The organism is Gymnodinialimonas sp. JB5-7, from assembly GCF_055693405.1.
In genome coordinates, this window is record NZ_JBVFUX010000012.1 from 2,241,219 (window position 1) to 2,353,950 (window position 112,732).

Below are 112,732 nucleotides of genomic sequence, written 5' to 3' on the forward strand. Positions count from 1 at the left end.
CGGCAAGGTTCAACGAGGACCAGAAGGACGGGGTGCAGGGGCGTGGGTCGATCCGTGGATCGCCCTGCAATCGGGGCAGGGCCGGGTCGTCGGGATCATCGAGGTACAGGATGACCCGGTCTGCGCCCTGATCCAGATGCCAGGTCAAGAACCGCTCAAGAATGGGCCAGGGTTCCTTGGCGATCGTGGCGACGGTAAACCCCATCAGATCAAAGCAGCCCGTGGAACCGCTCAGGGATTTGAACGGGCAGGCCTTGCTCCCGATTGCGCGGGTCGCGGGATGGGCGCGGGCGAGGGGCCGGTTCACCTGTTTCAGGCTCAACAGGAAACTCGGCCAAGCCGATTTTGCGGGCCTCTGCCCAATCGAGCGTGTCTGCCAGATCATCATTGCCTATGGCATTCAGGCGATCCGTCTGGTGGCCTACGAAACTGCGATGCTGGGTGGTGCCACCACGGGCCTCCATGCGCTCCTGGGCCAGGGTCTCATCGGCCAGGGCAAGGTGGAACAGCACGAAATGCTCGGACAGCTTCACATTGCGGTTCAAAAGGCGATGCGCGCCACCGGCCCAGTTGGACCAGCGGCTGATCACGAAAGGCTTTGAATAGCGGTCTGCGATGAATCCTGCCTGACGTTGCCCAAGGATGGGCTTTGTCCGATCAACCGGCGCAGTTTCAGACGGCGCCTGCACGACATCGCAGCCAAGGGCAAAAACGTAACCGTCTTCGCCGAGCTCAAACATCGCATCTGGCCAGTCCAGGCCGCTTTCGGGGTCGATGGCGACATATTCATCCACATCGCCACGGATCACATGGTCATAGCGTTTGCGCAGACGATTGGCGCGACCGGACATGGCTTTGGCCATGAACTGGTCATTCTTGATGCGCCGGCGCGGCGCGTCGAGGATGACCTCGGTCGTGATCCCGGTCAGGTCGACTTGCGGCTCCCAATCATCACCATCGATGACGACATACAAATGCTCCCGCCCGCCAACGATGGGGCTGTAATAGTCGATCCATTTCTCAAGAAAGTAGTGCTCATGCCGCACATGGGTCAGCGCGCAGGCGAAATGCTTCGACATGTGCTACCCCTTTCCCGCCACGAACCTGAGGGGCGTTTCCATCCGGTCGGACATATCCGCGACGGCCTTTTCAAGCTGCGCCTTTGTGGGCGGCTTCCAAGTGGTGCCCTTTGGCAAAAACCCATCAGCGACGAGCGTCTTTGCCACAGCTGGTAAGTCGAGCGTGGCGTGGGTTTCGCGTTTCTTCATGCGACGGCCTTCGGGGAACCAAACCCCTTCAACCGCCTCAATGCGCGTTGGCGCATGCCCCTGCCAGCGTGTGAATTGCGCGATGTAGTCGTCAATATTGTTGGTTGGGCCCCGGTTCAGGATCGCGACCTTTGCGTCGGCGCGAACGAGCATTGCCGCCATGTGAAGGGCGGAGGCATCAAGTGACACAATCCGCTTTGCAGCCTTGTAGATGGCGATTTGCGTCGCAAGATCGTGGTTCTGCGGATGGAAAACCGAATACCCTGCGGCCTCCATGCGCGCCTCAATCAGGGTCTCCAACAGGACTGAGCCCCGTTTTGAAGGCAGTTGCGAGCGCGAGATGTAGATGTCTTCCGGCCCGTCCGGATCAATGTCACGCCCCAGTTTCGATTGCATGAAGGCGCGGTATTCCGGGCGGCCTTCGATCATACCCTCGATCCCGAAACCGGGCTCCGCTAGGGCAAGATTTTCGACCGTGACAGGGTGTTGCGGCACGCGGATACGGATTTTGTCTTCGGTCAGCCCCATTGCTGCGAAGAAGGGCAGTTGGTGGCGGTAATGGCGACGTTCATGGGTCATCTGGTTCTTCGGGTAGAAGATGATCCCGTCGACATCTTCGAGCCTGCTCCAACGCCCAGAGGCGAGAGGTCGTCTCACACAGGAAATGGCCGAAATGGCCGTAGAACAAACCGCCGAACAGCCAGCGACCCTCCAATTGCTCAGGGGGCTCTTCCAACTTCGGGAAATCTGGCTCGATCGTGATCGGCCCGGCGGCGTAGCGCCAGCAATGCCCTTCCGGCATGAATGCGCCCTTTGCATCGAACAGCCCCGCCGCCCGGCGCGCACCCCGATCGCCTTCCGCGGCCCACGGGATCAGCGTGACATTCCTGTGCCATACAGGCGCCTCGCCGATGGGTCTGTCCGGATCGAAGTCGAGGGCCGGGTCAATTGGCGCAGCGGCGTTCATTATTCCAACGCGTCCTCGGGCGTGATGCCGACCTCCTGGCACATGCGCCAGGCGTAGGAGTTCTCAAGCGGCGCGTTCTTGCGCCACCAGGGCTTGGTACCGTTGGTGTAGAGGTGGACGGAGACCGTCTTGTCCGTGAACCAGCCCTCAACCCGCCCGTGGGGGTCGTAGAAGATGTCGTTGAGCTGGAACGGCACGGGATAGAGCACTTCGGACCCCATCGCTTTTTCGATATCGCCCGTCTGCCGCGCGAAGTGCGTGAAGGCTTGCGGACCGAAGGCGGTGCGTTCGGTTTTGTAGATGCGGACGGGGTGGGGGAGTTTGTCGTCCTGCCGATCCATCCGCTTCTTCTGGCGCGGGTTCCACCAGGGCGGATAGTCGGGCAGGTTCTCGTAATAGTCGAGGAGTTGATCCATCAGTTCGCCTTCTTGCGGGATGCCGACGACCCCGCAATTCAGAGCGCCCGCGCATGCCGTGGCCGGCGTAGATATGCTCCCACTCATCGGGGAAGGGGGCGTGGCAGAAGGCGTCGCAGTCGATCCAGATGGCGCCGGTCTTCTGGATCATCTTGTAGCGGAAGACGTTCGACAGGAAGCTGGCGGAGGTCTGTTCGACGATATCCATGGGGATATCCATGATCTCGGTCGCTTTGCGGACCTCGACGCCTTCCGGCGCATTCGTGACCTCATCGGTGCAGTAGAGCGTCACCGGATGGCCGTGGCGCAGGTGTGATTTCAGGCAAAGCTGGTTGAGGTATTGCAAGCGTTCGCCGATCCAGAGGGAGGCGACGGGGCGACGGGTGAGGTCCATTTGGCTGGCCTTTGATTGCTGCTCGTTGTAGGGCGGGGTTCGTGCCCCGCATTGCTTGGGACCTGTTTTCGCCGATTGGGGGCGGCAAGGCAAAGGGTTTTGGGAAGGAGGGTTGATTGGGCGAGGCTGCTCACGCGTGAGCAAGGGGGTTAAGGTGTTGGTTTTGTTGGGAAAGGGGTGTGGGCGTTAAGGGTTTGTTAACCGGGGAATGTAAAGAAACCTGACTGCTCTTGGGCATATTGGCCGCATTTTTTTCCTTCAGGCTCCGGCCTAACTCATCGGAACGCAATTGTAGGGACAGTTCGGCATGAAGGACTTGGTAATCATAATGCTGCTAGGCTTGGTTGCGGCACAATTTTTTGTTTCGAGCCATTGCAGCGAACAGTGAATGAGACGCTCTACGCCGGTTCATTAAGAGGTGCGGAAAACTGCATGAACTATTCCAGCAGTGAGCTTCTTTCTGAAGACGCTGTACGAACCATTTGCACCGACACGTTTCAGAGACGACTTTTCAACGGCGAATATGCGACTGGACGTGCCGGTCCGTCATTCGATCAAGGACGTTTCGGTTGGAGCGGAACCCTTCGAAACAATACTCTTGGCCACGTAACAACTTGGATACGCGTTGCCGTTTGGGTCTATGACGAGGAGGGAAATGAAAGCGAATGGACCGCCGAAACACCAATATGGATCGATCCATCCGGCTATGCCGACTTCTCAGTAGATTTGAGAGATGTTGATCCAAGCACGTTCGAGGACCTCGATTTTTGCGAACTGGAGGCATTTTCGCCAACAGACCTGCATGGCTTGGGCAGTGATAGAAGTGAAAGGACTAGCGATAGACGCGAAACTTCGATTTGAGGTTCTTGTTTAATGGCAGCGCTTGGAGATCGTGCGCCACTCAAGTGGTGCATTCGGACAAAGCGATGCTACTCGGCGGCGGGACAAGTCCCGCCCTACGGTTCGAGCAACGCACCCAGCGGGTTAACAGCGGCGGAGCCGCCCCGCTATCGTCGGGCGTCCCAATGGCTTACTTACGGCAAGTTTTGATCGCAAGACCGCCTGCCCGCAGCCCTTAAAACTCCAACCCGAAGAACATAACCGCCAGAGGCACAGGCGACACGGCGATGATGACCGTCAGGAGGGTTGGGATTGGGGCGAAAATGCCGCTGAGGCCGGCCATCATCATGATGCCACCGCCGCCGCCGATGACGGAGTTGCCGGGTAGGTTCACGGCGAGCGCCAAGGCGATGAAGCGGTGGCGGACGGCGAGGCGGGTGACGCGCGCGGATTGGCCGTGGAGGAGCATTTCAAGACGCTCTTCCTTGGAGAGCGGGGCCGCGCGCGCGACGAGGTCGGCGGCGCGGCGCATGCGCAGGGTGCGCAGGACCCGTTCGAGCATCGTGATCGGCAGGAAACGACCGATGGTGTAGGCCAACATCATCGCGGCGATGGTGCAGACGTAGATCAGGGGCGCGATCTGCGCACCGAAGCCTGCCAGAAGGCTTACCCCGATCTCGGCGCCCGGCACGAAGGGGATGGCGAGCAGGACGATATAAGCGACGGCCCCGGCCATGATCGCGCGGTGCACCTGTTGTTCATTGTCAGGCCGGATCTGCATATCGAGCGCGTCGCGGATCATGTGCGCGCCCCATGTGGCCAGCGCGATGAAGCCAATGAGCAGCGCGAGCTTCAGGAGCAGGCCGGGCACGCTCTGGGTGTCGGATCGCACGGTCGGGCGGCTCAGCCGGAGGCCAGCTCGGGCGGGACGGCGGTGCCGATGACCTCAATTTCGATTTGGTTGGTCCAGTACCAGCGCCGGGTGGTCCAGGTGACGTCGATCGTGATCTCATCGCCGTCGACGGTGCCGTACCACACCACGGTATGCGGGGCATCCGGGCACAGCATGGTGGTCGTCCAGTGGATTACACCGTCGATGGTCTGGGTCTCATATTCCGTCCAGCCGAAATCGCAATAATTCTGGCAATCCACGGATTGAAATGCGCCGTCGCGAAAGACGATGTCGTCGGTGAGGTCGGCCCCGCTTTCTGGGTCCGCGCCGGCGATCGTGAAGGTCCTGCCGTCCAGCGCCCCATCTGCGGCCCAATCGCCGTCCGGCACGGCGAGGTCAGGGATGTCTTCGTTCATCACCGTGAGCGTTGCGGCCCCGGTTCCGAGCGTGGCGACGGCGATGGCTGCAATCTGCATGAGCTGGGGCATGGGGGCTCCGGGCCGGGAAAAGGGATTTTGCGGTAGTGGGTGGAGTATGGGGGAATTGGCGGTTCGAGCAAGGGCAAAGGCGGTTTGGCCTAGCCGAGTTGTTCGGTGATGTCGGTGCCCTCAGGCACGCCAGTGATTTCGACAATGGAGAGGCCGCAGCGGAGGCGGATGGTGTTTCCGGTTTGGGTTACGGTCGGTGCGGCTGGGCCAGGCGCTGAGGTCGTAGGTCTGATCTGCTTGCCAGCCGTTAATCACCGTCACGCCGCCGTACGCGGGCTTGAAGACCTTGGCGCCGGGCTCTGGGGTGATCACCGACACCCCTGAGCCAGTGGAGACCACATGGTCGCCTTCGCCGAGCGTCAGGACATTGCGACCGGGGCCTGCATCGATGGTGGAGGCGCCCTCGCCATCGTGGATGACGTCGTTGCCGTGGCCGCCGTAGATGTGGTTGCGGCCCTTGTTGCCGTAGATCACGTCGTCGCCGGTGCCGCCGTCCAAAGTGTCTCGGCCCGGGCCGCCGCGCAGAGTGTCGTTGCCAGCCTCGCCGTAGAAGGCGTGGCGGCGGTTGCCCTGTTTGGCCTTGGCGATCATCGTGTCGTTGCCCGCGCCGCCGTAGAAGGTGGCGGAGCCGTGCTTGGGGCCGATCATGATGTCGTCGCCGTCGGATCCGGTGACGTCGACCTCGACGCGCTCAGACGTTTCGAACTCGATGGGGCTGTCGGGGTGAGCGACGATGCGGATGCGTTTGCCTTCGGGCTGGGGGCCTTGGCCTGCGCCTTCTTCCTTGCGGGAGACGACGGTGGCGATGCGGATTTTTTCAATGTTGGCGGGAACATGGAGGACGTAGTCGTCGGGGCCGGCCATGTACCAGAGGGTGTCGGTGCCGCCGTCTTTCTCCTCCACGATCTTTTCGGCGTCCGCGCCGTAAGCCCAGTAGTCGTTGTCGGCGCGGCCACCGGCGAGGACGACGGAGCCGTCGACGGCCATCATGGCGTTCACACCGTCGGCAGGGTTTTCAAAGCCGCGCAGGTCGAGGCCGAGGTCGAGTGCGCCTTTTGTAAGCTCGTCGCGGAGGGTTTGAAGGGGGCGGTGGCGGCGATGTTCTCGGTCTCGCCGGGGTCGTTGACGAGGTCGTAGACGTGTTCTTCGCCGTTGGGGTAGCGGAAGTAGCGGTATTGCTCGAGCCCTTCCACGGAGGGGCGGACGGAGAGGGTTCCGAAGACGCAGGTGATGGGCGATTTGGAGCGGTCGTAGGTGTCTTCGTTTGCGATGAGCGGGAGGAGCGATTGGCCGGAGGTCCAGTCGGGGCGCGGGGGCAGGCCTGCGAGGTCCATGATCGTTTTGGGGACGTTGTGGAGGGAGACGGGGAGGTCGATTTCCTGAGGCGCGAGGCCGGCGTGCCAGATGCCGAGGGGGACGTGGGCGGCGCTATCCCATTGAGACATCTTGTGAAAAGAGTCGTGGTTGCCGAGGTTGAAGCCGTTGTCGGAGAGGAAAATGACGGTGGTGTTGTCCGCGAGCGGCGAGGCGCGGAGAGCGTCCATGAAGCGGCCGATTTCGTGATCGACATGGGAGATGCAGGCGAAATAGGCGCGCACGACCTGCCGCCAGGCATTGTCGCCGGCCTTTTCCGGGGTCCATTGGCCGTTGGCGATATAGGCGGCCTCGTAGACGGCGAAGCCGGGTTGCGGGCCGAAGTAATCCTCGGGCGACGCGATGGAGGGCCAGACGATGTCGGCGGGGTCGTATTGGGCGTAGAAGCGGTCGGGGGCCACGAGGTTGTAGTGGGGGTGCTTGAAACCGAGCTGGATCAGGTGGCGTTTAGACGGGTCGGCGCGCGAGAGGTGGTCGATGGCGTTTTGCGCGACCTGATGGTCGAAGAAGGTGTGGTCGTATTCGCCCTGATCGTTGGGGTGGTTCACGCCTTTGATGCCGGGTCCGCGATCAAGGTAGGCGTGGACGTTGCGGCGGCGGCCTTCGTCCTTTGCCTCGGGCTCCTCATGGAAGAGGATGCGGCGGTAGTCTTCGGGCATGGGCTTGTAATTGCTGTCCACCTTGCCGGTGGTGAAATTGTAGAAGCCCGCGCGGCGAAGGTCGTATTGCCACGCCTTTTCAGGGGATAAACGTCGCGCCAGAAACGGTTGAGGTCGACGAGGCCGGTGCGGAAGGGGGAAAGGCCGGTGGCGAGTTCTGCGCGGCACGGCGCGCAGAGCGGGACGGTGGCGTAGGCGTTGGTGAAGCGCACGCCTTCGGCCATCAGGCGATCAAGATGTGGGGTCTGGATGCGCAGGCCGAAGGTGTCGCGCCATGTGAAGACGTCGATCATGTCATCAACCCAGATGACGCAGATGTTTCCGCCCTCAGGGATCATGCGGCGGCCCAGAGGTGGTGGCGTTTGAGGACTTTAGTTCGGGCGCGTTTTCGTGGAGCAGCGCGCGGTTCGGGAAGAACAGAACATCGAGGATGAGCGCGGAGCCGAGCGTCTTCAAAAGGCGAGGGTCGCTGGTTGCGGCAGCCGATGAAGAGATTGGCCGCGCCTTTCAGGATGCCTGTGCCGCCCTTGCCATCGGTGCGGTTTGCGCCAAGGGTAAGGGCGAGTTGGTCGCCGAAAATCGACACGATGGCCAGGCGCGGGACGTCTTGGGATGGGCAGGGCAGGTCGATGGAGATGAGGTCCTGATCATCCTTGGCGGTGAGCGTTCCGGCCGTCTCGGACAGGAAAACATAGTTATCGCCGGTATTCAGCGTCAGAAGCGTGCGCGCGTCTTCGCCGGGGGGCGTGTAGAAGCGCACGGCGATGGTGGCGGTGGTTGCATCTTGCGTGACGGCCTCTGCCACCATGCCGCAATGGGTCTGCGCCTTGCATTGCAGGCCGATCAGATCATCGACCTCGCCGATCTGGCCATGGCCTGTATTGGGTTCGGTCGGCTCTGCCGGAGGGCCTGAGCCTTGGCTGCGCCAGAGGGTGGCGGCATTGGTTTTGGGATCGACCTCTATCGCTTGCGTGCTGCCGTGCCACCAGAAAGCGCCTCGCAGGGATTTGCCGATTGCCGCGGGCGTGGCTGCGCAGAGCGCGCCGGGCGGAAGTGCGTCGGGAAGCTCAAGCATTGCGGCCACCCGTGACCGGGAGATGCGCGGGCAAAGCGTATCGATGGAGCGTCGCGCCCGTCGCGCTCTGTTCCGCCCATTCATCGCGGAGATGGCCGCGGGGTTGACCGGCACAGGCATAGGCTAGGCGAAGATCCGGGCCTGTCGGGACCTTGTCGAGCGTGAGAAGAACTGCCTGGGGGTCATCGTCTGCGATGGCGACGGATTTGATCTTGGCACCGTTTTCGCAGCCAGTCAGCGCGAACCCGTCGGTGCTGTCGAGCACAAGGGGGCCGTTTGCGCGCACTGTGAGGCGCAGGGTTTCCCCCTCCAACTCGGCCAGATGCAAAGTTGGGCACTTCCACGTATCGGCCTCGGCAACGGCGTGCGCCGTCATCTCAGCCTGTTGGATGCGGGCCGCCTCTGTGGGGCGGTCGTAGGCGTCGAGGTCGAACATATAGGCCGGGGCAGAGGTGATCAGTCGGTGCTCGCCATGGTTCCAAGACAGCTCCCACTGGCCGTCGAGCGCGGGTTGTGGGGCGACGTCTGGCAATCCGGATTCAAGGCGAGAGACAAAGAGGGGGCGGTCGAACCCAAGGGCCCATAGGCCGGAGGACACGGCCTCCATCACCGCGAGCATTCCGTCGCGATATTCGGTGGAGGTCGTGGAATGATCCTCCAACGCAAAATCAAGAGAAACGAACAGAACTTTCGACTTTTTACCCATCAAAGCGGCTGAAGCTTTCAAGTTCGCGGCATTGATCAACAGGTTTTCAACAGCCTTGCCTGTGGCCAGTTCTGCGGCATTTGCAGCACCATCGCTTTCAACCCGTGCCACGAAAAGGGGCAGTGGGCCGTAATCGTCCAACCGCCAGGAAAGGAATGTTTGGGCGACAAGCGCCTCGTGCGTCATCTCGCGGATATGTTCCAGCCGGTCGGTTTTGGCCGCGGTCTCAACGCCCGCATGACCCACAGCGCCGATATCATCAGCAGGGGCCACGATATGGTGCGGAAAATCCGCGCCGCCCGGATTGGCCAGCGCCGCACGTGCACCGCCAAGACCCAAAAGGCCGAGGACGGGACCGTTCGTGTCGGCGATGATGTCGCCGCCTTCGATGTGCTGGCGGAAGTCGCGGATGCCTTGCGCGCCCTTGAGCCGACCCGTGAAGCGGATCCAGTCGCCATCGCGGCGGGCATTCCATCCGTCGACGCCTTCAGGGGGGTCGGTGGCCTCAATCGACGCGGATGCGGTCTGCGCCGGTGCCACGCTGCGATCTGGCAGGCGCAGGGCGAGGTCTTCGACCACGCGGTCACTGAGGCGCATGACCAGGCCGGACGGATCATAGCGGATCACGTCGCCGTTCTTGGCACGCAACACAACGCCATGCGACGCGGTCAGGTCTTCATCTTCGGGAGTGTCTGCCACTGCCTGTCTCGCCCCTTATCACCCACGCCACGTTAGGCTGCGGGAGGCTCCTTCGCCAAGCCCCGTTTCGCGGGTTCGCCGCTCATCCAGCCGTGCGGCCGTCTTCGCGCTGGTCATATTGCAAAGAGCCGGATGTGACGCGATCTGCGTCCTCCTTGAACCCCTTGGCCTCCAGCACCGGGCCGTAGTCGGCGCGGTATTGATTGGCCTGATCGTCAGATATGATCGGGATCAACACGCGGCGCACATTCGGTATATCGATCTGAGCAAGTGTTTCTGCGGGCACATCCGCGGCGCGCGACAGACGAAGTGCGGTTGGATTGAAGTCGGTGATATAGGCCTGAAGCCCCGTGGGCGCGCCGTCGATCATCAAGGGGCCATCGGTGAATTTCAGGCGGCTGGTGTCGTCCAACCCCGCGCGTTTTGCGAGGTAACGCCCATAGTCGATCAAGGCGCTGCGGCTGTCCTGCACCATATAGGTCAGGCCTTCGCTGATCTTGATCGTGCGCATGCCGATGAACCCGATGCCGGCCCCGATATCCAGCACGCGGGGGCAATCGGAGAGATAGCCTGCAATGTTGCGCGCATGGCGGCGCTCAAACCGGCCCAGGATGATGACATCGAGGCTTTCGGGCGAGAAGATGCGGGGGTCTGCGGGAAGCTCAATCTCATGATTTGGCACCCATTCAAGGCCGATTTCGCCTGAGATATCAGGATTTTCGACATAAGGATCGCCATCGGTCGCTGCCCATCCGGCCACGGTTTCGTTCCGACGTTCCTCGATCGGTTTGGCGGCGGCGTCTTTTTCCACCCGGCTCATGAGGGCTGCGATTTTGGCGGGGTCGCGGGCCTGGGGAGGCTTGGCCTCCACTTGCGTGATGGGGACCTTGCCGGCCTCGATCAGGCTGTCACGGAGTTGGGTGTAGGCCTCCGTCTCGCGGTACTCATCCAGACGAGCCTCGACCCGCTCAAGGGCGGCGAAGTGGAGGTCGTGCAGGACGGGGTCCTTGAGGAGTTCGGCCATGATCTCGGCCCGCTTTTCTGCGTGTATGAGGGCGGTGCGATCCTCAACCTCGTTGCGGTCCTGAAGCGACCAATAGTCGGCGTTGTACTTGTCTTTCTTGTTGTTCACGTTGCCGCGGAATTTTCGGACGGCATAACTGTCGACGGATTTCACCGCATAGTGGTTCATCTGGCACCAGTCATAGCCAAGCGTGCGGCGGATCGAGCGCCAGCCGCGGAACTTGAAGTAATCCTCCATCGGGCGGCCGGAGCCATTGAGCCATTTGATGCTGTCGGGGAAGTCGGTCTCGAGCCATTTGTTCTTGATGGACGGTCGGTGGATGCCGAGTTTCCAGTGCTGGTGGTCGAATTTGAACAGCGTCTTGACGCCCCAGCCCTTGTTCCAGAGCGGCGGCGCGGCGCGGGTATATTGCACGGTCACCGGATCGCGGGACCAGTCGATCACCCCGCCTGAACCGTAGATGCGCCAAGTGATGACGATGCCGTTGGCGTTTTGGGCGGTCGCGTCGTCAATCATCCCCTCGACAGTGCCAGAGGGGTGGCGGATGCAGAGGAATTCGTCGGCGTCAAAGACCAGCACCCAATCGGCATGGCGCACGATGGGCTCGGCCTGGGCGTGTTTCAGGGCGGAGGGCTGCGGTTTGATGCCTTCGGCGATGTCGTTGACACGGTGATGGCCGAGGCCAAGCTCCTCAAGCCGCATCAGCATGGTGTCGGTGCCGTCGGAACAATCATTGGTGTAGACGAGGATATCGGTGAAGCCCACGGCGAGGTGGTGGGCGAACCATTCCAAGAGGAACGGGGCTTCGTCCTTCATCATCGACACGGCGAGAATTTCACCATGTTTGGAGTGGTTTTTCAGGTGCTGCACGTCTGCCCTTTGCGTCCCCGGTTTGGCCGGTGTTTCCGAAGGGATAGCATGGCGCGCAGGCGTTTTGAACAGGGTGTGCCGAAGCTGGCTAATGGGCGGGCGCGTTAACCCTAATGCCGGGTTATAGGAGGCTGTCGGGCATCTTTTGCTCTGCGGCGGTGTTGGCGCGGCGGAAGAACAACGTCACGGCCGTTGAGACCAGCACGATGAACAGCGAGTAGAGCGCGGGCACGGCCATGATGGCCTGCTGCTGCTCGGGCGGGAAGGTGAAGACCACGATCGCAATGGCCAGCGGGCCGTTCTGGATGCCCGTTTCCAGCGCCACGGTGCGCGCGTTGCGGGGATGCAGGCGTAGCGCTTTGGCGAAGAGATAGCCGAGCGTGATCCCCACAACCCCGAGCCCGATTGCGGCGACATAAGTCGCGCCGGATGTGCCAAGCAGGAACTGCCAGTTCTGCGGGATCCAGGTCGCTGCGATGAAGATGATGAAGAAAGCTCCCAGCATCGAGCCGCAGAATTCCAGCACCGCCCCGACATTGGCGTTCACCTTGCGCAACGTCATACCAAGCACCACCGGCACAAGAAGGACCGCCAGAACCTTGATGATTTCCTCTCGCGGTATTTCGATGTCGAGCGCGGTCGCATAGATCACCAGGATGATTGGGATCAGGAGGATCCCTGTCGCTGTCGAGGTCACCGTCATCAGGAGCGACAAGGCAAGGTTGCCCTTGGAAAAGTAGGTAAAGACGTTCGAGGTCGTTCCGCCCGGCATGCAGGCCATGAGCAGGATGCCGAGTGCGATCTCCTCGGGTACCACGAGGAGGGTTACAAACAGAAAGCCCAGAAACGGCATGATGCCGTATTGTGCGGCCACGCCGATCAGCAGGCCCTGCGGGCGCTTGAGGGCCAGGAGGAAATCGCGCGGGGTCAGCGAGGCGCCAAGCCCCAGCATGATGACGGCGACCATGATGCCGAGGAGCGTCTGGGTAAATTCATCAACCATTGTCTCAGGCCCCTTCAGTTCTTCGGCGCGCAGGTCCTTGCGGAGGATCTTGCCGACATTCGACTTTGGCAGATCGTCACGGATTTCGACGCGTTTGGGTACTTTGTAGGCCGTGAGATGCTCTTTGCAGTAGGCGCGGATCGCGTCCGTCGTGACGCTTGTGTCCTGGAGCACGACAAAGGCTTTCACCGCCTCGCCACTGGCGTCGTCCGGCACGCCAATCACGGCGGCTTCGGTCACGGCCGGGTGGGCGGCGAGCACATCCTCCACCTCGTTGGGATAGACGTTGAAGCCCGACACGACGACCATGTCCTTCTTGCGGTCGACGATGCGGATATAGCCGTCAGGGTCCATAATGCCGATATCGCCGGTCAGGAAGTAATCTCCAGACATGACCTTCGCCGTCTCATCCGGCTTGTCGAGATAGCCCTTCATGATCTGCGGGCCTTTGGCGGCGATCTCGCCGGTCTCGCCAATGGCAAGACGATTGCCGTCTTCATCAAGGATCGCGATGTCGGTGGAGGGGACGGGGATGCCGATGGTGCCGGGGCGCGACTTGCCCAGAGGGCTCGAACGTCAGCACCGGCGAGGTTTCGGTCAGGCCGTAGCCCTGGAGGACCGGTTTGCCGGTGATCTTTTCCCACTTCTCGGCGACAGAGGCCTGTAGGGCCATGCCGCCGGCGCCCGCAAATTTTAGGTGTTTGGGCGGACTGTCAGTAAACCAGATCTCGTTCGTTAGAGCGTTAAAGAGCGTGTTTACGCCAGTCATGAAGGTGATCTTGTAGTTCTCGAATGCGCGTTTGAGATTGCCGAGCGGTCTTGGGTTCGGGATCAGGATGTTGCGCGATCCCATCCAGTAAAAGGCCAGCATATTCACGGTGAACGCGAAGATGTGGTAGAGCGGCAGCGCCGTCAGGATCACCTCTTTGCCGCGATCGAGCCCGCTCAGCAGGTCCATCGACTGCTCCATATTATAGAGCAGGTTGGCGTGGGTCAGCATCGCACCTTTCGACACGCCCGTGGTGCCGCCGGTATATTGCAAGACGGCGACATCATCGGCTGCAACGCCCTGGTGGTAGGCCTCAACCTCAATCCGTTCGCTGTCTCGGTGGACACGGCCTGCGGCCAGCGCGGCGGGTAGGCGGATATGGGCGGTCTCGACCGGCTTAACCGAGCGGTCCCAGTATTTCTGAACGAGACCGACGATGCCGCGCGGCAGGACGGGGAGGAATTCTGCGACGCGCGTGACGATAATGTTGGGGATCGGGTGGCCCTTGGTGGCCGCCGGGATCTTGTCGGCGAACATATCGACGATCACCAGCGCGTGCGGCTGGGCATCTTCGAACTGTTTGGCCATTTCTTCGGCCGTGTAGAGCGGGTTGACGTTGACCAGCACGCAGCCCGCCTTGAGGACGCCGAAGGCCGCGACCGGGAAGCTGAGGGAATTCGGCATCTGCACCGCGACGCGGTCGCCTGCGTTCAGGCCCGCGACCTCGCGCAAGTAGACGGCGAAGGCGTCCGACATCTCATCCACCTGCGCGAAGCTGAGCGTGCCGTTCATCCCGTTGGGCAGACAGCACGTGAAGGCGGGGGCTTTGCCATAGGTCTCGGCCACCGAGCCGATCAGATCGCCCAGGTTGCGGTAAGCCGGTGCCGTCGATCTCGGTCCGGGCTCCGGGTTGGTAAAACGCGGTCCAGGGGCGGTCAGTCATGGTCAGAATCCTCCCAAATTCTCCCAAATGAAACGATACCGGGTTTCGGGGCGGGGAAAGCGGGAAGCTACGTAAACCAGTGGGCAGCAACCTGAGCGTGTGTTCTTCAGGCCGCACAGTTTGAATTTCCCGTTCAAGGCGAGTGCTGCGGTCTGTTTGTTCTGCTTGACCCGGCCAACCCATCGTTTCACCGCGAATGGCAAGTTTTGAAAATATTTTTCAAAAGTGCTAGACGCACAGGCATCGATTAAAGAAAAAGACCCGTTCTTTTTTCGCAATGTAAAAGGTGCTTTCAAAAATGTGGTACAGCCGATGACCGATGGCGACCCATCCCCATCCCGCCGTGCCCGGGGTCGTCCTCGTGGCTGGGATGACAAGACGGAACAAAACACCATCAAGTCGCTCGACCGGGCGATGGAGGTTTTTGAGCATCTCTCGACACTTCCCGGCGCAACCTTGTCGGCTTTGGCGGAGGATCTGCGCCAATCGCCCGCAACAGTCTACCGCATCATGGTGACGCTTGAGCGGCGCGGGCTGGTGGAGTTCGATCAGCCCACGCAGATGTGGCACGTCGGTGCGCGGGCCTTTGTAATCGGCGCGCGATACCTGCGACGCACATCGCTTGTGGAACGCGCCCGCCCCGTCTTGCGACAGTTGATGGAAGACACCGGAGAGACCGCGAACCTTGGCGTCGCACGTGAAACCAATGTGCTGTTTGTGGGGCAGGTCGAAACCCACGCCACGATCCGGGCTTTCTTTCCGCCAGGTACATTGTCGCCCATGCATGCGTCCGGGATCGGCAAGGCGCTGCTGGCGCAGATGAGCGACGATCGCCTGTCGCGGCTGTTCGCGACCGCTCCGCTGGATCAGTTCACCGAGAAGACGCTGATTGAACCCGCCACCCTGCGCGCTGATCTGGAGGCCACGCGGGAACGCGGATATGCGATTGATGATGAAGAAAAGAATGAGGGGATGCGGTGCATCGCAGCCCCGATCTTTGATTTCAGCGGTGGGGCCATTGCCGGTCTATCCGTCTCGGGCCCCGTCAGCCGCGTGAGTTTGGCCAAAACCGAGGACTTGGCTGCATCGGTCGTGCGCGCGGCGCTGGAGCTGTCGCAAGCCATGGGTGCGGAGGGTTAGAGCGTGTTGCGCAGTAGGTGGGCAAATCGGTTACACTCGTAACTGAGCAAATGCTCCCCGCGGGCCGGGATCTTGTTTGTCGCGTGAAGGGCACGTCACACGCGGCTAAAAAACAGGAGGTGGGCCATGGGACCTTTCCCGCATGATGCCCCGAAAGCCGTTGTCGACGCGATCAATGTGGCCGGAACCGATGGGTTTGAATTCGTGGAATTCGCGCACCCTGATCCCGCTGTATTGGAACAGCTCTTCACCGCGATGGGCTATGCTGAGGTTGCCCGTCACAAGGTGCGCGACATCTCGCTCTATCGGCAAGGGGACATCAATTACGTCCTTAATCGCGAACGGGATGGCCATGCGGCTCAATTTGTGGAAGCCCACGGCCCGTGCGCGCCCGCGATGGCATGGCGTGTCGTTGATGCGCAGCACGCATTGAAATGTGCACTCGACTACGGTGCCGAGGAATATACCGGTCCGGGCAAATCGCTGGATGTTCCCGCGGTCATTGGGATCGGCGGATCGCTTCTGTATTTCGTGGAGACCTATGGCGATGCAGGCTCGCCCTATGCGGCAGAGTTTGATTGGCTGGGAGAAGTTGACCCAAAGCCTGAGGGCGCAGGGTTCTACTATCTTGATCACCTGACCCACAATGTGGCGCGCGGCAATATGAGCACCTGGTACGATTTCTATGCCAAGGCGTTCAATTTTCGTGAGATCAAGTTCTTCGACATAGAAGGCAAACAGACGGGCCTGTTCAGCCGCGCGCTGACCAGCCCCTGTGGCAAGATCCGTATCCCGATCAACGAGTCGAAGGACGAGACGAGCCAGATCGAGGAATACCTGAACGAATATAAAGGTGAAGGCATCCAGCATATCGCAGTGGCGACTGAAGATATTTACGGAGCGGTGGATCGGATTGCTGCGGCAGGGATCGAATTCATGCCCGCCCCGCCGGAGACCTATTACGACATGAGCCATGCACGAGTCCGGGGCCATGAAGAGCCGATCGAACAGGATGAAAGCCCATGGTATCTTGATCGATGGTGAAGGCGTTGTGGATGGCGGTGTGACGCGGATCCTGCTTCAGATTTTCTCAAAAACCGTGATCGGACCGATCTTTTTCGAGTTTATCCAACGCAAAGGCGATGACGGGTTCGGGGAAGGCAACTTCAAGGCCCTGTTCGAGTCGATTGAGGCCGATCAGATCGAACGGGGCGTTTTGTAGGGCCTGAGGGAGTTTTTCGAAGAAAGGGGGGCGCTGCCCCCGCCCGCGGTCCTGAAGGACCGCAAGCTCCCCCGAGGTATTTTTGACCAATGGAAGACAGGGGCGCGCGGCGGGAGATTTGACCTTTCGCGCGGCCTATCGCATTGCAGCGTTGACCGATTTCAGCGCCGGATAAAGTGCACGATAGCCTGCCAGGCGGGGGGCCAGAGCCTCGGCCCGGCCTGCGGCGGGCGTGAACCAGCGCGAGACCTCGGGCTTGGTGGCGACCTCCTCCACCGTTCGGCCCCGGTGGCGATCCGCGCAAGCCGCGCGGCGCCGAGCGCCGGGCCGACATCAGACGCATCAGATCGGCCAAGCTCCACACCCATGACATCAGCGATCATCTGCAACAGAAAGTCGCTGCGTGTTCCGCCGCCGATGACCAATAGCTGGTCGGGTTGCGTGCCGGCTGCGGCCATCGCGGCCTGGGCGTCGGCGAAGGAAAAGGCGATGGCCTCCACCACTGCGCGCATCATGGAGCCGTGGGTGGTGCTTTCGCTGAGACCCCAGAACCCGGCACGGATATCGGCGTCGCCATGGGGCGTGCGCTCCCCGTGAGGTAAGGCAGGAAGATCGGCCCAGGGGCTGCCGCCTCTGCCTCGGCCAGAACGTCCGGGATCGGTCGACCAAGCAGATTGGCGAGCCAGGCCATGGGGCGTGCGCCGTTGAGCATGGCCGCCATCTGGAACCACAAAGCGGGCAGGGTGTGGGCATAGGCGTGTATCCGGCTGGCCGGGTTGGGGCGGTAGCTGTCCGTGGTGACGAAAAGCTGCCCCGATGTTCCCAGAGAGATGAAGCCATCGCCGGCCGCAACCGCCCCGATGCCCACGGCACCTGCGGCCGCATCACCGGCCCCCGTGGCGATCGGAATGCCAGCGGGCAGTCCAAGCCTTTGCGCCGCATCTGAGCGGAGCGTTCCGGCAATCTCGGTGCCATGCAGAACCGGTGGAAGCCATGCTGCGTCGGTGGCGGAGGCCGCGCACGCCTTGGCCGACCATGTGCGCGCCTGTTGGTCGAACCAGCAGGTCCCGGCGGCATCCGACGGGTCGCTGGCCAGATTGCCATGCAAGACCAGGCCAACATAATCCTTGGGCAGTAGGATATGGGAAATCCGGGCGTAGTCATCGGGTGCGTGCTTGGCCAGCCACATCACTTTAGGCGCAGTAAATCCGGGCATTGGCGGGACGCCGGAGATCTGGGAAATCTCTGGCAGTGCCGCTTCCAGGGCGTGGCATTCCGGCGCGGCGCGGCTGTCATTCCACAAGATCGCAGGACGGATCGGGCTGTGCGCGGCATCCAGCAGGACGGCACCGTGCATTTGCCCAGACAGGCCGATGGCGGCAACTTGCGCGCGCAACGTTGTCATCAAGCGTGCGCGCCGCGCTTTCAATGGCGGCGACCCATGCGGCCGGGTCTTGCTCGCTTGCCCCGGGAAACGGGGTCTGGAGCTCAAGCGGCGCATCCAGCGGAGGCCACAACATCACCTTCCGCACGCGAGAGGCACAATTTCACGGCAGACGTGCCGATATCGATCCCGAGGAAAAGTGTCACTGCGAAGTCCTATCCAGGCGTGGGGCTGTCGGTGAAGACCTGATACGTTGAACGGCCGTATCAGACAATCTGAGGAGAGCCCCACGAACCAATTCCGTGCGAGCCCTTGACCTTCCAGTTAGTGGAAGGTCCATGTATGATGCGAACGGTTCAACATACGGACGATTGATATCGATATGGCATATGCGCTTCAGATCTCCGGGATGAATTGCGCGTCCTGCGTTGGGCGGGTCGAACGCGCCTTGGCAGAGCTTGCCCCATGTCCGGGACGTGCAGGTCAATCTGGCCACTGAACGTGCGCAATTTGAGGCGGACGATCCAGCCGCTTTGCAAGCAGCGGCCAAGACATTGGACGAGATGGGATACCCTGCGAAAACAGCCGATGTCCTATTGAAGGTGCAGAACTTGTCTTGTGCAAGCTGTGTCGGACGGGCCGAACGCGCGCTGAGCAGCGTGCCCGGCGTGGTTACGGCTGCCGTCAACCTAGCCACGGAAACCGCAAGTGTCACGGTGTTGGGTGGCGTCGCGACCCCACAAGCTTTGGCCGAGGCAGTCACGCAGGCCGGCTATCCCGGTGAGGTCAGCGGAACGCAGGGCACAGACACCCGTGCGGACGAAAAAGCCGCAGAGGCGGAAGAGGCAAAGCGGCGCATGGTCTTGGCCGCCGCGCTGACGCTGCCTGTGTTCGTGATGGAAATGGGCGGCCATATGATCCCGGCGCTGCACTATTTCATTGGTTCGACCATTGGGCATCAGGCCAGCTGGATCATACAATGGGCCCTGACCACATTGGTGCTGGTCGGGCCGGGCCGTGTTTTCTACGCCAAGGGTCTGCCCGCGCTGGTGCGCGGCGCGCCGGACATGAATAGCCTTGTCGCGGTCGGCACGTTGGCCGCCTATGGCTTTTCGGTCGTGGCGACATTTACGCCCACTCTTTTGCCCGATGTCGCGCGGGCGGTCTATTTCGAAGCGGCAGCGGTGATCGTGACGCTGATCCTTGTGGGCCGCTTTCTGGAGGCGCGCGCCAAGGGGCGCACGGGGGCGGCCATTTCTCGGCTGGTTGGGATGCAGGCGCAGACGGCCCGTGTGATGCGGGGCGGCCAGGCGATCGATCTGGCGATTGACGAAATCCGGGTCGGCGATATCCTGATCGTCCGTCCAGGTGAGCGCATCGCCGTTGACGGCGAGGTTGTGGACGGCGCGTCCCATGTCGACGAAAGCATGATCACCGGTGAGCCGATCCCGGTGGACAAGGCGGTTGGCGATGGCGTGAGCGGCGGGACCGTAAATGGTTCGGGCGGGTTCACTTACCGTGCCACGCATGTCGGGCGCCGACACGGCCCTGTCGCAGATCATCCGCATGGTTCAGGAGGCACAGGGCGCAAAGCTGCCGATCCAGACATTGGTGGACCGGGTGACGTATTGGTTTGTGCCCGCCGTCATGGTGTTGGCTGCGCTGACGGTGCTGGCGTGGCTGGTGTTCGGGCCGGATCCGGCCCTGACATTTGCCTTGGTTGCAGGTGTCTCAGTCCTTATCATCGCGTGCCCTTGCGCGATGGGTCTGGCCACTCCGACATCGATCATGGTTGGCACTGGGCGGGCTGCCGAAATGGGCGTTTTGTTCCGCAAGGGGGAGGCGCTGCAACGCTTGGCAGACGTTGATGTGGTCGCCTTCGATAAGACCGGCACGTTGACCCAGGGCCGCCCGGAATTGACCGATCTGATCCTTGCAGAGGGGTTTGAACGGTCGCAGGTGCTGGCACTGGCTGCATCGGTGGAGATGCGTGCGGAGCATCCGGTAGCCGATGCCATCGTCCGAGCCGCAGAGTCAGAAGGGCTGCCCACGAACCAGCCGCTTGATGATTTTGAGGCCATCGCGGGCTTTGGTGTGCGCGCAAAAATGGGCGGGCGCAGCGTGGCTCAATCGGTGCGGCGCGTTTGATGCAGTCTGAGGGTGCCGACATCGAGGCGTTTGCAGCGCAGGGAAATACGCTTGCCGCGCAGGGCAAAACGATCTTCTACGTGGCCTTGGATGGGAAGGCTGTGGCGCTGTTGGCGGTTGCTGACATGATCAAACCCTCTGCCCTGACCGCTGTTCGTGCGCTTCAGGCGCGTGGGCTCAAAGTTGCAATGATCACGGGGGATCGCCACGCCACAGCGCGCACAATTGGCGACACGCTCGGCATCGACGAAGTGGTCGCGGATGTTCCGCCCGATGGGAAGGTCGCAGCCCTCGACCGTCTGTCAGAAGGTGGGTCCAAACTGGCCTTTGTGGGCGATGGCATTAGTGACGCGCCGGCGCTGGCGCGGGCCGATATCGGCATCGCGATCGGAACCGGCACGGATGTGGCGGTGGAGGCCGCCGATGTTGTGCTGATGTCTGGTGAGCTGACCGCTGTGCTCAACGCCGTCGAGATCTCGCAAAAGACGATGCGCAATATTCGCCAGAACCTCGGCTGGGCGTTTGCGTATAACGCCGCGTTGATCCCGGTTGCGGCAGGCGTGCTGTATCCGGCGTCAGGATTGCTGCTATCGCCGGTTTTCGCGGCCGGCGCGATGGCGCTTTCGTCGGTGTCGGTCTTGAGCAATGCGCTGAGGCTTCGCCGGGTGAAACCGGCCATCGCTGCGCCCGTGCGGCCCCTTGCCGATAAGGTGCAGCAGGCGCATCCGATGGCAGCGGAATGAGCGCATGAAAGGATATGGCGCATGAATATCGGTGACGTTGCATAGGCGTCGGGCGTTCCGGCGAAAACCATCCGGTATTACGAGGATATCGGCCTGATCCGCCCCCAGCGCGGCGAAAACGGATATCGTGCGTTCCGGCAATCTGATCTGCACAAGCTGGCCTTTCTCGGCCGATCCAGAGCGCTGGTTTTTCAATCGCGGATTGTCGGATGCTACTGGAGCTTTATGAGGACGACGGGCGCAGCAGCTCCGAGGTCAAACACATCGCGCAACAGCATCTGGAAGAGATCGACAGAAAGATCGCCGACCTATCCGAGATGCGCGCGACACTGGGCGAGTTGGTAAAAAGCTGCGCAGGAGACAACCGGCCAGACTGCCCAATCCTATCATCGCTGGCGCAGGAAACGCGTTAGTCAGGATTGTATTATGGTGGAGGCGAGTACCGGAATCGAACCGGTGTACACGGATTTGCAATCCAGTGTATTTCGCCACGAAAACAATTACTTAGGGTCTAAAGAGTATCAGGACATTTGCCGAACAAGTTGCGAACCTGATACCCTTTTTTTGTAGGCACAAATCCATGAGCGGCATGGCGTTGATCTGGGCCGCGAACGTCAAAGGCCTGAAACCCGCCGCCAAGATTGTGTTGATCCAACTGGCGGACTTCCACAACAAGGAAACCGGCCAATGCAACCCAAGCGCACAGCGGTTGGCGGACGAATGCGAGATGGGGCGCGCTACACTCTTTCGACACATGACGACCTTAGAGGAATGCGGCCTTATCACCCGCCATGCCAGAGGGGATGGCGATGGTGGACGCGGATCCAATCAGTATGAGTTGCACCTCGATATTACACTTGGGCCGAGCGCACGTCCAAAAGACGGGGGCAGTGGTCAAAACGGGGTTGAGTCTCAAAATGAGACGGGGGGAAACGTCTCAAAAAAGTGGGGAAAAGTCCTCAAGGGTGAGACGGGGGTAGTCTCAAATCGGGACAGGAACCTTACCATTGAACCTAAGAAAGAACCGCCTTCGCGCGGGCGCGAGGCGGGGGAGGCTGAGCAGATTTTGGCTGCTTATCCGCCCGACCGGTTGCGGGGCAGAGCGGCCTGCCTTGAACAGATCGAAGAGGCCGTGAAGGAAGGGATCGCACCGGAAGACTTGTTGCAGGCCGTCCAAGCCTACGCGACCGACAGCGCAGGTTTCACCCGCTCCAAAGTTTGCTTTTCCGACAACTGGTTTCAGTCGCGGCGCTGGCAGGGATATCTCGAGGACATCCGCGCCAAGCGGGAGGAAACTCAGATTGCGAGGGCAGATCACCAAGCGCGGTTGGCCTGCTGGATCAGTGAGCGCAGTCCGATGTGCAAACACATCACGGCCAAGCAGATCGGCGGATTGCTTGCCTCAAAGCTGGTGACACAGGCGCAAATCCAGGCGGCAGGCCTCAGATCATGACAGCAACCGATCCCACTGAAGTGCAAACAGCAAGGCGACCCATGTCATACGCTGGCGCTGCTGACACGGGACCTTGCGAGGGGCGGCAAGCCTCCCCTTCGAACCCCACCGGCGCGGGAAAAGCCCACACCAAAGAGCCGCTGACCGAGACCTTCGTCTTCCGGTGCTCAGCGGCAGAGAAGGCCCAGTTGCGCGCCAAGGCCGAGGCGGCTGGACTGCCCGCTGCGACCCTGCTGCGCGAGGCGCTTGGCCTGACGGAAGCCCGCCGTCGCAAGCCGGTTCCCCGCGTCGATCCGGCGTTGGTGCTGGCCGTTGGGCGCATCGGTGGCAACCTCAACCAGATCGCCCGCTGGCTCAACCGCGCGATGCTGGCGGGCCGCGTTGATCTGGACGCGCTGACCGTTGCTCGCCGCCTTCTCACCATCGAACGCCAGCTTGCCCAGATCGTCGAGGCCGAGCGCCGATGCTGATCAAGTTCTTTCGCAACGGCAAAGGCGCGGGCGCGGGTCCGGTCGGCTACCTCGTTGCGGACAAGGTACTGGCCTATGACGACAACCGCGACCTGATCCGCGATGCAGACGGCCAACCCGTGAGCGTCACGCGGGAACCCTTGCCCGAGGTTCTGCGCGGCAATCCCGACCGCACCGAAGCCCTGATTGACGCCAGCCGCCACCAGTGGACCTATCGCGCAGGCGTCATCAGCTTTGCTGCCACCGACGCCCCGACCGAGGACCAGCAGGCCGAGGTCATGGACGGCTTCGAGCGTTTGGCCTTCGCGGGGCTGGACCCTGAGCAATATGAGGTGCTCTGGGTCCGACATACCCACGAAGACCGCGTCGAGCTTCATTTCTGCACGCCGCGCTTGGAACTGACCTCGGGCCGGAGCCTGAACATCGCGCCACCCGGATATCAAAACGCCTTCGACGGCCTGCGCGATGTGATGAACCAGCGCCACGGCTGGGCTGATCCGATGGAGCCTGGAGCGCACTCAAGAGGTCCGCGACACCATCGAGACCCCAACCCGCGCCCAAGGCCGTGATGAGCCTGCATACATGGATTCTGGATCAAGTCAGCGTCGGTCTGATCACCGACCGCGCCAGCATGCTCGATGCGCTCACCGATGCAGGCTTCGACATCCCGCGCGCAGGCAAAGCCTACCTGTCCGCCCAAGACCCCGACACCGGCGAGCGCTGGCGTTTGAAAGGAGAGATTTTCCATGAAGGCTGGCAAGCCGACCCGGCTGAGCGAGAAGCTGAACGCGGAGCCTCGACACGATCCGGCAGGACTACGCCGACTCGATGGCATCCCGGTCCTGGAGAGCTTCAGGACCGATTTGAACAGCATTGCGACCAACGCGCATCGTACAATCGAGAGCGATACCCGCACCTTTCTGCGGCAGAACAAGAGCCTGGCTGACGATCTCACCCTGGCTGATCACGGGGACGTTCTTGGTGGGGATCGTCTCGATGATGGCCGCGAGCTTGCTTTGGACGTTGATGCTGGCCAGCCTCGGAACTGACGGACTTGGGTCTGACACGGATCGACAGGGAGAACGCGACATGGCTGGTGCTGGACCCGACCAAGACGCGGCTGAGGACCTGCACGCTGGGCGGCAGATCAGTGACCTGCATCAAGATCGAGGAGGATTAGATGACGACACCCCTGACAGCCTTGGAGCGCGACTTGCTCGCCTGCGTCGAGCGGTTGGTAACGGCCTGCGAAGTCTCAGCAAAGGAATTGAGCGGGTTAGAGGAACGCTCGACGACCAAGATGCAGAGCCAGATGGATGGATTGGCCGCCTGCGTGTCGGTGCTCATTCAATCGCAAACAGCGTCCGTGGCTGCGTTGCACGGCTTGTTGAGCGAGGGCTCGAACTACGGGAGGCTGCGCACGCAACTCGAGACCAGCTTGAAATTAGTGAAAGCCGCCGAAGAGAGGCTGAGACAGAGCTAGAGGAGCGGGAAGCCGAGATGGATCGGGGGCTGACGCATTGAATGTGAAGCGCGTTCGATCAAATGGCTATTCGTTTCCGAACAGCCCCGTCGAGCAATCAAGTGATACGGGAGCCTTCACATTCGCGTCAGCAGATGAAAGGTTGAAGGGCACACAACTTTTAGGACTGATCCACCCATGCCAGGAACCATTACGATCTCGAAATTTAAAGGGTATTTCGAACTTCAACTATGAAATTCCGGGGCCAGGACTTCATCTTCTTTCAGGGGAAAACGGTTCTGGAAAAACAACTCTTTTGGCCTGTTTGAGACGGATTGGGTACAAGAACGCTTTTCCTGTCCATTTTGCTACGTCTGCACAGTCAGAGCAGTTAGATAGCTACAGCAACGCAACAATTGAGTATTCAATTAATGGCAGATCGGTTGTGTATGGCTATCGTAGCGAGCGTTGGACGCCACGTCCCCGAAGTGGAGCTCTGCATTGATCCAAGATTTTGGATTTCCAAATGTGATTTATGCTGGTGCCGTAGCCGACAGAATTACACCTAACGCTCAAGATTTTGTCCCGGCACGCGTTCGACCCGCCGGGGCAGCGTTGATAGCATCGCTTAATCAGGTGTTTGAGACGAGTAAGTTCGATCAGCCTGAAGGTGATTAACCTTACAAGAGGAGCAGGTAATCAAGCGTTCTTGCTTCGTGTAGGAAGAGGTAATCCAGCGAAATATCACACGGAAAAAAACTTTGGGTTAGGAGAGCTTTGCGTTCTGAAGTTGATGCTATCTTTGCAGGATTGCCCAAACAATTCACTAGTCTTGATCGATGAGCTTGAAATGGCGTTGCATCCAATGGCGCAGATCAAGTTTGTCGAATACCTTAAAGAAATCTCGGCACAGAAGAACCTTACGACGATTGTCTCAACTCACTCGGCCTCTCTAATCAAATATTTTGGCAGAAATTATTTGAGTTTTTTGGTCAAGGAGGGTGATGAGACCAAGGTCTTGAAAAACTGTTTTCCAACATATGCTTTGGGGCAACTTGGATCTCGGTGAAGAAAGGGCACCAGACTATCTGATCTACGTTGAAGACCGAGCCTGCGCGCAGGATTTCTGAGATTCTGTGGCAGAGTATGGTGGCAGACCGGTTGGGAGCTCGGGCAGCCTATGCGCCTACGGTGCACTTCGTTGAGATTGGGGGAATCAACAACGTGTTGAACATGCTGAAAAATGGAGGCGGCCTCGTCCCCGAGCAAACTTCTATTCTGGCCTTGCTCGATCTAGACGCAAAGACTGAAACTCTGCAAAGTGCGATCGATACTGGAAACCTAGAGGCACAGCGGCTCTTTGCGAGATGTGGTGCTCGGAATCAGGTACCTACCTTGGACGCCAGAAGTTGGGATCATACAATATCTTTCCGGTCATCATGCAGCAGCTCAAGATTCCCTACGACAGCTTACAAACACGGCCTATCTCAGGCTTCCGCAAGTGGCCCAAGATGAGCTAGTCGCAGACGCCGGCGGACCGCAACGGAGAGCAGCGAAGAATGGGTTGAATCGAATCTGTCAGGAGACGGCAGATGCTTTGCCAAACCTTGATGCAGCAGAGATCAAAGACCTGATCTACAAGATTTTTTGCGATCGGAGCTTCGTCGAAGATAGGGCAAGAATTCAAGCTTTGTTCGGACCATTTTTTTAGCGATTTGTCTCATCTTGGAATTGCTTTTTGATAATTCCCGCGCAACTTCGTTCAGCGGTTTTGGTATTTAGTACAACGTTGACATTTGGTAACGTATATGTCACCATAGAGGCCAAATGAACAAGCTTGTTGTCTATGTCACCAAAGCGGGGAAAACACCGTTCGACGATTGGTACAATGGCCTGGATACGGCGGCGGCATTGAAGGTGCGGACGGCGCTTGCACGGATCGAGACCGGAAACCTTGGTGACGTGAAGCCAGTGGGCCAAGGCGTGTCAGAGCGGCGCATCACCTTCGGCCCCGGCTACCGCGTCTACTTTGGCAAGGACGGCGATACGCTTGTGATCTTGCTCTGTGGCGGCACGAAAAAACGCCAGTCGAAAGACATTGAGCAGGCCAAAGCATATTGGGACGACTACAAGGCCCGCAAAGAGAAAGGCGACTGACATGCCACTGACGAAAGACTTCAAAGATACGATCAAAGCGCGCGCTGAGCGCGATCCCGAGTTTCGTGCGGGCCTGTTCCGCGAAGCCATCGAAGCGATGCTCAGCGACGATCTGGAGACCGGCAAGGTGCTTTTGCGCGACTACGTCAACGCCACGGTGGGGTTCGAGGCCTTGGCGCAGGATATGGATAAGGACCCCAAGAGCCTGATGCGCATGCTTAGCGCTAAGGGAAACCCGCGTGCGGACAATTTGTTGGCGATGGTGTCACGGCTTAAGAAGCGCGAGGGCATTTCTTTTTCAATCACCCCGAAGGATAGGCAGCACGCGTAGCGTTTCTGTCCCGACGCATGGCGGGTCTACATGCTCAAATGCGAGCGAATAGCTCGCGCCTAGCGTGTTTTCCAAGTGCAACGCCAATAACCGCCTGTTACTATTTCTAAAAACAATTCGACGACCGAGGGGAAGCAGGCATGAATGCTGTTGAGATCGAAGAAGCCATATCAGCATTAGCAGAGCAGCCTTTTGACGCCGAAGAATTCCCATTCGCTTTTCTACTCGCTTTTGGAAACAAAGCGACGACCATCAAGCGCTTACAAAGCGGATCGTCCAACAAATCCGACCTGGGCGGCGTTCTTCAGACCAACAACATTCATCTGAAAGTCTGCGGGGCAGGGGAGGTCACAACGACCCTTGCGCAGCTCAAGGCCAGTCCTGCGACCACCAAGGCCAAGGCGAAATTCGTGCTGGCCACTGATGGCACCGATCTTGAGGCCGAAGACCTGACCACCGGCGAGACAATCGCCTGCGTCTACACCGACTTTCCTGATCACTTTGGCTTCTTCCTGCCCCTAGCAGGGATCAGCACCGTCAAGCAAATCCGCGAGAGCGCTTTTGACATCAAGGCGACCGGCCGTCTCAATCGGCTCTATGTCGAGCTTGTTGAAGGACAACCCCGAATGGGGAACGGCCGCGCGCCGCCACGACATGAACCACTTCATGGCGCGGCTGATTTTCTGCTTCTTTGCCGAAGACACCGACATCTTCACCGAACCCGATCAGTTCACCGGCACGATCGAGCGCATGAGCGAGAAGGACAGGCTCAAACACCCATGAGGTGATCAGCGAGCTTTTCCGTGCCATGAACACCAAGGCCGAAGAACGCACGGCGGCAGGCATTGCCCGTTGGGCGAATGTCTTTCCATACGTCAATGGCGGGCTGTTTTCGGGCGGAACGGACGTGCCGCGCTTTTCCAAGATCGCGCGCTCATACCTGATCCATATCGGCAACCTCGACTGGACAAAGATCAACCCTGACATCTTTGGCTCGATGATCCAGGCCGTGGCCGATGACGAGGAACGCGGCGCGCTTGGCATGCACTACACATCCGTGCCGAACATCCTGAAGGTGCTCAATCCGCTTTTCCTCGATGATCTGCGCGAGAAGCTTGAAGAGGCAGGGGACAATCCCCGCAAGCTTTTGAATCTGCGCAATCGCATCGCCAAGATCAGGGTTTTCGATCCGGCTTGCGGATCGGGCAACTTCCTTGTCATCGCTTACAAGGAAATGCGTAGCATAGAGGCCGAGATCAACGAACGGCGAGATGAGGCCGAACGGCGAACGGAAATCCCGATCACCAATTTTCGCGGAATCGAGTCTGCGGGACTTTCCCGCCGAGATTGCACGACTGGCGCTGATCATCGCCGAGTATCAGTGCGACGTGACCTATCGCGGCCAGAAGGAGGCGCTTGCCGAGTTTCTGCCGCTCGATGCCATGAACTGGATCACCTGTGGCAACGCCCTGCGGCTCGACTGGTTGAGCATCTGCCCCCCACGGGAATGGGTGTGAAACACCATGCTGAAGACCTGTTTCACTCACCGCTCGACCAGGCGCAGATCGACTTTGAGAACGAAGGCGGTGAAACCTTTATTTGTGGGAACCCGCCCTACAAAGGGACGAAAAACCAAACAGATGAACAAAAAGATGACGTTGATTTTGTTTTCTCTGCTCAAACGCGAACATTCAAATCACTCGACTACGTAGCATGCTGGTTTCTGAAGGCTGCTTTGTATGCGCAGCATACAGATGCACGGACAGCATTTGTCTCAACAAATTCAATTTGCCAAGGAGGCCAAGTTCCTTTGCTTTGGCCTATAATCTTTGAAATGGGTTTTGAAATTATTTTTGCGCATACTTCCTTTTTGTGGAAGAATCTTGCTGCACACAATGCAGGTGTTACAGTAGCCATAGTTGGCTTTGGGAAGGCCAATGGCAGGGATAAGATAATCTACTCACTCGGTCTGGATGGACAATCTGTTGCCAAGGTAGTGGATAACATTAATCCGTACTTGGTCCCCGGAAAAAGCGTCATTGTACAAAAACGGCAAGCCCCGAGTAAAGGTTTGCCCAAAATGAACCTTGGAAACCAGCCTTATGAAGGAAATAATCTGATCCTCGATGTTGAGCAGTATAATGCGCTTGAAATCGATGCCGTAGAGAAAAAACAGTTCACACGGGAATTTTTTGGCTCTTCTGAGTTTATCCGTGGAGGGCGGCGCTTTTGCCTTTGGCTCACAGACAGTGATCTGGAACAGGCACTTACGTTAGAACCGATCCGTGAGCGTGTGAACCGGGTAAGGGAATGGCGGCAAGCATCTACGCGACCTGGGACTCGAGCAATGGCCTCTAGACCACATCAATTTTGTGAGATGAATTTCGGTAAGAACCAAACACTTATTATTCCCATACGAAGCTCTGAGAATAGGGAGTATCTGCCTGTTGGTTTGCTGAGCAGCCAGGCCGTTGTCAGCAATTTGGCATACGCACTTTATGATGCTCCACTCTGGTGCATGGCGCTGATAGCGTCGAAGCTACATCTGGTGTGGATAGCGACTGTTTGTGGCCGAATGAAAACGGACTACAGTTACTCCAATAAGATGGGCTGGAACACTTTCCCTCTTTCCGATTTGACCGAGAAAAACAAGGCTGATCTCACCCGCTGCGCTGAAGATATCCTTCTTGCGCGCGAGGCGCATTTCCCCGCAACGATCGCCGACCTCTACGACCCCGAGAAGATGCCCGCCGACCTGCGCGCCGCCCACGATCGGAACGACGAAACCCTCGAACGCATCTACATCGGTCGCCGCTTTCGCAACGACACGGAGCGGCTGGAAAAGCTGTTCGAGCTCTACACCAAGATGACCACCAAGGATTTGACCAAGACCCATTCGAGAATGAAAGCATAACCCGATGACCAGTATCAAAAGCGTTCCCTCTGTTTCCGTGACCTACGCCCAGAATGGCGGTTCGACCAAATCCAATGAGCTTGGCATGCGGGCGATGCAGGAACGTGCCTATGAGAAGCGGGGCGAGCAGTATCTTCTGATCAAATCGCCGCCTGCGTCGGGCAAGAGCCGCGCTTTGATGTTTATCGCGCTCGACAAGCTGGCCAACCAGGGGATCAGCCAAGCGATCGTCGTGGTGCCGGAAAAGTCGATCGGCGCGAGCTTCAATGATGAGCCGCTGAGCAAGTTCGGCTTTTGGGCAGATTGGACGGTCGCACCGAAATGGAACCTGTGCAATTCGCCAGGGACGGACGGCGGCAAGGTCAAATCGGTCGCGGCCTTCCTGGAGAGCGGCGATCAGATTCTTGTCTGCACCCATGCCACCTTCCGCTTTGCCGTCGAAAAGCTTGGGGTGGAGGCATTCGATAACCGGTTGATTGCCGTGGACGAATTCCACCATGTTTCAGCAAGCGAAGACAGCATTCTTGGCAAGCAGGCTCAACGACTTCATCGCGCGTGACCGCGTGCATGTCGTGGCCATGACCGGCAGCTATTTTCGCGGCGATGCCGTGCCGATCTTGTTGCCAGAGAACGAGGCCAAGTTCGACACCATCACCTACACCTACTACGAGCAGTTGAACGGCTACAAATACCTGAAAACGCTTGATATCGGCTATTTTTTCTACTCAGGCTCTTACGCGGATGACATCCTGAAGGTGCTCGATCCGGCAGAGAAGACGATCGTGCACATCCCGAGCGTGAATTCACGCGAGAGCACGAAGGACAAGCATCGCGAGGTCGAGCATATCATCGACGCCCTGGGCGATTGGCAGGGCACCGATCCGACCACCGGTTTTCAGCTTGTGAAAACGCCTGAAGGGCGGGTGCTGAAGATTGCTGATCTGGTGGATGATGAGGCGGTGAAGCGCGACAAGGTATCGAGCGCGCTGAAAGACCCCGCCCAGAAGAACAACCGCGATCATGTGGACATCATCATCGCCCTGGGTATGGCCAAGGAGGGCTTTGATTGGATTTGGTGCGAGCATGCACTGACAGTTGGCTATCGCGCCAGCCTGACCGAGATCGTGCAGATCATCGGCCGCGCGACCCGTGACGCCGAAGGTAAATCCCGCGCCCGTTTCACCAACCTGATCGCCGAGCCCGATGCAGCCGAAGCGGCCGTCACGGAGGCGGTGAACGATACGCTGAAGGCGATCGCCGCCAGCTTGCTCATGGAGCAGGTGCTTGCACCGCGTTTCAACTTCACACCGAAGAGCCCCAAGAGCGGGCCGGTCGAAGGCTTCGACTATGGCGAGGGCGGCTACGACCCCGCGAAAGAGAACGTCGGTTTCAACGAGGCAAGCGGGCAGTTTCAGATCGAGATCAAGGGACTGGCCGAGCCAAAGAGCAAAGAGGCCGAGCGCATTTGCCAAGAGGACTTGAACGAGGTGATCACCGCTTTTGTTCAGGACAAGACGACGATCGAACGCGGGCTGTTTGACGAAGAGCTTGTGCCCGAAGAGGCGACGCAGGTGCGCATGGGCAAGATCGTCGGGGCGAAGTTTCCCGAGGCTCGATGCAGAGGATCAGGAGGCCGTGCGCCAGCACGCGGTCGCCGCCTTGAACCTGACCCAGAAGGCCAAGGAGGTCGCGCTTTCCGCGCCCGATGATGCGCAGGTGAGCGGCAACACGGCGTTGATCGACGGCGTGCGGAAGTTTGCGATGGACGTGCGCGAGGCTCGATATCGACCTGATCGACCGGATCAATCCGTTCGGCGAAGCCTATGCGATCCTCGCCAAGACCATGAGCGAGGAAAGTCTGAAGCAGGTGCAGGCGGTGATCTCAGCGAAGAAGGTGCAGCTCTCTCCTGAAGAGGCGCGTGATCTGGCGCGCCGTGCTGCAAAGTTCAAGCAAGAGCGAGGGCGCTTGCCAGACATCACTTCCCCGGACGCCTGGGAAAAGAAGATGGCCGAAGGCGTGGCTTACCTTGTGCGCATGAAGCAGGAGGCCGCCAATGGCTAAAGAATTCACTCAAGAAGACGATGCACTTCTGGCTGAGCTTGGCGTCGAGGTCGAAACCAAGAAAGCCGTCACGCGCACACCCCGCGAAGAGCGCATCATTGCAGGTTTTGAAGAGATTCAGCGCTTCGCCGAGGAACATGGTTCCGCGCCACATCACGGCGAAGAGCGTGATATCTTCGAACGCCTTTACGCCGTTCGACTAGATCGCATTCGTGAGCTTCAGGAATGCCGCGAGCCTGGTCGAACCTTTGGACGAGACAGGTCTCTTGACGGGTGCGGCCAAAGCGCCATTGGCTGACGCGGAAGAGGCTCGACGATGATGCTCTTTTGGCCGAGTTGGGGATCGAGGTTGAAGCCCCCGATCACGGAGGCTGAAGCACGTTCGATCGACCGCGGAGAAGAAGGCCGCTGAAGAAGTTGCGAGCCGTGACAAATGCGAGGACTTCGAGACCTTCAGGCCGCTCTTTGAGCAGGTACAGAAGGAGCCCGGATAGCGGCCTACGTGACACGCGACCTTTCGAGATGAAGGCTGAGATCGAGAAGGGGCGCTTTTTTATCGTCGGAGGACAGAAAGCCTACGTTGCGGATAAGGGTGAGACGACAATCACCGACCAGGGGCGCACAGATGCTCGCCTGCGGGTGATCTTTGATAACGGCACCGAGAGCAACATGCTCATGCGATCGCTTCAGCGTGCCTTGAACAAGGACGAGGCAGGGAGACGGATCACCGAGCCGACCGCCGGTCCTTTGTTTTCTGATCAGACGATCGACGGAGACGAAGCAAGCGGCACGATCTATGTGCTGCGAAGCAAGGCTGATCATCCGCTTGTCGCGGAAAACCGTGAGTCTGGTGCATAAGATCGGCGTGACCAACATGAGCGTGGAAAAGCGCATCGCGGGGGCACATCTTCAGCCAACGTTCTTGATGGCAAACGTCGAGATCGTGGCGACCTACGAGCTCTACAACATCAACCGAACGAAGCTAGAAAACCTGATCCACCGCATCTTCGAGCCTGCACGGCTTGAGATCGAGATCATGGATCGCTTCGGCCGACCGGTCGTCCCGCGCGAGTGGTTTCTCGTGCCCCTATTTTCGATCAAGGAGGCCGTCGAGCGGATCAAGGACGGGACGATTTCCAGTTATGTTTATGACCCGAAAAAAGCAGAGCTTTCAAAGCGAGGGTCATAATGAGCATCAAAAATCCGACCAAGACAACTAATCCCATTCACTTCGAAGACCTTGATCCAAAGCGCTTCGAGGACTTGGTGCGCGAGTTGATCTACGATTTCCGCGACTGGCAAACGATAGAAGCCACTGGGAAGGGCGGTGATGACGATGGCTTTGACATCAGGGCTTACGAACGGGCCACAGCCACTGCCGTTGATGACGATGGTAATGAGGTTATCCACCCAATGGATGGCAACCTTTGGATGATCCAATGCAAGCGTGAGAAGACCGTTCCGCCCAGTAAAATAAAGAAAATAATGGAGGACATTGATCCTGATAACCCGCCGTATGGATATATTCTTGCGGCAGCGACCAACTTCTCCAAGAAGTCCTACGACACCTTTCGTGATGAGCTTACAAGCCTGGGTGTAATGGAGTTCTATCTTTGGGGTAATGCCACGCTCGAAACCGAGTTGCATCAACCAAAGAATGACAGAATCCTGTTTACCTTCTTTGGGATATCGAACGTTCGTCGCCGCCGTTCGCGAGCCACGGAGATTAGATCGGAGGTGACAAACAAAAATCGTGTGATGCGAGTCCTTGGAGACAACGCATCGCATTCATGGATTTTGGCTAGGGACTCGAAAGATAGGCACTATCCGTATGAGTCGAAATATGCGGATTTCAAGGAAAGGCCAAGGTGGAAGGATTACGAGGTTGTCGAGCTTCATCCTCGGGGTGTGATTGTCTCGATAAAGCAGTGCTACGCATGGTTCGACGAGGAAAAGAAAGCCTTTGATATTGCTGAGCCGCCGATCGTCTTTAGCAACCCGTATGACCGCACCCACGACACTCAACATGATCGTGAAAAGAGGGAAGCGGTTGATCTCGTCAGAGATTATTGGGAACGACTACCAAAGAAAAACCAAGCCATGTTCCACCTCAACGGGATCATCCGCTTCGAGGATATGTTGGTTATCGACGACAAGGGTGATAGCTGGAGTGAGGTTCCTCATATTTTCGTTGATTTTGTAGACGGATCACCCGCTTCTGGAACCCTTGGATATCTAATGAAGGGAGAGCGACAAGTATTGCTCGACGAATTTTCGCGGCAAGATTTCTTCCCAAACTCGTTTCCCGAACCGCAGTTTGGAAAAATCCATGATGAAGAAGGATTGGCTCTTCCCGATACCATCAGCGAGCAGTTCGTCAACTTCCGGGGTAATCTTGATGTCCTATATGAAATTGACGGTAGGTTCGCCCACCTAAGCCCAGGTGATGTTGCCGTGATCAGGTTCGGCAACAAAGACAGCCGATTCATTCAGATTACTCATCGGTGTAAGCTGTTAGGAAGTGACATGCATCGTGATCAGCCGCATCTAGTATGGCAGGTCAAACAGCAGATTGAACGAGAGCCAACTGCGGACGATTTGATCAACGTACTAGAGTTCCGCAATTGCTATGAGCATCAGTGGAAAGGCCATTGAAAAAGCTATTTGCTCTGAAACCAGTGTCACCATTTTTATGCACAAGTCCGACGTGGCTCGATTCTCGCCAACTGTCCGTGCATAAATCAAAACTTGTGCACGCTCTTATCTACCCAAGGATATCAATTGCTTGGCGCGTGCAAAATTTGCGTGCAGATAGGCTGAATTCGATCTTCTCTGCAGGTGTTTCTAAAGGACTGCAGCTTGCTAGTTGTCGAAGATGTTTAGCTCTCTGTGCCGATGCTTCATCAAAATCCGCAGGAATTTCTGTGCGATTAGGATGGCCATCGGGCCGAGTACGACCAGCGCGAGGTAAAGGGACCGCGCGATGTCCCAGTCCGGCTGGCCTGATGTCGCAATCATTCCAGTGCCGCCGACCAACAACGAAATCGCGCCTGCTACGCCGATCTGGCGGGCGAAGGTGAAGACCTCCTGGTCGCAAGGGTCCAAGTCGGACTTGGTGGATTTCAGCGACTGATATGTGTCGGTCATAGCGGTTCTCCCGGTTAAAGCGTGTCAAAGTAGTGGCTGGCCACCTGTGCGGGTGTTTCGCCGGTCTGCGCAGATTGCGCAGCGACAAAGCCGATTATCTTTCCAATCTTGGCGATGGGTAGGTTCGTTCCTCGCCCGTCAGCCTCGGACAAAACAGCTATCGCGCAAGCCTCAGCCAGTTCTGGATCGTCGCTTTTGTGGACCTTTCCGCGCCCGGTCAGCAGCCATTCAAGGGTTACGCCGAACCCCTCGCTTATCTTGACGGCCGCTAGGGCCGGAAGTTCGCGCTTTTCTTGCTCGTAATACTTGTAAGTCCGATCTGACACATCGATGGCCGCAGCCATGACCGGCTGGGTCAGATCGTTTTTCTTGCGAATTTCTCTTAGGCGAAGGCCTATTCCAGACAAGTTTGTTGACAAGGTGCACCTTGGGTAACTAAAAGTGCATAAATCTGCACTTGCAGTGAGTTGTGAGCATTTTTGTTCACTCTTGCAGTGTTTTCAACCGAAATCCAACGGAAAGGTGAGCCGTGACCAAACCTCTCGAAACACCAAAGGAGGCTGGCCGAGCGAGTAGGTCTGCCCGTGACCAACATCCGATATCTGATCCGCGAGGATATGCTGGACCATATCTTTACCGCGCCTGGGCAGCGTAACCCCAAGATTCCGAGCGGCGCTTGGGAAAAATATGTCTCTCAATTCACGGTCAAAGCGCAAAAGCCTGCGCCACGCAGAGCTGGCCAAGAAATGGGGTCTGACAAATGAGTCGACATACACCCATCATGGCCAGCGAGACGACCGCAGCCCGCTTGCTCGATCTGCGCACAAACGAGTTCAAGGCTTTGGTCGATGAGGGTCACCTCCCGCCCGGGCATGAAATTGCGCCGGGCGTTGTTCGTTGGGATACTGAAACGCTCAAGCGAATTTCAGGTGGGGATGTGACAGGATTATGGGGTCAAATTCAGTGGTAGGCCGACGCAAGAAGTACCTTTGGCAGCATCCGTCTGGCCGTTGGTATGTGCGCAAGAGCGTCAACGGCAAGATGTTCTATCTGGGGCGGATCACGGCGGAGGAAGGCACGGCAGAGTTCGACCAGCAGTACTGGGAGATCGTCAGCGGGAAGAAAGCGGTCTCCAAGACATCATGGGGCGCTTTGATTGACGCGCTGCGTGAGACCGACAAATGGAAAGATTTTTCGCCTCGCTATCGGCGCGACCTTGAGCAAGTTTTTGAGTATTTGACCGAAAAGATTGGGCGCGCTGACGTGGCACGCCTGACCCAAGCCGACATTTATGACGCCATGGAAAAGAACCGGCATCGGGTCAGGTTCGCCAATTACATCCCGACTGCGATCAGCATGTTATCCAAAATGGCGATGCGCAAGCGCTGGCGCAAAGACAATCCCGCGATTGATATCGAGCCGTTGAGGGTTCCGAAGGACCGCAAGAAACCGCATTTGCCGTGGACGGATTGGGCGGTCGAAAAGATGCGGGAAGAGGGTGAGCCATTGCCCCGCCTGATATTTGAGATTGGTGTGGGGAGTGTACAGCGCCCCGGAGACTGGGTGGACTTCCAGTGGGGCGACTATGACGGCGACACCCTCAAGCTGCGCCAGAACAAGACAGAAACCGTCCTTTCACTGCCCTGTACGATTACACTCAAGACGGCACTGGACGTTGCGAAGGCCGATCTGGGATTCGCGCCCCACCCATCGCGCCACATCCTGACGCGGGCTGATGGCTCAAAAATGGATTATCACGCGATGGCACGTGTGATGGTTCGAGAGCGTAAACGGTTGGGGCTGATGGCCTTTGACCAACACGCCTTGCGGTATCGCGGCGTCATGGAATTGGCGTGGGCGGGTTGCACTGACGATGAAATCGCCAGCTACAGCGGCCACACATCCAAAGAGATGATCATCAAATATGCAGGGGAGGCCCGTCAGATCATGCGCGCGCGACAGGCGGCAGCAAAGCGCAAATGACTACGAACAGAACAAGCACAGAACGAGAAACTGATACCCGAGGTGATACCCAATGAGCAGAGAAATCCATAACCCATTGATTTTATTGGAGGCGAGTACCGGAATCGAACCGGTGTACACGGATTTGCAATCCGCTGCGTCACCACTCCGCCAACTCGCCATCCGTGGTGTAGCGCCTCTAGTAGGAGAACGCAGAAATCGCGGCAAGCCCTAATCGGTGGGCGTAGCCGCTGGAAACCCGCCTTTGATCTCGACCACACGCTGCGGGTAGGGAATTTCAATGCCGTTGTCTTTCAGGGCGTTCCAGATCAGGAACAGCACGTCTGAAGTGTATTTATTCGCCCCGTCATCGATGCCGTTGACCCAGAATTCCACTGCGAAGTCGATGCCGCTGTCGCCAAAACCCCGCAACTCGCAATCTGGCGGGAACGGATCATCCAGCACCTCGGCATGGGTGGCAACGGCTGCCTCAACAATGGCGGGGATCTTGTTGATGTCGGTGTCATAACTGACCGAGAAGGGTGCTTCGTATCTGTTGGCCGAGCCGCTGTCGGAATAGTTCACGACGCGGGTGATGATGAAATCTTCGTTGGGCACGACGATCCAGCGCCCGTCATACGTCTCCAGGATCACGGCGCGGGCGGTCATGCGGATGATCGTGCCCTCTTCACCACCATCCAGGGCCACAAAGTCACCAACGGTGGCCTGACCCTCCAGCAGAAGGATAACGCCCGAAATGAAGTTCGATGCGATCTTCTGCAGGCCGAAACCCAGACCCACACCAATCGCACCGGTCAGCACGGCAAGGGAGGTCAGGGGAATGCCCATGATGTTCATGAAGACAAGGAAGGCCGCGCCAAAGATCGCGATTTCAGCCGCCTTCACGGCGAGTTGGCGCGTGGCTGGCCGCATTTCGGCCTGCTTTTCGATCAGACTGGCGGACTGATCATTCGACCAACGCCCGAGCCAGAAGATGATCCCGCCCACGACCACGAACCGCAGTAGGTCAAGCAGGTTGAACGACAGATTTCCAAGCGGGATGACCACCGCCTCTAACTGCGCCATCACCGGATCAAGCAACCCAACAGCGTAAAGCGCGGCCATTGGCAGCAGAATGAATTTGCCCAGAAGTTTGAGGAACCCGTCCGTCAGGATGTCACGAACCAGCGCGCGGACAGCAAGGAACAGGAATATGCCTTTGCCAAGGGCGATGACACTTCCTGCGGCGAAAATGGAACGGGTGGCCTGTTCACCCAGCGCAGTCAAGGCAAACGCCAAAAGGGGCATGGTCAGAGGCAAGAACTGACGCAAGAACAGGCGCGCTTTGTCGAAGAGTCGCTCCGAGCCGTCCTCAGGCGAGAGCCATTGCGTTAACTTCGGCCGCAACCGCTTGGTCAAATAGCGGGCTAGAAGGAAAGCCACGAGCAGCAGCGCAAATTGTGACCATGCAGCAGGGCTCAGCAGCCACGCCTTCGCAATCGTCAGGCCTTGTTGCCCGAATTCGACCGCTTGCTGCACAAAAGGGGGCATGCTTTCTGCCCATTCGGGCAGAGGCGGCGGTGGCGGAACCTCAACGGCTTCCATCGCAGGTTCCACGGCGTCTTGGGCGCCTTCTGTTTCGGTCTCGTTTTCCATCGTGCGCCCCGTAGTGCTGTGCCAGCGTGAAGCCAGACTTTCTTAATCGGATGCTCTGCCGGAAAGGGCAAGTCGTGCATGGCCCAGATCGGTGCCATTCGTCGCATCTTGAGGGGCTTGTGGACTGGGCTGTTGCCAGCCCCAAGCGCTTGTGCCACAAGAAATCTGAAAACTAGACGGAGTGGTTCAGTTTTATGGCGGACTTCACGCAGCGCAGGGTTACAATGGTCGACACACAGGTGCGGCCCTCGGACGTGACCAAGTTTCCAATTCTCGAAGCGATGCTCAGCATTCCGCGTGAAGTGTACGTGCCGGATGGCAAGCGCGACCTGGCCTATGTGGACACGCCCATTGACCTGGGCGAGGGGCGGCAGCTTCTGGATGCACGGGCAATCGCAAAGCTGCTTGAGGCGCTGACACCGGAGCCTGCCGACCTGGTGCTCGAGATTGGGGCCTCCACCGGTTACACAACCGCGCTTCTTGCGCGGATGGCCGAAGCTGTTGTTGCGGTTGAGCAGGATGAAGATCTTGCCCGCGATGCAGAGGTTAATCTGTCCGAACAAGGCGTCGACAATGCTGCCTTGGTGACGGGGTCGCTGGCGGAGGGCAGCGCAAAGCACGGGCCATTTGACATGGTGATGATCTTTGGCGGTGTGCAGAGTGTGCCTACCGCGATCATTGACCAGCTGAAAGAGGGTGGCCACATCGCGGCAATCTTTATGAACGGTCAGGTGGGCGAGGCCCGTGTTGGGGTAAAGTCCGGCGGACGGATGAGCTGGCGCATGGCGTTCAACGCAACCGCGCCGCTCTTGCCGGGCTTCGCAAAAGAACCAGATTTCGCATTCTAACGGGCTCTGGCGTCTGTGAAAGGACGCTCCACGGCCCTCAAGACAAAGACGACGACAAAACAGGCAAGGCAACAGGCAGCAGCAGATCGAGCGGGGGATCAGATGGCAGTTCAATGGATCGTGCGGAGCAAAGCCGCAATATGGGCGTTGGGCCTGTCATTTGCGGTTGCGATGCCAGTTCAGGCCGATGGCCTCCGTCAGGTCATGGCAGACGCCTATCGCCACTCTAACCTGCTGGAGCAAAACCGGTATCTTTTGCGGGTTCAGGACGAAGGCGTCGCCCAGGCCGTCGCGCAATTGCGCCCAGTTTTGACGTTCGTCGCAACGATGAACCGCGACATTATCAACAACACGTCCAATGCGTCGGCCTCGCTGGTGCTGGAGTACCTGCTTTATGATGGCGGCGCGCGTCGCTTCGCGATTGAGGCGGCTGAGGAGACTGTTCTGGCCACACGCGAGCAGTTGGTCTCCCTCGAACAGCAGGTGCTACTGGATGCGGTAACGGCCTATATGAACGTTTGGCGCGATATGCAGATCGTCGGCGTGCGCGAGCGCAATGTGCGCGTGATCACGCAGCAGCTTCGCGCAGCACAGGATCGGTTCGAGGTGGGTGAAGATACGCGCACCGATGTGGCGCAAGCCGAAGCGCAGGCTGGCCACGGCCCGTTCGCAACTGGCCGCCGCGCAAGGGGCGCTCGATATCAGCCGTGAATTGTTCAACCTCGCCGTGGGTCGCTACCCGAACGGGCTCTCCGGCCCGGGAAGCCTGCCCAACGTGCCGCGCACCGAGGCTGCGGCACAGGCTTTGGCCCGGCAGGAGCATCCTTCCGTCCGTGCGCTTCAGCATGAGGTGACGGCGGCAGAGCTGGGCATCGAACAGGCCCGGGCCGGTGTGCGCCCGCAGATCAGCCTTGAGGGGCGGTTGAGCGAAAGCTTCACGGATCCCGTTCAAATCCCAGGCGCGGACAACTGGAACTCGTCGGGCACGATTGGCCTGACCCTGACGCAGCCGATCTATCGGGGCGGGCAGCTTTTGTCGCTGGAACGGCAGTCGCGCGCACAAGCGGCTGCGGTTCGGTCCAGTTTGAATCAGCAGGTGCGCTTGAACTTGCAGGCCGTGGGCAATGCCTGGGCCGGCATGGAAATCGCCAATGCCCAGATCCAGGCGGCAGATCAACGGATTGAAGCGGCTGAACTTGCCTTCCGCGGTGTTCAGGAAGAAGCCTCACTCGGCGCGCGCACGACCTTGGACGTGCTGGATGCTGAACAGGATGTTCTGGACGCCCGGATCAGCCGCATTCAGGCGCAAACGGACCTTTACCTATCCTGCTACCAGCTGCTTGCCGCGGCCGGTTTGATGACGGTTGAGAATTTGCAACTGAACGTCCCCGAATACGATCCGGCGGCCTATGCCGATCTGTTTTCGAACGCGCCGTCGCGGGTCAACAGCCCCCAGGGGGAGCAATTGGACTCGATGCTGGAGCGGATCGGCCGCGATTGACCGCAGCATTGGCCGCCTTCCTTCGGGCGAGGCACAACATCTGCATTTTAGGTAATTCCTGTGCAGCCAATGCGCAGGAATTGTTGTGTGAAAAGCCCATTCTGGGTATCTTGCGCCCAAGTTGAGGTTCAGAACGGCCCGCAAAAGGGCTGCTAGTGGCGTGATGTTTGGTGACCAAACCAGCCCGCGTCGAAGGAGAGCAGAGATGTCCGATCCCGCGAAAACGCCGGAAGAAATTGAAGATGTATTGGCATCCATTCGCAGGCTTGTCTCCGACCATACACCGGGGCCAGACGGGTCCATGCAGCGCGCCGAGACTGATGAAATCGCGGTCCCGGATGAACCTGCGCCCGTCCCTGCGTCCGACGACCGGCTTGTCCTGACCCCATCGTTCCGGGTCACGGAACCGGACGATCCTTGGCTGACGGTGGCTGAATCCGACACGGACGCCGATGACGATGATGTAACCGAAAGTCTGATCCTTGATGTCCTGGCACAAGACGATACGGCTGGTGACGGTTCAGAATCGCAGGCGGCAGATGGCGATTGGCAGCCCGATGACCGTCTCGCGCAATACGATACCGTTGGTGCCGATGATGCAGCGGATTTATCCCAGGAGGGGACGCCCCAACTGATGTGGATCGCGCAGAACCGGACATGTCCAGCGACGTAGATGAAGGCGTGATGGACGAAGAAGGTGAGACCAATGTGGAAGACATCGCGGATCTGATCAGACTGGACGGATCGACGCCGGAGCTTGCTGATTTCGAATCCGAGACAGGTGATGAAAACTGGCCGAACGAAGGGGCAGAAGCCGCTTTGCTGACCCTTGTGGCTCGGCGGGATCATGGCACCCCAGACAGCGAGGCCGATGAGGCGCAAGCTGACGATCCCGACCTTGATGGCGGCACTGGTGCTGATGATGCCGAGATCTCCGCCATGGTGCCTGATGACGCCCCCGAGCCTGAACCTCAGGACGAAGAGACGCCTGAACCGGAGGTCGAGGCTTTGGAAGCCGAGATTGTCGAACCCGACGAGGCGGATGAGGGCGAACTTCTGGATACAAGCGACGAGATCGAAGACAGCTCACACGAGCCCGCCAGCGCACCGATCTTCGCCCGCCAGACCCCGCAGGTTGATGAAGCAGAGCCCGCGGCAACGGAGGCCATCGAGGCCGAAGATCTTGGCGAAGAGCCATCGCCCTTCACATTCCCCGACGCGGATGAAGGTGTCCTCGACGAGGAAACGCTTCGCGAAATCATCGTCGAAGTGGTGCGCGAGGAATTGCAGGGCGTTTTGGGCCAACGCATCACGCGCAATGTGCGCAAAATGGTGCGGCGCGAAATCCGACTTGCGCTCGCCGCTGAAGATCTGGACTGAACCCCACTTCCAAGATCACAGCATAGGCATGTTATCGCAAACGTGCGTGCAGGGCGCGGTTGCGTGTGCGCCCGCACGCGCGCTACACCGGGGTAACGGCGCGAGAACCGTGGCCGAGGTGCGGGACAGATGACGAAAACACCCGAGACAGAAAGCCGAAAGCTGCTTTCGCGTCTGCAGGCTGTCATGGCCGAAGCTGATGCGGGACAAGAGCGTCTGGACCGGATCACGCATCTGATTGCAGACTCGATGGGAACCGAAGTCTGCTCGATCTACCTTCTGCGCGATGCCGAAACGCTTGAGTTGTGCGCCACAGAGGGTCTGGCCGCAGAGGCCGTTCACGTGACGCGCATGCGTCTGGGCGAGGGTCTTGTGGGCCGCGTTGCGCGCAAGGCGCGCCCAATCAATACACCGAATGCCCCCGTCGAACGCGGTTTCCGCTATATGCCCGAGACCGGGGAGGAGCGGTTTTCCTCGTTCCTCGGCGTACCCATCCAACGCTTAGGTGAACGCCTAGGGGTGCTTGTCGTGCAATCCCGGGATGCGCGCGTCTTTTCGGAAGACGAAGTCTACGCATTGGAAGTCGTGGCCATGGTTTTGGCCGAGATGACCGAACTAGGTGCGTTTGTCGGGGAAGGGGCTGCGCTATCTGCCCGCCACACCAGTCAGGTCATGTTCAAAGGCTCCTGCGCGCAAGAGGGCGCGGCCATGGGTCATGTCTGGCTGCACGAACCTCGCGTTGTCGTCTCCAAGCCCGTGGCCGATGACCCCGATGCAGAACGGACGCGGCTGGTTGAGGCTGTGGATCAGTTGCGTACGGACATCGACCAGATGCTGACCCGCGCGCCGACCGGGGATGCCGAGCAGCGCGAGGTGATGGAATCCTACCGCATGTTCGCTCGATCCCGCGGTTGGTTGCGGCGGATGGAAGAAGACATCGCCCTTGGCCTGAGCGCGGAAGCGGCCGTCGAGAAAGAGCAATCGAGTGCCCGCGCGCGAATGGAAACCGTGCCAGATGCCTACCTGCGGGATCGTCTGCACGACCTTGATGATCTGTCGAACCGCCTTCTGCGGCTGCTGACCGGTCAGGGCAAGGACACCGGAGCCGAACTCCCTGCGGACCCGGTGCTTGTCGCCCGAAATATCGGCCCGGCGGAGCTTGCTGGACTACGGGCGTAGCCTGAAGGGTGTGGTGCTTGAGGAAGGCTCTGTCGGATCGCACGCGGCGATTGTCGCGCGGGCTTTGGCGATCCCGCTGGTAATCCACGCCAAGCGGATCTCGACGGAGGCCCTGAATGGCGATCCAGTGCTGGTCGATGGCGATCAGGGCATCGTGCATTTGCGCCCCGAGGATACAGTCGCCAGTGCATTCCGTGACAAGCTGGCGATGCAGGCCGAGGCGCAGGAACGCTATGCCTCCATCCGTGATAAGCCTGCGCAAAGCAAATGTGGAACGGTTGTCAGCCTCCAAATGAATGCGGGGCTCATGGCCGATCTACCCTCTCTGCCGACGTCGGGCGCAGAAGGGGTGGGACTGTTCCGAACCGAACTGCAATTTCTGACCCGCGCACGGGTGCCGCGACGCGGCGAGTTGGCGAGCCTCTATGCGCGTGTGATGGATGCGGCAGGGGGCAAACGGGTGGTGTTTCGCACCCTCGATATCGGGTCGGACAAGGTGCTGCCCTATATGAAGCCGCAGGATGAGCCGAACCCGGCACTGGGCTGGCGGGCGATCCGCGTGGGCCTCGACAAGCCGGGCGTCATGCGGATGCAGTTGCAGGCCTTGATCCGGGCCGCAAACGGGCGGCCCCTGTCGGTGATGTTCCCGTTCATTGCGCAGTTTGATGAATTTACGCAGGCCCGCGATCACTCTGATGCGAGAGATCGACCGGGAAGGAAAACTGGGTCACACCTTGCCCGAGAGCCTCGAAGTGGGCGCGATGCTTGAGACGCCGAGCCTTGCGTTCGCACCGCGGCAATTCTTCGAGATGGCTGATTTCATCTCCATCGGCGGCAATGACCTGAAACAGTTCTTCTTTGCCGCTGACCGCGAGAATGAGCGGGTGCGGCGCCGCTATGACACGCTGAACGTGTCGTTCCTGACGTTCCTTGAACAGATCGTGCATCGGTGCAGCGACACGGATACGGCGCTGAGCTTTTGTGGTGAGGATGCGGGCAGGCCGGTGGATGCAGTCTGTTTCGCTGCGATGGGGCTCCGAAGCCTGTCGATGCGACCGGCCTCCATCGGGCCGGTGAAATCGCTCTTGCGGCGGGTCGACCTGCGTGAGGCGCGGGCTGTGATCACCGAGGCGCGGGGATCAGGTGCGCAATCGGTCCGGGGCGCGATCATGGATTGGCTGAAGCGGCAGGGATGAGAGCGCGTGCGGTTGCACGCGTGCAACCATAGGTTAAGCTTCTGAAATTACGTCATATCCCGAGTGACTTTAACCATCTCTTAACCTTTCAGGTGCTTCGGCGCAGGGTTGCGGTCAGCACCCCCATCGCGATGAGCGTGCCGCCACCCGCCCGGGTCAGCCAGGCGATCACACCCGGACGTGACAGGCGATTGCGGAGCGAACCAGCCAAGAGCGCATAGGCCAGTGCGTTCAATGTCGCGATGGCCACAAATGTGCCAATCAGGATGGCGAATTGCGGAAGCAGGGGCGCCTCTGGCGCGATGAATTGCGGCACAAAGGCGATGAAGAACGCGATGCTCTTCGGGTTCAGCGCCGTGACAGCGGCGGCATGGCCGAAGGTGCGCCGGGCCGAGATGGCCTCAGCCTCCGGCAGCGCGAAGGCGGCGGAGCGCGCGCCGAGGATCATTTTGACGCCGAGATAGACCAGATAAATCGCGCCAACCCATTTGAGTGCGGTGAAAAGCGTGGCCGAGGCCAGAACCAGCGCGCCAAGGCCCGCGAGCGACGCCGTCATGGCAACCAGGTCACCCACAGCCACGCCGGCGGCGGTCGATACGGCCACACGGCGGCCCTGGCTGATGGCATAGCTGAGCACCAGCAGAACTGTTGGGCCGGGGATCAGCACCAGCAGGGTGGAGGCAGCAACAAAGGCGAGCCAGGTTTCAAATGCCATCGGGGATTCCTTTCGTTCAGGGCAGTCAGCCCCAAAGCGGCGGCTTTGTCACCATCAACCAGTAGATGAGAGTAAGAGCAAGGAATGCGGGCCAGCCCAGGGCGAACCAGATGCGGTAGAGGCGGCGCGCCTCGGGCGGGGTGGGGCCTGTGGCCTCGGCGGTCAGATCGCGGATGCGGATCTGCAAATGGACAACCGGCGCCCAACAGATAAAGGCAAGGGTGTAGAGCGCGTAGGTCAGCACCAGCCAAGGCTCCGTCCAGCCGTAGCCCGCCATCCAGACCAGTGCGAGGCCCGTGACGGGCTGAGCAATGCCGGCGGGCGTGGTGAAGAGCCAATCGGCCAGCACGACGCCTCGCGCGACCCCATGGATATGGGCCGCATCGCCCCGGTGCATCGCGAAGACCATCTGGAAGGCGGTCCCGATGCCGGTGCCAAACAGGACCGTGCTGAAGACAGGATATGGAGCCATTTGAGGGCGAGGTACGGATCCATCAGCGCTCATCCTCCAGCACCATCCAAAGGACGATCAGCATCAGAACGGGGATGTTCTTGAGCAACCCGCCAAGCGGCAACAGCCAAAGCGCAGGCGCGATGGCGGTGAAGGCAAGGGTGTAGCTGCCGACAAGGCCCAGTTGCAGCCATCCCGTCAGACGCGGGCGCCAGTTGCGGAAGAGGGCCGCGGCCAGCGCGAGGTCAGCGAGGCCACCAAGGCGCGCCATGGCGATCCAGAGCGCGTCGGGCAGACCGGTATGGGCGGTGATGGGCAGGAAGCTGGCCGAGGGCAGGAACAGGCCGAGCAGGCCCGAGGCAAGCCATAGGAAGGCGAGCGTCAGCCGCAGGGCAGGGCGGATCAGGAAAAGTCGCGCATGCCACAGATCCTGGCTGCCCGCCGGGCGCGCGGCTAGGAATTGGTCGACGCCGCGCGATTTGGTGCGAAGCTGTTCGGTCAGCGGGGCCTCATTGGTCTCGATCCCGTGGGTGATCTGGGCGACGGCCGTGTGCGAGATGGGCGCCATTTTGAGCGCGTCGCCGATGCGACCCAGCGCCATGGCGGCACGTTCCGGGATCGGCAAAGGTCGAGCGGGCGGAAGCCCAAGCCAGCCGCGCAGATCGGCGATCAGGCCGGCTTGGGTGATGCGGGTGGGGCCTCCAACGTCCCAGGGCTGGCCGGGTTTGGGTGCGTCGAGGCATTCGGCCACGACGCGGGCCAGATCGGCGGCATGGATCGGGTTGAAGACTTGGCCGCCGTCGCCAACGGTGGGCGAGATCAGCGGCATCGCCGCCAGTCCCCGGATCAGGGACGTGCCGCCGTAAGACGTGTCGGCCATGACAAGGCCGGGGCGCAAAACGGTAATGCCTGCGTCATGCGCCACACCTTCGCCTTCGCGCCGCCAGCGGGCAAAGGCTGTGTCAGCCTCGATCCCGACGGCAGAGATCAGGACACCACCGCTTGCGCGGGCGTAGACGGCAGCCGGGGCTTTGACATGGACCGCCTCGAACCGCGCGTCGGACGCGGTCAGCAGGCCCGCGGCATTCACGATTTGCCGGCCCTCCGCGTCCGCCCAGAAGGCCGGATCGTGGGTCGCGGGATCCGCAAGATCAGCTTTCAGGGTTGCAAAGCCCATATGCGCGAGCCGCGTCGTCCGGCGGGCAGAGGCCAGCACGTCCCACCCTTCGGACCGCAGGTGAAAGGCAATGTGACGGCCGATGAAGCCATCTGCACCAAGGATCAGGACCCGTTTCAGAGGACCCGCCCCGCCACGGCGTCGAGTTTGGCGACCAAGGCCGCGTCGCGGTATTCGGGGGTGTCATGATGGCATGCTCCAACGCGCGGTCGCAGCCTGCGGGGCAGAGCGTTTTCTGGGCCCCGAGCGCCTTCGCGATCCCCGCGACCATCGTGCGCGCGGAGGCGGCGTTGCCCTGGAGCGTGTCGATGATCTGCGTGATGTCGACGGCGCCATGGTCAGGGTGCCAGCTGTCATAATCGGTGATCATCGCGACGGAGGCGTAGCAAAGCTCGGCCTCGCGGGCCAGTTTTGCCTCCGGCATGTTGGTCATCCCGATCACGTCGCAGCCCCATTGGCGGTAGAGCTGGCTCTCGGCCATCGAAGAAAATTGCGGGCCTTCCATGGCCAGGTAGGTGCCGCCGTTATGGGCCGTGACGCCAGCGGCTTGGGCGGCCTCAAAGGCGGCTGCCGACAGGTGGGGGCAGGTGGGATGGGCGACCGAGACATGGGCCACGCACCCGGTGCCGAAGAAGCTCTTTTCGCGCGCGAAAGTACGGTCGACGAACTGATCCACGATGACGAAATCGCCCGGCGCCATGTGATCGCGGAACGAACCACAGGCCGAGACGGAGAGCACATCCGTGATGCCAAGGCGTTTGAACGCATCGATGTTGGCACGGTAGGGCACCGTGGTGGGCGAATGGACATGCCCGCGTCCATGCCGGGGCAGGAAGGCCACCGGCAGATCATGCAGACGGCCTGTCAGGATGGCGTCAGACGGTGCGCCGAAGGGGCTATCGACTTCGACCCAATCAGGGTCATCCAGCCCGTCGATCTGGTAAAGGCCCGATCCGCCGATAATGCCGAGATGTCTGTCCATATAGGCCCCCACTAGTCTTGTGCGACGTTAGGGGGCGGCCACGTATGGATCAATGGCATCCGGACCTAGTCGGTGCGCAGAGAGATGGTGGGGCCATAGCCGCCATCACTGAATTGGATGCGTATGGTCATGTCTGTGGCAACAAAAACGGTCGTGTCCGGGTTGAGGCCGCGACGCACGCCTGAGCGGCGTTCGAATCCCAACGGTGCGAGAGCTGCGGACACGGTGCTCAGCAAGCTACTGGAATCGCGAAGAAAAGTGGTTGGACCGCTCAGCGAACATGACGTGCGGACGGAGGCAAACCTGAAGCGGTCGCGCAAGCGGCGGTCGGGTGTCTCGAAGGCGACATTGTTGCGGTTCACCGACCGGGCGGGAACCAAGCCAGCAGCGGCCAGGGCGGTCGCGTCGATCTCCTCGCCCCGGAAAAACCGCACGCAGACCGGGGCAATCGCCCGGACATAAGATAGGGTTACCGCTGACCCCTCAGCCGTACGGACATCACCCCTGTCGGGGCCGGAGAGGCCATCGTCAGAGCCGCTCGGTGCGCAGGCTGCAAGCAGGCCACATGCAAGCAACCCCGCCTTAAGAGAAAATCGTGTCATGAGAGACCCAGTCCAGTTGTCGCGTGCGATGTGGATGCAAGACCGCGTGCCTGCCGACAACCGGTCCGCCCCGAAAGGCATGAACAGGTGGCCAGTAAGACCTACCCATGGACAGGGCTTGTCACCCCCTGTGCCCACGCTGCAACGCGGCATGACAGGTATGCGCAGGAATACCGTGACTTTCCGGGGCTGAGGGCATAGGCAGCGGCTCAAACAGCCGGTGGCCGTGCCACGCCGCCCGCAAAAGCGCGAACAATCCTTTGAGGTTTTCCCATGAGCCGCATTCTTGCGGCGGTCACGTCTGGCCGCTTCTCTTCTGATTTGTCGAACATGGGCGGGGGCGGACTGACGCCGGGCCGCATCCGGATCGAGATCCTTGCGGGCCTCACGGTGGCCCTTGCGCTGGTCCCCGAAGCCGTTGCGTTCGCCTTCGTGGCGGGTGTGCACCCGCTGGTGGGGCTATATGCGGCTTTCCTTGTCGGCCTGATCACGGCGGTAATCGGTGGGCGGCCCGGCATGATTTCGGGCGCGACCGGCGCGCTGGCGGTTGTCATGGTCAGTCTGGTCGCGCTGCACGGTGTCGAATACCTGTTCGCGACCGTGATCCTGATGGGACTTATCCAGATTTTCGTCGGCATCATGCGTTGGGGCAAATTCATCCGCCTGGTCCCGCATCCGGTGATGTTGGGCTTCGTAAACGGGCTGGCCATCGTGATCTTCCTGGCACAGCTGACGCAATTCCAGGTGCCGGGCACGGCAGAGGTTTCGGGCCACGGCATGGCGGGCGGTGAATGGCTGTCGGGCGCGTCGCTGGCGTGGATGCTGGGCCTTGTCGCCTTGACCATGGCGATCATCTGGTTGCTGCCGAAACTCACCAGCGTTGTACCCGCCCCATTGGCGGGCATCGGGATCACCGCCGCCATCGTGTTGATCTTCAACATCGACGTGCCGCGTGTGGGGGATATGGCGGACATCGCGGGCGGCTTCCCGCCCTTCCACATCCCCTTCAACTTTTCAGGCGGCGACGTGCCGGGCCTGTATGGCGACTTCCTCGCCCCGTTCACGATGGAGACCTTCTGGATCATCCTGCCCTACGCCCTGATCCTCGCTGCCATCGGCCTGATCGAAAGCCTTCTGACCCTTAATCTCGTCGGAGAGATTACCGGCGAGAAAGGCGGCGCCAGCCAGGAATGTGTGGCCCAGGGCGTGGCCAACACGGTCACCGGCTTCTTCGGTGGCATGGGGGGCTGCGCCATGATCGGCCAGTCGATGATCAACGTGAAATCCGGTGCGCGCACCCGCATTGCGGGCATCGCCGCGGCCTTGTTCCTGCTGTCGTTCATCCTGTTCGCCGCCCCATTGATCGAGCAGATCCCGCTCGCAGCCCTGGTGGGTGTGATGTTCATGGTGGTGATCGGCACGTTCGCGTGGAACAGCCTGATGATCCTGTTCAAGGTCCCGCGCACCGACGCGATCGTCATCATTCTTGTGACGGTTGTGACCGTGGCCACTGACCTCGCCACTGCCGTGGTCGTCGGTGTCATCGTGTCAGCCCTTGCTTATAGCTGGCAGAACGCCACGCGCATCCACGCCATCACACGCGAAAGCGCGACCGAGAAGGGCGCGAAGGTTTATGAGATTCAAGGGCCGCTGTTCTTCGGCTCGTCCGACGGCTTCATGGAGCTGTTTGAGGTGGAGAACGACCCCGATACCGTGATCGTGGACTTTAACAACAGCCGCGTCGCGGACCAGTCAGCCTTGCAGGCGATCGAGGCGATTGCCCTGAAATACGAGGCGGCCGGCAAGCGCATCATGCTGCGCCACCTCACACGGGACTGCCACAAGCTGCTGGCGAAAGCGGGTCACTTGATGGTCGATAGCGATGATGACCCCGATTACGAGATCGCCACAGACTATTCGGTGCGTACGGGGATTTTGGGCGGGCATTGAACCCGCCCTTCGCACGAAGACCTTATTCGCCCGGACGGGCCAGCGAGAACTTCTCGCGGATCACCGAATAGTCCTTGTAGCCCAACCGGGTGAGGGGGCTGTAAGTCGTCACGTCGAAGATGCCATCGACAAGACAATCATCGCGCAGATGGACGCCCACAACCTCGCCAAAGACCGCGAAATTGGCCGCCCCCTCCAGCTTGAGGATTTGCGTCACACGGCATTCCAGGTTGGCGGGCGCGTTCGCCACGCGCGAGCACGCAATCTCGGCGCAAGCGGCGCGTTCGATCCCTGCATCGGTGAATTCATCGGTTTCCTTGGGCCACATGCCGGATGTCTGGTTCATCGCATCGCGCGCCGCATATTCCACGATGTTCACACAGAAGACGCCCGTATCGCGAATATTCGCAACGCTGTCCTTGGTATCTCCGCGATCTTCTTTGGCCGACGTCGACGCGAACATGACCTGCGGCGGGACGTAGGCGACTGCATTAAAAAAGGAGTAAGGGGCAAGGTTTTCCGAGCCATCTGATCCACGGGTCGAAATCCATCCGATCGGGCGGGGGGAGACGACGGCATTGAACGGGTTGTGCGGCAGGCCGTGGCCATCGGCGGGGCGGTAGAACATGGGCGCATTCCTCTTGGTTTGGCAAAGACCTAGCCCCGTGCTACGCCGCTGACCAGAGGCGGTTTTGGGGCCACGGACCGGCATGTACCGGATAGAGCAGGAAACAACCGACGATGGCGCCGAGGTAGAGGCGCTTTACGACACCTGCTTTGCGCCGGGGCGCGAGGCGCTGTCATCATACCGCTTGCGCGATGGCGTGCCTCCGGTGGCCAATCTGTGCCGCGTGGCCCGGGATGATCTGAATATCGTGGCAGGTGCCATCCGCTTCTGGCCTGTGCGCGTGGGGCGGTTTGAGGCGCTGCTGCTGGGGCCGATTGCCGTGCACCCGACGCGGCAGGGCGAAGGATTGGGCGCGCTTCTGATCCGGGAAGGCTTGGCTGCCGCCGCAACTGATCACTGGCGGCGCACGCTGCTGGTGGGCGACGCCCCGTTTTATGCCCGCTTCGGATTTTCGCGCTTGGACGACGTTCTGATGCCGCCACCCACCAACCCCGACCGCGTCTTGGGCCGCGGCGATTGGGACCGGATTACCGGTCAGGTCACGCGGTGGGGCGGTTAGGCTTTTGCGCGCGCGCAACAGGTTTCACGCTTTGTGAACCGCGCGCTTGATCCACAGCGCGGGCCGCGCCATCACAGGCGTCATGTGGCGTGTTGTGACCCTCATTCTGCTGACCGTTCTGATCGGTCCACGCCCCGTGCACGCGCAGGAATTCATCGCCGTTCCTGACATAATCTCCGATGATGCCTTCTACCGGCTTGTTGCCTGTGGAGCGCCGCCGGGTGGGGACTGCTCGAAACCTTTCATCTACTGGCCGGAAGACCGCCGCCTGGCCCTGCGTGTGGGCATCGCGGCGACGGGGCAGAGCTTTGCCGACTACAGATACGACCTGGTCGATGCCGCCATTGATGCGGCCATTGATGAGATCAACGGCGCCGGTGCCCATCTGTTTTTGGAACGGGTCTATGAAGGCGAAATGGATATTCCGGTGTTCCTGGTGGACGCCCCGCAGGGCGGTATCATCGAGGGGACAGGCCTGGACGAACTGGACGGGTCGTCCATCGCCATCGGACGGGTCGCCATCCGCTCGCGTGGTGAAGACATCGTCGCGGCCTCCATCGCGATCAGCCACGATATCCGCCGGCGTGAGATCGCCTCGGTGATCCTGGAGGAACTTGTGCAATCGCTTGGCCTTGTGACCGATATCGCCTCACCCGCCTATGAAAGATCCATCTTTGCTGAGAACGGCAATTCCATGACGCGCCTGCGTGGTCAGGATGCGGCAGCACTCAGACGTCATTATCCGCGCCCGGGCGTTCCGGTACGCGGCTCTGAATGAAAGGCCAGATCCCATGATCGCCGATAAACAGGTGCGCGATTACATCCGCACAATCCCCGACTTCCCGCATGAGGGCATCCTGTTCCGCGATGTGACAACGCTGTTCCAGGACCCGCGCGGCTTTCGGCTGGCGGTGGATCAGCTTCTGTCGCCATTCGTGGGCCAGCATATCGACGCCGTCGCCGGGCTTGAGGCGCGCGGTTTCATCCTCGGCGGGGCCGTGGCGCATCAGCTCTCTAAAGGGTTCGTGCCAGTCCGCAAGAAGGGCAAGCTGCCGGCGGCGACGATCGAGCAAGCCTACCAGCTGGAATATGGGGAGGCGGTCGTCGAGATCCACGATGATGCCGTGGCGGCCGGCGACAAGGTTTTGATCGTCGACGACCTTCTGGCCACAGGCGGCACGGCAGAGGCCGGGATCAAGTTGATCGAGCGTCTGGGGGCCGAAGTTCTGGGGTGTGCCTTTGTCGTCGATCTGCCCGATCTGGGCGGACGCAAACGGCTGGAACAGATGGGCGTGCCGGTTCACGCGATCTGCGCTTATGAGGGGCTGTAGCCAACTAAGCGATCAAAATCGAAAAGTGACGTCGACGTTAACCCGTCGTTAACCAAGGCCTTTTATCCCTTTGCGCATCCACAGTGTTGTTTGTGGACTTCTCTGCTTGTCGTACCCAGACGCTGCACGTTCCGACCCCAATCCGGGACGTGCAGCACCTGCAGACCTTTCCCCGGATTGTCATTTCCGTCGCGCCCGGATACGGCTTGGGGCGAAGCGGGCGTGATGGAATTGGTAGACATATCGGACTTAAAATCCGTGGGCCTCTGTGCCGTGTGGGTTCGAGTCCCACCGCCCGCACCAAGCGGTCTTTCCTGAGAACATGCAATGCGTACTCTCACAACAACGCATGCGGAGCGCCTGTGGCTCTCTCAACTCACACATAGACCCATCCGTATCCATCATCCGGAATTCGCCAAACGGACGTCCCAGTACCGCTCCTGAAGGTCGCGCATCCAAAGTTGCAGGTGGTCGAGCAACCGGGCGCGACCGATGCGCATCCTCGCCTCGATTGGCGTGCCAACAAGCTCTGCAGGTGCCGGTGCCAACGTCGCGCGGATGCTGTAGGTTTGGCGCCCTGTTTCCACATCCTGGGCGACCTGTTGGATCAATGTGATGTCGCGCAGGCCTAAGTCTTGTCGGACCTCCCCCGCGACGCGCAGTGAGATGTCGACCGTCTCGCTCTCAAAGAGGTCCACGTACCGCTCGGGGAACCGGCCCTGGACCACAGACGGACCAACGCTCGGGAAGAACGCCCCAACTGTCTGCCCTTCCTGAAGTCCGGCTCCAAGGGCGAGGCCGTCCGCCGCAACGAAAAGTCCCGCCTGTGGCGCGGATTGAACCTGCTCCGCTGCCCGCCGCTCAAAATCCTCCAGACGGGCCTCAACCAATCGCAACCGTTCTTCTGCGGCAAGAACCTCTTCGGGAGTGACGCCAAGGGCCGCGTCGCGCGCGGTTGTGAGAAGGCGCTGTTCCGCCTCCAGCAATACCTGATCCTGCGCGAACAGGAGGTTTTCGACCGCGAAAATCAGATCGCCGCCTTCAATCGGGCCGTCCGCGGCGAGGTCCGTCAGGATCGCGCCGCCACCGCTGGTATCGACAAAGCGCACATCGTAGCTGCCCGCGCGGTCAAGTTGCAGCGGCATGACAACGACGAACGGCACCCGGATCAGCAGCAATGCCACGGCCAACGCACCGCCCAAACCGGCCCAGAACACCAGGCGCCTTATCCCGCCTTTTCTTGCTGTCCGCGCCGTGTCGGGCGCTGCATCCGATAAGAGGGGTGAGACGAACATGGCGTATCCTGCCCATAGCACCAACACGATGCCAAGGCCGAAGAACCGGGGCAGCATGATCCACGCGATGGTGAGAAGGATGTTGATGCGGTAGAGCATCGACAGAAACCCGAACCCCGCCAGCGCGCCTTCGCCCCGCCCCTTTGGCAGGGCGCCGTCTGCGCCCAGATGCGTGATCCAGCGCGTCGTTTTCTTGAACCGCGCCTGCGCCCGTGTTGCGAGGTTGCGCTGACCCAAGGCATCGGACAGCGCATAATAGCCGTCCAGCTTGATCAACGGGTTGCCGTTGAACAGGACCGAATTGAGACTGGAGAAGAAGAAGATATTGGCCAGCAGCGTCTTGCCGAACCCGCCCGGCGCGAAGTGCCAGGCGATCAGCGCCACAAGCGCGACCGTGAGGTCCACAAACAGCCCCGCAAGCGAGATGTTGATGCGTTGCCGCCGATTGGCTGAGAGATCCGCCATCGAGCAATCGACAAACGGCATCGGGTAAAGCCCGATGAACATCAGCCCGCCCTTGCGCACTGGAACGCCGTAGCGTGTTGCCACCAACAAATGGCCCATCTCGTGCAGCAGCTTCAGGATCGGGGCGACCAGCGCGAAACTGGCCAGCGCGGCGATGGAAAAGATCTGCCCGAACTCGCCCAAGATGGCCCAATTGCTTGCCGATGCGACCCCAACAGCAATGCACAGAAGGGCCGTAAAAGCGATCCAGAACTGCGGCCCCACAAGACCCCGCGCGGCCCCCATCAAGCGGGGTTGCCACCGCGACAGGTCAATCAGGGGCACCATCGCAAAGAGCGGGTTGAACGGCTTGGACCGCGCATTCTCGACCTCAAGCATCCGGCGGTTGCCTGACATGAACCCGTAAAGCCGCTTGGCGAGCTCTTCACTGGCGGGGCGGCCTGTCGTCTGCACGCTGTGAAGGGCGCGGGCTATATCGCTGTCGACGCGAAAGATGCGGCCCGAGCGTCGATCATGCACCTGATAGTGCATGTCGGTCCCGTCGGCAGCGGCCCCCAATTGAAGATGGCTTAACTCTGAAGCCCGAAATATCGCCATCCCAGATACCTCAGATATTCAAGCGCCGGGCGCGTCCAGCCGTAGATGCGGGGGGCGTCGCCCACCGTGATCCGCGCGGCCCCGGTCAGTCCGACCAAAAGCCTGTCTTGCGGGCCATCGGTGATGCGCGCGCGCACAACCAGCAGGCTTTCGTTGGTTTGCGGATCAATGCGCTGTTCGGGGAACCCGGTGATTTCGGCCGGGAACGGGTCCTGGCCCAAACCGCGAAAGCGAACCTGAACCTGCTGGCCCGCCGCAATGATCGGCGCGTCAGACGAAGGAAGCGTGAAAACGACGTCAAAGGCTTGGGTCGGCTGGATCCGCGCAACCGTTGTGCCGGAGGTCAGAAATTGCCCGCGTTCGCTCGCCTCAAGCGCCTCGATCACTGTGCCGTCTATGGGCGAAGCGACGCGAAGCATCGCCAGCCGGTCCTCGATCTGGGCAATGCGCAGTGCCGCGATTTCTGACCGACTTTCCGCCAGTTGAAAGGCGGCATAGTCGCCCGCATCCAGGGCCGCATTGGCGTTGATTTGTTCAAGGGCCAGCGCGATTTCCTGTTCGGACAGTTGCGCCGCCAGATCAGGCTCCAGCAACTCCGCAATCAAATCACCGGCAGAAACAGCCGCCCCGGCCTGCACGTGCACGCTGTCGACAAAGGCGGCAAAGGGCAGGGCGATGCTGCGGGATTGCGCAGGAACGGCTTCACCGGTGGCGGTCACGATCAACGGGGCAGGCAGCGCCATCCAGATGGCAGCGGCAACCCCTGCACCCAACAGGGCCAGGCGCCGCGATCCACGCGCCAAGCGCCCCTTCGCGGATGAGGGCGCCAGCAGGCTCGCAAGCGCCGGGGCATCGGCCAGCCAATCCGGGGCATTGGGCCCGGCCAGCACAACTGCATGGCCCGTATCCCCGTCACTCGGCAGGGCAATGGCCAGCACGGCGGCCTCAAAGGCTTTGGCGATCAGCGCTGCGTCGAGGTCGGCGGCATCCGTGGCACCCGCCCGGGTGCGGATCAGCTTTGGCGCGGTTGGGTCCGCCTTGGCGCTAGCAACGGCGCGTTCCAGAACCAGCTTGATCTCATCCTTGCGAGCGACGGCCTCGGGTGAGGCGCCGAACCAGAACCGGCGCGCCTTGCCGCCCTCGATCCGAACAATGCAGCAAAATTGCGCCCCGGCCAGATCGGCAATTTCGGTCGCGAACCAATCCTGACGCTTGGCCTTGCGTATCTTCGCAGCACCTTGCGCCGCCTCGATGATCGCGCTTGCGTCCCGTGACGCTTGGGACGCGACTTGCGGCTTGGCCGCGGCGGATGCCCGCTCGGACAATCGCGACAATAGGCCCGCGACGCCGACGCCCTCTGGCACAGTCTGGAAAATCTCGAACAACCCGGTGCCGTCGGCCATGGGCGCCACGCACACAATGCCGTCCCCGTGCTTTCGCGCGGCGGGCCGCGCGCCAAGCATCTGCGACAGCAAGACGGCCACACTGGGGAAACCGGACCGGATGCATCCAGGACCTGACCGTCCGCGGCGATCCGCCCGGTTTGATCCGGCACAGGCAGCGGTGACCCGTCCTGGGCAAGCGGCATCGGTATGGCGGGCTGGCCGCTCACCCTGCCACGCCTTTGGCGGACGGATCAGATATCAATGGTGCCGAACTGGTCTTCATAGGCTTTGATTGACTGCGCAAGGATCGTTGCAAGGCGCTTGGCTGCAAACGGGTTCATGACCATCCGTTGGCTCAACGCGACCTCCACCCGATTGCCTTCGGGCTTCACACCGCGCCAGTTTTTGTGCGTGCCGAACAGAAGGAAGAACTCCTCACGATTGGCCGTGGCCGTCGCAATATTGGCATAGACGCTTTCCATTTTGCTGTCGTCCCATTCGACAGCGACGCCGTTCAGAGTTTCGGTGGCGGCGTTTTGGGGGCGGTCATCTGCCATTGGGGCCTCTTTGACTGGTTTGGTATGGGCATTTGTGCCGCGTCAGGCGGCGGATTTCGTGGGCATCTCGCCCGACATTTCATCCTGAACACGCTGCAGCATCATTTGGAAGAGCTCAAGCTGAAGCGGCGATGCCGATTGTGCATTCACGCCGAGGAAGATCAGGAAGGCGCGGCGCAGCTCCTCCTCGACCAGCGTGGGGTCGGTGTCGAACTGCAACAACATACCCAGCATCTCGATGGTCGTGGGCGCGCGCAGGAATTGCTGGATCGGCACGAGCAATTCCATGATCTGGGTGTCGATTTGCGGGGCGCCCGGGATCGACAAGGGCGTGTAGCCGATATCGGCGAAGTTGTTGAAGAACCCGGTGGTCGAGAAATAGACGCCAATCGACGCCCTGTATTGCGCTGTGGACAGGATATCGTTCGGGCCAAAGCCGGGGAAGTTGCCTTGCACCAGCTCCCGCTCGCCGTTGGGGCCGGTGAAGCCCGACGGCAGGATCATGCGGAACTCGGCGGCAAAGCTGTCACCGATCAGAATATCGTCTTCGGTGTTGCCGAAGAACAGGTCAGGGCCAAGGCCACCGATCACGACATCGGGGCCATCTTCACCGTTCATCGCGTCCCGTCCGCCCAGAACGAAGGGCAGGTTGGTTTCCAGATCAATCTGCTCAACGATGAACGGCCCCAAAGTCAGGCTACGCTCAAGCTTGATCGTGTCGCCAAACAGGAAATCCTGTCCGTCGCCGCCCAGAAGCGTGTCCGCCCCGAAGCCACCCAGCATGAAGTCCGCACCGCCGCGGCCCTCCAGCACATCATCAAATGCGACGCCGCTCTCGCCATGTTCAACCAGGGTAATCCGGTCAAGCGCGGATTGACCGGGCAAACGTTGTGCCACGGATTGCAGGACCAGGTTGGCCAGATCGCCAATGATCCAGTCGTCATCCTCGCCGCCGATTATCGTGTCCGCACCGAATTGGCCCATCAGGATGTTGTCGCCAAAGGTGCCCTCGGCGGTGATTGTATCCTCACCGCCCATATCCGTGAGCGTCAGGGTGACAGTCTCCAGATCAGTTTGATTGCGGAAGGTCAGGTCGATCACATCGCCCATAGCGATATCTTCGCCATCCCCAACGTTGATGCTGTCGTCCTCAAGGCCACCGATGGCAATGTCATTGCCGCCGCCCAGGTCGATCGTGTCCGCACCGCCATGGCCTGTCGTGTCCGCGCTTGCGGAATGCACGTTGCCCGCGCCCCCGAAGACAACGGAACCTGCATCGCCCAGGGCAATGTCGCGGCCTGTACCGGAGGTGACACTGTCGGCACCTTCGCCCGCGACGACCACATCGGCCCCGCCTGCGGTTGTGATGGTGTCATCCCCGCCAAGGCTTGGGTCGGACGAACGGATTGCGTCGTCACCCAGCGCGCCACTTGTCGTGATGGTGCCCAGATCGCCCAAAACACGGTTATCGCCCGCACCCAGATTGGCGCTGTCATCGCCAAGGCCCAGGCCAACGAGATCAGTGTCGCCGCCACCCGTGACCGTATCATTGCCTTCCGCCGACCCTTCGCGGGCCGTCACCGAAAGGGCAAGCTGCCCCCTGCGACGTGAAGCGCCTCGACCGAGCCATTGTCACCAAGAACCGCGTTCACACCATCGCCGGTTGTCAGGCTGTCGGCACCGCCGCCGCCGATGATCACGTCGCGATCCGCGCCGCCGTTCAACGTCTCCGCCCCGGTATTGGCGCTGTCGACTGTGCCAACGGTGACCCGATCCGGCCCGGTTGCCTGGGGCACCGCTTCAAGGAAGCCATTGTCGCCGAGAACGTAATTCAGCCCGTCTTCAAGATCGGCACTGTCACTGTCGCCGCCCAGAATGACGATGTCGGTATCATCGCCACCGGTATAAACATCAGCACCATCTGCTGCCTCTTCGCGGCTTTCGGCCCGGGAGGGCAGGGCGTCTTCGCGGATGGAGGCCGTGATGCGCCCATTATCTGTCAGCACAACGTTCAGGCCCTCGCCTGCGTTGATCGTGTCGCCCAGATCACCGCCAAGGATGATATCGCGACCCTCCGCCGTTGTGATGCTGTCCGCGCCGGCGTTCAGGCCGTTCGTTGTTTCCGCCGTAACCGACGCCTCGCCATTCATCGGCCGATCGACCCGCAGCGTCCCATCATCGCCGATGACATGGCTGACGCCATCGCCAAGCGATGCTGTGTCATTGCCGCCGCCCAACACCAGATAGCTCAAACCCTCGTCCAGCGTGACGCTGTCATTGCCAGACGACGCATGGGGCACCGACGACATGGATTTGAAGATCGTCGCAATCAGGTCGAGTTGCTGGTCCTGCGCCGCCACCTGTGCAGACGACGCGCCCGCAGGCAGGGGCGAAAGCGCGAACAAGGCTTGCAGCGGTGTGGCCAGAACCTCAAGCGTGCCATAATCGGCCATGGCGATCAGGCCGCCCGTGGTGCCGTTGATCGTGTCATCTCCCGCCCCGCCGAACACAAGGTCCAGTTTGTCAAAGCCGGTCCCGGTGCCAACATCGATCGAGTCGTTGCCATCCAGCGCGCTGACGTCCGTCATCAGCATGCCGTCACCCACGACGAACGCGCCGTTATCGCCAAAGACGATATCCGCACCAAGCCCGCTGTCGATGGTATCGTCCCGCTCGCCGCCAATGATCACGTCATTGCCAGAGCCCGCCTGGATCACGTCCCGTGTCCCGAAGTTGGAGGCCAGCGCGCGATACGCATCCACCTGTTCCAGAATGCGAGTGCCTTCGATCAGGCCAAAGTCGCCGAAAATGATGTTGTTGCCGATCGTGTCCGACAGCATTTCGGGCGTGACGGTGTCATCACTGCCGCCGGCCACAAGGATATCATCCCCCTGTCCGCCATCCAGCGTGTCTGACCCGGCGCCCGCAGCCCCCATCCCGGTTGAGATAAAGGTTTCGGCCAGCCGGTTGGCCGCCACGGAAATCGTGCCGTAATCGCCGACCAGAATATCGGCCGCCGCCCCGCCGGTGATGTCGTCCATCCCGGCCCCGCCGAACAGCACATCCGATCCGGCCCCGCCGTCGATGCTGTCCGTTCCGTCTGCTACGCCGATCTCGGTCTCGACCAACAGCCGCGTTTGCAACCCTTCCAATGCCGTCGGCAGATGTAGGAAGATCCGGTGTCCTTGCACGATACCCGATGCCGTTTGCTGGGCCTCAAAGATCGTCAGGTTGCCGCCTGAGATCAGGTCATTTCCATGCCCACCTGTCAGAGTGTCGTCACCCAGACCGCCGGCAATCACATCGCGTCCGTATTGGCCGTGCAACTGATCAGCTTGATCGCCGCCGACAATGACATCATCGCCATCACTTCGTACCAGATGCGTGTTGGCGTCCAGCTCGCCCTGCGCGCCCCAACCCCAGGCTGTGTTGAGGCCGTTGCCCAAGGCAATCAGGTCCGCACCCGCGCCACCTTCCACGGTGGTATTGGCCGCCAAAACGTTCAGCTGGTCGCTGCCTGCGCCGCCTGCAACAAACGCACTTGCGCCTGAATTGACAAAGACAACATCGTCCCCGGCGCCGGTCAGCACGATATGGCGGCCTGTCCCGGCAATCGTGACCGTTTCGACATCGCGGGACGCGCCAAGTTGCGTCTCGGCGGTGAAATCGTTCAGCAAGGTCGCCAGCGAAACAGCAGCCCCGTTCAGCTTGTAATTCGCAGCTCCTGTGCCTGAGACACCAACCTGGCCCCCGCCTGGATCGACAAGCCCAAGCGTCTGTAGGATAGCACCCCGATCCAGACCGCCATTCGCGAAGGTCTGCATGAACCGGTCGCGCATCCCGAAATCATCACCGCCAATGACGATGACATTCTTGCCCGCCACATTGACCGTGTCCGCACCGCCTTCGGTAAAGATGATGTACGTGCCGTTGTCACTACCGCCCGAGATGTTATCCGCCCCGTCACCCGCAAAGATGACGTGAATGCCTTCCCGGGCCAGTGTGATCGTGTCGTTGCCCTTGCCCGCATAGGTCACGGTGTTCACACTCGCGCCAAGGTTCGACATGTTGACGATGTTGTTCCCGTTGCCCACCGGGATGATCAAGCCGCCCTGCGAAATGGTCCCGACGTTCACATTATTCAACTCGAAATCGTAGTCGTTGAGGACAACCTTCTCGTTCCCGTCCGACGCATTGCGCAGCAGCGACGCCGCCGCATTCGCACCGATGTTCAGGACCTGCGTGCCGCCGTTTAGATCATCAATGTAGAACGGGCCAAGCGAAGTTGGTTTAAGCGTATAATCGAACGTGCTGCCCAGATCGAAGACGGTGGTCGAGAATCTCAAATCCGGCAATGGCCAAGGCAGATTGATGCCCGCCCAAACACGCAAAGCCGCGTCAACGTCGATGAAGCCCTCAAAGAAGATCCCGGCGAACTCATCAAACGGAAGTCCCGTGTTGTCCGCCGCGAATTCCACCATCCTCAAAAGCTCAGCCAGCCGCAGCCGCCCGTCATCATTGGGATCGTTAAAGTTTAACGCGCCTTTCACCGAAAGCGCCGCACTTGCCCCTGCGATGCCGGCATTCAGGCTGATCCGCCCGCCAATATCCACCGCGACAAGCGATCCAGGTGCGGCATCGATATAAGCGCCGTCCAAAAGGCGCGCGACGTCGAACGTGTTCACGAAATTCACGATGCCGGACATGTCGTAGCCGATCGTCATGCCCGCATAGAGATCGAGGATCATGTAGGCGTCCAGGCCGCCCCTCACGGCGCCTTCGATGCCCAACCCGGCAGGCCCAACTGACTGATGATGTCGTCGAACAAATCCAGTTCGAAATTGGCGTCCAGCAGCAGGAACTCAACCGTCACCAGATCAACGGCCGCAAAATTGCCCGTCAGCAGGCGGAAGGCTTGGGCCGGGTCGGTCAGAAGCGGCACTTCCACAATAATGCCAGGGCCTTGTGCGCTGAGGTCCGGCAAGGTCGGCAAGCTCAACCCAAAACACGGCGTGAAGCGCGCGTTGTTGATGTTGAACTCACTCAAGAAAATCTGGTTGCCGGGCGCATAGCCCAGGAAATCATAGGTGCCGATGCAGATTGGCCCGCCATTGAAGGCCGCCTTGATCGTCGGGATACTGTCGAGCATGCCCAGAACGGGGAATATCTGGCTGATCGGGCTACCCGGCCCGAGCACGTAGCTGAATGGCTCCACTTCGAGGAAACTCAACAGACTATCGAGTGGCTTGATTAGCTCCAGGACCGGGTCGAAGATCGGCGCCAACAGGCCGCTATAGATGCTCTCGATGTTGATCGAGACCTCGAAGAACTGCATCTTCGTGATCAGCAAATCCGCGCCGTATTCCAGCGGGTCAAAGACCGCGTCGAACTGGAAATTCGTCAACAAGGTCGGGAAGACGGCGCGATCCTCTCCCCCAATATTGACCGTGTATTCCGATCCGTCCGTTTTCGTCGGATCGAGGACCTTGATCTCCATTGCCAGATCAAGGTGGATCGTGGTCTCGAACTTGAATGCCGCGAAGTCGTTGAAGTCGAGCTGCGGCAGGTAGATCGTATTCTCGAATGATCCGCCGCCTCTGACAGGTTCAACGCGGAATAATCCCGGCTCAGATCTTCGCCACCCGCCCCGAACAGGTCGATCCCGAATTGCGCGCGCACCACCGCATCGCCCGGATTGGTCGAGGCATCCACGCCCATAACGTCGGCGATGTTAAGCTGTGCCTGCAATGCGCCCGCATCAGCCGTCAAAACAAAGCCAAGTTCGTTCGTGTCCAGATCGTTGAGCAGGAAGAAACCGCTGCAATCCAGACCGAAGCCAAGGTTGATGACCAATTCACCCGTCAGCGTGATGGCTGACGCATCATCGACACCAAGGGCCAGCCCCGGAATGTCCAGGTCAAAGCCGATATCCAGAGCCTCTTCAAAGACTTTGAACGGGAAACTGATCGCGCCGTAAATGAACGGGTCATCGGGATCGCTATCGTCGGTCTCCAGCTGAATGATCTGCTCATCTGCGGCGATGGTATTGCCGGCGACCGAGCGCAGCATGTCGCGCAGGATCGGGTTGAGGAAATCTTCTACAAGATCTTCCGTCGTGCGGCGCGACCCGTCCGGGTTGCCAGCGGCGACCCAATCGCGGGCCGGGTCGATGATGTCGAAGCGCAGATCGCGGAAGAATTGCGCAGCCAGACCAAAGTTGTTGCCGATGATCGGCAGGTCGATATCTGCGAGATAGGTATCGATCGAGGTCTGGATCGTCGCGAATATCATGTCGAGGCCGCCAAGCAGCGCCTCGGGATCGTTCAAAAGCTGGAAGACATCGGCACAGTCGAACAGGCCGCCGAAATCAGGCAGGCGCAGGTCGATGGTGCGGGGATAGTCAACCATATCCGGCACGCGGCCGCCAAAATACAGCTCGACCGCATCGCCTTGGAACAGGGACCGAACCGATGCCTCATCCGTGATCGAATAGAGGTTGGTGAAAGTTGTTGGGTCGGTAATCGTCTCAAGCAAGGCCGCCTGATAGGTGAAACCGTGCTGGTCTGGCTGCAACAACCCCAACGCGCCGCTAAACGGCAGCTCGACATTGGTGTAAAGCTCAACCTCCAACCCGAACAGATCCAGGAAGCTGCGCGCCGGATCCTTGGCGATGTCGATCAGCGACACCAGGTCCAGGCGCCCATCATCGGTGCCGTCCACATCGATGATCGTCGCCTCGATGAACCCGGCGCTAGAGCCGTCCTCACCCCCGATAAAGGCCTGACCGTTTTCGACAGCCGCCTCAACCGGGCCAAGCGCGATCACCATGTTCAGCCCGTCTGGCGCGCCAAGAGTGATATCGCCCCGGATTTTCGTGCCACTGGGGCCGGTGTCGACAAACAGGATCGGACGACCGAGGTTTGGGGTGTCGTACAGCGTCGCAGACCGCGCCTCATCCTCAAACACTTCATCGGCCGTAAATCCGAATGCCTGCAAGGCGTTGCTGCCGCCGACAGTCTTCAATTCGAACGTGACATCATGGCCAATGTCTTTGCCCTGCACCTTGAAACTAGGCACGTCGAATCCGTTCAACTCGGCGAAATTGGTGCCTTTCAGAACCAGGTTACCGGCATCCACACTGACGCGCAGCAACTGGAACAGCGCGACTTGCGTGCCCGGTATCCCGGTATCACTCAGGTCGGTGCGGTCCACAGCGACCGACAGGAACACGGTGTTCAGCGCCGCGGCAAAGCCTTCAATCGTTGTGCGCGCCGGGTCTGCGGCAAGGCTGACATTCTGCGGCTCCCCATCGGCCATCACGATGTCGAAGGTGAAGGCCGCCGTGTAGTTGGTAAAGCCGGGGTCGAATGCAATCAGACCATTGGGCTCAACGCCCGTGTCACTTTCAGCCGTGGCGCTGCCAAACAGAGCGATGACGTCCGGATCCTGCGTCAGCCCCGTGTTCGTGTCGGACAAGACGATCTGACCATCCACAAAGCTGGCCGAAACCGTGTTCCCACCAAGCGTGCCCAATTGCATGTTCAAAAGGTCCAGCACATCCTGAACCGTCTCGGCGCTATCCAGATCGACATCGACGGTTCCATTGGCGGGGACCGTTGTGTCTTCCCACACGATGCGCAGATCCGGGGTCGGGTCCGGCGGCGTGGTGGTGATATCAATGGACAACAGCGCCTGCCGCAGCGCGTCGGAGAATTCCTGAATCTGATCTTTGATCGCGTCCGCGAATTCCTGCTCGGTCAGGTTCGGATCGGCAGGCAATTCGCGGTTCGGATCGGCGGCGACCGTCACGGTTTGCGACGTGCCGCGCTCGATCTCGATGTCGAACGAATACCCTTCGGCCAGATCAGGGAACGGCACACCGGCCATCAACCCTGCCACCAGAAGATCAACGACATCGTTGATCGAATTTGCCCCGTTGATATCGACGTCAGCCGACCCGCTATCGCCTGTGCCCGCGTCGCGCCACGACGCCGTCAAGCTCGGTCGGCGGCGGCTCGTTCAGGCGCAGCCCATAGGCGTTGATCACATGATCCAGCGGCGTCGAAAGCTCGGCCAAATCCAGCGTCGGCTTGATCTGCGACAAGTCTAGCCCGAAGGACAGATCAAGCGAGATGTCGGGGTCAAACACCAGTTCCGCATCGCCGCGTGCATCCACCAGCCCGCTGAGAACCTGCGCAAGATCCGGCCCCGCCGCGGCCAGCAGATCGGCCTCCGACATCAGATCGCTCAGCGACAGGTTGAACGCGACCGTCTCGGAATAGTCGGTCAGGTAGTCGAGGCTCATGTCGAATTGCAGCACGCAATTCTCAAACCTCAGCGAGACATCCCCGCCAAACGTCTCCTGCAACAGCCGCTCGATCGTACCGAGGTTGAAGTCGGGATTGGCCCGCAGATCATCAATGCCCTGCAAGAAATCGGTCGTGAAATCGAGGCCGTCGAGGATAGATGCATTCAACAGCGGGACATCAACGGTCAGGAACGCCAATTGCGTGGCGAGGTTTTCCGAATAGGCATCGAGCAAATCACCAAGGCCCGCCAATCCATCCAGGATCGCGCCCGCAGCCAGCGGCACAAGGCACTCGTAATCGCCCAGATCCGCACAGACCTTCGCGGAGCCAAACGGATCGAAGATATTGCCGATCGACAGACCGATAACCGGGGCCGTCAGCGACGGGGCAGGGGCCGTATCCCCCTCATTGATACCCCCCAGATTGGCGCTGACATCACCGAAATTGAAGTAGACCATCGAACGGGTCTCTCCGGCGTCCAGCGTGTCGCCATCGGCGAATATGTCCATGTCGGCAATGCTTGTCGCCCGGTCGTTGGTATCGGTCAGCGCACAGCCATCTTCATCCGTGATGATATTGCCGGTCAGATTGAAACGACCCACAAGATTGGCAAGCGCAAGGCCACTGCCAACCGGGGCCAAAATCGGATCGCCTGACGCATCGGTGCCAACCTGAACCTGACCGCCGAAAATATTGACCAATTGCCCGAAGGACACGGTTTCACCGAAGACCGCGTTGTCTTCTCCAACCGCGGAAACATCGAGCGAGGCATCAAAAACCGCAAAGTTCTGCGACGCGTTGTTCAGCCCAAGTCCGAATTCGATCAGACCCATTTCAGCCGTGCCGGTCAGCGCCGTAGCCTCCGCCCGGAAATCCGCATCCAAAGACAGATCGATGATCTGCGCGTTCTGAAGGACGAGGCCGGGTATACTGCCCAGAACCTCGCCACCGTCGATAAAATCTTCCTGCAAGTCGAAGATGTTGATCTGCGCGGCAAGGTTAAGCTCGGCCTCAATCGAGGCATCCAACGCCGCATTCAACGTCAGTCCGTCAATCTCGCCAAAACCCAGATCGTCCAGCCCAAGCGCACCCTGGCCGCGCGTACCTGGCAGGCCGCTGTCATTGTAATCCACCGACGCGGTCTGCGGGTCCATCGTAAGACGAATGTCACCGGCAACCGCGTTCTTAGTGGGATCATCCTCTGCAAACATTTCCAGCGTGGCGCCCGGCAACAGCGCGCTCAGCTGATCGTTCGTCCACGCCAGCAAGCCCTGGAAATCCTGCACCCGCGCCAGGCTGTTTTCGTCCAACCCAACGGTAAATCGCGTGTCATCCAAGGCATTATGCGCAAAGGACAGGCCGTCGCCCGCCGTATTGGTGCCAACCAACATGGCGATCCCGCGCATGTTGAAAGCGCTCTGGATTTCTGCGGCGACGTTGGCCGCAGTCCCCCAACCCGTGTTGGGCTGGTCGATATCCACCACCTGAGGCACCCCATCGACGCTCACGGCCAGCCGCAAGGTCTGCATACCGATCAGAACGTCCGGGTCCAACGCGCCCAACGCCACGCTCTCGCGCCCGAACGACAGGTTGATTACATCATAGGTTTCGCTGATCGCGCTGGTCACACCGGTTGTGTTCACACCATCGAATTGCCGCAGCATCCGCTCGGTCAGACCGAAGGCCGCAAAGGTGAAATCCGGGTCGGTCGGATCGTTTCCATCCCGCTCAGACTGGCCGGTGATCCGGAAAAGCTGGGTTGAGGCTGGCGTCGTGGACGAAAAGCTGAGCGCGCCGCCAATGGCCTGAACGGTCCAGCCATAGGTGCCAAGCGCTGTGTTCAATAGTGCGGCGAACTCCGTCAGGAAATCAGACCGCAACCCCCGGCTGCATCGAAGGGATCAAGGCTCGAAAGATTGATTGTGACCGGCTGCACCTGCGGCCCCTGTGGCCCTGCGCCGACCAAGCTCGCCCCGAACACGTCAATCGAGATGCTCTCGATGTTCGCCAGATAGGCCAAGGCCGCTTCGTCCAGAACGATCCCAGTCTGTTCGCTGATCTCACTTTCGATCGCGTAACCGTTTGTCGAGTCGAACCCAAGCTGGCCCGGCTGAATGAAGAAGCTCTCGCCAAGAGCCGCAAATTGCGCAGCTATGGCGTCGAACCCGTCCATGATGTCGATGTCGGTCAGCGGAACGCCAACGCTGATCTGTTCGGTGGTCAGCAGGTTCGCAATGCCCGCGCCAAGCCCCGCGAAGAACGCGCTGAAGGTCTGCGAGGTCGTGTTGAACAGAGTATCGGCCAACTTCAGAACGTTGGTCTGAAGAACAGGCGGTAGCGTCCCGCTGCCATCGGTGAAGTCCACCAAAGCGGTCGAGGCGGCAAAGCGTTCGGCGGTCGTCTGCGCCTGACCCAGCGCGCCAAGTTGGCCGGTCACCGTCAGGGCGGTATCGATGTCAAACAGGGTCGTGCTGGCGTCCCCAAGCGGCAACTGACTGTCGACGTTGAACCGCACCAACAGATAGTCGGTGTCCAGCAGCGCGTCATCGGCCACACCGTCCACCGGCGTGATCTCAAAATCGAAATCGGCCGCAAGAGTATTGGCGATATTGTCTGTTGGGTCTGTGTCCCGATATTCGGCGGTGCCGACGATGCTCGTCCCTGCGGTCCAGTCAAATCCAAGAAACAGATCCGCCGTCTCGTAAGAGGCCAACGTGCCGGGCAGGAACCCGGTCGACACGTCCGGTGGGGTCAGAAAGGGCAGATCGCCGCCCAGATCAAAGATGTGATCGGTGGCGAAGTTATCGACTGTGAAGTCCGCGACATCTGTCACGCTGCCAATGACCCGGGCGGTCATGTCGAAGCTGACCGTCCCCGCACCGTTATCGGCAAACCCGAAATCAACCGGCAACGGCATGCGCAGGTCCGGATGATGCCCCAACTGATCCAAAAGTGTCTCGACCGAAGGCAGAACAATCGAAACCGAAACCTCCTGGTCCGAGGCACCTTGCGTGAAGTCCACAACGTCGATGCCGTCGATGGTCAGGTCGGTCAACGCAACCGTAAACATATCCTGGCGTTCGGCATTACTCAGCACATTGGTGAATGCGGACCGAACCTCGTCCACAATTATTTGCGATAGGTTGGCGGCCACGCCCCCGGGCCAATCGGTTTCCATGCCCGGGACGGTGGAGAGGGCGCCAGGAAAGAAAACCGTTGCCGGGTCAATACTCGTGAAATGCGCCTCAAGCGCAGCGAGAGAGCCGCTTTTCGCCAAGCCGTCCGAGTTGAAGATGCTGGTCAGGAATTCATACGTCAGACCAAGCTGATCAATCGCAGAGGGAAACCCACCGGAAGCATTGAGTTCTAAGTCAACTTTTGAAGTGATAAATGGTTGGGCAACTCCAATGACACTGCCCAGCACCGCATCGTATTGCGCGCTAACGCCTTCGGTCACCGCATCAACGGCCCCCTCGATGCGCAGCATGACATCCTGCAAGCGGCCAAGGCCCGTGTCAGGCGCGTCGCTTTCCAAAAGGAACAGCGGCGCGGCGTCCCCCAACTCGGTCAGCATCTGGTCTTGCAGGTCCGCGATCAGCGTGTCGAATTCTGCTTCGAACACGCCGAGCATTGCCAGCATCGCCTCGGCATTGTCGTAGCCAGTGCTGGGTGCGAAATCCCATTCCAGGTTTGCATTCAGCATGATCCTGGGTTCGAGGACCTCGAACAGCGGCTCAGACGGCGGCTCGGACGGCGCCATCTCGGCGCTGTCTGGCTTTTGGCGCAATGGCCTGTTCACGCGTGTCCCCGACGTCTTGCCATTGATGGCATTTTCTTTTGTCCTTCATGCGCTTGGCATATGCGCAACAAGTAGTGGTATTCTTTCCGCGTGACCCTAGACAGTGATCGTATTCAAGTCCAACACTTGCTGTAATTCTTGTGGAAAAACACCAGGGCTGCGGTCCGTCCGGGGGACAACAGGTGCAAAAAACGCTCACGTTTGGGCTCTGCGCAATGCTGGTCGCATTGGCAGGCTGTGGTCAGAACGCGTCATCTCGCGCAACGGATGATCGATTGGCCGGACTTCTCGCAAATGGTGTCGATGCAGATCGCTTGGCCCGCGCCGATGATCGCGCCGGACGCGCGTTCGACCGCCGCGACGCCGACGGCCTGGCCGAGGATTTTGCGCCTGACACTGCGCCGCCTGCAGGTGATGCCGACATCACGCAATTGCTGGCCTTCGCACAGACCCGAAACACCACCATCGGGCGCGCCGCACAGCAGATCAATCGCGCAGATGCGGAACGTTTGAACGCCATCTACGGCTACCTCCCGCAGATCAGCGCTTCGGCCACCTATGCCCAGAACCAGCAGGAAGTGATCGAAAGCGACAATGCCGTCTTCCAGCTGGGGCGCGCAGATTACCCGTCGATCGACGCCTCGGTCGAGCTGGCGCAGCCGATCTTCGATCTCAGCCGCATCTACGGCATCCAACTGGCCAACACCGCCCGCACCGCGTCCGAGGTTGCCTATATCGCAACCGTCCAGGACGTGATGTTCGAGGTCTTCGATACCTATCTGCAGGCCGTTCAGGCCCGCAATACGGTCACGGTCCTGGGCCAGCAACGCGCACTCCTGCAAAGCCAGATCAGCGCGGAATCCGCCCGCGAAAGTGCTGGCGTGTCGGGGCGCGCGGCGGTGAACGCACTCCGCGTTGAAGTTGCCGATCTGGGCCTCGATCTGGCACAGGCCACCCTGCGCTATGAAGGATTGCTGGGGGATCTCAGCCGCCTGACCGGCGTGCAGGTCTCGGGCGTCAGCAGCCCGCGCGCACCAAGCGGCGTCTTCGGGACCGAGCGCCGTATCAGCGTCGATCAAGCCATAGCCTCCGCGGGCGACAACAATCCTCGATTGCTTGAGGCGCTGGTTGAGGTCGCCGAAGGCGATATCCGCAGGCGCCAGGCCATCGCCGCCGACTTCTCGCCGGTGCTGACCGCCTTCGCGCGCTATGTCTATGAAGATCGCGATGCCAGCCGCTTTGGCGGCGGGTCCGTCTCGGCGGATACAGTCTACGGGGTCCGGCTGGTTGTGCCGATCTTCAACGCCCGGGGCGAAGGCCGCGAAAACCTGACCGCGCGCGTCGATTTCCGCGACGCCTTGATCCAGTACCAGTCTGTCCAGCGGGAACTCGCGACCGACATCGCCAACACCCATCAGCGCATGACGGCCTCTGCCGCGTCCCTGGGGTCCGCGCAAAGCTCGCTCGGCAATCTCAACGCCATCGTCGCATCCGAGCGGACATTGGTAAATGCCGGCGAAAGCGAGGAATACCTCGTCGCCTCCCTCCGCGCACAAGCCCTTGGCGCGCAAGAGCGTGTGAACTTCTACCAGATCGAATATTTGCGGGCGTGGGCGCGGTTTGAATACCTCTCCGGTCTCAACCTCGCAGACCGGTTGGCCCGATGAAGGCGCTTACTCTGGGCGTCGCACTCGGGGCTGCGTCGGCCTGTGCGGGCCTGGCGCAATCGCAGATGCCTGTGAACTGCACGGTCAGTCCCGCCCAGACCATCGAGTTGAGCGCGCCCGTGGCCGGTGTCGTGGCCGAAGTCAGCGTGGCGCGCGGCCAACACGTCTCCGCAGGCGACGTGATCCTGCGCCTTGATGATGATCTGGCCCGGGGCGAGGCCGCCATCGCGCGCGAACAGGCGGCCTTTGTCGGGGCAATCACCGCCGCCCAAGCCCAGGTCGCCAGCCTTTCGGCCCGCCGCGACCGCCTGCAAAACGCCCTCAACCAACGCGCCATCCCCCAGGCCGATTTCGACGCGCTGGTGTTGGAGCTGGAGCTTGCCGAAATCACGCTGGAGCGCGAGCTGAGCAATCAGCAATTGCTCCTGCTGCAGGCCGCGCAGGCCGAGCTACTCGTGGAAAAACTCGTCATCACCAGCCCGATTGATGCCATCATCGGCGAAGACCTGATCGCCCCGGGCGAGGCCACCACTGGCCGCCCGCTGGCCACGCTCTACTCGGTCGGCCCCGCGCGGGTCGAAGCTTTTGTTCCCGTACCTCTGCTGGGTGAGGTGCTGAGGGCCGAAAGCGTCTCGGTCACGCAGCCCGGCACGGACCTGAGCTTTGCCGTGACGCTCGACTATGTGGCCCCCGTGGCCAACCTCTCTTCAAACACGATCGCGGCCTATTTCACGCTCGATGAGGATGGAATGCGCCCGGGATCGACATGCAGGCTGGTCTACTGATGGCGCGCGTTCTGAACTCCACGCTCTTGGCCGCGTCCATCGCGATGTGCGCCACCGGTGCCGTCGCGCAAGACAGCGATGCGAGTGCCTTTTTCACCGCGTCCCTCGGTTACAGCGCCGAACGCGGCGCATTGGCCGATGCCGGGCTGACCGCGCGCGGGCTTTTCTCAGGCCTGCTTGATCTCAGCCTGCGCGGCGCGTGGGAAGAGGATGGGCGCGAGCTTTCGGCCGTCGCACGCAGCGCGGATGGCGTGCCCATTCCGGGCCTCAACCGCGATGCCCGTCTCAGGTTCGCGCTCAGCCACAGGCTGACCGATTGGGACGACGCGGATTTCGCCAGTCAGCGCACGACGTTCTCCGCCGGTCTGGAAGTCGCCGCCGGGGCCCATGGCGCGCTTTGGGCGGACTATTTTATCTATGAAGATATCATCGAAGATGTCCTGCCAACGACCTCGTCCCTTATCGCCGCCGAGGCCGGCACGCGCCGGGCCTCCGGTGTGGCGCTTGGCTGGCAAAACGATACGACAGACCATCCCTTCGCCCCGCGTGATGGCCACAGGCTGGAGGCTGAGCTGCGCTTCGCCGGGCTGGGCGGCGATGCGCAATGGGCGGCGTTTGGGTTCAACGGCGCATATTACATGCCGGTTGGCGACGCCGCGCGCCTGCGCCTGGGCGGCATTGCAGGGATCGCGCAAGGTCAGGATGGCGACAGCCTGCGCATCACCGAACGCGCCTTCTTGTCCGCCGATCTACCCCGCGGTTTCGCGCCGCGCGGCATCGGTCCGCGCGACCTGACCACCGACACCGCACTGGGCGGGGAACGCTACGCCGCCATTTCGCTCGATTTCGCGCGCCCCCTTGGTGAGATCGGGAACACCGCCTTCCAGGGTCATGTCTTTACCGAGGCGGGCTCCGTCTGGTCGCTGGAAAACACCGCGCTGACGCCAGCCGGGACGGTCGATGACAGCTTCTCCCTGCGTTCCAGCGTGGGCGTCGCCCTCTCCACACAGACAGAGATTGGCGTGTTCGAGGTCTACCTCGCCCACCCGGTGCAGCAGGAAAGCTATGACGTGACCCAGACCTTCGGCCTGTCGCTGTCCCTGGATTTCTAGCCCGCTAACCGTCCGCCCACGGGCCATGCTGGCCGCTTTTGCCGGTGTCCAGCCGCTCAAACCCGTGCAGGCCAAAGAAATCGCGCTGTCCCTGGATCATGTTCGCCGTCCCGCGCGCCAAACGCATGGTGTCGAAATAGCCCAAAGCGGCGCTCATCGCGGGCACCGGCAGGCCCGAGGCGCTGGCCTTGACCACCACCTCCCGCAGCGCGCCCACCGTGTCCGACAGGATGCCAGCGAAGTAGGGCGCTTCCATCAAGGTCTTGCCCGGCGCAACCTCAAACGCTTCCGCCATATCGTCCAGCATGGCCGAGCGGATGATGCACCCCGCCCGCCAATTGCGCGCCACGTCCTCGCGCATCAGGGACCAGTCAAACGCCTGCGCGGCGGCCCGAAGCATGTCGAAGCCCTGCGTATAGCAAAGCACCTTGCCGCAGGTCAGCGCCGCCTCCAGCGCCTCTTCCGTCAGCTCAAGCTTGCCCGCACCGCCAAAGGCCTCGGCCAGGGTCGCGCGCAAATCGCGCTTGGCCGACATGTTGCGGGCCGACACGGCAGCCTCAATCACCGGGATCGGCGTGCCCAGATGCTGCGCCTCAATCGCAGTCCAGCGCCCCGTGCCCTTCTGGCCCGCTGCGTCGACGATTACGTCCAAAAGCGGGCCATCCGTTGCCGCGTCATGGGCGGCGGCCACCTTGGCCGAAATCTCGATCAGGTAGGACGAAAGTCGCCCCGCATTCCAACGTTCAAAGACCGGCGCGATATCGGGGGCGGCCCTGCCCATCCCGTCGCGCATCAACCCGTAGGTCTCCGCGATCAACTGCATATCGGCATATTCAATGCCGTTGTGGACGGCCTTTACGAAATGCCCCGCGCCGGTCTCGCCCAGAAGCGCCGCGCAGGGCGCGCCCTCGAACTTTGCCGAAATCGCAGTCAGTACCGGCTCCACCCGCGCCCAATGGGCCGGATCGCCACCACCCATGATGGCCGGGCCATGGCGCGCACCTTCTTCCCCGCCGGACACGCCAATACCCAGGAAAGGCCGATCCAGCGTGTCCATCCGGCGCATCGTGTCGCGGAAATTGGCGTTGCCTGCGTCAATGATCAGGTCGTCGTCCTCAAGGCAAGGGTCCAGCGCCGCGATCTGCTCGTCCACCGGATCGCCCGCCGGCACCATCAGGATTATGGCGCGCGGACCTTTGAGTGCGGCTGCCAAGGCCTCAAGGCTATCGCATCCGACAACACGGTCGGCCAGATCACCGGCCTCTTCCACAAAGGCGTGCGTCTTTTCCGTGGTGCGGTTGAACACCGCCACGGTAAAGCCCTTCTCCGCAATGTTGAGCGCCAGGGCCGAACCCATTGTGCCCAATCCGATCAATCCGATATCTGCCGCAGCCATCTTGCCCTCCGTCGTGTTTGTCCCAAACTGTGCATCTCGCGGGCATAAAACCACCCCGGAAACGAAAAACGCGCCCTGCAGAGGGGCGCGTTTTCGAAGCTGGCAGCTTGTGTTGTGTACGATCAGGCGGCTTCAGCCTGATTGCGGCGTTCACTTTCCTCACGGCTGAGCGCGACAGAGGTGCGTACACCATTGCCCACGAATGCCATCAGGCCATTCACAACCCGCTCATTGGGGTCGATACCGGCGCAGGACAAAACTTCGCGCCCATCGCGCGAGCGTGCCCACCGGGCAATCTGCTCTGGCCCGTTACCGTATTTCTTGTCGTCAGCGATTGCATCGTCCAACGCCGCCAGAACCACTGCCGCAAACAACTTGCGTGCGCGTGTGCCCTGTTCGAAGTTGAAGGCCGTGCCATCAACGAAATCCCGCATTTCGTATCCTTCTTTTTGCTCTTGCATTTTCGGCGTGCCGCTCGGTATGCCCGGATTCTGTGCAGTTGTGTGATGCGAATTTCGCATGTGTGGTATTCACCAGGCGCATAGCTTGGCGGAAATCTGCACTTTTTCCGGTGTATGGACACCCTCCAACGCCCAGATATAGGTCGCGTCAACAAATTCTCAAGGTTTTGCCAAGGTTTTGCCACATGCCCAAAATTAACGGAAACGAGATTCGGCCAGGCAACGTCCTCGAACACAATGACGGACTCTGGGCCGCCGTTAAGGTGGATCATGTAAAGCCCGGGAAGGGCGGTGCGTTTGCGCAGGTCGAACTGCGCAACCTTCGTAACGGGTCAAAACTTAACGAAAGGTTTAGATCCGCGGACAAAGTCGAGCGCGTCCGTCTGGAGCAAAAAGATCAGCAATTCCTCTACGAGAATGATGGAATGCTCGTCTTTATGGACTCTGAGACCTACGAGCAGATCGAGCTGCCCGCGGAGCTTTTGGGGGAACGCCGCCCGTTCCTGCAGGACGGCATGACCATCGTCGTGGAATTCTACGAGGAAGAGGCACTGAACGCGACCTTGCCCCAGAAAGTCGTCTGCAAGGTGGTTGAGACCGAGCCGGTGGTCAAAGGCCAGACGGCTGCAAATTCCTTCAAGCCCGCAATCCTCGACAATGGCGTCAAAGTCTCGGTCCCGCCCTTCGTGGGTCAGGACGAAGACATCGTCGTGAACACCGAGACAATGGAATACTCGGAACGCGCCTAGCGCCCGCCCGACCAGGGCCCTTTGGGACCACGCCGCTGACCCGCACGCGGGACGCGGCCCAGGTCGGCCAATGGGCGATCCATCCCCTGCGCAGAGCGCACGCGCCGAATGCGCGGGATCCCGGACCGTCGCCGCTCCACCCGGTATTCGACCTCTTCATGCGGCGGCTTGCCGCCAAAGGCGCCCCAATACGACCGTCCGCCCCGGCGCAAGAACAGGGGAAATGTCAGCACGACGCCCACGATAAAGCCACCCGCATGGGCCCAATAGGCGACCCCGCCGCCCAACACATCCATCTGCAAGCCGCTGACAAGCTGCAAGGCAAACCACAGCCCCAGCATCAACCAGGCCGGGATCGTGAAGATCTTGATGAACACCACCAGCAAGACCAGCACATCAATCCGCGCCCGTGGGAACATCAGCAGATAGCCCCCCATCACAGCCGCAATCGCACCCGACGCGCCCACCATCGGAATGGACGATCCCGGATCGGCCATCATCTGCCCGAACGCGGCCCCAAGCCCGCCCAGCAGATAGAAGACTGCAAAGCCGATATGGCCCATCAGGTCCTCCAAATTGTCGCCGAAAATATACAGAAACAGCATATTGCCGATCAGGTGCATCCAACCGCCATGCAGAAACATATGGGTGATCAGCCCGCTTCGGTTGATCCCTTCCGCCACGTTCCCCGGCACCAGGCCCCAGTCGCGGTAAAACGCCGTCAGCTCGATCTCGCTGCCCGACAGGCCGGGAAAATAGCTCAGGAAGACCACGACATTCGCCACGATCAGCGTCCAGGTCACAAAAGGAGTGCGGTTGGATGGATTGTGGTCGCGAATTGGAAACATGTGCGCAACGTCGGGTCTGTGGCGCGGCGGGTCAAGGGGCGCGCAGGCGTCACCACCTGCCCGGGGCTACGCCTGTTCGTGCCTTGATCGGTCCCCCAGACCGATCAGCGCTTTGGCGCACCGGCTATCACCCCACCCGTTCCGCCTCCGCGCCCGGTTGCACATCACCTGCACTGGGCAATACTCGCCGGGAAAAGGCGTTCTTCCGGTATTTGGGACCAGTGGAAGACAGGGACACGGCTCTTTGATCGGCAGGGTCCTTTCCGCGCCGGTCGCTTTGCGATACGCCCGCAGGGGCAGCGATTGGAGGCACAGGATGGCGGAATTCAGGGCAGCGGATCTGGTGGCGCGCAGGCTGTATGAGGCCGGGTGCCGCCACGCCTTCGGGATGCCGGGTGGTGAGGTGCTCACCCTCGTGGATGCGCTGGAAAAAGCGGGCATCGCCTTTCATCTCGTCAAGCACGAGAATGCGGGCGGCTTCATGGCCGAGGCCGTCCATCACGTCGACGGCGCGCCCGCGATCCTCGTGGCCACCGTTGGCCCGGGGCTGATGAACGCGGTCAACGTCGTCGCCAATGCCGAACAGGACCGCGTGCCGATGGTTGTGCTGACCGGCTGCCTCGATGCGGATGAGGCGCTGACCTACACCCATCAGGTCCTCGATCATCGCGCCGTGCTGGATCCGATCACCAAGGGCACCTTCACGCTGACAGCCGGAGAGGCCGACACGATCGCCGACAAAGCCGTTTCCATCGCGCTTGAGCGTCGGCAAGGTCCCGTCCTTATCGATGTGCCCATCGCCGTCGCCGATGCGCCTGCGACCCTCAAGGGCCGCCGCCGCGTGCCCCCAAGCCCTGTCGCGCCTGCGGGCGAGAAGTTCAAGCTCGTCCGCGATTGGCTGGCCGGTGCCGAACGGCCTCTCATCGTCGCGGGCCTCGACGTCCTGGCCGACGATGCCGCGCCCGCCTTGCAAGCCTTCGCCGAACACTTTGAGATCCCCGTGGTGACCACCTACAAGGCCAAAGGTGTTCTGCCCGAAGATCACCCGCTTGCCCTGGGCGGCGCGGGCCTGTCGCCGCTGGCCGACACGCACCTCCTGCCGCTGGTCAAACAGGCCGATGTGATCTTCCTCGTTGGATATGATCCCATCGAAATGCGCCCCGGTTGGCGCGAGGTCTGGGATGTCACCAAGCAATGCGTCGTCGATATCCAGGCCGTCGAGAACGACCATTACATGCATCAGGCCGGGATCAGCTTCACCTGCCATATCGGGGCAGCGCTTGAGGCTATGATGGATGTCAAACAGGCCACCACCCGCTGGCGGGGGATGAGCCGACCGCCGCCAAGGCCGCCCTCGCGCAAGCCTTCCCGCAAGACGACGCTTGGGGCCCGGCCGGTATCATTGCCGAAGCCCGCGCGGCCTTGCCGCCCGAAACCCGCATCAGCATCGACAGTGGCGCGCACCGCATCCTGCTGTCCCAGATGTGGCAGGCTCCATACGCCAAGGCCATCATCCAATCCTCCGGCCTCTGCACCATGGGCTGCGCCGTGCCCATGGCCATCGGCCTTGCGCTGGCTGAACCCGACCGCCCCGCCGCGGCCTTTGTCGGCGATGGCGGCTTCCTGATGAGCCCCGGCGATCTGACCACCGCCGCCGAGCTTGGCCTGAAACCCATCATCATCACCTTTGTCGATGCCTCCCTCGCGTTGATCGAGAAGAAACAGCGTGAGCGGCAGCTGACCAATGCCGGCGTCGACTACGAGCACCGCCACGACTTCGCCGCGATGGGCCGCGCCATGGGCGGGGCCGGGGTCGACGTCACCAACCGGGCCGAGCTGCGCGCCGCAATTGAAGCCGCGCTCAAGGCCGACACCTTCACGGTGATCGCCGCCCAAATAGACCGCGGAGGCTACGATGGCCGCATCTAAAGGACCTCTCGATGGCCTGATCGTCCTCGACCTTTCCCGTATCCTCGCGGGACCCACCTGCACGCAGGCGCTTGGCGATCTGGGCGCTACCGTCATCAAGATCGAGCACCCCGAACGTGGTGATGATACCCGCACATGGGGCCCGCCCTTCGCCAATGGCCCGGATGGTCAGCCAACCGACCTCAGCAGCTATTTCATGTGCGCCAACCGCAACAAGCTGTCGGTCGGCGTCGATATCGCCACGCCTGAAGGGCAGGAAACGATCCGCCAAATCGCCGCCCGCGCCGATGTCGTGATCGAGAACTTCAAACCCAGCGGGCTCGACAAGTACGGGCTGGATTTCAACAGCTTGCTCACAGCCTATCCACAGCTTGTCTACTGTTCGATCTCGGGCTTCGGGCAGACCGGCCCGAACCGTGAGAAGCCGGGCTATGACCTTATGGCGCAAGGCTATTCCGGGATCATGGCGCTCACCGGTGCAAAGGATGGCCCGCCCGCAAAGGTTGCCGTTGGCATCGCCGATGTGATGACCGGCATGTACGCCGCCACCGGCATCCTCGCGGCGCTGCGCCACCGCGACGCGACGGGGCAGGGGCAGCATATCGACCTGTCGCTCGTGGATGCCTCCATCGCTTGGATGATCAACGAAGGCGTTGCGCACCTGACGACCGGTCAACACCGGCCCCGGCGCGGCGACCAGCACGCCACCATCGTGCCCTATCAGACCTTCGCCTGTGCCGATGGCCATGTCCTCGTCGCCGTCGGCAACGACACCCAATATATCCGCTTTTGCGACTTCCTCGGGCGGCCCGATCTGGCCGACGATCCGCGCTTTGCCACCAATTCCAACCGCGTCATCAACCGTGAGGCGCTGATCCCTACCTTGGAGGCCCTGATGCGCCAGCACAGCCAGGCCGACATCGTGGCGGCGCTGGAGGCCCGCAAGGTCCCCGTCGGTCCCGTCTACACGGTTGAACAGACCTTTGCCTCCGACCAGGTTGCGGCGCGCGAGATGCGCATTGATATGGCGAAAGAGGGTGTGGATCGCGGCGGTGTCGAACTCATCGGCAATCCTCTGAAATTCTCAGCCACTCCCGTCACCTATCGCCACGCGCCCCACATCTGGGCGAGCATACTGAGGCCGTTCTCGACTGGCTTTCCGGCACGACTGAGACGCCCGAAGGTTAACCGCGCCTGCCGCAAATTCGGGCGCGCCGCGAACGATTTCACCTGAAATCAAAGCAAAATCCCGCCGATCTCCGGGTGAATTGGCAGGATTTCGTTCACACATGCGCCCCGACGGCTCACATGTCCGTCATCTGGGCGCAACGAGGCTTCGCGTGGGCGGGGCCATAGTCTACCTCGGATACAAAGGGACTATCAGAATCGGACAGGCGCATGACGCAATTCGACGGATTCGGTCAGCCGACCACGATTTCGGCCGGGCCGGGACTCGATCACTGGACGGAAACGCAGATGGCGTTTCTGGCCCATGGGGCGACGACGCCCGATCATCTTGCCAAAACGCTGGACGCTGATCCGCACTTTGCACTGGCCCACGCCGTGAAGGGCTTGTTCCTGATCCTTCTGGGCCGTCGTGAGCTGATCGAAACCGCGCAGGAGGCAGCAGATAAGGCACGCGCCGCCGATCAAACCCGCCCCGTCACGCCCCGGGAGCGCGCGTTTCTGGACGCGCTGGATGCCTGGCTTGGGGCCAACCCTCCAAGGCTGTGGGCCATCTCGATCAGGTTCTTCTGTCCAACCCGTCCGATCCGCTGGCGATGAAGATCGGCCATGCAATCCGCTTTGTCCTCGGCGACGCTCAAGGCATGCGCCGACAGGTCGAACAGGTCATGCCCGCCTATGGCGATGATCATGCCGCGCGCGGCTATCTGATGGGCTGCCACGCCTTCGCACTGGAAGAAACCGGCGAATATGGCCGGGCCGCCGCGTCCGGCTCCGCGGCACTGGAAATCTCGCCCGACGATGCCTGGGGCCTGCACGCCGTGGCCCATGTCTACGATATGCTGGCCGAACCCACCAAGGGCCTGAACTGGCTGCAAGGGAGGGAGGCCGCGTGGACCCACTGCAACAATTTCCGCTACCACGTCTGGTGGCACAAGGCGCTGATGCACCTCGACCTCGGCCAGACCGACATGGTGCTCGACCTCTACGATACCCTGATCCGTGCCGACAAAACCGACGATTACCGCGACATCTCCAACGCCACCTCGCTTCTGATGCGGTTGGAGCTTGAGGGCGTCGATGTCGGCACCCGTTGGGACGAGCTGGCCGATACCTCCGCCGCCCGCACCGATGACGGCTCCCTGATCTTTGCCGACCTCCATTACCTTCTGGCGCTCATCGGCGGGCGTCGGGAAGAGGCCACCGCCAAGCTCGTGGCCCGCATCACCGATGATGGCGCAAACGGCCAGGGCGAGGCCGCGATGCGCATGGCCAATCCCGGTGCCGCCGCCGCGATGGGACTGGAGGCATTCGGCGAGGGCGATTACGCCACCGCCTTCAACGGCCTCAGCCGCGCCCGCAAGCATATGCAACTGGCCGGCGGCTCCCACGCGCAGCGCGACGTGTTTGAGCGTCTGACGATCGACGCGGGCCTGCGCGCTGGCCGCATGGCCGAAGCCAAGGTCATCCTCGATGAACGCTCCGCCAAGCGGGCAGGGCGCGATGATACCTTCGCAAGAACCCGCCGTGAGATGATCGGGAACTCCTCCGCCCCCTTGCGCGTTCCAGCGGAATAGGGGAAACGCCGCGTGACCATGGTGAGCACGACACCTTCTTTTCAGGCCCCACCAACCGCCGCAGCGCAAGCCGCGACGCCCGCGACGATGCGCGATATCCGCCTCGATTTCTTCCGCGGTATGGCGATGTTCATCATCCTCTTCGCCCATACGCCCGGCAATTTCCTGACCTCGTGGATCCCCGCGCGCTGGGGCTTTTCCGACGCGACCGAGATGTTTGTCTTCTGCTCTGGCATGGCCTCGGCCATCGCCTTTGGCCGCACGTTCGACCGTGCGGGTCTGGCCCTCGGGTCCGTCCGCGTCGGCTACCGCATCTGGCAGGTCTATTGGGCCCATGTGGGCCTCTTCTTCGCCACTGCGGCGCTGCTGGTCTTTCTGACCGATCTGCCCTTCACCGACCGCAATTACTGGGGCCAGATGAACCTCTGGATGCTGTTTGTGGAGCATCAGGAAGACCTTTGGGCCAACCCCAACATCCTGTTCAGCTTCATGACCCTGCAATGGGTGCCGAACCTCTTCGACATCCTGCCGATGTACATGGTGATCCTCGCCATGATGCCAGTTTTTATGCGCTCGCCCGCGTTCACCTTGGCCTCGTCGCAGCCGTCTCCCTCGCCCTGTGGTTCATGGGGCAACGCGCTTTTACCGAAGCACTCGGTCTGCCCTATTTCAACTTCACGGCCGAGCCCTGGGTGGGTGACGATGAATGGCAACGCCGCTGGTTTCTCAACCCCTTTGGCTGGCAACTGGCCTTCTTCACGGGCTTTGCCTTCATGCGCGGCTGGATCCCCAAGCCACCCGTCAATGCGCTTCTGATCGGCCTCGCCGCTTTCATCGTCATCGCCAACATTCCGCTCAGCAACATCGGCGTGCGCGAGTTCGGGTTCGAATGGGCCCGCGAATGGCGCGTGGAAAACCGCCAACTGATCTCCAAGACCGATTTCGGCATCCTGCGCTACGTCCAGTTCCTGAGCCTCGCCTACCTCGCCTGGGTCATCGCGGGCGATGGCGGCGACCGCATCCGTGCCGGTGCAGGCTGGATCGGGCGCAACATCTGGGCGCCCCTTCTGACCGTGTTCCTGAAAGTGGGCCAGCAAAGCCTCGCCGTCTTCGTCGTCTCGATCTTCATCGCCCGCTTCAACGGCTTCGCGATGGACATGTTGGGCCGTGACGTCGCCATGACCCTTCTGGTCAACGCCTTCGGCTGCGCCGTCCTGATCGCCACCGCCTACGCGGCAAGCTACTTCAAGACGCAGCCTTGGCGGGTGAAACCGAAATGATGAACCGCCGCTCCTCGCTTGCGCTCCTCGCAGCTGCCATGGCCTCCCCGGCCTTTGGCCTGCCGATGTTCCGCGAAGGCAGCGCACACCCCTTTGATCGCGATTGGCTGGTCGCCGAGGCGCAGCGCCTCAGTCGTGCCCCCTACCAGCCGCTGCCCGAAGTGCCGCAGGGCTGGCAGGACCTCACCTATGACGAATACCGCTGGATGTGGTTCAACCCCCAGCGCGGCCTCTGGATGGACGAAGACCGCCCCTTCAAGGTCGATTTCTTCCACCCCGGTCTCTACTTCCCCGGCCCGTTGAAGTGAACGTGGTCAGTGGCGGCGAAGCCCAAACTCTCGCCTTTGACCTTTCCCTCTTCGACCACACCGATCAGTTCCCTGACCTGCCCATAACCGAGGAATTGGGCTATTCCGGCCTCCGTCTGCGCGCGGCCCTCGAACGCCCCGACATCTTCACTGAATTCGCCGTGTTCCAGGGCGCAAGCTACTTCCGCGCCATCGGCACCGGCATGAACTACGGCCTTTCCGCGCGCGGCCTCGCCATCGGCACGGCCTCCGAGGCAGGCGAGGAATTCCCCGAATTCACCCGCTTCTGGCTGGAAGCGCCGATGCCCGGCGACACGACCCAAGTGATCCATGCGCTTCTGGATGGCGATAGCTGCACCGGGGCCTACACCTTCCGCATCACGCCCGGGCCAGTCACGCGGATGCATGTGGACATGAACCTGTTCCCGCGCGTCGACCTGCCGAATGTGGGCCTGGCCCCGCTGACCTCAATGTTCCTCTACGATCAGACCAACCGCGCGGGCCATGATGATTTCCGCCCCGCCGTGCACGACAGTGACGGTCTGATGATCCACAACGGCAACGGCGAGCTGCTCCTGCGCCCCCTCAAGAACCCCGATACACTGCAGGTCTCCTCCTTCGTGGATCACGATTGCAGGGGCTTCGGCCTGCTGCAACGCGCCCGCGATCTGGCTGATTTCGAGGATTTTGAAGCCCATTACGAATTGCGTCCCTCACTTTGGGTTGAACCCGGTGAGGGCTGGGGCGAAGGCTCCGTCCAACTGGTCGAGATCCCGTCCGAGTTGGAGATCTACGACAATATCGTCGCCTATTGGCGCCCGCGCGGCGGATTGATTGCCGGTAACGATTACCGTCACACCTATACGCTGAACTGGTGTGACGAACCCGAACGCCCCCGCGACGTGGCCCGCGTGATGAACACTGCCATTGGCGGCAACTGGAACCGCACCCAAACCCTCGTCGCCATCGACTTCGCCAATCACGAAAGCATCGACGGCGAACCGGAGGATTTCACAAAGGTTGTTCAGTCCAATCGCGGGACTGTCACCGAAGGTGTGCTAGAACGTAACCCGGGCACCGGCGGTCTGCGTCTGACCTTCGCCGTCGACCCGGGGGAAGAAACCTACATGGAACTGCGCGCGCAATTGCTGAAGGAAGGGGAGCCTGTGACGGAAGTCTGGCTCTACCGGCTCTCGGCATGAAGCTCAGCATAGACCCATATATGCCGCCCGAGGCTCCGCTGGCGCGCCCGATCCAGAACCTGCGCGCGCCCTATACCGACAAAACCGCACCGGGCGTGGCAAAGACCCGTTCCTGGCTCTGGCGTCTTGCCACCTTCATCCCGGCGTTTGCCACCACGCTTGCCCTTGTGGCGGCCTTCACCGACTGGTTCGCCATGGGCGGCCTCACGGGCTTCGAGATTGCGCTGATCACGCTCATCGCGCTGACCTTCTTCTGGATTTCACTCTCGGTCTCCACTGTGACCGTCGGCGTCGCGCGCCTGTTCCTCAGCCGCCCACCAGCCGCGCCGACCAATGGCCCCAGCATGGATGTCGCCCTTCTGGTGCCTTGCTATAATGAGGTCCCCTGGGACGTCTTCGGCAATGCCTGCGCCATGCTGGAAGAGTTGGACGCGCATCCAACCGACCACCGCTACACCCTCTTCATCCTGTCCGACACGCGGGATGAGGCGACGGCGGAGCAGGAACTCCGCGCCTTCGCCACCCTCCGTGCGCGCCTGCCGGATCACATTCGCCTCCACTACCGCCGCCGCGCAATGAACACCGACCGCAAGGTCGGCAACCTCGCCGATTGGGTCGAACGCTGGGGCGGCGCCCATGACGCGATGCTGGTCCTTGACGCCGACAGCCTTATGTCGGGCGGGGCCATCGTGGCGCTGACCGACGAGCTGTCCGCCGACCCGTCCGCAGGCCTGATCCAAAGCTTCCCGCAACTCTTCGGGGCAGAAACCGTCTTCGCCCGAGTCCAGCAATTCGCCTCCACCATCTACGGCGCGGTCCTCGCCGAAGGCCTCGCCACATGGTCCGACCGGGAAGGCAATTACTGGGGCCACAACGCGATCATCCGCACCGCCGCCTTTGCCTCCTGCGCGGGTCTGCCGAAGATCAAGACGATCACGGGCAAAGGTGCGTTGATCCTGTCCCACGACTTTGTTGAGGCGGGCCTTCTGCGCCGTGCCGGTTGGGGCGTGCGCTTCTCCCCCGCATCAAGGGCAGTTACGAGGAAGTCCCCGCGACCCTCATCGATTACGTCATCCGCGACCAGCGTTGGTGCCAGGGCAACCTGCAACACCTCAAGCTGCTCGCCTCGCGCGGCTTCCACGGCGTTTCCCGCTTCCACCTCTTCCACGGCGCGGTCAGCTACCTGCTCTCGCCCATGTGGTTTTTGCTTCTGATGACCTGGGCGCTGATCGGCACCGGCGCGGATCAGAACGTGATCCGCTACTTCTCGGGCCTCAACCCGCAAGTGCAATGGCCCGAGATGACGGTGGTCCATTCCTCGGCGCTTCTGATCTTCATGTACGGCATGCTGCTCGCGCCCAAGGCGCTGGGAGCTGCGGCCATCGGCGGCATCGGTCTGCGCGTGGCCGAGCTTGGCGGCCCGATCCGCTTCGCCGCGTCGTTTGTGGCAGAGCTGATCCTTTCGATCCTCTACGCGCCCATCCTAATGGTGCAGCAAACGCTTGCCGTGGTCCGTTCGATCCTGGGCCTGAAGGTCGACTGGAAACCGCAGGCGCGGGCAGGGGGCGCCTATTCGCTTTGGTCGATGCTGAAATTCCACTGGTTGGAGACACTGGCAGGCGCGGGCCTGGTGGCCGGCATGGCGGCCGGCATCGTCTCTCTCTGGCTGCTGCCCATCGCCGTGTCGCTGGCCATGGCCGTGCCGCTCTCGGCGCTCTCGGGTCTAAACCTCACCCACTTCCGCGCCACCCGCCGTGCCCTCGGCACGCCCGAGATCTACGCCGCACCCGCGATCATCCGCGCCGCCAAAGCGCACCGCGCCGAGCTGCGCGAGACGCTGCGCGATCTGCCGGAAGCCGCGGAATAACCTGCCAGCTCTCCTCCATCCTCCGGATGTCCTCGCAGCTGCACCAAACTCTGACCAAATGGACGCTTTTTCCGGAAAATTGTGACCAAATGGACGGAGTTCCGACCAAATGGTCACATTATTGGTCAAGCGCTTCGTACCAATCGAGCGCCAAATCGGCCCATCCGCGCGGCACCGCATGGCCGCCGGGAAAAGAGCAAAGGTCAGCGATCCCGCGTCACACGACGTCCAGATCCGCTGCCAATAAAAGCCCTCATTGGTGATCTCATCGGGCGCAGAGCGGTTGCATCCATTCGTCTCGCGCCAGATCTCCATTCCGGCAAAAACATCGCCCTGCCGCACAGCCCCATCGCGGAAAACGCGGCCCTCGATCGGCACCGTCCCGTCCGTCCAACCGTGCGTATGTAGCACATCCACAGGCCCCGCGCAGGCATCCAGCGCGGGATGTGGCCGCCAGAACGACCCCGCCACCGGCGCATAGGCGCGCGCGATATCCGGCGCATCGCATGCCAGGTAGGATGTCATGGAGCCGCCGATGGAAAATCCTGCAATAACAACGTCTTCACGATCAATACTATGCACTTCCGCCGCGTGGCTGAGCACCTCTTCGAAGTAGGCCGCTTCATCGCGGATGGGCTCGAATTCCGGATGGAACGACCAGGTGGAGCCGAAGCGAGAGCCTTCCCGTTGCAACCCCTGTGGCCCGATCAAGGCATAGCCGCGCGCCGTCACGGCCTCGCGCAGCATGTTTACCATGCCCTCACCACGCCCGCCCGCGCCGTGCAGCATCATCAGGGCAGGGAAGGGGCCTTCGCCCTCCGGCAGCGCGATGTGGTACTCGCCCATCGGCACTTCACACGCCCCCTCGGCCCCGGCGCAATCGGCAAAAGCAGGGCAAGCTGCCGCCAGAAAACCCAGCGCAGTCAGAGTGTTACGAACGATCAACCGGCAATCCTTCCCTGATCCATCCCGGCCCTGCGCCAGAGCCCAACATGCCTTCCGGCACGTCGATGATGTTGGTGAACCCGGCCTCCGTCAGCCGGTTGGTCAGGCGCGACGACCGAACGCCACGCGCACAGATCAGCGCCACACGCGCATCGGTGGCACCACCCGTAAGCGCCAGTAAAGCCTCAGAAAAATCGTCCCGCCGCATGTCCAGCCGGTGGCCCGAAGCGGGCGAACCCGTCGCCGCCCATTCATCCGGGCGGCGAATGTCGATCAGCAAAATCTCACCGGCGGAAGCCATCTCATGGGCCTCACCCACGCTGATCTGCGCGTCCACACCTTCTGACAGGGCGGCATAGAACAGGTTCCGCCCCTCGGTCGCGGCAAAGCCCACACCGACCAGCGCCAGCGCCCCGGCGCCGATCAGAAACCGTCTGCGGTTCACGTCAGGAAGCCTCCAGATACCCGCCGACAATATCGGCCATCATCTCCGGCCCTAGCACAGGCGGAAGCAATGTCAGCACCTCCCCCTCGCCATCCAGCAAGTAGATGAACGAGCCATGGGAGAAGACGGTACCATAGAAGGGGTCAACGAAAAGCTCTTCGAATTCAACGGAATAGGCGTCGTAGGCCACCTGAAGCTCCGCCTCTGTTCCGGTCAGCCCAACGAAGTCCGGGTGATGCACATGCAGCGCCTCGCCCATCGTCTCAACCGTGTCCCGCTCGGGGTCGACCGTGACCATCACGGGCCGCAACGCCATGCCGCGATCGTCCAGGATGTCCACGATGGAGGCCATCGTTGGGAACACGGCCGAGCAGATTTCCTGACAATTCGCGTAGCCAAAGAACAGCAGCTGATGTTGGCCATCCGGGTCGACCTCAGTGCGCACTGCGCCCGTATGATCGGTCAGTTCGAACGCGCCACCCAGCCCGTCTTCCAGTGACTGCGCCGAGGCTGCCCCGGCGCAGAAACATGCAGCAATCGCAAGCGCTCTCATCTCGTGACGTCCCACGCCTCTTGCCAGGTCTCGCCGGTGCCGAGATAACCGTCGCCGTTGATCTCGGCCATCACGCGCGGATCGTTGCGATACCAGCGCCCGTCTTGCGCCGCCGCCTCTGGCTGTTGCTCGGCCCAGGCATCGGTCCAGCCATTTGCCGTGGTCCATTCATCAACGCCGACCTCGCGGATGCGTTGCACGAGGTAGACATTCGTCGCCCCGACATACTCATCCTCGATCATCAGGCCATCAACTTCGACCTGCATCCCGCAGAAGGGCTGAAGATCAACGGCAGCGCCAGTGAAAATGCCCTGATTGTTCTTGTTGGGATAGGTCAGCACACCATCGGCCGCGCGCAATAGCCCAAGCTGGCGACCGGTGGCACAGGCATTGTCACAATCGCCCGCGACTTCGCACAGCATGTCGACCACTTCGGCCTCAAAAAACGCGGGCTCTTCCCAGGCCAGGTTCCAGGATCGCGCCTCGGAGCCTTCTGAGAAAGGGCCTTCCTGCGCGGCCAGTGGAGAGGCCACAAATGCCAAAGGTATCAGATACTTCCACATGTTCTCAGCCCTCCGGATTCGGGATTGCGAAGCCAGGAACGACGCCGAAATCCGTGTGGTTGATGTTGGTAATCCCGTGATCCTCGACCACTTCGTCAATGACGAGGTAATTCAACCCGTCCCGCGCAAAATGCTGACCGGACACGGTGATGTCATGCGACGCCAGTTCAAGCTGCGTCTGGCCCGAGGCGCTTTGATCATCGCCACCAATCGCAAGGATCATGTAGACCGTGCCGTCTTCGGCCAGAAGACCCACGGGAATGCCGCCCGCCGAGCACCAGATGGCGCAGGTGTGGTGAGCCGTGCCCTGAACGGCATCCGGCCCGCCCATCACGCCCGAGAAATAGCACCAGGTGTCGATCACCTCGCCCCTGATCTGCACCTCTTCGCCTGTGGCGAAAGCCGGTGCTGCCGCGCAGATCAGCGCCGCTGCCAGTGTGTATCGCATGAGATTTGCCCTCCGATTTTGTCCCGTTACGCTACCCTAACAAGACGGTCGCAAATTCCCGCATCACGTTTTTGCGCATTGGAAAAATGTGATCGGCCCGGCGGGCGTTGCATGCCGCAGGCGGGCCAAGTAGGCCGACAGGATGACCCCCGCGCGTGAGACATTTGTCGCTACCCTGTTTGTCGTTGCCATCGGTGTGCTCTACGGCCTCTACTGGCTGCCCGTGCGCCAGATCGCGGATATGGGTTTGCCCGGCGCATGGGGAACGGCGGCCATCACATTGGCCGGCACAGCCCTTCTGATCCCCCGCATCCTGCGCCGACCTGAGGAGGTTCGGCAGGCCGATCCATTGACGCTGGCCTCTGTGGCTTTGGGGGCGCGGCTTTCGCGCTGTATTCCATCGGCTTCGTCTACGGCGATGTTGCGATGATCATTCTGCTGTGGTTCCTCACCCCGGTCTGGAGCACGCTGATCACGCGTTTTGGGCTTGGATGGCCGACTCCGGCAATCCGGCTTTGGGCGATTTTCACAGGCCTTGCCGGTCTTGTCGTCATGCTCAGCGCGGAGGGACAAATCCCGCTCCCGCGCAATATTGGGGAATGGATGGCCCTTATCGCCGGGATGATTTGGGCTGTTGCCACCACCGGCATCCGCACCCGCCCCGAAATGCCGCCGATTGCGGCTGGTTTCGTGTTCACGGCAGGGGCTGCCGTCACAAGTCTTGCGCTCGCGCCATTGCTGGCCCCTTGGCCGGACATGTCGGCGTTGGACAATCCCGGCGCCTTGATCCCCATTGCCATCGGCACAGGCGGTCTGTGGTGGGGCTTTGCCATGGCCGCACTGATGTGGGCCGCCGCCCGCCTCGATCCGGCGCGGGTCGGAATTTTGCTGATGGCAGAGGTCTTGATCGGCTCCGGCACGGCGGCGATCTGGGCGGGCGAAGTGCTTGGACTGGCTGAGATCATCGGCGGCGCGCTGGTGCTGGCCGCGGGCGTGATGGAGGTCTCTGGCAAGCGCCCCGCAGTCTAGGCGTCAGGCCATTTCCAGGCGATTGCGGCAAGGTAGTTGCCGCTTTCCTCTGCAATTACCGACGACCGTTTTGGCCCATAGGAATCCGCACGCCGGGCCGTTCGTTGCATGTTGCGGTTGTGCGCAAGTCGCACCAGTCCCGAGACGGTCAGCACAAGAAACACTCCCTCCCCCCGCAGTGGCATCGTGTCGATGGTTTCCCATCCTTCGTCCAAGGCCTCTTGCAACATTAGATTGGGATCCCGTTTGCGGATGACTGTGTGTTTCATGGCAAGACTCATTCAGCGTGATAGGAAGTGGCTATCGAATTCTCAGGCTGATACCTAGTCCCAACGCCGCTGAAAAACAGATGCCGTCTCGGGTGTTGCCGTAACGTGACCAATCGCAGACCGATCAAGGGCGCATCGTCCTTTGGACGAGACCAAAACTTACAAGGTCAGCGGCTTTGACGTCAGAATATGGGCGCTCGCGGCATCCGCATCAAAGGAGCCATCTGGCCGGACGAACGCATCTGAGTGAAAGATGTGATCCATCCAGCCCGGGTCTGACACGTTCGCCGATATCTCTGAGATCAGCGCATCCTCCGCCTCTTCCGAGACGTCGAGCGTCACGAGGCGCCTAAGCCGAGCGGCCAATGTCGCTTGATCATGGAAGAGACTCGCTCAGGCCGCTTTCTCCAAACCAAACGCATCGTGGAGCGCCTGAACGGCCAACTCCATGTACTTGCGGTCAATCAACACGCTGACCTTGATCTCGGAGGTTGTGATCACCTTGATGTTCACACCCTCGTCTCGCAGCGTCTGGAACATTTTCGCGGCCACACCTGCATGGCTGCGCATGCCGATGCCCACAATCGATACCTTCGCCACATCCGTATCGGCCACAAGCCCGGCAAAGTTGATGTCACCGGCCGCCTTCGCGTCTGCCATCGCCTTTTCGGCCCGCGCGACCTCACCCACGGGGCAGGAGAACGTCATATCCGTCATGCCCCCGTCCGAGATGTTCTGCACGATCATGTCCACGTTCACGCCCGCCTCAGCCAGCGGCCCGAAGATCGCCGCCGCAATGCCCGGCCGGTCCTCGACCGATTGCAGGGTCATCTTCGCTTCTTCGCGGGAATAGGCCACACCGGCCACGACATTGGATTCCATGATATCCTCCTCCGCGCACACCAGCGTGCCCGCATTGTCACTCATCTCTTCAAACGAAGACAGCACCCGCAGGCGCACATTGTAGCGCATCGCCAGTTCGACCGAACGGGTCTGAAGCACCTTCGCACCAAGCGAGGCCAGTTCCAGCATCTCTTCGAACGAGATCTTGTCGAGTTTGCGCGCCTTCGACGTGATGCGCGGGTCGGTCGTGTAGACCCCGTCCACGTCGGTGTAGATATCGCACCGCTCGGCCCCGAAGGCCGCCGCAAAGGCGACCGCCGTCGTGTCCGAGCCACCGCGCCCCAGCGTCGTGATCCTGCCCTCAGGCGAGATCCCCTGGAAGCCCGCGACCACTGCCACACGCATCCCTTCGGCGAATTTGCCGTTGATATTGTCGGTCGGGATCTCCTCGATCCGCGCGCTGGCATGGGCCGAGGTCGTCAGCAGCGGCACCTGCCAGCCCTGCCAGGACCGTGCGGGCACGTCCATTTCCTGCAAGGTCAGCGCCATCAGGCCTGCCGTCACATTCTCACCCGACGACACCACGGCATCATATTCCCGCGCGTCGTAGAACGATCCCGTTTCTTCGACAAACCCCACCAGTTTGTTGGTCTCACCACTCATGGCCGAGACGATGACGATCACATCATAACCGTTAGCGACTTCGCGGCCGACGCGCTTGGCGGCGCGGCGGATGCGGTCCAACGTGGCGACGGATGTGCCGCCGAATTTCATCACAAGGGTGGGCATGAAAGTGGTCCGTTAAACGTTGCGCCGCGTCATACGCAGCGGGGGCCAGAGTAGCAAGAGGGGCCAGGCCCGCGACGCGGCGGGGCGCTTGGGTCAGAGGGCGTGTGGTCGCCCGTCCCAATTCTCGAAACAGCCCGTTGTCTCTGGTCCCAGCGCTGCGAACCGCGCGGTCAGCCCCTCGACGGCTTCGTCGACCGAAATCCCGGCCTCGGCCCCGCCCATATCCGTGCGCACCCAGCCCGGATGGTAGATGCCCACCGCGATCCCTTCAGGCCTCAAGGCATTCGACAGGTTGATCCCCAAATTTAGCGCCGCCGCCTTCGACGTCCGGTAAATCAGCGATGTGCCCGACGCTTTCGTGCTCGACCCCATTTGGCTGGAGATTATGGCCACCTTCGCCCCCTTGGCCGCGCGCAGGTTCGGCAACAGCGCCTGTACTGTCAGGAACACGCCTGAGACATTCGCGGCAAAGGTCTGCGCCCACAGCTCTGGCGCGTAGCCGGTCTCAAGATCCTCACCCTTGTCCAAATAGACGCCCGCATTGCACACCAACAGATCCACCGGGCCAGTCACTGCATCCGCCATCGCCCGCACGGACCCGGCATCGGTGACATCCAGCGCCACCCCCGTGGACCCATCGCGCGACGTTGCCGTCACCTTGTGCCCCTTGGACCTGTAATGTTCGGCCAGCCCAAGACCGATGCCGCGATTGCCGCCTGTAATGAGGATGTGCATGGCGAGGGTCCTTTCGTGGTGTGCCGCAGTGGTAGCTTTCCGCCATTGCGTGGACAACCGCCACCGTGCGGGGCTTGCCGGACCACCCGCCATCGGCCAACGTGCCGGTATGCGCCTGTTTCTCTTTGCCATTCTTGCCCTTGCCACGATGCCATTGCGGGCGGACCCCATCATCGGCATGGCCTTCCCGCCCGTCGCAACACCGGAACACCGCGCCTTCACGAATGAGGCCCTCACCGAACTCAATGTACGCCACATTCGCATCGCCGAGGCCTGGTCGCGCCGCGCCCTGCAACCCGACACCGCGACGATTTCGCCCCCTCGCGCGCCGTATCAGTGACCTCCGTTCTGCCAACCTCAACATCCTGCTGACAATCGAGCTTTCCGCACCCGACGCCGCCTGCGGAGAGGCCAACGAACATGCCTGCGTGATCCGCGACGATGCCCCGTTTGAGGGCTTATCTCAGCACGCTTCTCGCGGGTTGTCGGAGAGGAGATTGAGGCCATCCAGATCGGCAATGAGTGGGACTTTCGATTTCCCGGCACCACCCGCGAATTCCTCGCCCTCCACGCCCGGGCGGCATCCGTCATCCGGGCCGAGCGGCCCGATCTCACGCTTGTCCTGGGCGGCGTCACAGGGCGTGCGGGCCTGTCCCATGCGCTCTGCTTCGAGGGCGACCCCCACGGCGTTCCCGGCCTGCGAGATGAGGAAGCGCGCCAGTATTTCTGCAACCGTGGCATGGCCTTCAATGAAGCCGCCCAGGCCGCCGTCTCCGCCGCTTTGGCGATCGCTGACTATGACGTGGCGGACATCCACCTCTACGACGCGCCGGGTCTCTGGGCAGGCGCTGTTGCGTGGGTACAAGCCCATACCGACCGCCCCGTCTGGGTCACAGAATTCGGCGGCCCGTGGCCGTGGAACGAACCCTCCGATCCCGACTACCAGGCCGAACGCCTTGCCGTATATCTGGATACCGTCGCCGCCTTGCCGATCGACCGCGCCTACTATTTCAAGCTGACCGATGATCCAGACAGCGCCCATGCCCTTTCGGGGCTTTATGACGTTGAGGGGCAGCCGAAACCGGCGCTGTCAGTCTTCGCGGCGTGGATGGCGGAGCGATAGGGAACAGCGGTCAGTCCCTTGGAACCCATCCCTTGCCATCACCGGCGAAACTCCGCCTTGCCACCAAGCGCTGACCTTGGCGAAGGGCTACTGCCGCCCTATTCGAATGCAATGGAACACCAAACACAAACCCGCTGCCCCGGATGTGGCGCGTTACTCGACGAGGTTGAAGGCCCCGTTCACAGGTACATGGACGGGTCCCCCGCCTGTTTCATGCTGTTCAATCAGATACTTGCCTGTGAATACAGTGATCCCGCACTGCTCCCGACCCATCGGCTGACCGTCGATGCCTACGCGGTGCAGCATCCCGGCCGGGCAAAAAGCAGGCAACAGATCCAATCGGTAGGGCTGCATCTTGCGCGGCTTGGCCTGCAATTGGATCGACCCATCGCGCCGAAAGAAACCAACGACGTCATGCTGGGTCTGGGCAAGCAAAAGCACACGCTGGAATATCTTGAGCCACCGGCTCGCTTCAGAATAACCGCAGCCGATGTGGCTGTGTTCGCCGGATCTGCGGACCATTCCGACACAGTCAAAGACTGGGCCCGTTCGGCGTGGGAGGATTGGTCAGACCACCATGACTACATCCGGGCATGGGCCGAGACGTGGCTGTGAGTATTTGGACACGTGTCGAAATGTATCGCCGTGTGGATGAAGGCCGGTCTCACGAAAATATCATGATTACAATGTCCTAAGCCTTATGTGCAAGCTTGCACAGCCGTGCCTTGTGCGACCTTTCAAGCGCTTCTAACCTGCCCGGTGCAACAACCCCGAGGCTTCCATGCAGTTCACAGCCCAAGACCTCCGCAAAGCGGCCGATCTGGTCTATACCCAGATGCAGCCGACCCCCCAATATGCCTGGCCGCAACTGTCTGAGCGCACCGGATGTGAGGTCTGGGTCAAGCACGAAAACCACACGCCCACAGGCGCCTTCAAAGTGCGCGGCGGCATCACTTTCATCGACTGGCTCAAACGCACCCACCCAGAGATCCGTGGCATCTGCACCGCCACACGCGGCAACCACGGTCAGTCCCAGGCCCGTGCGGCCATCGCCGCCGGGCTCACCGCCAAGGTCTATGTCCCCCGTGTAAACTCGGTCGAAAAGAACGAAGCCATGCGCGCCTTTGGGGCGGAGCTGATCGAATTCGGCGACGATTTCGACGAAGCCCGGCTCGAGGCCTTGCGCGTGGCCGAGGCCGAGGACCTGATGATCGTCCCACCCTTCCACGAAGAGCTTGTGCGCGGCGTAGCCACCTATGCCTACGAGCTGCTGACCGCCGTCCCCGACCTCGATACCATCTACGTCCCCATCGGCTGTGGGTCTGGCATCTGCGGCACGATCCTTGCCCGGGATGCTCTCGGCGCCAAGGCGGATGTTGTGGGCGTGGTCAGCACGAACGCCCAAACCGCCAAGCTGTCTGTCGAGGCCGGTCGCTTGATCGAGACGGATAGTGCAGCAACCTTCGCCGACGGCATGGCCGTCCGCATCCCCGTGGCGGAGGCCTATGAGATCTACCGCAAAGGTGCGGCCCGCATTCTCGCCGTCTCCGACGAAGAGGTGGCCGAGGCCATCCGCATCTACTACCGCGACATCCACAACCTGGCCGAAGGGGCAGGGGCCGCGCCCCTGGCGGCCCTGATGCAGGAAAAAGGCCGGATGCAGGGCAAGAAAGTTGCCGTCATTCTCTGCGGCGGCAATATCGACGCGGATTGGGTCCTGACGGTCCTGCAGGGCGGTGTTCCGCAGGTGTGATGACCCGCGCGGCCATCTTTGTTCCCTGAAAATGCAAATCAGACCTTCGCCAATGATGCGCCGCCTGCAGTTGAAGCGCCACTTACGCGACCATGACCCGCCCGGCGTCGGGCCGCAGGCCCCGCCGGGCTAGGCCCAAAGATCGCCAACATCTCGGGCGAAGGCCCGAGTGGCGGTGATCACGGGAGCGCGTTGAGGACGATCCAGGCGATCAGCCCAGATAGCGCGCGGCCTCCTTGCGCGCGAACGGCTTGAGCTGCGGCCCATTCTGCTCAAGCCATCCCCGGACCGCCTCCGCATCCCGCTTCGACAGGTCTCGCAGCCACCAGGCGATCGCCTTCTGGATGAACCATTCATGGTCTTCGGTCAGCTGTTCCGCCCACCCAAACACCCGCTTGCGCGCCGCATGCTCGATCTCGTTCGGATGCGCGCGCCTTGCAAAAGGGCAGGGCAAATACAAAGGCCGCGCGCCGGGTCCACATATGCTCCGACTTCGCCCAGGTCTCCAATACATCCAGCCGCTCCGGGTCCTGCACGACCCGCTTTTGTCCGCCTTGCGCGACCGCATCCGCAATCGCCCAGGAGTCGAACTGCGGCACCACACTTTCGATCCAGGCCCATGCCGCCGCATCATCGGGCCGCATCCGCGCCTGGACAAACAACTTGCCCGCGGCCACGCGCGCCTCGAAGATGTCGCTGTCCCAAAGGCCCTGGGCCAGCGCGACCAGTGCCGCTTGATCGGGGGCCGCCTTGCGCCATTGCGTTGCCAGCCCACCCGTCACTGCATTCGACAGACCAAGATATTCGCGATCCGCCTTGTGATAGGCGGCCATCTCACCGGCCCGAACGGGATCCGCCTCCGCGCGCAGGGCGTCTACCGCCGCCTCCGGCGTCATCGTGGTTTCTCGATCTGCCAATCCAGATGTGTACGCACGGTCGGCCATTCGCTGGCGATGATCGAGTAGCAAGCCGGTGTCGCGCATCGTGCCATCGGCCATCCGCATATGCGCCCGCAGCACGCCATCAAACTGCGCCCCCAACCGTTCAATCGCGCGGCGCGATTGCAGGTTCAGGCGATGGGTGCGGAATTCGACCGCCTCACACCCCCAGACCTCAAAGGCGTGCCCCAGAAGCAGGCGTTTGGCCTCCGTATTCAGCGGCCCCCGCTGCGCGCCCGGGCCGATCCAGGTGGAGCCGATCTCGACCCTCGGCAGCCCATGGTCAATGTTCATGTATGTCGTCATTCCAACCGGCGTGCCGTTCGCGTCCAACTGCGCAAAGGGGAGCATCGTGCCCGCCTCACGCAAAGCGCAACGCCGGTCGATCTCCGCCGCCATGCCAGCGGCATCCGGCACGGTCGTATACCAAAGCCGGTGCAATTGCCCGGCTTCAGACGCCGCAGCCAGCGCTGCACAATGGTCCTGGCTTAGGGGCACAAGCGACACATGCTTTCCATGCAGCTCCAAATCAGGCGGTCCAAGGCGGCTCATACCGGCACATCCGTGGGCAGGCCGTCGATGGTTTCCTGATTGCGATCACGCCAATAGGCGCGGAAATCTGCCTCGTCGCGCTGATCGACCCAATGCTGCATTGTGGGCCGCTCGCCCGCATAATCCATGAAAGGCACGGCATAGCCGCACGAGGTCTGCACCAGGTCGAGGGTCACGTCATAGATCTGCCGCGCACTGCGATGCTCGGGGAAATGGGCAGCCATGTCCTCCCAGCCTGCATCGTCGCGATGCACCGTCTTGGCGGTCCCGAAACAGCGCAGGATCAGCGGACGCTTGGTGAACGAACACCACATCAACGTCATACGATTGATGCGCTTGAGATGCCCCGCCGTTTCATTGCCCGAGCCCGTCAGGTTCAGCCACAACACGCGGTTCGGCCCCAGAATACGCAAGCTGTCCATGCCCTTGGGGGAGATATTCACCCGCCCCTCATCGGCTGCTGTGCCGACAAAGAACAGGTGCTGATCTTCAATGAAGGCGACATGATCGTCGCCCAGTTCCGGGAATTGTTTGGCCATTCTACCCTCCGTGTCAGGGCGAGCCTATTCCACCGTCACCGACTTCGCCAGATTGCGCGGCTGGTCCACATCTGTGCCTTTGTGCAGGGCTGTGTGATAGGCGATCAGTTGCGCCGGAATGGCGTAAAGCAGCGGCGCTAGGATTGGGTCGACCTTGGGCATCACGAGCGTCGCCCATGTGCCATCCCCGGCCTCCGCTGCGCCGTCGGCATCGGTGATCAACCAGACGCGTCCATCGCGCGCCATGACCTCCTGCATATTCGACACCGTCTTGTCGAACAGCCCGTCTTTGGGCGCCAGAACGATCACCGGCACGGTCTTGTCGATCAGTGCAATCGGCCCGTGTTTCAATTCGCCCGACGCATAGCCTTCGGCATGGATGTAGCTGATTTCCTTGAGCTTCAGCGCCCCTTCCATGGCCAGCGGGAACATCGGCCCACGCCCAAGGAAAAGGACCGATCGCGCCTCCGCCAGCTTGGCGGTGCGTTTGACGATCTTCTCTTCCAAGGCGAGGGCCTGATTGATGAGGCCGGGCATCCCGCGCAGAATCTCAAGCAGGTTCGCCTCGCGCTCAGCATCAATCCGGCCCCGCTGCCGCGCCGCCATGATCGCCAAATGTGCCAATACGCCCAACTGGTTCATGAACGCCTTGGTGGAGGCCACGCCAACCTCAACGCCTGCGAGGATCGGAACGATCACGTCCGATTCCCGCGCGATGGAGCTTTCCGGCACATTGACCACCGATACGACCTTCGCGGCCTTTTCCTGCACGTAGCGCAGGGCGGCCAGGGTATCGGCCGTCTCACCCGATTGGCTGACGAAAACTGCCGTCGAAGCAGGCGAAACCGGCCCCTCCCGGTAGCGGAATTCCGAGGCGATATCGACATCGCAGGGCAGACCCGCGATCTGTTCAAACCAGTACTTCGCCACCGCGCAGGCATAATGCGCGGTGCCGCAGGCAACCATGCTGATGCGGTCGGTCTCGGTGAAATCGAGGCCTTCGGGCAGCGTTACTTGCCCACCTTCGGAATACTGGCTCAGGCAATCGGACAGCACCACGGGCTGCTCAAAAATCTCCTTCGCCATGAAGTGCTTATGGCCGCCTTTGTCGAGCGAGGCCGCCTGCATCGGGATCGTCCGCATTTCGCGATTGGCCAGCCGGCCTTCGGCGTCGCGGATTTCGACCCCTTCGCGGGTCACGAAGGCATAATCACCCTCCTCCAGATAGGTGATCCGGTCGGTCATCGGCCCCAACGCAATCGCGTCTGAGCCCACGAACATCTCACCATCCCCATGACCAATCGCCAGTGGAGAGCCCTTGCGTGCCGCAACGATCAGGTCTTCCTCGCCGTGGAACAGGAAGGCGAGCGCATAGGCGCCGTCCAGATGCTTCAGCGTCTCCGCCGCTGCGTCGCGCGGACCCATGCTTTGATCCATGAAATCTTCGCAAAGCTGCGCCACGGTTTCCGTATCGGTCTGGGTCACGAATTCCCGGTGAGACAGTCTTTCGCGCAGCTCGCGGTAGTTCTCGATGATACCGTTGTGCACCACCGCCACACGGCCCGCCTTGTGTGGATGCGCGTTTGTGACCGTCGGCCCACCATGGGTGGCCCACCGCGTATGGCCGATCCCGGATTTGCCGGGCAGGGGATCGTGCACCAAAGCGTCGCTGAGGTTCACCAACTTGCCCACCGCGCGGCGGCGGTCCAGCACGCCGTTTTGCACCGTCGCAATGCCCGCGCTGTCATAGCCGCGGTATTCCAGCCGCTTCAGCGCCTCGACCAGAATGGGCGCAACCTCATGGTTGCCCAACACGCCTACAATGCCACACATGCTCTAGCCCCTCTTGGCCTTGATCGCCCGCAGGCGGTCCATCAGTTTCACGGCAAGGCCCGGCTTGTTCACCTGTTTCGCCCGCCCCAGCGCCAGCGCACCGTCCGGCACATCCTCGGTCACGACCGAGCCGCTGGCTGTCATCGCCTTCGCGCCAATTTTCACGGGCGCGACCAGCATTGTGTCAGACCCGATAAAGGCGTCTTCCCCGATCTCCGTCCGGTGCTTCATCACGCCGTCATAGTTGCAAGTGACTGTTCCAGCGCCCAAATTCGCGCGCGCACCCACACTGGCATCGCCCACGTAAGACAGGTGGTTCACCTTGGCGCCTTCGCCGATCTCGGCCGTTTTCACCTCGACGAAATTACCGATCTTGGCGTCGTTCCCGATCTCGGCCCCGGGGCGCAGCCGTGCATAGGGGCCAACGATGGCGCCTTCGCTGACGTGGCAGCCCTCAAGATGGCTGAAGGCGCGGATGAGTGCGCCGGATTCGACAGTCACATTCGCACCGAAATAGACATTCGGTTCAATCTCCGCATCGCGTCCTACATGAGTGTCGAGCGCAAAGAACACCGTATCGGGGGCCTGCATCGTCACGCCGTTCTCCAGCATCTCCGCCCGGCGCAGGGCCTGAAAATGCGCCTCCGCCTGCGCAAGTTCTGTGCGAGAATTGATGCCGAGCGTCTCCATCTCGTCGCAGACGACGACTGTTGCGGATTTCCCATCCGCCGCCGCGATCTCGGGCACATCCGTCAGGTAGTACTCGCCATTCGCGTTGTCGTTGCCGACCTTGCGCAGCGTGTCCATCAGGACGCCCGCATCGGCGCAAAGCAGGCCTGAATTACAAAGGGTTATCGCGCGAACGTCGTCGGAGGCATCTTTGTGCTCAACGATGCGTATCAGCCTGTCACCGTCCATGACCAACCGCCCATAGCCGGTCGGATCATCAGCCTCGAACCCAAGCATGACGATGTCATGATTGGCCCGCGCGGCGCGCATCGCGTCCAGCGTTTCCGGCCGGATAAAGGGGGTGTCTGCGTACAGGACAACCGCGTCACCGTCGAAACCCTCCAACGCATCCGCCGCCTGCAAGACGGCGTGGCCCGTGCCAAGCTGCTCGGCCTGTCGGACCGCAACCGCCTCGGGCGCGATGTCGGCCAGCGCGCGCTCCACCGCGTCCGCTCCGTGGCCGGTGACGACAATGATCCGCGCAGGCTCCAACGGTGCGGCAGAGGCGATCGCGTGGGCCAGCAGCGGCGCGCACCCCAATGGGTGCAGCGGTTTGGGTAGATCGGAGTTCATCCGCGTGCCTGCACCCGCGGCCAGAACCACCAGCGCCAATGGTTTTGAATTCGCCTGCATGTAACGCCTTTCCTTCGCGTTTGGTGCCTATTAACCAGAGCCGCGCGGCGTGGCAAAGCCCCGAGCCGTTCAATTTGGCCGTCACGTTGTAACAGCGTTGGGCGGAATTCTGCCGAAAGGGGCATCATGCGCACGATTGTTTTCGATCTCGACGGGACGCTCGCGGATACGGCGGGGGATCTTCTGGCGGCTGCAAATGCCGCGCTGATCCGGTTGGGACATCCCCCGCAACTGGAGATGGGGCGCGATGAAGCGACCGCGTTTGCGGGCGGGCGGGCGATGTTGCGGCTGGCGGCGGAGCGCCTTGGGATTGCAGATCGCGAAGGTCTGGCCGATGCGGGTTACCAGGCGCTACTCGATGCCTATGGCGCTGACATCGACACCCACACCACGCTTTACCCTGGTACGGTTGAGGCTGTGGACCGCCTCCGCGCAGCGGGCCATGCAACCGGCATTTGTACCAACAAACCTGAGGGTCTGGCCGCCACGCTGATCGCGCGTCTTGAGTTGACGGACCGCTTCCCGGTTTTGATCGGGGCGGACACATTGCCGACCCGCAAGCCCGACCCCGCGCCGTTGCTGGAAACCATCGCGCGTTTGGGCGGGGCGCCAGATAATGCCGTATTGATCGGCGACACGATCACGGATCGCAAAACCGCAGCCGCTGCGGGGATTCCTTGCGTGCTTGTGACCTTCGGGCCCACTGGCCGCGCGGTAGCGGACCTATCGCCAGAGGCACTATTGGACCATTACGACCAACTTGACGCAGTGCTTGATCAACTCCTCGGTTGACCTGTGCCGTCTTGCGCACGATCTTCCCGCCCATGAGTAAACAGATTTTCACTGGGAACTTCACCCAGCAGGAACCTATCCCCGAAGCCGCGATTGACGCCGCCGTTGCGGTCATGCGTTCAGGGCGGTTGCACCGCTACAACACGGCACCGGGCGAGGCGGGCGAAACTGCCGACCTCGAGCGCGAATTCGCGGCCTACACGGGCGCGAAATACTGCCTTGCTGTGGCTTCAGGTGGCTATGCCATGGGTGCGGCCCTGCGTGCGGTCGGGGTGGGGCCCGGCGACAAGGTATTGACCAACGGTTTCACGCTGGCCCCTGTGCCGGGCGCCATTGCCGCGGTGAATGCAGAGCCCGTGTTCGTGGAAGTCACCGACAGCCTTGTCATCGACCTCGAAGACCTCGCCGCTAAGATCGAAAGCTCCGGCGCATCGGTCCTGCTGCTCAGCCATATGCGCGGGCATCTGTGCGATATGGACCGGTTGATGGAGATCTGCGACGCGAGCCGCGTGAAAGTGATCGAGGATTGCGCCCATACCATGGGTGGAGCCTGGCGCGGTGTGCCTTCAGGCCGGCACGGATTGGTCGGATGTTACTCCACGCAAACCTATAAACACATCAATTCCGGTGAGGGGGGCTTGCTGATTTCCGACGATGAAGAGGTCATGGCAAAAGCCGTGATGTTGTCGGGTTCCTACATGCTTTACGGCAAAAATGGCGCTGCACCCCCTGTGAATACATTTGAAAATGTAAAGTATGTCACGCCGAACGTCTCGGGCCGGATGGACAATCTGCGCGCTGCAATCCTGCGTCCGCAGCTGGCAGACCTGCCTGCCCAGATCGCACGATGGAACGCGCTCTACCGAGCGGTGGAAGAGGGCGTGCGCAACACGCCCGGTCTTCAAGTAATCGAACGGCCCGCCAAAGAGGATATCGTCGGCTCCTCCATTCAAGTGCTTTTGCCCCATGCCTCACCCGAGGCGGTGCAGGCGGTCGTCGCTGGCTGTGGCGCCCGCGGGGTGGAGCTGAAATGGTTTGGTGCCGCGGAGCCCGTGGCCTTTACCTCTCGCTATGACAGTTGGCGTTACGCTCCGGCGCAGAGCCTGCCGCAGACGGATCGCATCCTGGCGGGCCTTCTGGACATGCGCCTGCCGCTGACCTTTGCGGTCGAGGATGCAAAGCTGATTGCAGAGATCATCCGTGATGAAGTGATGTCTGCGCTTCCACAAGCGGCGGAATAGGACGCTTGATATGAAAAAGGCGGCCCGATCAGGCCGCCATCTGCGTTCCTTGGCGTGTCTTTGCCGTCAGAAGTGCAGCGCTACACCCAGTCCAACGGCGTTCGCATCGATCTGCGAATTCGGGCCGGAGACCAGTGTCGTCGCATCCTCGGGGTTCATGTGCGTCGAAGTGTAGTCAAGCCGCACCGACACGGTTTCGGTCAACAGCATTTCCATGCCGATGCCGTAGACCAGACCAGAGGCCGAGCCATCCGCTGTCGCACTGCCAGCCGCCGCGCCATATTCTACGCGCTGATAGCCGAGCGAGCCGTAAACCAGCGCGTTGCCGATGGCATAGCCACCGCGCACGCGCGCATTCAGCTGGTTATTAAATTCGAAATCTGGATTGCCAAGATTTGTCTGGAAGCTGACAGGGCCACCAAAGCCAACCTCGGCACCGACCACGAAATTGTCGCCAAGCGCGTAGTTATAGCCGCCATAGGCACCAAAGCTGGTGCCTTCTTGCAGCGGCCCTGCGGTCGAAGAATTGTCAAATTCCGGCGAGATGATGTTCGTCGCGAAACCTGCATAAAAGCCGGTCCACTGGCTCGCATCCTGTGCAGAGGCACCGGTGGCGGCAAGAGCGGCAGCAAGGGTCAAGGCAGTCAGGCGCATGATTTGTCCTTCACGTCTTGGGCGAACATCGCCCGGTAGGGTTACATTAGCCTTAAGAGGCCGGGTCGGAAAGGTCGGGCTTTCATGCATTTGACGAAAGTGCACCATTTGGGTGACAGTTTCGGCACTTTCACGCGCATTTGATCGGAGCATCTTTTGAAGAAGTTAATTTTTGCCGCCGCAGCCACTGTTTTCCTCGCCCTTCCCGCGAGTGCGGAATGGATATTCAACCCCGACGCGCCGCCTGCGGGCCGCGCCGTGGGCACGGGCGATGGGGCCAATCTGATTCTGGAATGCGGCAATGGCGGTTTTCCGGTTGTGGGGATACACGGCCACAACCCTGGCGGCCCGGAAGAAGACTTTGTTTTGCAGATCGATGAAAACCCGGAAGACCTCTATTTCGGCGATTGCACAGGTGCGTTCTGCTGGATCGACATGGACACGATGGAGCGTGCCGACGCCTTCTGGAACCAGATGCGCGAGGGCACGATCCTGAACATTGGATTGCTGCGCCGCGGCTCCCTCGGGTCCGTTCCTCTGACCGGGGTCGCGGAATACATCGCCGAGATCGAGGCGCGCGGCTGCGGCTTCTAAACCAGCCGCGAATTGTCTTTCGCTGCACGGACGAAGTCGCGAAACAGGGGGTGTGGATCAAACGGTTTTGACTTTAGCTCAGGGTGGAATTGCACCCCGATGAACCACGGATGATCCTTCACCTCGACAATTTCCGGCAAGCGTCCATCCGGTGACATGCCGGAGAACAAAAGCCCCTGTTCCTCAAGCGCTTCGCGGTACTTGATGTCGACCTCGTACCGGTGCCGGTGGCGTTCTTCGATCGCCACGCCACCATAGGCTTCGGCCACTTTCGAGCCTTCGGCGAGCACCGCATCATATGCCCCAAGGCGCATGGTGCCGCCCTTGTCATCGGTCACCTTGCGTTCAACCTTGTGGTTGCCCTGGACCCATTCCTTGAGGTGGTAAACCACGGGTGTAAAACGTTTTTTACCGGCCTCATGGTCAAACTCTTCCGACCCTGCATCGCCCAGATCGGCCAAATTGCGGGCCGCTTCGATCACGGCCATCTGCATGCCAAGGCAGATCCCCAGATACGGCACACCGCGTGTGCGTGCAAATTCGGCGGCCTTGATCTTGCCTTCTGTTCCGCGCTCGCCAAACCCGCCGGGCACGAGGATTGCGTGGAATCCTTCCAGATGCGGGGCAGGGTCTTCCCGGTCGAAGACCTCGGCATCGACCCATTCAACTTTCACCTTCACCCGGTTCGCCATGCCACCATGGGTCAGCGCCTCGGCAATGGATTTATAGGCGTCTTCCAACTGCGTGTATTTGCCGACAATGGCGACCTTCACTTCGCCTTCCGGGTTGTTGATCCGGTCAGCCACATCTTCCCAGACACGCAGGTCGGGTTTGGGGGCGGGGCTGATGCCAAACGCATCCAGCACGGCCTGGTCCAACCCCTCGCGGTGATAGGCCAATGGCGCCTCGTAGATTGATTTGAGGTCTTGCGCGGCGATCACGCTGTCGGGGCGGACGTTGCAGAACAGCGCCAGCTTTTCGCGTTCCTTCTCGGGGATCGGCCCCTCGGACCGACAGACCAGAATGTCAGGTGCCAGACCAATCGACCGCAACTCCTTGACCGAGTGCTGCGTGGGCTTGGTTTTCAACTCGCCCGACGCGGCGATGAACGGCAGCAGCGTCAGGTGCATGAACACGCATTGGCCCCGCGGGCGTTCCTGCCCGAACTGGCGGATCGCTTCGAAGAATGGAAGGCCCTCGATATCGCCCACCGTGCCGCCGATTTCGCACAGCATGAAATCGACCTCATCTTCACCAATGGCGATGAAATCTTTGATTTCATTGGTCACATGGGGGATGACCTGGATCGTTTTGCCCAGGTAATCGCCGCGCCGCTCTTTCTCCAGCACATTGGTGTAGATGCGCCCGGATGACACGCTGTCGGTCTTGCGCGCGGGCACGCCGGTGAACCGTTCGTAGTGCCCAAGATCGAGGTCAGTCTCCGCTCCATCGTCGGTCACGAAGACTTCGCCATGCTCAAACGGGCTCATCGTGCCAGGGTCGACGTTGAGGTATGGGTCGAGCTTGCGCAATCGCACGGAAAAGCCCCGCGCCTGCAGCAGCGCACCAAGGGCGGCTGAGGCCAAACCCTTGCCAAGCGACGACACAACGCCGCCGGTGATGAAAATGAATCGCGCCATGCCCGAAAGTCCCCCGTGCGGATGGTTACGCGCCCGGTTGGCGGCCCATCCATGTCTCTTTCCACGGGATTTGAGGATACTCGGATTCGCCCCGGTTAGACAAGCCAGCAGGCGGCCAAAATGCCAAGATCATGTGGATAAAGAAAAAGCCACCCAAAATCGGGTGGCTTCGCTTTGATCACTCCACCGGCGGCAGCGCCGGACTGTCGCCATCAATCGGCGGCAGCATCGTCTCGATCGGCGGAAGCGAACTGTCGCCCGCGTCACCCTCTGTTGCCGGGGGCAGGCCGCCCAGATCGTCCAGCAGCGAAGAGTTGGAGGAGTTCTGCGCCGCAATCACTGTCAGAGTAATCGACGTTGCAAGGAAAGCGATTGCGAAGAACCATGTCAGTTTGCCAAGGGCCGTTGCCGCCTGGCGACCGGTCATCACGCCGCCACCGCCGCCGCCACCCATGCCGAGCCCGCCGCCTTCGGAGCGTTGCAGCAACACAACGCCGATCAGGCAGACCGCGAGGATCAAGTGGATGACGAGGATGATGTTTTCCATAGTCGCGCTTTCTCTCAACCGGACGGGGTTCCGATCCGCGCCTCACTTATGAGATGCGACAGGGGGCCGCAAGGGCCTCGCTGATATCAGAGTCGTGATTCCCGTTCTGCGTGTGGCGGTGATCGTTTCACATGAAGAGATCTTTTTCAATTCGGCCACTCCACACACATTTCCCTAACAACCGGTTAACCATCGCGTTCGCAAGTTTCCGGTTCCCCCGCGTGGCAAGGGCCGCTATAGCGCCCCGGGGTTTTCACGATCCGGAGGATTTCATGGCCAACGTCGTGGTTGTCGGCGCTCAGTGGGGCGACGAAGGCAAGGGTAAGATCGTTGATTGGTTGAGCGAACGCGCCGATGTCATTGCGCGATTCCAAGGCGGCCATAACGCCGGCCATACGCTTGTCATCGACGGAAAGGTCTACAAGTTGAACGCCTTGCCGTCCGGTGTTGTGCGCGGCGGCAAGCTGTCGGTGATCGGCAATGGCGTTGTGCTGGACCCCTGGCATCTTGTCGAGGAAATCCGCGCGATCCAGGAGCAGGGCGTCGAAATCAGCCCGGAAGTGTTGATGATCGCTGAGAACACCCCGCTGATTCTTCCCATCCATGGCGAGCTTGACCGTGCCCGCGAGGAAGCGGCCTCGAAAGGCACAAAGATCGGCACGACGGGCCGTGGCATCGGCCCGGCCTATGAGGACAAAGTCGGGCGGCGCTCGGTTCGCGTCGCTGATCTGGCCGACCCCGCGACATTGGAGGCACGCGTCGACCGCGCCTTGCAACACCATGATCCGCTTCGTCGCGGGCTTGGCATCGAACCGGTTGATCGCGAAGCACTGTTGGCGCAGTTGCGCGGCATTGCGCCGGAAATCCTGCGCTACGCCGCGCCGGTCTGGAAAGTGCTCAACGAAAAGCGGCGGGCGGGAAAGCGCATCCTGTTCGAAGGCGCACAGGGTGCGCTTCTAGACATCGATTTCGGAACCTATCCCTTTGTTACCTCGTCTAACGTGATCGCGGGGCAAGCGGCCACAGGCGTGGGCATTGGCCCCGGCGCGATCGATTATGTGCTGGGTCTGGTAAAGGCCTACACAACCCGCGTTGGCGAAGGCCCGTTCCCGGCAGAACTACATGACGCGGACGGCCAACGCCTTGGAGAACGCGGCCATGAATGGGGCACAACGACGGGCCGCAAACGCCGCTGTGGCTGGTTTGATGCCTGCCTTGTGCGGCAGACCTGCGTAACCTCGGGCGTGACCGGAATTGCCCTGACCAAGATTGATGTGCTCGACGGGTTCGAAACGCTCAAGATCTGCGTTGGCTATGACCTGGATGGCGAACGGCTCGACTACCTGCCGACCGCGGCCGACCAACAGGCGCGCTGCACGCCGATCTACGAGGAGATGCCGGGCTGGTCGGAATCAACCGAAGGCGCGCGCTCCTGGGCAGAACTGCCGGGCAATGCGGTCAAATATGTGCGCCGCATCGAAGAGTTGATCCAATGCCCTGTGGCCCTACTTTCCACCTCGCCCGAACGCGATGACACGATCCTCGTGACAGACCCGTTCGCTGATTGACGGAGGTCCCATGGCGCTCAGCTACAAGGCCCGCAAACGCTGGTCGCTGTTCATCCTTCTGGTCGGACTGCCGATTTATATCGCGGCGGTCTGGTTCCTGCTGAGCCTGCTGGAAGGGTGGAGCATCTGGGTTCAGATGGGAGTTTGTCTGGCTTTCAGTATCCTATGGGCCTTCCCGTTGAAGGCCGTGTTCCTCGGTGTCGGGAAAGCCGATCCGGACGCGCCGCAGGATGAATGAAAAAGGGCGCCGAGGCGCCCTTTTGTGATTTCTAAAGTAAGACCGTGGGTCAGAGGGTACGGGCCAGGCGATACTGATTGCCGCCCAACTCTTCCAGCACGCCATCCTGCGTCAGCGTCTCGACGGCTGAAATGGCTTCCTCACGCGAGATAGAGCCGTCGGTTGCAATCCGCACCAGGCGCAGCAGCTGCATGCGCTTGAATTCGACCAGGCCGGCCTCCTGCGACAGGTAGGTGGCACCCATCTCGACAACCTCTTCGATCTCGGTTGCAGGCGATTCTTCCAGACGCTGTGCAAATACGGCGAAATGGTCGACTTCGGCGCCGGCATCCTGTGCGCTCGCGGCATCCCCGTCGACGGTATCGCGAACTTCGTCGATTTCCTGCGCCAGTTGAGCTTCCAGTGCCGCGATTGGATCGTCGAAATCGGCGTCTTCTTCGATGTCGGTTTGCGCGGCGGCGCTGGGTTGCGCAGCGGGCATCTCGGGCGCGTCCATTACGGGAGCGTCCGCAACAGACTCATCGGCTTCCGCTGCAACCTCTTCGCGGGGCGAACGCCCCAGGCCGGATGCGATCATCCCGGCACGCTGTGCCAGATTGGCCAGCGAATTTGCCATTTTGCGCGGGGCCGGGCGGGCGGCTTCCACGGCTTCGGCGTCAATCTCTTCGACCGCAGTCTCGACCACAGCGACCTCTTCGTTCAGAACCAAAGGCGTGGCGGCAGGCCCAGTCTCGGGGCGGTCCGCAACCTCGGCTTCGGTAGGCGACACACGGCGCGGTGCGACCGGTGCAGCGGGTGCTGCCGGCGCGTCATCTTCGATGCGCTGTTCGGACACCAGAACCAGCGGTGCCGGGCGTTCCTCGGCGGCCAGTTGACGACGCGAGACGTCAACGCGCACACGGCGCGGGCGCATCACGCGGGCCAGATCCTCACGATATTCGGCGGCGTCGTCCTCAAGCCCCGTCATATCGGCAACCGAGGCCCCATCCGCGGCCAGTTGGGTTTCTGCGGCGCGAGCGGCCACGGCAGCTTTCAGATGCTCGATATTGGCGCGACGACGGGTCGTCTCAACCGTGGTCAAACGGCCTTCGGTGGCCTCGAACAGGCGATCCATGTCGCCGCCATCATCGCCGTCCGCGTCGGCGAAAGCCGTGCGATCAGCACTTGGGGGTGTGGGGGTGTCAGGCGTTTCGTCGGCAATTGCTTCGGCGATGTCTTCCGCAACAGTAGCAGGTGCCGCTTCGATGGCCTCGGCAATCTCTTCCGTAGGTTCTTCAATGGCAGGTGCGGTCACGGCCGCGATCGCGGCCAATGTATCGCTGTCGTCGTCCTCAGTTTCTGCGACCTCGTCGATCCCGTCAGCTTCCAGCGCTTCCGACGCTGCCGCCATGGTGGAGGCGCCGGTTGCGAACGCGGCGGCAAGAGCGGCAACAGCGGCATCGTCATCGGCTTCGATCACTGGCTCGGGCGCGGCGCCTTCTCCACCGGCGGAGATCAGTTCATCATCAGGCTGCACTGTCGCAGGCGCATCGCCTGTTTCAGCCAATGCGGCGCGGCGGATACGGGCCAGGCGAGCGGCAACGGATGCGCCATCAAAGGCGGCCTCTTCGTCATTCTCATCGGCGAAGATCGAGTCGATATCGCCGTCATCATCGTCCTGATCGAGATCGGCCATGATGCTGTCAGCGGCGTCCGCGTCTTCGGCCTCTGCGATATCTTCCGCATCAGCGTCATCTGCAGGCGCGCCTTCGGCGGCCAGAGCGGCGGCGACCGCGATCAGCGTATCTGCACCGGCAACGCCATCTTCTTCGTCGTCGGCGTAGATTTCGTCATCACCTGCGAGGTCGATTGGTGCTGAATCATCCGCTTCCGCTTCGGCCTCAGCCTCGGCAAAATCAGCGTCATCGCTCATGGCGGCTGCGATCCCGGCGAGGGCATCGTCATCGGACGCCTCATCGGCCGCTTCTGCAAAGGACGCTTCCTCGGCGGTCTCCGCAACCTCTTCCGAGATCTCCTCAGACGCGACTTCGACCTCTTCCACGATCTCGTCCGCGGCTTCGACGGCGTCTTCGATCGGCTCTTCGGCAACTTCGGCAGCGTCCTCGAGCTGCTTCCGCTACGTCGTCGCTTTCCTCGGCGGGCGCGTCCACGGCCTCGGCGGATTCGGCAACATCCTCTGCTGCTGCGTCTTCTTCATCTTCGGCAAGCGCTGCGGCCCCAGTCGCGGCAGCAACCGCTGCCGTCACGGCCACGGCCTCACCGGCCGGCGCTTCGGGGGCGACGCTTTCAACGGCATCTTCAATCTGCGGGTCACGCGCGAAGGAGCGTTCGGCAGCGCTTTCGAATGCTGGGGTATCTTCGGCAGGCGCACCTTCGGGTCGCATGATCAGGCCATTTTCAACCATACGCGATTCGACGCGGCGCTGGATGGCCTCTTCCGTGATGCGGTGCAGAGTTTCGGCGTCTGGCGTGGGAGGTTCTGCCCCGAAATAGCGATCCTCTGCGGCGAGGTCGCGGAAATACTCTGCCACGGCCTTCATGGCCTCAAACGGGCGTTCAAAGCCCTCAAGGGTACAGGAAAACGTGCCGTAAGAGACCGTCAGGATTTTGTTTTCATCACTCATTGCTCTGCCACTCTGCTCGTCCGGGCCACCCTGTTCACCAGAATTCACCGGAATTTATCATCCTCGCAAAAGGTGTAACAAACTGTTTCCAGTAAAAAGCGACGCGAATTGGACCTTTTGGTGATCAATGACCCAGACCATGGCAACAATGTGGACAATGATCAGGAGGGGTGCGGATTGTCCTTGAATTTCAACGCTCCAGTTGTGCTTGTGGGGGGCGGTTCGGTGGGCAATGCCGCCTTTGAATTGTCAAAAATGCACGCAAATTTTTTTGTTGGCGTTGATGGCGGCGGGGACGAGATCTTGCGTCGCGGGGCGGTTCCTGAGGCCGTGATCGGCGATTTGGATTCGTTTTCGGACGCGGGACGTGCAGCGATTCCCTCCGCGAAGCTGATCCACGTGGCCGAGCAGGACAGTACGGATTTTGAGAAAGCCCTGTCACGGCTCGCAGCGCCACTGATCCTTGCGATTGGCTTTTCGGGCGCCCGTCTGGATCACGAATTGGCTGCCATGCACGTGCTCGTGCGCTATCCACAGCAGCCTGTCCTTTTAATTGGGCAAGAAGATGTGGTGGTGCATTTGCCTGCAAAGATCGTGCTGGATGTCCCGTCTGGAACCCGTGTGTCGCTGTTTCCCATGGACGGTGTGACCGTGGGCTTGCACGGGGTGGAGTGGGCCTTTGACGCGCTTGATCTGCACCCGGCGCGCAAGATCGGAACCTCGAACCGGGCCAGTGACGGTCCGGTTGTGCTTAAGTCAGACCGCCCGGGCTGCCTGCTGCTGCTGCCGGTGGAAATGCTGGAGCAGGTTATCGCGGCCTTGGCTGCGGCGGATTTCCACTCGCCCCACGCGTGAGCAACCGCTATGGGTGTCACGTAGCTGCCACAATAGAATGAGATGCGCCCATGACGGCCGAGCTTTCCCCCATCGACAAAGCCAAATACGTGGCCGCCCGCCGGGCGGTGGAATTTGTGGAAGACGGGATGCGCGTGGGGCTTGGAACCGGCTCCACCGCCGCGTGGATGGTGCGCTGCCTCGGGGAGCTTGTCCGCGAAGAGGGGATGCAGATCACCGGCGTAGCGACCTCGACCCGCACAGCGGATCTGGCGCGCGAAGTGGGCGTGACAATCAAGACGCTGGATGAAGTGCGTTGGCTGGATCTTACGATTGACGGAGCCGATGAATACGACCCGAACCTGAACCTGATCAAAGGTGGCGGCGGGGCGCTGTTGCACGAAAAGATCGTTGCAACGGCAAGCGATCAGATGGTGGTGATCGCGGATCTGACCAAGCAGGTAGATACGTTGGGCGCCTTCCCTTTGCCCGTCGAGATCATTCCGTTCGGCTGGCAAACCACCAAGGCGCTGATTGAAGAGATGCTCTCGAACGTGGATGTTCTGGGGCGCTCGGCGTCCCTGCGGTTGAGCGGGACGGAGCCATTCAAGACCGATGAGGGCAACTATATCCTCGACCTGCACTTGCGCCGGATCGCGCAGCCCGCTCAGGTGAGCCTCGTGCTGAACCAGATCCCCGGCGTGGTGGAGAATGGTCTGTTCCTCGACATTTGCGACGTTCTGGTGATCGGCAATGCCGACGGCACGGTTGAAGTGCGGGACATCAACAACGGCACGGTCGAGCATGAGCGTGTGGATGTGTCGGACACCGAAAACCTGTTCGTGGATGTGCGTGACTAAGGCGGCTGTCGGGGCTTTGATCTAAAGGAGCGGCTGCGCCGCACGCCTTCATCTCGTTGCGCGGACTTGCGCCGCGCGGCCTCGGGGCGGGCGTTGCCCGCGTGGGGGCTCTGCCCCCTTACACGCCTTTCCCATGAGGAAAGACGCTGACCCCCGAGGTACTTTTGAAACAAGGAAGATGTGCGCGCACGCCTGCGAAGGCGGCCGACAGGCCGGAGGAGGGCGTGACCAAAGCGGTTGGTCTGCGCGGTGGCTCGGCTTCGAATTCGTTCGATTGGCGTAAGGCCAAGGAAAGCGGCGCCGCTGGAATGCGGTCACGCGCTCTGCCGGGTGTCATCCGACAGATCGGAAAAGATGCGCAGGTCCGATGCCGGACACCCTGCACCCGATGTGCCGATGGGACGGCATGGGTGGTCTGGGGGCCTCCGGCGCATGACCGACAGCCTTGGGTCGATGATCATCAGCGCGCAGTATAGGGTGGCTGCAGAGGTGTTGCGCATTTTGGCACAGG

At 61.1% G+C, this 112,732-nt stretch carries 106 protein-coding genes, 2 tRNA genes and 11 pseudogenes (1 of these 119 running past the window's edge); 59 read left to right on the top strand and 60 right to left on the bottom strand.

Annotated elements, in window-relative coordinates; all coding sequences use genetic code 11:
- The 5 genes in view from ACZ1HK_RS20065 to ACZ1HK_RS20085 are tightly spaced (at most 4 nt apart) and all read right to left on the bottom strand, a layout consistent with a single transcriptional unit that may run on beyond the window.
- On the bottom strand, positions 1–205 hold the 5' portion of the coding sequence (locus tag ACZ1HK_RS20065) for a glycosyltransferase family 2 protein (protein WP_472630178.1). It extends 152 nt beyond the left edge of the window; only the first 205 of its 357 coding nucleotides appear in the window; the start codon lies at positions 203–205; its stop codon lies beyond the left edge, outside the window.
- Positions 206–209: 4 nt separating this feature from the next.
- Complete coding sequence (locus ACZ1HK_RS20070; RefSeq protein WP_472630179.1) at positions 210–1,079, bottom strand: hypothetical protein; 870 nt, start codon at positions 1,077–1,079, stop codon at positions 210–212.
- A gap of 3 nt (positions 1,080–1,082) precedes the next feature.
- On the bottom strand, positions 1,083–1,847 hold the full coding sequence (locus tag ACZ1HK_RS20075; protein WP_472630180.1) for a glycosyltransferase 61 family protein: 765 nt from the start codon (positions 1,845–1,847) through the stop codon (positions 1,083–1,085).
- Positions 1,837–2,235 (bottom strand): hypothetical protein, encoded by a 399-nt coding sequence (locus tag ACZ1HK_RS20080; protein ID WP_472630181.1) that lies wholly within the window; start codon positions 2,233–2,235, stop codon positions 1,837–1,839. The genes ACZ1HK_RS20075 and ACZ1HK_RS20080 overlap by 11 nt, the downstream gene beginning before the upstream one ends.
- Complete coding sequence (locus ACZ1HK_RS20085) at positions 2,235–2,651, bottom strand: hypothetical protein (protein ID WP_472630182.1); 417 nt, start codon at positions 2,649–2,651, stop codon at positions 2,235–2,237. Before ACZ1HK_RS20085 ends, ACZ1HK_RS20080 begins: the two co-directional genes overlap by 1 nt.
- A 73-nt stretch (positions 2,652–2,724) precedes the next feature.
- Here ACZ1HK_RS20085 and ACZ1HK_RS20090 point away from each other — a divergent pair, with 73 nt between their 5' ends.
- On the top strand, positions 2,725–2,967 hold the full coding sequence (locus ACZ1HK_RS20090) for a hypothetical protein (protein WP_472630183.1): 243 nt from the start codon (positions 2,725–2,727) through the stop codon (positions 2,965–2,967).
- A 510-nt stretch (positions 2,968–3,477) separates the two neighbouring features.
- On the top strand, positions 3,478–3,906 hold the full coding sequence (locus ACZ1HK_RS20095) for a hypothetical protein (protein ID WP_472630184.1): 429 nt from the start codon (positions 3,478–3,480) through the stop codon (positions 3,904–3,906).
- 214 nt (positions 3,907–4,120) lie between these two features.
- Here ACZ1HK_RS20095 and ACZ1HK_RS20100 read toward each other — a convergent pair whose 3' ends face one another.
- The 11 genes and pseudogenes from ACZ1HK_RS20100 to ACZ1HK_RS20150 all read right to left on the bottom strand — a co-directional run bounded on the left by ACZ1HK_RS20100 (position 4,121) and on the right by ACZ1HK_RS20150 (position 14,290).
- Positions 4,121–4,777: a hypothetical protein gene (locus tag ACZ1HK_RS20100; protein ID WP_472630185.1), complete on the bottom strand. Its 657-nt coding sequence runs from the start codon at positions 4,775–4,777 to the stop codon at positions 4,121–4,123.
- A gap of 11 nt (positions 4,778–4,788) precedes the next feature.
- Positions 4,789–5,265: a hypothetical protein gene (locus ACZ1HK_RS20105; protein ID WP_472630186.1), complete on the bottom strand. Its 477-nt coding sequence runs from the start codon at positions 5,263–5,265 to the stop codon at positions 4,789–4,791.
- A gap of 120 nt (positions 5,266–5,385) precedes the next feature.
- Positions 5,386–6,255 (bottom strand): calcium-binding protein, encoded by an 870-nt coding sequence (locus tag ACZ1HK_RS20110; protein WP_472630187.1) that lies wholly within the window; start codon positions 6,253–6,255, stop codon positions 5,386–5,388.
- A 5-nt stretch (positions 6,256–6,260) separates the two neighbouring features.
- Positions 6,261–7,298, bottom strand: coding sequence for a sulfatase-like hydrolase/transferase (locus ACZ1HK_RS20115; RefSeq protein ID WP_472630188.1), 1,038 nt, complete (start codon positions 7,296–7,298; stop codon positions 6,261–6,263).
- On the bottom strand, positions 7,184–7,636 hold the full coding sequence (locus ACZ1HK_RS20120) for a sulfatase-like hydrolase/transferase (RefSeq protein ID WP_472630189.1): 453 nt from the start codon (positions 7,634–7,636) through the stop codon (positions 7,184–7,186). Before ACZ1HK_RS20120 ends, ACZ1HK_RS20115 begins: the two co-directional genes overlap by 115 nt.
- Positions 7,633–8,373, bottom strand: coding sequence for a hypothetical protein (locus tag ACZ1HK_RS20125; RefSeq protein WP_472630190.1), 741 nt, complete (start codon positions 8,371–8,373; stop codon positions 7,633–7,635). The genes ACZ1HK_RS20120 and ACZ1HK_RS20125 overlap by 4 nt, the downstream gene beginning before the upstream one ends.
- Positions 8,366–9,778: a hypothetical protein gene (locus tag ACZ1HK_RS20130; RefSeq protein ID WP_472630191.1), complete on the bottom strand. Its 1,413-nt coding sequence runs from the start codon at positions 9,776–9,778 to the stop codon at positions 8,366–8,368. Before ACZ1HK_RS20130 ends, ACZ1HK_RS20125 begins: the two co-directional genes overlap by 8 nt.
- An 82-nt stretch (positions 9,779–9,860) precedes the next feature.
- Positions 9,861–11,672, bottom strand: a complete 1,812-nt coding sequence (locus ACZ1HK_RS20135) for a glycosyltransferase family 2 protein (RefSeq protein WP_472630192.1) — start codon at positions 11,670–11,672, stop codon at positions 9,861–9,863.
- 121 nt (positions 11,673–11,793) lie between these two features.
- The gene (locus tag ACZ1HK_RS20140) at positions 11,794–12,675 is read right to left on the bottom strand and encodes a bile acid:sodium symporter family protein (protein WP_472630894.1); all 882 of its coding nucleotides are present in this window, start codon (positions 12,673–12,675) and stop codon (positions 11,794–11,796) included.
- Between the two features lie 108 nt (positions 12,676–12,783).
- Positions 12,784–13,239: pseudogene (locus ACZ1HK_RS20145) on the bottom strand (AMP-binding enzyme); the annotation flags it as partial.
- On the bottom strand, positions 13,175–14,290 hold the full coding sequence (locus tag ACZ1HK_RS20150) for an AMP-binding protein (protein WP_472630193.1): 1,116 nt from the start codon (positions 14,288–14,290) through the stop codon (positions 13,175–13,177). The pseudogene ACZ1HK_RS20145 and the gene ACZ1HK_RS20150, both read right to left, overlap by 65 nt.
- A gap of 409 nt (positions 14,291–14,699) precedes the next feature.
- On the opposite strand from ACZ1HK_RS20150, the gene bhcR reads away from it, so the two are divergent.
- Together bhcR and hppD are read left to right on the top strand one after the other, a co-directional pair.
- Complete coding sequence (gene bhcR / locus ACZ1HK_RS20155) at positions 14,700–15,527, top strand: HTH-type transcriptional regulator BhcR (protein ID WP_472630194.1); 828 nt, start codon at positions 14,700–14,702, stop codon at positions 15,525–15,527.
- 126 nt (positions 15,528–15,653) lie between these two features.
- Positions 15,654–16,749, top strand: a pseudogene (hppD, locus tag ACZ1HK_RS20160) (4-hydroxyphenylpyruvate dioxygenase).
- A 161-nt stretch (positions 16,750–16,910) separates the two neighbouring features.
- Here the strand turns inward: hppD and ACZ1HK_RS20165 are convergent.
- Complete coding sequence (locus ACZ1HK_RS20165) at positions 16,911–17,312, bottom strand: FGGY-family carbohydrate kinase (protein ID WP_472630895.1); 402 nt, start codon at positions 17,310–17,312, stop codon at positions 16,911–16,913.
- Positions 17,261–18,154, bottom strand: coding sequence for an FGGY family carbohydrate kinase (locus ACZ1HK_RS20170; RefSeq protein ID WP_472630195.1), 894 nt, complete (start codon positions 18,152–18,154; stop codon positions 17,261–17,263). The genes ACZ1HK_RS20165 and ACZ1HK_RS20170 overlap by 52 nt, the downstream gene beginning before the upstream one ends.
- Before the next feature lie 361 nt (positions 18,155–18,515).
- Between ACZ1HK_RS20170 and ACZ1HK_RS20175 the strand changes: the two are divergent.
- From ACZ1HK_RS20175 to ACZ1HK_RS20265, 19 genes and pseudogenes are all read left to right on the top strand, one after another.
- Positions 18,516–21,024: pseudogene (locus tag ACZ1HK_RS20175) on the top strand (heavy metal translocating P-type ATPase).
- Between the two features lie 69 nt (positions 21,025–21,093).
- Positions 21,094–21,437 (top strand): annotated as a pseudogene (locus tag ACZ1HK_RS20180) (MerR family DNA-binding protein).
- Between the two features lie 167 nt (positions 21,438–21,604).
- Complete coding sequence (locus tag ACZ1HK_RS20185) at positions 21,605–22,477, top strand: helix-turn-helix domain-containing protein (RefSeq protein ID WP_472630196.1); 873 nt, start codon at positions 21,605–21,607, stop codon at positions 22,475–22,477.
- A gap of 41 nt (positions 22,478–22,518) precedes the next feature.
- Positions 22,519–22,947 carry a plasmid mobilization protein gene (locus ACZ1HK_RS20190; protein ID WP_472630197.1) on the top strand — a complete coding sequence of 143 codons (429 nt, stop codon included), beginning with the start codon at positions 22,519–22,521 and terminating at the stop codon, positions 22,945–22,947.
- The gene (locus tag ACZ1HK_RS20195) at positions 22,941–23,516 is read left to right on the top strand and encodes a relaxase/mobilization nuclease domain-containing protein (RefSeq protein ID WP_472630198.1); all 576 of its coding nucleotides are present in this window, start codon (positions 22,941–22,943) and stop codon (positions 23,514–23,516) included. The genes ACZ1HK_RS20190 and ACZ1HK_RS20195 overlap by 7 nt, the downstream gene beginning before the upstream one ends.
- The gene (locus ACZ1HK_RS20200; protein WP_472630199.1) at positions 23,516–23,893 is read left to right on the top strand and encodes a hypothetical protein; all 378 of its coding nucleotides are present in this window, start codon (positions 23,516–23,518) and stop codon (positions 23,891–23,893) included. Before ACZ1HK_RS20195 ends, ACZ1HK_RS20200 begins: the two co-directional genes overlap by 1 nt.
- A gap of 234 nt (positions 23,894–24,127) precedes the next feature.
- Complete coding sequence (locus ACZ1HK_RS20205; RefSeq protein WP_472630200.1) at positions 24,128–24,430, top strand: hypothetical protein; 303 nt, start codon at positions 24,128–24,130, stop codon at positions 24,428–24,430.
- Between the two features lie 43 nt (positions 24,431–24,473).
- On the top strand, positions 24,474–24,914 hold the full coding sequence (locus ACZ1HK_RS20210) for an ATP-binding protein (protein WP_472630896.1): 441 nt from the start codon (positions 24,474–24,476) through the stop codon (positions 24,912–24,914).
- A gap of 165 nt (positions 24,915–25,079) precedes the next feature.
- Positions 25,080–25,478, top strand: a complete 399-nt coding sequence (locus tag ACZ1HK_RS20215) for an AAA family ATPase (protein ID WP_472630201.1) — start codon at positions 25,080–25,082, stop codon at positions 25,476–25,478.
- Positions 25,479–26,236: 758 nt separating this feature from the next.
- Positions 26,237–26,566 carry a type II toxin-antitoxin system RelE/ParE family toxin gene (locus tag ACZ1HK_RS20220; protein WP_472630202.1) on the top strand — a complete coding sequence of 110 codons (330 nt, stop codon included), beginning with the start codon at positions 26,237–26,239 and terminating at the stop codon, positions 26,564–26,566.
- Position 26,567: 1 nt separating this feature from the next.
- Positions 26,568–26,897, top strand: a complete 330-nt coding sequence (locus ACZ1HK_RS20225) for a helix-turn-helix domain-containing transcriptional regulator (RefSeq protein WP_472630203.1) — start codon at positions 26,568–26,570, stop codon at positions 26,895–26,897.
- Positions 26,898–27,037: 140 nt separating this feature from the next.
- A pseudogene (locus ACZ1HK_RS20230) lies at positions 27,038–29,811 on the top strand (class I SAM-dependent DNA methyltransferase).
- A gap of 85 nt (positions 29,812–29,896) precedes the next feature.
- Complete coding sequence (locus tag ACZ1HK_RS20235; protein ID WP_472630204.1) at positions 29,897–30,370, top strand: DEAD/DEAH box helicase; 474 nt, start codon at positions 29,897–29,899, stop codon at positions 30,368–30,370.
- Positions 30,336–31,520: a DEAD/DEAH box helicase gene (locus ACZ1HK_RS20240; RefSeq protein WP_472630205.1), complete on the top strand. Its 1,185-nt coding sequence runs from the start codon at positions 30,336–30,338 to the stop codon at positions 31,518–31,520. The genes ACZ1HK_RS20235 and ACZ1HK_RS20240 overlap by 35 nt, the downstream gene beginning before the upstream one ends.
- Before the next feature lie 47 nt (positions 31,521–31,567).
- A complete protein-coding gene (locus tag ACZ1HK_RS20245; protein WP_472630206.1) occupies positions 31,568–31,873 on the top strand; it encodes a pseudomurein-binding repeat-containing protein in 306 nt (101 codons plus the stop codon).
- Entirely contained in the window at positions 31,866–32,171 is a 306-nt protein-coding gene (locus ACZ1HK_RS20250) for a hypothetical protein (protein WP_472630207.1), read from the top strand. The genes ACZ1HK_RS20245 and ACZ1HK_RS20250 overlap by 8 nt, the downstream gene beginning before the upstream one ends.
- Before the next feature lie 224 nt (positions 32,172–32,395).
- Positions 32,396–32,731, top strand: a complete 336-nt coding sequence (locus ACZ1HK_RS20255) for a hypothetical protein (protein ID WP_472630208.1) — start codon at positions 32,396–32,398, stop codon at positions 32,729–32,731.
- Between the two features lie 16 nt (positions 32,732–32,747).
- Positions 32,748–33,062 carry a GIY-YIG nuclease family protein gene (locus ACZ1HK_RS20260; RefSeq protein WP_472630897.1) on the top strand — a complete coding sequence of 105 codons (315 nt, stop codon included), beginning with the start codon at positions 32,748–32,750 and terminating at the stop codon, positions 33,060–33,062.
- Positions 33,062–34,528, top strand: coding sequence for a restriction endonuclease (locus ACZ1HK_RS20265; RefSeq protein ID WP_472630209.1), 1,467 nt, complete (start codon positions 33,062–33,064; stop codon positions 34,526–34,528). Before ACZ1HK_RS20260 ends, ACZ1HK_RS20265 begins: the two co-directional genes overlap by 1 nt.
- 207 nt (positions 34,529–34,735) lie before the next feature.
- Here the strand turns inward: ACZ1HK_RS20265 and ACZ1HK_RS20270 are convergent, their stop codons facing one another.
- Complete coding sequence (locus tag ACZ1HK_RS20270; RefSeq protein WP_472630210.1) at positions 34,736–35,020, bottom strand: hypothetical protein; 285 nt, start codon at positions 35,018–35,020, stop codon at positions 34,736–34,738.
- A gap of 14 nt (positions 35,021–35,034) precedes the next feature.
- Positions 35,035–35,439 (bottom strand): helix-turn-helix domain-containing protein, encoded by a 405-nt coding sequence (locus ACZ1HK_RS20275; protein ID WP_472630211.1) that lies wholly within the window; start codon positions 35,437–35,439, stop codon positions 35,035–35,037.
- Positions 35,440–35,968: 529 nt separating this feature from the next.
- Between ACZ1HK_RS20275 and ACZ1HK_RS20280 the strand changes: the two genes are divergently transcribed.
- Positions 35,969–37,003, top strand: a complete 1,035-nt coding sequence (locus tag ACZ1HK_RS20280) for a tyrosine-type recombinase/integrase (protein ID WP_472630212.1) — start codon at positions 35,969–35,971, stop codon at positions 37,001–37,003.
- Between the two features lie 86 nt (positions 37,004–37,089).
- Here ACZ1HK_RS20280 and ACZ1HK_RS20285 read toward each other — a convergent pair.
- Positions 37,090–37,163: transfer RNA gene (locus ACZ1HK_RS20285), tRNA-Cys, on the bottom strand.
- Positions 37,164–37,213: 50 nt separating this feature from the next.
- On the bottom strand, positions 37,214–38,533 hold the full coding sequence (locus ACZ1HK_RS20290; protein WP_472630898.1) for a mechanosensitive ion channel family protein: 1,320 nt from the start codon (positions 38,531–38,533) through the stop codon (positions 37,214–37,216).
- A gap of 299 nt (positions 38,534–38,832) precedes the next feature.
- Between ACZ1HK_RS20290 and ACZ1HK_RS20295 the strand changes: the two genes are divergently transcribed.
- The 6 genes and pseudogenes from ACZ1HK_RS20295 to ptsP all read left to right on the top strand — a co-directional run bounded on the left by ACZ1HK_RS20295 (position 38,833) and on the right by ptsP (position 44,742).
- A complete protein-coding gene (locus ACZ1HK_RS20295) occupies positions 38,833–39,486 on the top strand; it encodes a protein-L-isoaspartate O-methyltransferase family protein (RefSeq protein WP_472630213.1) in 654 nt (217 codons plus the stop codon).
- 102 nt (positions 39,487–39,588) lie between these two features.
- Positions 39,589–40,197: a TolC family protein gene (locus ACZ1HK_RS20300; protein ID WP_472630214.1), complete on the top strand. Its 609-nt coding sequence runs from the start codon at positions 39,589–39,591 to the stop codon at positions 40,195–40,197.
- The gene (locus ACZ1HK_RS20305) at positions 40,115–40,987 is read left to right on the top strand and encodes a TolC family protein (protein ID WP_472630215.1); all 873 of its coding nucleotides are present in this window, start codon (positions 40,115–40,117) and stop codon (positions 40,985–40,987) included. The genes ACZ1HK_RS20300 and ACZ1HK_RS20305 overlap by 83 nt, the downstream gene beginning before the upstream one ends.
- Before the next feature lie 205 nt (positions 40,988–41,192).
- Positions 41,193–41,660, top strand: a complete 468-nt coding sequence (locus ACZ1HK_RS20310; RefSeq protein ID WP_472630216.1) for a hypothetical protein — start codon at positions 41,193–41,195, stop codon at positions 41,658–41,660.
- Positions 41,645–42,367 (top strand): hypothetical protein, encoded by a 723-nt coding sequence (locus ACZ1HK_RS20315; RefSeq protein ID WP_472630217.1) that lies wholly within the window; start codon positions 41,645–41,647, stop codon positions 42,365–42,367. The genes ACZ1HK_RS20310 and ACZ1HK_RS20315 overlap by 16 nt, the downstream gene beginning before the upstream one ends.
- Positions 42,368–42,496: 129 nt before the next feature.
- Positions 42,497–44,742 (top strand): annotated as a pseudogene (gene ptsP / locus ACZ1HK_RS20320) (phosphoenolpyruvate--protein phosphotransferase).
- Between the two features lie 88 nt (positions 44,743–44,830).
- Here the strand turns inward: ptsP and ACZ1HK_RS20325 are convergent.
- The 5 genes and pseudogenes from ACZ1HK_RS20325 to ACZ1HK_RS20345 form a co-directional block, all read right to left on the bottom strand.
- Positions 44,831–45,457, bottom strand: coding sequence for a LysE family translocator (locus ACZ1HK_RS20325; RefSeq protein WP_472630218.1), 627 nt, complete (start codon positions 45,455–45,457; stop codon positions 44,831–44,833).
- Between the two features lie 25 nt (positions 45,458–45,482).
- Entirely contained in the window at positions 45,483–45,929 is a 447-nt protein-coding gene (locus ACZ1HK_RS20330) for a DUF2269 family protein (protein WP_472630219.1), read from the bottom strand.
- Positions 45,930–45,951: 22 nt separating this feature from the next.
- Entirely contained in the window at positions 45,952–47,259 is a 1,308-nt protein-coding gene (locus ACZ1HK_RS20335) for a DoxX-like family protein (protein ID WP_472630899.1), read from the bottom strand.
- Positions 47,202–48,067 (bottom strand): annotated as a pseudogene (locus ACZ1HK_RS20340) (S-methyl-5'-thioadenosine phosphorylase). Before ACZ1HK_RS20340 ends, ACZ1HK_RS20335 begins: the two are co-directional and overlap by 58 nt.
- Before the next feature lie 65 nt (positions 48,068–48,132).
- On the bottom strand, positions 48,133–48,669 hold the full coding sequence (locus ACZ1HK_RS20345) for a hypothetical protein (protein WP_472630220.1): 537 nt from the start codon (positions 48,667–48,669) through the stop codon (positions 48,133–48,135).
- 273 nt (positions 48,670–48,942) lie between these two features.
- Between ACZ1HK_RS20345 and ACZ1HK_RS20350 the strand changes: the two genes are divergently transcribed.
- Positions 48,943–50,619: a SulP family inorganic anion transporter gene (locus ACZ1HK_RS20350; protein ID WP_472630221.1), complete on the top strand. Its 1,677-nt coding sequence runs from the start codon at positions 48,943–48,945 to the stop codon at positions 50,617–50,619.
- 22 nt (positions 50,620–50,641) lie between these two features.
- On the opposite strand, the gene ACZ1HK_RS20355 is transcribed toward ACZ1HK_RS20350, so the two are convergent.
- Complete coding sequence (locus ACZ1HK_RS20355) at positions 50,642–51,247, bottom strand: flavin reductase family protein (RefSeq protein WP_472630222.1); 606 nt, start codon at positions 51,245–51,247, stop codon at positions 50,642–50,644.
- Positions 51,248–51,329: 82 nt separating this feature from the next.
- Between ACZ1HK_RS20355 and ACZ1HK_RS20360 the strand changes: the two genes are divergently transcribed.
- The 4 genes from ACZ1HK_RS20360 (at position 51,330) to ACZ1HK_RS20375 (ending at position 53,440) form a co-directional block, all read left to right on the top strand.
- Positions 51,330–51,806, top strand: coding sequence for a GNAT family N-acetyltransferase (locus tag ACZ1HK_RS20360; RefSeq protein ID WP_472630223.1), 477 nt, complete (start codon positions 51,330–51,332; stop codon positions 51,804–51,806).
- A gap of 46 nt (positions 51,807–51,852) precedes the next feature.
- Positions 51,853–52,584 (top strand): DUF2927 domain-containing protein, encoded by a 732-nt coding sequence (locus ACZ1HK_RS20365; RefSeq protein WP_472630224.1) that lies wholly within the window; start codon positions 51,853–51,855, stop codon positions 52,582–52,584.
- Between the two features lie 16 nt (positions 52,585–52,600).
- Positions 52,601–53,137 (top strand): adenine phosphoribosyltransferase, encoded by a 537-nt coding sequence (locus tag ACZ1HK_RS20370; protein ID WP_472630900.1) that lies wholly within the window; start codon positions 52,601–52,603, stop codon positions 53,135–53,137.
- 216 nt (positions 53,138–53,353) lie between these two features.
- Positions 53,354–53,440: transfer RNA gene (locus ACZ1HK_RS20375), tRNA-Leu, on the top strand.
- 98 nt (positions 53,441–53,538) lie between these two features.
- Here ACZ1HK_RS20375 and ACZ1HK_RS20380 read toward each other — a convergent pair.
- From ACZ1HK_RS20380 to ACZ1HK_RS20420, 9 genes are all read right to left on the bottom strand, one after another.
- Positions 53,539–55,494, bottom strand: a complete 1,956-nt coding sequence (locus ACZ1HK_RS20380; RefSeq protein ID WP_472630225.1) for a site-2 protease family protein — start codon at positions 55,492–55,494, stop codon at positions 53,539–53,541.
- Positions 55,467–56,969, bottom strand: a complete 1,503-nt coding sequence (locus ACZ1HK_RS20385) for an efflux RND transporter periplasmic adaptor subunit (protein WP_472630226.1) — start codon at positions 56,967–56,969, stop codon at positions 55,467–55,469. Before ACZ1HK_RS20385 ends, ACZ1HK_RS20380 begins: the two co-directional genes overlap by 28 nt.
- A 161-nt stretch (positions 56,970–57,130) precedes the next feature.
- Complete coding sequence (locus tag ACZ1HK_RS20390) at positions 57,131–57,436, bottom strand: DUF3467 domain-containing protein (RefSeq protein WP_472630227.1); 306 nt, start codon at positions 57,434–57,436, stop codon at positions 57,131–57,133.
- A 42-nt stretch (positions 57,437–57,478) separates the two neighbouring features.
- A complete protein-coding gene (locus ACZ1HK_RS20395; RefSeq protein WP_472630228.1) occupies positions 57,479–59,017 on the bottom strand; it encodes a calcium-binding protein in 1,539 nt (512 codons plus the stop codon).
- Positions 59,014–62,208, bottom strand: a complete 3,195-nt coding sequence (locus ACZ1HK_RS20400; RefSeq protein WP_472630229.1) for a beta strand repeat-containing protein — start codon at positions 62,206–62,208, stop codon at positions 59,014–59,016. The genes ACZ1HK_RS20395 and ACZ1HK_RS20400 overlap by 4 nt, the downstream gene beginning before the upstream one ends.
- Positions 62,205–62,933, bottom strand: a complete 729-nt coding sequence (locus ACZ1HK_RS20405) for a hypothetical protein (RefSeq protein WP_472630230.1) — start codon at positions 62,931–62,933, stop codon at positions 62,205–62,207. The genes ACZ1HK_RS20400 and ACZ1HK_RS20405 overlap by 4 nt, the downstream gene beginning before the upstream one ends.
- Complete coding sequence (locus tag ACZ1HK_RS20410; protein WP_472630231.1) at positions 62,837–65,434, bottom strand: hypothetical protein; 2,598 nt, start codon at positions 65,432–65,434, stop codon at positions 62,837–62,839. Before ACZ1HK_RS20410 ends, ACZ1HK_RS20405 begins: the two co-directional genes overlap by 97 nt.
- Entirely contained in the window at positions 65,397–67,625 is a 2,229-nt protein-coding gene (locus ACZ1HK_RS20415; RefSeq protein WP_472630232.1) for a hypothetical protein, read from the bottom strand. Before ACZ1HK_RS20415 ends, ACZ1HK_RS20410 begins: the two co-directional genes overlap by 38 nt.
- Positions 67,607–69,544 (bottom strand): LEPR-XLL domain-containing protein, encoded by a 1,938-nt coding sequence (locus tag ACZ1HK_RS20420; RefSeq protein WP_472630233.1) that lies wholly within the window; start codon positions 69,542–69,544, stop codon positions 67,607–67,609. Before ACZ1HK_RS20420 ends, ACZ1HK_RS20415 begins: the two co-directional genes overlap by 19 nt.
- A 182-nt stretch (positions 69,545–69,726) precedes the next feature.
- Here ACZ1HK_RS20420 and ACZ1HK_RS20425 point away from each other — a divergent pair, with 182 nt between their 5' ends.
- Genes ACZ1HK_RS20425 through ACZ1HK_RS20435 form a run of 3 tightly spaced genes read left to right on the top strand, consistent with a single transcriptional unit; the run spans position 69,727 to position 73,108 of the window.
- Entirely contained in the window at positions 69,727–71,211 is a 1,485-nt protein-coding gene (locus ACZ1HK_RS20425; protein WP_472630234.1) for a TolC family protein, read from the top strand.
- Positions 71,208–71,996: an efflux RND transporter periplasmic adaptor subunit gene (locus ACZ1HK_RS20430; RefSeq protein ID WP_472630235.1), complete on the top strand. Its 789-nt coding sequence runs from the start codon at positions 71,208–71,210 to the stop codon at positions 71,994–71,996. Before ACZ1HK_RS20425 ends, ACZ1HK_RS20430 begins: the two co-directional genes overlap by 4 nt.
- On the top strand, positions 71,978–73,108 hold the full coding sequence (locus tag ACZ1HK_RS20435) for a BamA/TamA family outer membrane protein (protein ID WP_472630236.1): 1,131 nt from the start codon (positions 71,978–71,980) through the stop codon (positions 73,106–73,108). The genes ACZ1HK_RS20430 and ACZ1HK_RS20435 overlap by 19 nt, the downstream gene beginning before the upstream one ends.
- 4 nt (positions 73,109–73,112) lie before the next feature.
- On the opposite strand, the gene gndA is transcribed toward ACZ1HK_RS20435, so the two are convergent.
- Together gndA and ACZ1HK_RS20445 are read right to left on the bottom strand one after the other, a co-directional pair.
- Positions 73,113–74,504, bottom strand: coding sequence for an NADP-dependent phosphogluconate dehydrogenase (gene gndA / locus ACZ1HK_RS20440; protein ID WP_472630237.1), 1,392 nt, complete (start codon positions 74,502–74,504; stop codon positions 73,113–73,115).
- Positions 74,505–74,626: 122 nt separating this feature from the next.
- The gene (locus tag ACZ1HK_RS20445; RefSeq protein WP_011456372.1) at positions 74,627–74,938 is read right to left on the bottom strand and encodes a DUF6280 family protein; all 312 of its coding nucleotides are present in this window, start codon (positions 74,936–74,938) and stop codon (positions 74,627–74,629) included.
- A gap of 212 nt (positions 74,939–75,150) precedes the next feature.
- Between ACZ1HK_RS20445 and efp the strand changes: the two genes are divergently transcribed.
- On the top strand, positions 75,151–75,714 hold the full coding sequence (gene efp / locus ACZ1HK_RS20450; RefSeq protein WP_472630238.1) for an elongation factor P: 564 nt from the start codon (positions 75,151–75,153) through the stop codon (positions 75,712–75,714).
- Here efp and ACZ1HK_RS20455 read toward each other — a convergent pair.
- Positions 75,711–76,562, bottom strand: coding sequence for a rhomboid family intramembrane serine protease (locus tag ACZ1HK_RS20455; protein WP_472630239.1), 852 nt, complete (start codon positions 76,560–76,562; stop codon positions 75,711–75,713). The two genes, efp and ACZ1HK_RS20455, sit on opposite strands and share 4 nt — an antisense overlap.
- A 316-nt stretch (positions 76,563–76,878) precedes the next feature.
- On the opposite strand from ACZ1HK_RS20455, the pseudogene ACZ1HK_RS20460 reads away from it, so the two are divergent.
- The 6 genes and pseudogenes from ACZ1HK_RS20460 (at position 76,879) to mdoH (ending at position 85,257) form a co-directional block, all read left to right on the top strand.
- Positions 76,879–78,491, top strand: a pseudogene (locus tag ACZ1HK_RS20460) (thiamine pyrophosphate-binding protein).
- Positions 78,478–79,725 carry a CaiB/BaiF CoA transferase family protein gene (locus ACZ1HK_RS20465; RefSeq protein WP_472630240.1) on the top strand — a complete coding sequence of 416 codons (1,248 nt, stop codon included), beginning with the start codon at positions 78,478–78,480 and terminating at the stop codon, positions 79,723–79,725. The pseudogene ACZ1HK_RS20460 and the gene ACZ1HK_RS20465 overlap by 14 nt, the downstream one beginning before the upstream one ends.
- 164 nt (positions 79,726–79,889) lie before the next feature.
- Positions 79,890–81,253, top strand: a pseudogene (locus ACZ1HK_RS20470) (tetratricopeptide repeat protein).
- Between the two features lie 126 nt (positions 81,254–81,379).
- Positions 81,380–82,533: pseudogene (locus ACZ1HK_RS20475) on the top strand (OpgC family protein).
- Between the two features lie 65 nt (positions 82,534–82,598).
- Positions 82,599–84,043 (top strand): annotated as a pseudogene (locus tag ACZ1HK_RS20480) (OpgD/OpgG family glucan biosynthesis protein).
- Entirely contained in the window at positions 84,040–85,257 is a 1,218-nt protein-coding gene (gene mdoH / locus ACZ1HK_RS20485) for a glucans biosynthesis glucosyltransferase MdoH (RefSeq protein ID WP_472630241.1), read from the top strand. The pseudogene ACZ1HK_RS20480 and the gene mdoH overlap by 4 nt, the downstream one beginning before the upstream one ends.
- A 509-nt stretch (positions 85,258–85,766) precedes the next feature.
- On the opposite strand, the gene ACZ1HK_RS20490 is transcribed toward mdoH, so the two are convergent.
- Genes ACZ1HK_RS20490 through ACZ1HK_RS20510 form a run of 5 tightly spaced genes read right to left on the bottom strand, consistent with a single transcriptional unit; the run spans position 85,767 to position 88,864 of the window.
- Positions 85,767–86,855 carry a CE1 family esterase gene (locus ACZ1HK_RS20490; protein WP_472630242.1) on the bottom strand — a complete coding sequence of 363 codons (1,089 nt, stop codon included), beginning with the start codon at positions 86,853–86,855 and terminating at the stop codon, positions 85,767–85,769.
- On the bottom strand, positions 86,842–87,300 hold the full coding sequence (locus tag ACZ1HK_RS20495) for a rhodanese-like domain-containing protein (protein WP_472630243.1): 459 nt from the start codon (positions 87,298–87,300) through the stop codon (positions 86,842–86,844). Before ACZ1HK_RS20495 ends, ACZ1HK_RS20490 begins: the two co-directional genes overlap by 14 nt.
- Position 87,301: 1 nt before the next feature.
- The gene (locus ACZ1HK_RS20500) at positions 87,302–87,853 is read right to left on the bottom strand and encodes an SCO family protein (RefSeq protein ID WP_472630244.1); all 552 of its coding nucleotides are present in this window, start codon (positions 87,851–87,853) and stop codon (positions 87,302–87,304) included.
- Positions 87,850–88,416 (bottom strand): hypothetical protein, encoded by a 567-nt coding sequence (locus ACZ1HK_RS20505; RefSeq protein ID WP_472630245.1) that lies wholly within the window; start codon positions 88,414–88,416, stop codon positions 87,850–87,852. Before ACZ1HK_RS20505 ends, ACZ1HK_RS20500 begins: the two co-directional genes overlap by 4 nt.
- Before the next feature lie 4 nt (positions 88,417–88,420).
- On the bottom strand, positions 88,421–88,864 hold the full coding sequence (locus ACZ1HK_RS20510) for a hypothetical protein (RefSeq protein WP_472630246.1): 444 nt from the start codon (positions 88,862–88,864) through the stop codon (positions 88,421–88,423).
- Between the two features lie 142 nt (positions 88,865–89,006).
- Here ACZ1HK_RS20510 and ACZ1HK_RS20515 point away from each other — a divergent pair, with 142 nt between their 5' ends.
- Positions 89,007–89,294 carry a hypothetical protein gene (locus tag ACZ1HK_RS20515; protein ID WP_472630247.1) on the top strand — a complete coding sequence of 96 codons (288 nt, stop codon included), beginning with the start codon at positions 89,007–89,009 and terminating at the stop codon, positions 89,292–89,294.
- Positions 89,291–89,893 (top strand): EamA family transporter, encoded by a 603-nt coding sequence (locus ACZ1HK_RS20520; protein WP_472630248.1) that lies wholly within the window; start codon positions 89,291–89,293, stop codon positions 89,891–89,893. Before ACZ1HK_RS20515 ends, ACZ1HK_RS20520 begins: the two co-directional genes overlap by 4 nt.
- Here the strand turns inward: ACZ1HK_RS20520 and ACZ1HK_RS20525 are convergent.
- The 4 genes from ACZ1HK_RS20525 to ACZ1HK_RS20540 form a co-directional block, all read right to left on the bottom strand.
- On the bottom strand, positions 89,890–90,162 hold the full coding sequence (locus ACZ1HK_RS20525; RefSeq protein WP_472630249.1) for a hypothetical protein: 273 nt from the start codon (positions 90,160–90,162) through the stop codon (positions 89,890–89,892). The genes ACZ1HK_RS20520 and ACZ1HK_RS20525 overlap by 4 nt on opposite strands.
- 159 nt (positions 90,163–90,321) lie before the next feature.
- Complete coding sequence (locus ACZ1HK_RS20530; protein WP_472630250.1) at positions 90,322–90,504, bottom strand: hypothetical protein; 183 nt, start codon at positions 90,502–90,504, stop codon at positions 90,322–90,324.
- A gap of 51 nt (positions 90,505–90,555) precedes the next feature.
- Complete coding sequence (locus ACZ1HK_RS20535) at positions 90,556–91,794, bottom strand: aspartate kinase (RefSeq protein ID WP_472630251.1); 1,239 nt, start codon at positions 91,792–91,794, stop codon at positions 90,556–90,558.
- Between the two features lie 93 nt (positions 91,795–91,887).
- Entirely contained in the window at positions 91,888–92,529 is a 642-nt protein-coding gene (locus ACZ1HK_RS20540) for an SDR family NAD(P)-dependent oxidoreductase (protein ID WP_472630252.1), read from the bottom strand.
- Between ACZ1HK_RS20540 and ACZ1HK_RS20545 the strand changes: the two genes are divergently transcribed.
- Positions 92,528–92,869, top strand: coding sequence for a hypothetical protein (locus ACZ1HK_RS20545; protein ID WP_472630253.1), 342 nt, complete (start codon positions 92,528–92,530; stop codon positions 92,867–92,869). The genes ACZ1HK_RS20540 and ACZ1HK_RS20545 overlap by 2 nt on opposite strands.
- A gap of 123 nt (positions 92,870–92,992) precedes the next feature.
- On the opposite strand, the gene ACZ1HK_RS20550 is transcribed toward ACZ1HK_RS20545, so the two are convergent.
- Positions 92,993–93,214 carry a hypothetical protein gene (locus ACZ1HK_RS20550; protein ID WP_472630254.1) on the bottom strand — a complete coding sequence of 74 codons (222 nt, stop codon included), beginning with the start codon at positions 93,212–93,214 and terminating at the stop codon, positions 92,993–92,995.
- Between the two features lie 54 nt (positions 93,215–93,268).
- Between ACZ1HK_RS20550 and ACZ1HK_RS20555 the strand changes: the two genes are divergently transcribed.
- From ACZ1HK_RS20555 to ACZ1HK_RS20565, 3 genes are all read left to right on the top strand, one after another.
- Entirely contained in the window at positions 93,269–93,652 is a 384-nt protein-coding gene (locus ACZ1HK_RS20555) for a glycosyl hydrolase (protein WP_472630255.1), read from the top strand.
- Positions 93,653–93,709: 57 nt separating this feature from the next.
- Positions 93,710–94,267, top strand: a complete 558-nt coding sequence (locus tag ACZ1HK_RS20560; protein ID WP_472630256.1) for a DUF5946 family protein — start codon at positions 93,710–93,712, stop codon at positions 94,265–94,267.
- Between the two features lie 166 nt (positions 94,268–94,433).
- Positions 94,434–95,405, top strand: coding sequence for a threonine dehydratase (locus ACZ1HK_RS20565; protein WP_472630257.1), 972 nt, complete (start codon positions 94,434–94,436; stop codon positions 95,403–95,405).
- 211 nt (positions 95,406–95,616) lie between these two features.
- Here the strand turns inward: ACZ1HK_RS20565 and ACZ1HK_RS20570 are convergent, their stop codons facing one another.
- From ACZ1HK_RS20570 to glmU, 5 genes are read right to left on the bottom strand one after another with little or no spacing between them, the layout of a single operon-like run.
- Positions 95,617–95,796: a DNA alkylation repair protein gene (locus tag ACZ1HK_RS20570; RefSeq protein ID WP_472630258.1), complete on the bottom strand. Its 180-nt coding sequence runs from the start codon at positions 95,794–95,796 to the stop codon at positions 95,617–95,619.
- On the bottom strand, positions 95,759–96,895 hold the full coding sequence (locus tag ACZ1HK_RS20575) for a GNAT family N-acetyltransferase (RefSeq protein WP_472630259.1): 1,137 nt from the start codon (positions 96,893–96,895) through the stop codon (positions 95,759–95,761). The genes ACZ1HK_RS20570 and ACZ1HK_RS20575 overlap by 38 nt, the downstream gene beginning before the upstream one ends.
- Positions 96,892–97,434, bottom strand: coding sequence for a pyridoxamine 5'-phosphate oxidase family protein (locus ACZ1HK_RS20580; protein ID WP_472630260.1), 543 nt, complete (start codon positions 97,432–97,434; stop codon positions 96,892–96,894). The genes ACZ1HK_RS20575 and ACZ1HK_RS20580 overlap by 4 nt, the downstream gene beginning before the upstream one ends.
- Positions 97,435–97,458: 24 nt before the next feature.
- Entirely contained in the window at positions 97,459–99,267 is a 1,809-nt protein-coding gene (gene glmS / locus ACZ1HK_RS20585) for a glutamine--fructose-6-phosphate transaminase (isomerizing) (RefSeq protein ID WP_472630261.1), read from the bottom strand.
- A gap of 3 nt (positions 99,268–99,270) precedes the next feature.
- Positions 99,271–100,629 carry a bifunctional UDP-N-acetylglucosamine diphosphorylase/glucosamine-1-phosphate N-acetyltransferase GlmU gene (gene glmU / locus ACZ1HK_RS20590; RefSeq protein ID WP_472630262.1) on the bottom strand — a complete coding sequence of 453 codons (1,359 nt, stop codon included), beginning with the start codon at positions 100,627–100,629 and terminating at the stop codon, positions 99,271–99,273.
- A 126-nt stretch (positions 100,630–100,755) separates the two neighbouring features.
- Between glmU and ACZ1HK_RS20595 the strand changes: the two genes are divergently transcribed.
- Together ACZ1HK_RS20595 and ACZ1HK_RS20600 are read left to right on the top strand one after the other, a co-directional pair.
- Positions 100,756–101,421 (top strand): HAD-IA family hydrolase, encoded by a 666-nt coding sequence (locus ACZ1HK_RS20595; protein ID WP_472630263.1) that lies wholly within the window; start codon positions 100,756–100,758, stop codon positions 101,419–101,421.
- A 32-nt stretch (positions 101,422–101,453) separates the two neighbouring features.
- Positions 101,454–102,662 (top strand): DegT/DnrJ/EryC1/StrS family aminotransferase, encoded by a 1,209-nt coding sequence (locus tag ACZ1HK_RS20600; protein ID WP_472630264.1) that lies wholly within the window; start codon positions 101,454–101,456, stop codon positions 102,660–102,662.
- Between the two features lie 66 nt (positions 102,663–102,728).
- Here ACZ1HK_RS20600 and ACZ1HK_RS20605 read toward each other — a convergent pair whose 3' ends face one another.
- Complete coding sequence (locus ACZ1HK_RS20605; protein ID WP_472630265.1) at positions 102,729–103,316, bottom strand: porin family protein; 588 nt, start codon at positions 103,314–103,316, stop codon at positions 102,729–102,731.
- 156 nt (positions 103,317–103,472) lie between these two features.
- Between ACZ1HK_RS20605 and ACZ1HK_RS20610 the strand changes: the two genes are divergently transcribed.
- The gene (locus tag ACZ1HK_RS20610; RefSeq protein ID WP_472630266.1) at positions 103,473–103,910 is read left to right on the top strand and encodes a hypothetical protein; all 438 of its coding nucleotides are present in this window, start codon (positions 103,473–103,475) and stop codon (positions 103,908–103,910) included.
- Here ACZ1HK_RS20610 and ACZ1HK_RS20615 read toward each other — a convergent pair.
- Together ACZ1HK_RS20615 and secG are read right to left on the bottom strand one after the other, a co-directional pair.
- The gene (locus tag ACZ1HK_RS20615; RefSeq protein ID WP_472630267.1) at positions 103,907–105,550 is read right to left on the bottom strand and encodes a CTP synthase; all 1,644 of its coding nucleotides are present in this window, start codon (positions 105,548–105,550) and stop codon (positions 103,907–103,909) included. The two genes, ACZ1HK_RS20610 and ACZ1HK_RS20615, sit on opposite strands and share 4 nt — an antisense overlap.
- A 178-nt stretch (positions 105,551–105,728) precedes the next feature.
- Positions 105,729–106,097: a preprotein translocase subunit SecG gene (gene secG / locus ACZ1HK_RS20620; RefSeq protein WP_472630268.1), complete on the bottom strand. Its 369-nt coding sequence runs from the start codon at positions 106,095–106,097 to the stop codon at positions 105,729–105,731.
- Positions 106,098–106,369: 272 nt separating this feature from the next.
- Here secG and ACZ1HK_RS20625 point away from each other — a divergent pair, with 272 nt between their 5' ends.
- On the top strand, positions 106,370–107,665 hold the full coding sequence (locus tag ACZ1HK_RS20625; RefSeq protein ID WP_472630269.1) for an adenylosuccinate synthase: 1,296 nt from the start codon (positions 106,370–106,372) through the stop codon (positions 107,663–107,665).
- 10 nt (positions 107,666–107,675) lie between these two features.
- Complete coding sequence (locus ACZ1HK_RS20630; protein WP_472630270.1) at positions 107,676–107,903, top strand: DUF2842 domain-containing protein; 228 nt, start codon at positions 107,676–107,678, stop codon at positions 107,901–107,903.
- A gap of 49 nt (positions 107,904–107,952) precedes the next feature.
- Here ACZ1HK_RS20630 and ACZ1HK_RS20635 read toward each other — a convergent pair whose 3' ends face one another.
- Complete coding sequence (locus tag ACZ1HK_RS20635) at positions 107,953–109,944, bottom strand: hypothetical protein (protein ID WP_472630271.1); 1,992 nt, start codon at positions 109,942–109,944, stop codon at positions 107,953–107,955.
- Positions 109,919–110,527: a hypothetical protein gene (locus ACZ1HK_RS20640; RefSeq protein ID WP_472630272.1), complete on the bottom strand. Its 609-nt coding sequence runs from the start codon at positions 110,525–110,527 to the stop codon at positions 109,919–109,921. Before ACZ1HK_RS20640 ends, ACZ1HK_RS20635 begins: the two co-directional genes overlap by 26 nt.
- Before the next feature lie 120 nt (positions 110,528–110,647).
- Here ACZ1HK_RS20640 and ACZ1HK_RS20645 point away from each other — a divergent pair, with 120 nt between their 5' ends.
- The 3 genes from ACZ1HK_RS20645 to ACZ1HK_RS20655 all read left to right on the top strand — a co-directional run bounded on the left by ACZ1HK_RS20645 (position 110,648) and on the right by ACZ1HK_RS20655 (position 112,697).
- Positions 110,648–111,382 (top strand): thiamine diphosphokinase, encoded by a 735-nt coding sequence (locus ACZ1HK_RS20645; RefSeq protein ID WP_472630273.1) that lies wholly within the window; start codon positions 110,648–110,650, stop codon positions 111,380–111,382.
- Positions 111,383–111,432: 50 nt separating this feature from the next.
- Positions 111,433–112,221, top strand: a complete 789-nt coding sequence (gene rpiA / locus ACZ1HK_RS20650; protein WP_472630274.1) for a ribose-5-phosphate isomerase RpiA — start codon at positions 111,433–111,435, stop codon at positions 112,219–112,221.
- Positions 112,222–112,445: 224 nt separating this feature from the next.
- Complete coding sequence (locus ACZ1HK_RS20655; protein ID WP_472630275.1) at positions 112,446–112,697, top strand: hypothetical protein; 252 nt, start codon at positions 112,446–112,448, stop codon at positions 112,695–112,697.
- Positions 112,698–112,732: the final 35 nt, after the last annotated feature.

What these genes read in the sequence shown, in the direction of transcription:
- ACZ1HK_RS20265 (WP_472630209.1), top strand. Translation starts at nt 33,062, where the DNA reads ATGAGCATCAAAAATCCGACCAAGACAACTAATCCCATTCACTTCGAA.
- ACZ1HK_RS20250 (WP_472630207.1), top strand. Translation starts at nt 31,866, where the DNA reads ATGGCTAAAGAATTCACTCAAGAAGACGATGCACTTCTGGCTGAGCTT.
- ACZ1HK_RS20070 (WP_472630179.1), bottom strand. Translation starts at nt 1,079, where the DNA reads ATGTCGAAGCATTTCGCCTGCGCGCTGACCCATGTGCGGCATGAGCAC.
- ACZ1HK_RS20430 (WP_472630235.1), top strand. Translation starts at nt 71,208, where the DNA reads ATGAAGGCGCTTACTCTGGGCGTCGCACTCGGGGCTGCGTCGGCCTGT.
- ACZ1HK_RS20115 (WP_472630188.1), bottom strand. Translation starts at nt 7,298, where the DNA reads ATGCCCGAAGACTACCGCCGCATCCTCTTCCATGAGGAGCCCGAGGCA.
- ACZ1HK_RS20080 (WP_472630181.1), bottom strand. Translation starts at nt 2,235, where the DNA reads ATGAACGCCGCTGCGCCAATTGACCCGGCCCTCGACTTCGATCCGGAC.
- ACZ1HK_RS20260 (WP_472630897.1), top strand. Translation starts at nt 32,748, where the DNA reads ATGAGCGTGGAAAAGCGCATCGCGGGGGCACATCTTCAGCCAACGTTC.
- ACZ1HK_RS20300 (WP_472630214.1), top strand. Translation starts at nt 39,589, where the DNA reads ATGGCAGTTCAATGGATCGTGCGGAGCAAAGCCGCAATATGGGCGTTG.
- ACZ1HK_RS20555 (WP_472630255.1), top strand. Translation starts at nt 93,269, where the DNA reads ATGGCCTTCAATGAAGCCGCCCAGGCCGCCGTCTCCGCCGCTTTGGCG.
- ACZ1HK_RS20580 (WP_472630260.1), bottom strand. Translation starts at nt 97,434, where the DNA reads ATGGCCAAACAATTCCCGGAACTGGGCGACGATCATGTCGCCTTCATT.
- ACZ1HK_RS20355 (WP_472630222.1), bottom strand. Translation starts at nt 51,247, where the DNA reads ATGTTCTACCGCCCCGCCGATGGCCACGGCCTGCCGCACAACCCGTTC.
- ACZ1HK_RS20455 (WP_472630239.1), bottom strand. Translation starts at nt 76,562, where the DNA reads ATGTTTCCAATTCGCGACCACAATCCATCCAACCGCACTCCTTTTGTG.
- ACZ1HK_RS20505 (WP_472630245.1), bottom strand. Translation starts at nt 88,416, where the DNA reads ATGTGGAAGTATCTGATACCTTTGGCATTTGTGGCCTCTCCACTGGCC.
- ACZ1HK_RS20325 (WP_472630218.1), bottom strand. Translation starts at nt 45,457, where the DNA reads ATGGCATTTGAAACCTGGCTCGCCTTTGTTGCTGCCTCCACCCTGCTG.
- ACZ1HK_RS20545 (WP_472630253.1), top strand. Translation starts at nt 92,528, where the DNA reads ATGGCGAGGGTCCTTTCGTGGTGTGCCGCAGTGGTAGCTTTCCGCCAT.
- ACZ1HK_RS20565 (WP_472630257.1), top strand. Translation starts at nt 94,434, where the DNA reads ATGCAGTTCACAGCCCAAGACCTCCGCAAAGCGGCCGATCTGGTCTAT.
- ACZ1HK_RS20595 (WP_472630263.1), top strand. Translation starts at nt 100,756, where the DNA reads ATGCGCACGATTGTTTTCGATCTCGACGGGACGCTCGCGGATACGGCG.
- secG (WP_472630268.1), bottom strand. Translation starts at nt 106,097, where the DNA reads ATGGAAAACATCATCCTCGTCATCCACTTGATCCTCGCGGTCTGCCTG.
- ACZ1HK_RS20520 (WP_472630248.1), top strand. Translation starts at nt 89,291, where the DNA reads ATGATCATTCTGCTGTGGTTCCTCACCCCGGTCTGGAGCACGCTGATC.
- ACZ1HK_RS20090 (WP_472630183.1), top strand. Translation starts at nt 2,725, where the DNA reads ATGCTCCCACTCATCGGGGAAGGGGGCGTGGCAGAAGGCGTCGCAGTC.
- ACZ1HK_RS20200 (WP_472630199.1), top strand. Translation starts at nt 23,516, where the DNA reads ATGAGCCTGCATACATGGATTCTGGATCAAGTCAGCGTCGGTCTGATC.
- ACZ1HK_RS20270 (WP_472630210.1), bottom strand. Translation starts at nt 35,020, where the DNA reads ATGACCGACACATATCAGTCGCTGAAATCCACCAAGTCCGACTTGGAC.
- ACZ1HK_RS20500 (WP_472630244.1), bottom strand. Translation starts at nt 87,853, where the DNA reads ATGAGAGCGCTTGCGATTGCTGCATGTTTCTGCGCCGGGGCAGCCTCG.
- bhcR (WP_472630194.1), top strand. Translation starts at nt 14,700, where the DNA reads ATGACCGATGGCGACCCATCCCCATCCCGCCGTGCCCGGGGTCGTCCT.
- ACZ1HK_RS20255 (WP_472630208.1), top strand. Translation starts at nt 32,396, where the DNA reads ATGAAGGCTGAGATCGAGAAGGGGCGCTTTTTTATCGTCGGAGGACAG.
- ACZ1HK_RS20600 (WP_472630264.1), top strand. Translation starts at nt 101,454, where the DNA reads ATGAGTAAACAGATTTTCACTGGGAACTTCACCCAGCAGGAACCTATC.
- ACZ1HK_RS20075 (WP_472630180.1), bottom strand. Translation starts at nt 1,847, where the DNA reads ATGACCCATGAACGTCGCCATTACCGCCACCAACTGCCCTTCTTCGCA.
- glmU (WP_472630262.1), bottom strand. Translation starts at nt 100,629, where the DNA reads ATGCAGGCGAATTCAAAACCATTGGCGCTGGTGGTTCTGGCCGCGGGT.
- rpiA (WP_472630274.1), top strand. Translation starts at nt 111,433, where the DNA reads ATGACGGCCGAGCTTTCCCCCATCGACAAAGCCAAATACGTGGCCGCC.
- ACZ1HK_RS20095 (WP_472630184.1), top strand. Translation starts at nt 3,478, where the DNA reads ATGAACTATTCCAGCAGTGAGCTTCTTTCTGAAGACGCTGTACGAACC.
- ACZ1HK_RS20085 (WP_472630182.1), bottom strand. Translation starts at nt 2,651, where the DNA reads ATGGATCAACTCCTCGACTATTACGAGAACCTGCCCGACTATCCGCCC.
- ACZ1HK_RS20615 (WP_472630267.1), bottom strand. Translation starts at nt 105,550, where the DNA reads ATGGCGCGATTCATTTTCATCACCGGCGGCGTTGTGTCGTCGCTTGGC.
- ACZ1HK_RS20310 (WP_472630216.1), top strand. Translation starts at nt 41,193, where the DNA reads ATGTCCGATCCCGCGAAAACGCCGGAAGAAATTGAAGATGTATTGGCA.
- ACZ1HK_RS20195 (WP_472630198.1), top strand. Translation starts at nt 22,941, where the DNA reads ATGCTGATCAAGTTCTTTCGCAACGGCAAAGGCGCGGGCGCGGGTCCG.
- ACZ1HK_RS20605 (WP_472630265.1), bottom strand. Translation starts at nt 103,316, where the DNA reads ATGCGCCTGACTGCCTTGACCCTTGCTGCCGCTCTTGCCGCCACCGGT.
- ACZ1HK_RS20290 (WP_472630898.1), bottom strand. Translation starts at nt 38,533, where the DNA reads ATGCCCCCTTTTGTGCAGCAAGCGGTCGAATTCGGGCAACAAGGCCTG.
- ACZ1HK_RS20280 (WP_472630212.1), top strand. Translation starts at nt 35,969, where the DNA reads ATGGGGTCAAATTCAGTGGTAGGCCGACGCAAGAAGTACCTTTGGCAG.
- mdoH (WP_472630241.1), top strand. Translation starts at nt 84,040, where the DNA reads ATGAAGCTCAGCATAGACCCATATATGCCGCCCGAGGCTCCGCTGGCG.
- ACZ1HK_RS20330 (WP_472630219.1), bottom strand. Translation starts at nt 45,929, where the DNA reads ATGGCTCCATATCCTGTCTTCAGCACGGTCCTGTTTGGCACCGGCATC.
- ACZ1HK_RS20110 (WP_472630187.1), bottom strand. Translation starts at nt 6,255, where the DNA reads ATGATGGCCGTCGACGGCTCCGTCGTCCTCGCCGGTGGCCGCGCCGAC.
- ACZ1HK_RS20305 (WP_472630215.1), top strand. Translation starts at nt 40,115, where the DNA reads ATGTGGCGCAAGCCGAAGCGCAGGCTGGCCACGGCCCGTTCGCAACTG.
- ACZ1HK_RS20190 (WP_472630197.1), top strand. Translation starts at nt 22,519, where the DNA reads ATGTCATACGCTGGCGCTGCTGACACGGGACCTTGCGAGGGGCGGCAA.
- ACZ1HK_RS20380 (WP_472630225.1), bottom strand. Translation starts at nt 55,494, where the DNA reads ATGGCGATATTTCGGGCTTCAGAGTTAAGCCATCTTCAATTGGGGGCC.
- ACZ1HK_RS20295 (WP_472630213.1), top strand. Translation starts at nt 38,833, where the DNA reads ATGGCGGACTTCACGCAGCGCAGGGTTACAATGGTCGACACACAGGTG.
- ACZ1HK_RS20525 (WP_472630249.1), bottom strand. Translation starts at nt 90,162, where the DNA reads ATGAAACACACAGTCATCCGCAAACGGGATCCCAATCTAATGTTGCAA.
- ACZ1HK_RS20515 (WP_472630247.1), top strand. Translation starts at nt 89,007, where the DNA reads ATGACCCCCGCGCGTGAGACATTTGTCGCTACCCTGTTTGTCGTTGCC.
- ACZ1HK_RS20630 (WP_472630270.1), top strand. Translation starts at nt 107,676, where the DNA reads ATGGCGCTCAGCTACAAGGCCCGCAAACGCTGGTCGCTGTTCATCCTT.
- ACZ1HK_RS20360 (WP_472630223.1), top strand. Translation starts at nt 51,330, where the DNA reads ATGTACCGGATAGAGCAGGAAACAACCGACGATGGCGCCGAGGTAGAG.
- ACZ1HK_RS20350 (WP_472630221.1), top strand. Translation starts at nt 48,943, where the DNA reads ATGAGCCGCATTCTTGCGGCGGTCACGTCTGGCCGCTTCTCTTCTGAT.
- gndA (WP_472630237.1), bottom strand. Translation starts at nt 74,504, where the DNA reads ATGGCTGCGGCAGATATCGGATTGATCGGATTGGGCACAATGGGTTCG.
- ACZ1HK_RS20445 (WP_011456372.1), bottom strand. Translation starts at nt 74,938, where the DNA reads ATGCGGGATTTCGTTGATGGCACGGCCTTCAACTTCGAACAGGGCACA.
- ACZ1HK_RS20435 (WP_472630236.1), top strand. Translation starts at nt 71,978, where the DNA reads ATGCAGGCTGGTCTACTGATGGCGCGCGTTCTGAACTCCACGCTCTTG.
- ACZ1HK_RS20170 (WP_472630195.1), bottom strand. Translation starts at nt 18,154, where the DNA reads ATGACAACGTTGCGCGCGCAAGTTGCCGCCATCGGCCTGTCTGGGCAA.
- ACZ1HK_RS20120 (WP_472630189.1), bottom strand. Translation starts at nt 7,636, where the DNA reads ATGATCCCTGAGGGCGGAAACATCTGCGTCATCTGGGTTGATGACATG.
- ACZ1HK_RS20235 (WP_472630204.1), top strand. Translation starts at nt 29,897, where the DNA reads ATGCGGGCGATGCAGGAACGTGCCTATGAGAAGCGGGGCGAGCAGTAT.
- efp (WP_472630238.1), top strand. Translation starts at nt 75,151, where the DNA reads ATGCCCAAAATTAACGGAAACGAGATTCGGCCAGGCAACGTCCTCGAA.
- ACZ1HK_RS20390 (WP_472630227.1), bottom strand. Translation starts at nt 57,436, where the DNA reads ATGGCAGATGACCGCCCCCAAAACGCCGCCACCGAAACTCTGAACGGC.
- ACZ1HK_RS20465 (WP_472630240.1), top strand. Translation starts at nt 78,478, where the DNA reads ATGGCCGCATCTAAAGGACCTCTCGATGGCCTGATCGTCCTCGACCTT.
- ACZ1HK_RS20125 (WP_472630190.1), bottom strand. Translation starts at nt 8,373, where the DNA reads ATGCTTGAGCTTCCCGACGCACTTCCGCCCGGCGCGCTCTGCGCAGCC.
- ACZ1HK_RS20535 (WP_472630251.1), bottom strand. Translation starts at nt 91,794, where the DNA reads ATGCCCACCCTTGTGATGAAATTCGGCGGCACATCCGTCGCCACGTTG.
- ACZ1HK_RS20205 (WP_472630200.1), top strand. Translation starts at nt 24,128, where the DNA reads ATGACGACACCCCTGACAGCCTTGGAGCGCGACTTGCTCGCCTGCGTC.
- ACZ1HK_RS20345 (WP_472630220.1), bottom strand. Translation starts at nt 48,669, where the DNA reads ATGACACGATTTTCTCTTAAGGCGGGGTTGCTTGCATGTGGCCTGCTT.
- ACZ1HK_RS20625 (WP_472630269.1), top strand. Translation starts at nt 106,370, where the DNA reads ATGGCCAACGTCGTGGTTGTCGGCGCTCAGTGGGGCGACGAAGGCAAG.
- ACZ1HK_RS20315 (WP_472630217.1), top strand. Translation starts at nt 41,645, where the DNA reads ATGTCCAGCGACGTAGATGAAGGCGTGATGGACGAAGAAGGTGAGACC.
- ACZ1HK_RS20105 (WP_472630186.1), bottom strand. Translation starts at nt 5,265, where the DNA reads ATGCCCCAGCTCATGCAGATTGCAGCCATCGCCGTCGCCACGCTCGGA.
- ACZ1HK_RS20510 (WP_472630246.1), bottom strand. Translation starts at nt 88,864, where the DNA reads ATGCGATACACACTGGCAGCGGCGCTGATCTGCGCGGCAGCACCGGCT.
- ACZ1HK_RS20140 (WP_472630894.1), bottom strand. Translation starts at nt 12,675, where the DNA reads ATGGTTGATGAATTTACCCAGACGCTCCTCGGCATCATGGTCGCCGTC.
- ACZ1HK_RS20225 (WP_472630203.1), top strand. Translation starts at nt 26,568, where the DNA reads ATGCCACTGACGAAAGACTTCAAAGATACGATCAAAGCGCGCGCTGAG.
- ACZ1HK_RS20575 (WP_472630259.1), bottom strand. Translation starts at nt 96,895, where the DNA reads ATGAGCCGCCTTGGACCGCCTGATTTGGAGCTGCATGGAAAGCATGTG.
- glmS (WP_472630261.1), bottom strand. Translation starts at nt 99,267, where the DNA reads ATGTGTGGCATTGTAGGCGTGTTGGGCAACCATGAGGTTGCGCCCATT.
- ACZ1HK_RS20640 (WP_472630272.1), bottom strand. Translation starts at nt 110,527, where the DNA reads ATGAGTGATGAAAACAAAATCCTGACGGTCTCTTACGGCACGTTTTCC.
- ACZ1HK_RS20220 (WP_472630202.1), top strand. Translation starts at nt 26,237, where the DNA reads ATGAACAAGCTTGTTGTCTATGTCACCAAAGCGGGGAAAACACCGTTC.
- ACZ1HK_RS20405 (WP_472630230.1), bottom strand. Translation starts at nt 62,933, where the DNA reads ATGGAGATCAAGGTCCTCGATCCGACGAAAACGGACGGATCGGAATAC.
- ACZ1HK_RS20185 (WP_472630196.1), top strand. Translation starts at nt 21,605, where the DNA reads ATGAGCGGCATGGCGTTGATCTGGGCCGCGAACGTCAAAGGCCTGAAA.
- ACZ1HK_RS20540 (WP_472630252.1), bottom strand. Translation starts at nt 92,529, where the DNA reads ATGCACATCCTCATTACAGGCGGCAATCGCGGCATCGGTCTTGGGCTG.